The organism is Pseudoduganella sp. R-43, from assembly GCF_049913255.1.
Classification (GTDB): domain Bacteria; phylum Pseudomonadota; class Gammaproteobacteria; order Burkholderiales; family Burkholderiaceae_D; genus Rugamonas.
Map to the genome: position 1 here is coordinate 5,316,367 of NZ_CP183988.1, position 112,041 is coordinate 5,428,407.

The 112,041-nt window shown below is 61.0% G+C and carries 107 protein-coding genes (2 of these 107 cut by a window edge); 34 read left to right on the forward strand and 73 right to left on the reverse strand.

Features of this window, described 5'->3' with window-relative positions; genetic code table 11:
- The 20 genes from ACN9M3_RS24175 to ACN9M3_RS24270 form a co-directional block, all read right to left on the reverse strand.
- Nucleotides 1-228: the 5' portion of a hypothetical protein gene (locus ACN9M3_RS24175; RefSeq protein WP_426318853.1), read on the reverse strand. 297 nt of this gene lie to the left of the window's left edge; 228 of the gene's 525 nt are visible here — the first part of the coding sequence; it begins with the start codon at nt 226-228; its stop codon lies beyond the left edge, outside the window.
- Nucleotides 225-692, reverse strand: coding sequence for a glycoside hydrolase family 73 protein (locus ACN9M3_RS24180; RefSeq protein WP_426318854.1), 468 nt, complete (start codon nt 690-692; stop codon nt 225-227). The genes ACN9M3_RS24175 and ACN9M3_RS24180 overlap by 4 nt, the downstream gene beginning before the upstream one ends.
- Nucleotides 692-1,093 (reverse strand): hypothetical protein, encoded by a 402-nt coding sequence (locus ACN9M3_RS24185; protein WP_426318855.1) that lies wholly within the window; start codon nt 1,091-1,093, stop codon nt 692-694. Before ACN9M3_RS24185 ends, ACN9M3_RS24180 begins: the two co-directional genes overlap by 1 nt.
- A 160-nt stretch (nt 1,094-1,253) precedes the next feature.
- Nucleotides 1,254-1,754 (reverse strand): hypothetical protein, encoded by a 501-nt coding sequence (locus ACN9M3_RS24190; protein ID WP_426318856.1) that lies wholly within the window; start codon nt 1,752-1,754, stop codon nt 1,254-1,256.
- On the reverse strand, nt 1,754-3,817 hold the full coding sequence (locus ACN9M3_RS24195; RefSeq protein ID WP_426318857.1) for a phage head spike fiber domain-containing protein: 2,064 nt from the start codon (nt 3,815-3,817) through the stop codon (nt 1,754-1,756). Before ACN9M3_RS24195 ends, ACN9M3_RS24190 begins: the two co-directional genes overlap by 1 nt.
- Nucleotides 3,814-4,452, reverse strand: coding sequence for a DUF4376 domain-containing protein (locus tag ACN9M3_RS24200; RefSeq protein ID WP_426318858.1), 639 nt, complete (start codon nt 4,450-4,452; stop codon nt 3,814-3,816). Before ACN9M3_RS24200 ends, ACN9M3_RS24195 begins: the two co-directional genes overlap by 4 nt.
- An 8-nt stretch (nt 4,453-4,460) precedes the next feature.
- On the reverse strand, nt 4,461-5,132 hold the full coding sequence (locus ACN9M3_RS24205) for a hypothetical protein (RefSeq protein WP_426318859.1): 672 nt from the start codon (nt 5,130-5,132) through the stop codon (nt 4,461-4,463).
- 304 nt (nt 5,133-5,436) lie between these two features.
- The gene (locus tag ACN9M3_RS24210) at nt 5,437-6,987 is read right to left on the reverse strand and encodes a hypothetical protein (RefSeq protein WP_426318860.1); all 1,551 of its coding nucleotides are present in this window, start codon (nt 6,985-6,987) and stop codon (nt 5,437-5,439) included.
- The gene (locus ACN9M3_RS24215; RefSeq protein ID WP_426318861.1) at nt 6,987-8,447 is read right to left on the reverse strand and encodes a hypothetical protein; all 1,461 of its coding nucleotides are present in this window, start codon (nt 8,445-8,447) and stop codon (nt 6,987-6,989) included. Before ACN9M3_RS24215 ends, ACN9M3_RS24210 begins: the two co-directional genes overlap by 1 nt.
- On the reverse strand, nt 8,447-12,448 hold the full coding sequence (locus ACN9M3_RS24220; protein WP_426318862.1) for a hypothetical protein: 4,002 nt from the start codon (nt 12,446-12,448) through the stop codon (nt 8,447-8,449). The genes ACN9M3_RS24215 and ACN9M3_RS24220 overlap by 1 nt, the downstream gene beginning before the upstream one ends.
- Complete coding sequence (locus ACN9M3_RS24225) at nt 12,445-12,750, reverse strand: DUF1799 domain-containing protein (RefSeq protein WP_426318863.1); 306 nt, start codon at nt 12,748-12,750, stop codon at nt 12,445-12,447. Before ACN9M3_RS24225 ends, ACN9M3_RS24220 begins: the two co-directional genes overlap by 4 nt.
- Before the next feature lie 50 nt (nt 12,751-12,800).
- Entirely contained in the window at nt 12,801-13,151 is a 351-nt protein-coding gene (locus tag ACN9M3_RS24230) for a hypothetical protein (protein ID WP_426318864.1), read from the reverse strand.
- Nucleotides 13,152-13,189: 38 nt separating this feature from the next.
- Complete coding sequence (locus tag ACN9M3_RS24235; protein WP_426318865.1) at nt 13,190-14,167, reverse strand: phage tail tube protein; 978 nt, start codon at nt 14,165-14,167, stop codon at nt 13,190-13,192.
- Between the two features lie 2 nt (nt 14,168-14,169).
- Nucleotides 14,170-14,370 carry a hypothetical protein gene (locus tag ACN9M3_RS24240; RefSeq protein WP_426318866.1) on the reverse strand — a complete coding sequence of 67 codons (201 nt, stop codon included), beginning with the start codon at nt 14,368-14,370 and terminating at the stop codon, nt 14,170-14,172.
- Nucleotides 14,367-14,816: a hypothetical protein gene (locus ACN9M3_RS24245; protein ID WP_426318867.1), complete on the reverse strand. Its 450-nt coding sequence runs from the start codon at nt 14,814-14,816 to the stop codon at nt 14,367-14,369. The genes ACN9M3_RS24240 and ACN9M3_RS24245 overlap by 4 nt, the downstream gene beginning before the upstream one ends.
- A complete protein-coding gene (locus ACN9M3_RS24250) occupies nt 14,813-15,112 on the reverse strand; it encodes a head-tail joining protein (protein ID WP_426318869.1) in 300 nt (99 codons plus the stop codon). The genes ACN9M3_RS24245 and ACN9M3_RS24250 overlap by 4 nt, the downstream gene beginning before the upstream one ends.
- Nucleotides 15,113-15,114: 2 nt before the next feature.
- A complete protein-coding gene (locus ACN9M3_RS24255; protein WP_426318870.1) occupies nt 15,115-15,444 on the reverse strand; it encodes a DUF2190 family protein in 330 nt (109 codons plus the stop codon).
- Between the two features lie 55 nt (nt 15,445-15,499).
- Nucleotides 15,500-17,536 carry a ClpP-like prohead protease/major capsid protein fusion protein gene (locus tag ACN9M3_RS24260; RefSeq protein ID WP_426318871.1) on the reverse strand — a complete coding sequence of 679 codons (2,037 nt, stop codon included), beginning with the start codon at nt 17,534-17,536 and terminating at the stop codon, nt 15,500-15,502.
- Between the two features lie 144 nt (nt 17,537-17,680).
- Nucleotides 17,681-19,207 carry a phage portal protein gene (locus ACN9M3_RS24265; RefSeq protein WP_426318872.1) on the reverse strand — a complete coding sequence of 509 codons (1,527 nt, stop codon included), beginning with the start codon at nt 19,205-19,207 and terminating at the stop codon, nt 17,681-17,683.
- On the reverse strand, nt 19,207-19,440 hold the full coding sequence (locus tag ACN9M3_RS24270; protein ID WP_426318873.1) for a hypothetical protein: 234 nt from the start codon (nt 19,438-19,440) through the stop codon (nt 19,207-19,209). The genes ACN9M3_RS24265 and ACN9M3_RS24270 overlap by 1 nt, the downstream gene beginning before the upstream one ends.
- 311 nt (nt 19,441-19,751) lie before the next feature.
- Here ACN9M3_RS24270 and ACN9M3_RS24275 point away from each other — a divergent pair, with 311 nt between their 5' ends.
- Nucleotides 19,752-21,572 (forward strand): AAA family ATPase, encoded by a 1,821-nt coding sequence (locus tag ACN9M3_RS24275; RefSeq protein ID WP_426318874.1) that lies wholly within the window; start codon nt 19,752-19,754, stop codon nt 21,570-21,572.
- Nucleotides 21,573-21,664: 92 nt separating this feature from the next.
- Here ACN9M3_RS24275 and ACN9M3_RS24280 read toward each other — a convergent pair whose 3' ends face one another.
- The 8 genes from ACN9M3_RS24280 to ACN9M3_RS24315 form a co-directional block, all read right to left on the reverse strand.
- Nucleotides 21,665-21,946 carry a Mor transcription activator family protein gene (locus ACN9M3_RS24280; protein WP_426318875.1) on the reverse strand — a complete coding sequence of 94 codons (282 nt, stop codon included), beginning with the start codon at nt 21,944-21,946 and terminating at the stop codon, nt 21,665-21,667.
- Nucleotides 21,946-24,024 (reverse strand): phage terminase large subunit family protein, encoded by a 2,079-nt coding sequence (locus ACN9M3_RS24285; RefSeq protein WP_426318876.1) that lies wholly within the window; start codon nt 24,022-24,024, stop codon nt 21,946-21,948. The genes ACN9M3_RS24280 and ACN9M3_RS24285 overlap by 1 nt, the downstream gene beginning before the upstream one ends.
- A complete protein-coding gene (locus tag ACN9M3_RS24290) occupies nt 24,021-24,548 on the reverse strand; it encodes a terminase small subunit (protein WP_426318877.1) in 528 nt (175 codons plus the stop codon). The genes ACN9M3_RS24285 and ACN9M3_RS24290 overlap by 4 nt, the downstream gene beginning before the upstream one ends.
- A 102-nt stretch (nt 24,549-24,650) precedes the next feature.
- A complete protein-coding gene (locus ACN9M3_RS24295) occupies nt 24,651-25,406 on the reverse strand; it encodes a hypothetical protein (RefSeq protein WP_426318878.1) in 756 nt (251 codons plus the stop codon).
- A 77-nt stretch (nt 25,407-25,483) separates the two neighbouring features.
- On the reverse strand, nt 25,484-26,080 hold the full coding sequence (locus tag ACN9M3_RS24300; protein WP_426318879.1) for a hypothetical protein: 597 nt from the start codon (nt 26,078-26,080) through the stop codon (nt 25,484-25,486).
- 312 nt (nt 26,081-26,392) lie between these two features.
- A complete protein-coding gene (locus tag ACN9M3_RS24305; RefSeq protein ID WP_426318880.1) occupies nt 26,393-29,239 on the reverse strand; it encodes a DUF5906 domain-containing protein in 2,847 nt (948 codons plus the stop codon).
- 29 nt (nt 29,240-29,268) lie between these two features.
- Nucleotides 29,269-29,694 carry a hypothetical protein gene (locus ACN9M3_RS24310; RefSeq protein WP_426318881.1) on the reverse strand — a complete coding sequence of 142 codons (426 nt, stop codon included), beginning with the start codon at nt 29,692-29,694 and terminating at the stop codon, nt 29,269-29,271.
- Nucleotides 29,694-30,164, reverse strand: a complete 471-nt coding sequence (locus ACN9M3_RS24315; protein WP_426323848.1) for a YmfL family putative regulatory protein — start codon at nt 30,162-30,164, stop codon at nt 29,694-29,696. Before ACN9M3_RS24315 ends, ACN9M3_RS24310 begins: the two co-directional genes overlap by 1 nt.
- 484 nt (nt 30,165-30,648) lie before the next feature.
- Here ACN9M3_RS24315 and ACN9M3_RS24320 point away from each other — a divergent pair, with 484 nt between their 5' ends.
- From ACN9M3_RS24320 to ACN9M3_RS24345, 6 genes are all read left to right on the forward strand, one after another.
- A complete protein-coding gene (locus ACN9M3_RS24320; RefSeq protein ID WP_426318882.1) occupies nt 30,649-31,329 on the forward strand; it encodes a S24 family peptidase in 681 nt (226 codons plus the stop codon).
- 74 nt (nt 31,330-31,403) lie between these two features.
- On the forward strand, nt 31,404-31,781 hold the full coding sequence (locus tag ACN9M3_RS24325) for a hypothetical protein (protein WP_426318883.1): 378 nt from the start codon (nt 31,404-31,406) through the stop codon (nt 31,779-31,781).
- Nucleotides 31,778-32,299, forward strand: a complete 522-nt coding sequence (locus tag ACN9M3_RS24330) for a hypothetical protein (RefSeq protein WP_426318884.1) — start codon at nt 31,778-31,780, stop codon at nt 32,297-32,299. Before ACN9M3_RS24325 ends, ACN9M3_RS24330 begins: the two co-directional genes overlap by 4 nt.
- Nucleotides 32,300-32,302: 3 nt before the next feature.
- Nucleotides 32,303-32,506, forward strand: coding sequence for a hypothetical protein (locus ACN9M3_RS24335; RefSeq protein ID WP_426318885.1), 204 nt, complete (start codon nt 32,303-32,305; stop codon nt 32,504-32,506).
- 14 nt (nt 32,507-32,520) lie between these two features.
- Nucleotides 32,521-33,003: a hypothetical protein gene (locus tag ACN9M3_RS24340; protein ID WP_426318886.1), complete on the forward strand. Its 483-nt coding sequence runs from the start codon at nt 32,521-32,523 to the stop codon at nt 33,001-33,003.
- Nucleotides 33,004-33,011: 8 nt separating this feature from the next.
- Nucleotides 33,012-33,251 carry a helix-turn-helix transcriptional regulator gene (locus ACN9M3_RS24345; RefSeq protein ID WP_426318887.1) on the forward strand — a complete coding sequence of 80 codons (240 nt, stop codon included), beginning with the start codon at nt 33,012-33,014 and terminating at the stop codon, nt 33,249-33,251.
- A gap of 135 nt (nt 33,252-33,386) precedes the next feature.
- Here ACN9M3_RS24345 and ACN9M3_RS24350 read toward each other — a convergent pair whose 3' ends face one another.
- The 3 genes from ACN9M3_RS24350 to ACN9M3_RS24360 all read right to left on the reverse strand — a co-directional run bounded on the left by ACN9M3_RS24350 (nt 33,387) and on the right by ACN9M3_RS24360 (nt 37,381).
- Nucleotides 33,387-34,370 carry a DUF4435 domain-containing protein gene (locus tag ACN9M3_RS24350; protein ID WP_426318888.1) on the reverse strand — a complete coding sequence of 328 codons (984 nt, stop codon included), beginning with the start codon at nt 34,368-34,370 and terminating at the stop codon, nt 33,387-33,389.
- Complete coding sequence (locus tag ACN9M3_RS24355) at nt 34,370-35,818, reverse strand: AAA family ATPase (protein WP_426318890.1); 1,449 nt, start codon at nt 35,816-35,818, stop codon at nt 34,370-34,372. Before ACN9M3_RS24355 ends, ACN9M3_RS24350 begins: the two co-directional genes overlap by 1 nt.
- A gap of 273 nt (nt 35,819-36,091) precedes the next feature.
- Nucleotides 36,092-37,381, reverse strand: a complete 1,290-nt coding sequence (locus ACN9M3_RS24360; protein ID WP_426318891.1) for a tyrosine-type recombinase/integrase — start codon at nt 37,379-37,381, stop codon at nt 36,092-36,094.
- Nucleotides 37,382-37,636: 255 nt separating this feature from the next.
- Between ACN9M3_RS24360 and mutS the strand changes: the two genes are divergently transcribed.
- The gene (gene mutS / locus ACN9M3_RS24365; RefSeq protein WP_426318892.1) at nt 37,637-40,243 is read left to right on the forward strand and encodes a DNA mismatch repair protein MutS; all 2,607 of its coding nucleotides are present in this window, start codon (nt 37,637-37,639) and stop codon (nt 40,241-40,243) included.
- A complete protein-coding gene (locus ACN9M3_RS24370) occupies nt 40,240-41,190 on the forward strand; it encodes a hypothetical protein (RefSeq protein ID WP_426318893.1) in 951 nt (316 codons plus the stop codon). Before mutS ends, ACN9M3_RS24370 begins: the two co-directional genes overlap by 4 nt.
- Before the next feature lie 34 nt (nt 41,191-41,224).
- Here ACN9M3_RS24370 and ACN9M3_RS24375 read toward each other — a convergent pair whose 3' ends face one another.
- The gene (locus ACN9M3_RS24375) at nt 41,225-41,776 is read right to left on the reverse strand and encodes an FKBP-type peptidyl-prolyl cis-trans isomerase (RefSeq protein ID WP_426318894.1); all 552 of its coding nucleotides are present in this window, start codon (nt 41,774-41,776) and stop codon (nt 41,225-41,227) included.
- Between the two features lie 57 nt (nt 41,777-41,833).
- On the opposite strand from ACN9M3_RS24375, the gene ACN9M3_RS24380 reads away from it, so the two are divergent.
- The 3 genes from ACN9M3_RS24380 (at nt 41,834) to ACN9M3_RS24390 (ending at nt 44,009) form a co-directional block, all read left to right on the forward strand.
- Nucleotides 41,834-42,958, forward strand: a complete 1,125-nt coding sequence (locus ACN9M3_RS24380; protein WP_426318895.1) for a JmjC domain-containing protein — start codon at nt 41,834-41,836, stop codon at nt 42,956-42,958.
- A gap of 11 nt (nt 42,959-42,969) precedes the next feature.
- The gene (locus tag ACN9M3_RS24385; RefSeq protein WP_426318896.1) at nt 42,970-43,440 is read left to right on the forward strand and encodes a hypothetical protein; all 471 of its coding nucleotides are present in this window, start codon (nt 42,970-42,972) and stop codon (nt 43,438-43,440) included.
- A gap of 287 nt (nt 43,441-43,727) precedes the next feature.
- The gene (locus ACN9M3_RS24390) at nt 43,728-44,009 is read left to right on the forward strand and encodes a hypothetical protein (protein ID WP_426163520.1); all 282 of its coding nucleotides are present in this window, start codon (nt 43,728-43,730) and stop codon (nt 44,007-44,009) included.
- A 174-nt stretch (nt 44,010-44,183) separates the two neighbouring features.
- Here ACN9M3_RS24390 and bamC read toward each other — a convergent pair whose 3' ends face one another.
- From bamC to ACN9M3_RS24435, 9 genes are all read right to left on the reverse strand, one after another.
- Nucleotides 44,184-45,338 (reverse strand): outer membrane protein assembly factor BamC, encoded by a 1,155-nt coding sequence (gene bamC / locus ACN9M3_RS24395; RefSeq protein ID WP_426318897.1) that lies wholly within the window; start codon nt 45,336-45,338, stop codon nt 44,184-44,186.
- Between the two features lie 13 nt (nt 45,339-45,351).
- Nucleotides 45,352-46,230: a 4-hydroxy-tetrahydrodipicolinate synthase gene (dapA, locus tag ACN9M3_RS24400; RefSeq protein ID WP_426318898.1), complete on the reverse strand. Its 879-nt coding sequence runs from the start codon at nt 46,228-46,230 to the stop codon at nt 45,352-45,354.
- A 74-nt stretch (nt 46,231-46,304) separates the two neighbouring features.
- Nucleotides 46,305-46,862, reverse strand: coding sequence for a class I SAM-dependent methyltransferase (locus tag ACN9M3_RS24405; protein ID WP_426318899.1), 558 nt, complete (start codon nt 46,860-46,862; stop codon nt 46,305-46,307).
- Complete coding sequence (locus tag ACN9M3_RS24410; RefSeq protein ID WP_426318900.1) at nt 46,855-48,057, reverse strand: tryptophan--tRNA ligase; 1,203 nt, start codon at nt 48,055-48,057, stop codon at nt 46,855-46,857. The genes ACN9M3_RS24405 and ACN9M3_RS24410 overlap by 8 nt, the downstream gene beginning before the upstream one ends.
- A gap of 4 nt (nt 48,058-48,061) precedes the next feature.
- A complete protein-coding gene (locus tag ACN9M3_RS24415; protein ID WP_426163530.1) occupies nt 48,062-48,727 on the reverse strand; it encodes a site-2 protease family protein in 666 nt (221 codons plus the stop codon).
- Between the two features lie 75 nt (nt 48,728-48,802).
- A complete protein-coding gene (locus ACN9M3_RS24420; protein ID WP_426163532.1) occupies nt 48,803-49,426 on the reverse strand; it encodes an L-threonylcarbamoyladenylate synthase in 624 nt (207 codons plus the stop codon).
- Between the two features lie 3 nt (nt 49,427-49,429).
- Nucleotides 49,430-50,299, reverse strand: coding sequence for a protease HtpX (htpX, locus tag ACN9M3_RS24425; RefSeq protein ID WP_426163534.1), 870 nt, complete (start codon nt 50,297-50,299; stop codon nt 49,430-49,432).
- A 72-nt stretch (nt 50,300-50,371) separates the two neighbouring features.
- Complete coding sequence (locus tag ACN9M3_RS24430) at nt 50,372-51,205, reverse strand: 3',5'-nucleoside bisphosphate phosphatase (protein ID WP_426163536.1); 834 nt, start codon at nt 51,203-51,205, stop codon at nt 50,372-50,374.
- Nucleotides 51,206-51,247: 42 nt separating this feature from the next.
- On the reverse strand, nt 51,248-52,123 hold the full coding sequence (locus tag ACN9M3_RS24435; protein WP_426163538.1) for an alpha/beta fold hydrolase: 876 nt from the start codon (nt 52,121-52,123) through the stop codon (nt 51,248-51,250).
- A gap of 98 nt (nt 52,124-52,221) precedes the next feature.
- Here ACN9M3_RS24435 and ACN9M3_RS24440 point away from each other — a divergent pair, with 98 nt between their 5' ends.
- The gene (locus ACN9M3_RS24440; protein WP_426163540.1) at nt 52,222-52,746 is read left to right on the forward strand and encodes a gamma carbonic anhydrase family protein; all 525 of its coding nucleotides are present in this window, start codon (nt 52,222-52,224) and stop codon (nt 52,744-52,746) included.
- A 5-nt stretch (nt 52,747-52,751) separates the two neighbouring features.
- Nucleotides 52,752-53,699 (forward strand): Hsp33 family molecular chaperone HslO, encoded by a 948-nt coding sequence (gene hslO / locus ACN9M3_RS24445; RefSeq protein ID WP_426163542.1) that lies wholly within the window; start codon nt 52,752-52,754, stop codon nt 53,697-53,699.
- An 86-nt stretch (nt 53,700-53,785) separates the two neighbouring features.
- On the opposite strand, the gene ACN9M3_RS24450 is transcribed toward hslO, so the two are convergent.
- Nucleotides 53,786-54,904: a hemin-degrading factor gene (locus tag ACN9M3_RS24450; protein ID WP_426163544.1), complete on the reverse strand. Its 1,119-nt coding sequence runs from the start codon at nt 54,902-54,904 to the stop codon at nt 53,786-53,788.
- A 13-nt stretch (nt 54,905-54,917) separates the two neighbouring features.
- The gene (locus ACN9M3_RS24455) at nt 54,918-57,152 is read right to left on the reverse strand and encodes a TonB-dependent receptor domain-containing protein (protein ID WP_426318902.1); all 2,235 of its coding nucleotides are present in this window, start codon (nt 57,150-57,152) and stop codon (nt 54,918-54,920) included.
- 154 nt (nt 57,153-57,306) lie between these two features.
- Between ACN9M3_RS24455 and ACN9M3_RS24460 the strand changes: the two genes are divergently transcribed.
- Nucleotides 57,307-59,124, forward strand: a complete 1,818-nt coding sequence (locus ACN9M3_RS24460) for a DUF885 domain-containing protein (protein ID WP_426318903.1) — start codon at nt 57,307-57,309, stop codon at nt 59,122-59,124.
- 161 nt (nt 59,125-59,285) lie between these two features.
- Nucleotides 59,286-59,648: a DUF695 domain-containing protein gene (locus tag ACN9M3_RS24465; RefSeq protein ID WP_426172287.1), complete on the forward strand. Its 363-nt coding sequence runs from the start codon at nt 59,286-59,288 to the stop codon at nt 59,646-59,648.
- A gap of 623 nt (nt 59,649-60,271) precedes the next feature.
- Here ACN9M3_RS24465 and ftsB read toward each other — a convergent pair.
- The 4 genes from ftsB to ACN9M3_RS24485 form a co-directional block, all read right to left on the reverse strand.
- Entirely contained in the window at nt 60,272-60,580 is a 309-nt protein-coding gene (gene ftsB, locus ACN9M3_RS24470) for a cell division protein FtsB (RefSeq protein ID WP_426163550.1), read from the reverse strand.
- A 48-nt stretch (nt 60,581-60,628) separates the two neighbouring features.
- Nucleotides 60,629-61,912, reverse strand: a complete 1,284-nt coding sequence (gene eno, locus ACN9M3_RS24475) for a phosphopyruvate hydratase (protein ID WP_426163552.1) — start codon at nt 61,910-61,912, stop codon at nt 60,629-60,631.
- 221 nt (nt 61,913-62,133) lie between these two features.
- Nucleotides 62,134-62,988, reverse strand: a complete 855-nt coding sequence (kdsA, locus tag ACN9M3_RS24480; RefSeq protein WP_426163554.1) for a 3-deoxy-8-phosphooctulonate synthase — start codon at nt 62,986-62,988, stop codon at nt 62,134-62,136.
- Nucleotides 62,985-64,670 carry a CTP synthase gene (locus ACN9M3_RS24485; RefSeq protein ID WP_426318905.1) on the reverse strand — a complete coding sequence of 562 codons (1,686 nt, stop codon included), beginning with the start codon at nt 64,668-64,670 and terminating at the stop codon, nt 62,985-62,987. The genes kdsA and ACN9M3_RS24485 overlap by 4 nt, the downstream gene beginning before the upstream one ends.
- Before the next feature lie 136 nt (nt 64,671-64,806).
- Between ACN9M3_RS24485 and ACN9M3_RS24490 the strand changes: the two genes are divergently transcribed.
- Complete coding sequence (locus ACN9M3_RS24490) at nt 64,807-65,241, forward strand: PRC-barrel domain-containing protein (protein WP_426163558.1); 435 nt, start codon at nt 64,807-64,809, stop codon at nt 65,239-65,241.
- Here ACN9M3_RS24490 and ACN9M3_RS24495 read toward each other — a convergent pair.
- The 4 genes from ACN9M3_RS24495 to ACN9M3_RS24510 are packed head-to-tail and all read right to left on the reverse strand — an operon-like array spanning nt 65,238 to nt 70,627.
- On the reverse strand, nt 65,238-65,705 hold the full coding sequence (locus ACN9M3_RS24495; protein WP_426163560.1) for a GNAT family N-acetyltransferase: 468 nt from the start codon (nt 65,703-65,705) through the stop codon (nt 65,238-65,240). The genes ACN9M3_RS24490 and ACN9M3_RS24495 overlap by 4 nt on opposite strands.
- Nucleotides 65,689-66,570, reverse strand: coding sequence for a hypothetical protein (locus tag ACN9M3_RS24500; protein ID WP_426163562.1), 882 nt, complete (start codon nt 66,568-66,570; stop codon nt 65,689-65,691). The genes ACN9M3_RS24495 and ACN9M3_RS24500 overlap by 17 nt, the downstream gene beginning before the upstream one ends.
- Nucleotides 66,560-67,429: a hypothetical protein gene (locus tag ACN9M3_RS24505; RefSeq protein WP_426318906.1), complete on the reverse strand. Its 870-nt coding sequence runs from the start codon at nt 67,427-67,429 to the stop codon at nt 66,560-66,562. The genes ACN9M3_RS24500 and ACN9M3_RS24505 overlap by 11 nt, the downstream gene beginning before the upstream one ends.
- 45 nt (nt 67,430-67,474) lie before the next feature.
- Complete coding sequence (locus ACN9M3_RS24510; RefSeq protein WP_426318907.1) at nt 67,475-70,627, reverse strand: error-prone DNA polymerase; 3,153 nt, start codon at nt 70,625-70,627, stop codon at nt 67,475-67,477.
- Nucleotides 70,628-70,823: 196 nt separating this feature from the next.
- Here ACN9M3_RS24510 and ACN9M3_RS24515 point away from each other — a divergent pair, with 196 nt between their 5' ends.
- Nucleotides 70,824-73,202: a TonB-dependent receptor plug domain-containing protein gene (locus tag ACN9M3_RS24515; RefSeq protein WP_426318909.1), complete on the forward strand. Its 2,379-nt coding sequence runs from the start codon at nt 70,824-70,826 to the stop codon at nt 73,200-73,202.
- Between the two features lie 144 nt (nt 73,203-73,346).
- Nucleotides 73,347-73,547, forward strand: a complete 201-nt coding sequence (locus tag ACN9M3_RS24520) for a hypothetical protein (protein WP_426163571.1) — start codon at nt 73,347-73,349, stop codon at nt 73,545-73,547.
- Here ACN9M3_RS24520 and coaD read toward each other — a convergent pair.
- The 5 genes from coaD to ACN9M3_RS24545 all read right to left on the reverse strand — a co-directional run bounded on the left by coaD (nt 73,530) and on the right by ACN9M3_RS24545 (nt 78,768).
- A complete protein-coding gene (gene coaD / locus ACN9M3_RS24525) occupies nt 73,530-74,660 on the reverse strand; it encodes a pantetheine-phosphate adenylyltransferase (protein WP_426163573.1) in 1,131 nt (376 codons plus the stop codon). The genes ACN9M3_RS24520 and coaD overlap by 18 nt on opposite strands.
- Before the next feature lie 29 nt (nt 74,661-74,689).
- Nucleotides 74,690-76,030 carry an ATP-binding protein gene (locus ACN9M3_RS24530; protein ID WP_426172288.1) on the reverse strand — a complete coding sequence of 447 codons (1,341 nt, stop codon included), beginning with the start codon at nt 76,028-76,030 and terminating at the stop codon, nt 74,690-74,692.
- Nucleotides 76,030-76,689 carry a response regulator gene (locus ACN9M3_RS24535; protein ID WP_057261227.1) on the reverse strand — a complete coding sequence of 220 codons (660 nt, stop codon included), beginning with the start codon at nt 76,687-76,689 and terminating at the stop codon, nt 76,030-76,032. Before ACN9M3_RS24535 ends, ACN9M3_RS24530 begins: the two co-directional genes overlap by 1 nt.
- A gap of 21 nt (nt 76,690-76,710) precedes the next feature.
- On the reverse strand, nt 76,711-78,195 hold the full coding sequence (locus ACN9M3_RS24540) for a DegQ family serine endoprotease (protein ID WP_426163577.1): 1,485 nt from the start codon (nt 78,193-78,195) through the stop codon (nt 76,711-76,713).
- 117 nt (nt 78,196-78,312) lie between these two features.
- Nucleotides 78,313-78,768 (reverse strand): Hsp20 family protein, encoded by a 456-nt coding sequence (locus ACN9M3_RS24545; protein ID WP_426163579.1) that lies wholly within the window; start codon nt 78,766-78,768, stop codon nt 78,313-78,315.
- A gap of 180 nt (nt 78,769-78,948) precedes the next feature.
- Here ACN9M3_RS24545 and ACN9M3_RS24550 point away from each other — a divergent pair, with 180 nt between their 5' ends.
- Together ACN9M3_RS24550 and ACN9M3_RS24555 are read left to right on the forward strand one after the other, a co-directional pair.
- Nucleotides 78,949-80,841, forward strand: coding sequence for a M61 family metallopeptidase (locus ACN9M3_RS24550; RefSeq protein WP_426318912.1), 1,893 nt, complete (start codon nt 78,949-78,951; stop codon nt 80,839-80,841).
- Nucleotides 80,842-80,908: 67 nt separating this feature from the next.
- The gene (locus ACN9M3_RS24555; RefSeq protein WP_426163584.1) at nt 80,909-81,514 is read left to right on the forward strand and encodes a glutathione S-transferase family protein; all 606 of its coding nucleotides are present in this window, start codon (nt 80,909-80,911) and stop codon (nt 81,512-81,514) included.
- Here the strand turns inward: ACN9M3_RS24555 and ACN9M3_RS24560 are convergent.
- From ACN9M3_RS24560 to ACN9M3_RS24575, 4 genes are read right to left on the reverse strand one after another with little or no spacing between them, the layout of a single operon-like run.
- Entirely contained in the window at nt 81,477-82,265 is a 789-nt protein-coding gene (locus tag ACN9M3_RS24560; protein ID WP_426318914.1) for an alpha/beta hydrolase family protein, read from the reverse strand. The two genes, ACN9M3_RS24555 and ACN9M3_RS24560, sit on opposite strands and share 38 nt — an antisense overlap.
- Before the next feature lie 28 nt (nt 82,266-82,293).
- Complete coding sequence (locus tag ACN9M3_RS24565) at nt 82,294-83,760, reverse strand: Y-family DNA polymerase (RefSeq protein WP_426318916.1); 1,467 nt, start codon at nt 83,758-83,760, stop codon at nt 82,294-82,296.
- Nucleotides 83,690-84,376, reverse strand: coding sequence for a translesion DNA synthesis-associated protein ImuA (gene imuA / locus ACN9M3_RS24570; RefSeq protein ID WP_426318918.1), 687 nt, complete (start codon nt 84,374-84,376; stop codon nt 83,690-83,692). Before imuA ends, ACN9M3_RS24565 begins: the two co-directional genes overlap by 71 nt.
- Before the next feature lie 34 nt (nt 84,377-84,410).
- Nucleotides 84,411-85,364 carry a DUF4351 domain-containing protein gene (locus ACN9M3_RS24575; RefSeq protein ID WP_426318920.1) on the reverse strand — a complete coding sequence of 318 codons (954 nt, stop codon included), beginning with the start codon at nt 85,362-85,364 and terminating at the stop codon, nt 84,411-84,413.
- A gap of 113 nt (nt 85,365-85,477) precedes the next feature.
- Here ACN9M3_RS24575 and ACN9M3_RS24580 point away from each other — a divergent pair, with 113 nt between their 5' ends.
- The 4 genes from ACN9M3_RS24580 to ACN9M3_RS24595 all read left to right on the forward strand — a co-directional run bounded on the left by ACN9M3_RS24580 (nt 85,478) and on the right by ACN9M3_RS24595 (nt 89,489).
- A complete protein-coding gene (locus ACN9M3_RS24580) occupies nt 85,478-86,707 on the forward strand; it encodes a putative Na+/H+ antiporter (RefSeq protein WP_426318922.1) in 1,230 nt (409 codons plus the stop codon).
- Between the two features lie 89 nt (nt 86,708-86,796).
- Entirely contained in the window at nt 86,797-87,324 is a 528-nt protein-coding gene (locus ACN9M3_RS24585; protein ID WP_426163596.1) for a PRC-barrel domain-containing protein, read from the forward strand.
- A gap of 86 nt (nt 87,325-87,410) precedes the next feature.
- On the forward strand, nt 87,411-88,472 hold the full coding sequence (locus ACN9M3_RS24590) for a DJ-1/PfpI family protein (RefSeq protein WP_426318925.1): 1,062 nt from the start codon (nt 87,411-87,413) through the stop codon (nt 88,470-88,472).
- Between the two features lie 9 nt (nt 88,473-88,481).
- The gene (locus ACN9M3_RS24595; protein ID WP_426318927.1) at nt 88,482-89,489 is read left to right on the forward strand and encodes a GlxA family transcriptional regulator; all 1,008 of its coding nucleotides are present in this window, start codon (nt 88,482-88,484) and stop codon (nt 89,487-89,489) included.
- Here ACN9M3_RS24595 and hrpA read toward each other — a convergent pair.
- A complete protein-coding gene (hrpA, locus tag ACN9M3_RS24600) occupies nt 89,449-93,681 on the reverse strand; it encodes an ATP-dependent RNA helicase HrpA (RefSeq protein WP_426318929.1) in 4,233 nt (1,410 codons plus the stop codon). The genes ACN9M3_RS24595 and hrpA overlap by 41 nt on opposite strands.
- 56 nt (nt 93,682-93,737) lie before the next feature.
- Between hrpA and argA the strand changes: the two genes are divergently transcribed.
- A complete protein-coding gene (gene argA, locus ACN9M3_RS24605; RefSeq protein WP_426163605.1) occupies nt 93,738-95,048 on the forward strand; it encodes an amino-acid N-acetyltransferase in 1,311 nt (436 codons plus the stop codon).
- Between the two features lie 24 nt (nt 95,049-95,072).
- Nucleotides 95,073-95,345, forward strand: a complete 273-nt coding sequence (locus ACN9M3_RS24610; protein ID WP_057261247.1) for an oxidative damage protection protein — start codon at nt 95,073-95,075, stop codon at nt 95,343-95,345.
- A 64-nt stretch (nt 95,346-95,409) separates the two neighbouring features.
- Here ACN9M3_RS24610 and ACN9M3_RS24615 read toward each other — a convergent pair whose 3' ends face one another.
- On the reverse strand, nt 95,410-95,772 hold the full coding sequence (locus ACN9M3_RS24615; protein ID WP_426318931.1) for a hypothetical protein: 363 nt from the start codon (nt 95,770-95,772) through the stop codon (nt 95,410-95,412).
- 21 nt (nt 95,773-95,793) lie between these two features.
- A complete protein-coding gene (gene rpiA / locus ACN9M3_RS24620; RefSeq protein WP_426163610.1) occupies nt 95,794-96,471 on the reverse strand; it encodes a ribose-5-phosphate isomerase RpiA in 678 nt (225 codons plus the stop codon).
- 67 nt (nt 96,472-96,538) lie between these two features.
- On the opposite strand from rpiA, the gene ACN9M3_RS24625 reads away from it, so the two are divergent.
- Genes ACN9M3_RS24625 through ACN9M3_RS24635 form a run of 3 tightly spaced genes read left to right on the forward strand, consistent with a single transcriptional unit; the run spans nt 96,539 to nt 98,489 of the window.
- Complete coding sequence (locus tag ACN9M3_RS24625; RefSeq protein WP_426163613.1) at nt 96,539-96,904, forward strand: response regulator; 366 nt, start codon at nt 96,539-96,541, stop codon at nt 96,902-96,904.
- Nucleotides 96,905-96,906: 2 nt separating this feature from the next.
- Entirely contained in the window at nt 96,907-97,536 is a 630-nt protein-coding gene (locus ACN9M3_RS24630) for a chemotaxis protein CheC (RefSeq protein ID WP_426163617.1), read from the forward strand.
- Complete coding sequence (locus ACN9M3_RS24635; protein WP_426163620.1) at nt 97,533-98,489, forward strand: diguanylate cyclase domain-containing protein; 957 nt, start codon at nt 97,533-97,535, stop codon at nt 98,487-98,489. The genes ACN9M3_RS24630 and ACN9M3_RS24635 overlap by 4 nt, the downstream gene beginning before the upstream one ends.
- Before the next feature lie 14 nt (nt 98,490-98,503).
- Here the strand turns inward: ACN9M3_RS24635 and ACN9M3_RS24640 are convergent, their stop codons facing one another.
- The 10 genes from ACN9M3_RS24640 to edd all read right to left on the reverse strand — a co-directional run bounded on the left by ACN9M3_RS24640 (nt 98,504) and on the right by edd (nt 107,225).
- Nucleotides 98,504-98,854 carry a DUF3147 family protein gene (locus ACN9M3_RS24640; protein ID WP_426163622.1) on the reverse strand — a complete coding sequence of 117 codons (351 nt, stop codon included), beginning with the start codon at nt 98,852-98,854 and terminating at the stop codon, nt 98,504-98,506.
- Between the two features lie 9 nt (nt 98,855-98,863).
- Nucleotides 98,864-99,244: a hypothetical protein gene (locus tag ACN9M3_RS24645; protein WP_426318935.1), complete on the reverse strand. Its 381-nt coding sequence runs from the start codon at nt 99,242-99,244 to the stop codon at nt 98,864-98,866.
- On the reverse strand, nt 99,241-100,296 hold the full coding sequence (locus tag ACN9M3_RS24650; protein ID WP_426318936.1) for an acyl-CoA dehydrogenase: 1,056 nt from the start codon (nt 100,294-100,296) through the stop codon (nt 99,241-99,243). The genes ACN9M3_RS24645 and ACN9M3_RS24650 overlap by 4 nt, the downstream gene beginning before the upstream one ends.
- A complete protein-coding gene (locus ACN9M3_RS24655; protein WP_426318938.1) occupies nt 100,290-101,624 on the reverse strand; it encodes a hypothetical protein in 1,335 nt (444 codons plus the stop codon). The genes ACN9M3_RS24650 and ACN9M3_RS24655 overlap by 7 nt, the downstream gene beginning before the upstream one ends.
- A complete protein-coding gene (locus ACN9M3_RS24660) occupies nt 101,621-102,859 on the reverse strand; it encodes a DUF3667 domain-containing protein (protein WP_426318940.1) in 1,239 nt (412 codons plus the stop codon). The genes ACN9M3_RS24655 and ACN9M3_RS24660 overlap by 4 nt, the downstream gene beginning before the upstream one ends.
- 22 nt (nt 102,860-102,881) lie before the next feature.
- On the reverse strand, nt 102,882-103,439 hold the full coding sequence (locus ACN9M3_RS24665) for a cysteine hydrolase family protein (protein WP_426163633.1): 558 nt from the start codon (nt 103,437-103,439) through the stop codon (nt 102,882-102,884).
- Between the two features lie 93 nt (nt 103,440-103,532).
- Nucleotides 103,533-104,141, reverse strand: coding sequence for an RDD family protein (locus tag ACN9M3_RS24670; protein WP_426163635.1), 609 nt, complete (start codon nt 104,139-104,141; stop codon nt 103,533-103,535).
- A gap of 27 nt (nt 104,142-104,168) precedes the next feature.
- Nucleotides 104,169-104,681 carry a Rhs element Vgr protein gene (locus ACN9M3_RS24675; protein WP_426163637.1) on the reverse strand — a complete coding sequence of 171 codons (513 nt, stop codon included), beginning with the start codon at nt 104,679-104,681 and terminating at the stop codon, nt 104,169-104,171.
- The gene (gene eda, locus ACN9M3_RS24680) at nt 104,681-105,301 is read right to left on the reverse strand and encodes a bifunctional 4-hydroxy-2-oxoglutarate aldolase/2-dehydro-3-deoxy-phosphogluconate aldolase (protein WP_057261271.1); all 621 of its coding nucleotides are present in this window, start codon (nt 105,299-105,301) and stop codon (nt 104,681-104,683) included. The genes ACN9M3_RS24675 and eda overlap by 1 nt, the downstream gene beginning before the upstream one ends.
- Nucleotide 105,302: 1 nt before the next feature.
- Nucleotides 105,303-107,225 carry a phosphogluconate dehydratase gene (gene edd / locus ACN9M3_RS24685; protein WP_426318941.1) on the reverse strand — a complete coding sequence of 641 codons (1,923 nt, stop codon included), beginning with the start codon at nt 107,223-107,225 and terminating at the stop codon, nt 105,303-105,305.
- A gap of 187 nt (nt 107,226-107,412) precedes the next feature.
- On the opposite strand from edd, the gene pgi reads away from it, so the two are divergent.
- The 4 genes in view from pgi to ACN9M3_RS24705 are tightly spaced (at most 32 nt apart) and all read left to right on the forward strand, a layout consistent with a single transcriptional unit that may run on beyond the window.
- Entirely contained in the window at nt 107,413-109,062 is a 1,650-nt protein-coding gene (pgi, locus tag ACN9M3_RS24690) for a glucose-6-phosphate isomerase (RefSeq protein ID WP_426323851.1), read from the forward strand.
- Complete coding sequence (locus tag ACN9M3_RS24695) at nt 109,059-109,952, forward strand: SMP-30/gluconolactonase/LRE family protein (protein ID WP_426318942.1); 894 nt, start codon at nt 109,059-109,061, stop codon at nt 109,950-109,952. Before pgi ends, ACN9M3_RS24695 begins: the two co-directional genes overlap by 4 nt.
- 32 nt (nt 109,953-109,984) lie before the next feature.
- Nucleotides 109,985-111,457: a glucose-6-phosphate dehydrogenase gene (zwf, locus tag ACN9M3_RS24700; protein ID WP_426163646.1), complete on the forward strand. Its 1,473-nt coding sequence runs from the start codon at nt 109,985-109,987 to the stop codon at nt 111,455-111,457.
- Nucleotides 111,457-112,041 carry the 5' portion of an SIS domain-containing protein gene (locus ACN9M3_RS24705; RefSeq protein ID WP_130310897.1) on the forward strand. The gene runs 270 nt beyond the window's last position, so the window shows 585 of its 855 coding nt (coding positions 1-585); its start codon is at nt 111,457-111,459; its stop codon lies beyond the right edge, outside the window. Before zwf ends, ACN9M3_RS24705 begins: the two co-directional genes overlap by 1 nt.

The window sequence follows — 112,041 nt, forward strand, 5'->3', positions numbered from 1 at the left end:
GTCGCGGTACTTGATTTCGGTTTGCACCACGACTTTGGTTTGAGCGCGCCCGACCATCACCGCGCGTGCCGCCTGTGCGGCCACATAATCAGAGAGTGCTTCGCTCCCATGGCGGGCTTCATGCAGACGGCCAATGCCATACACCGCCGCGCAAAGGGCTGCAATTGCCACCCACTTGAGCCACGCCGGCAAGACAACGCCCTGCAGGCGGCTTAGCGCGCCCATCATGCGGGCACCTTGGACGGCAACGCATCGTAGCGAGCCAGGTTACGGCCGCGCATGATGGCGATCAGCTTATCCGCATAGGTCGGGTCCGTCGCGTAGCCTGCAGCGGCAGCGGCACGGGCCCAGCCCTCCCCGGTCTGCTCGACAAAGCATTTGCGATAGCGCGGGTTCTGCCGGAAGAAGTCCGCATGGTCCTGTATGCAATGAAGCCAGCTGGAATATGCACGGAACGCGCACTTCATTGGCGTGCGCACGCCCTTAATGAATTCGTGTGTGTCGACCAAGACTGTCGCGCCTTTCCAGGCCGGGCCAGGCTTAACGCCAAAGAGGTTAAATCCTGGCGCGCGGGCGCCCCAGCTGGATTCCAGTGCGGCCTGGGCGAGCGTAAAACTCGCAGGGATACCGGTATCGCGGTGGCAGGTCTGCGCGGCCGGCAGCAGCAGTTCGATGAATTCGGCAGGCGACATTAGAGGGCACCTCGCACATCTTTGACGACGTTGGCAGCATCATGTGCGAGCTCGGCTAGGTCGGCATCGCGGCGCTTATCGATATAGAGGAACAGAGCACGGACCAGTGCCCACGCCGGCAACCCACAGGCAAAGGATAGGAACAGCATTGCGACAATACCGAATGGGTCTTGCGCCCAGTGCTGGATACCCAGGTAGCGCACCAGCGCAGCGCCGCCGCCAATCGAACCAACGAGCGTACTGATCAGCGCGACGCGCCACTCCTGGTCGGATTTGGGTTTGGTCATCGCCATGACAACGAAGGCCGCAAGACCGGCGCCAATCGCGCCCATGCCCGCTAGGCCGCCGATGATCTTCCAGCCTGCTACGCCGGCGGCAGTGCCTGAAATCGGTTCGCTCATTGATTGTTCTCTCATAGTCTGTAGTCTCCGGCAGGGAAATGTGGATCACCGGGAGCGCACAGTGTCTCGTTCTCACCGTCTCATTTCTAGGGGGAATTGAGACTATTTCGGCGGCCGCTGAGCCTTCTTGCGCTCCAATGGAAGGCTCAGCGAGCATTGGTCACACGTAGACCAGGGATGATTTCGGGTAGTCGCACATCAGGAGGTCGACGGGCCGCACGCGTGTCATCACCGCCGGATCGAACAAGCGCGCCCCCCCGGCCAGCACGATGGCGAACGCCAACTCCGAACACCACCAGCGCCCATCGTCCGCCCAGTCTTCCGAGTAGGTCAACGGCAGGCCTAATGCACCAGCCCAGTCGTACCCTTTCCCCACCTGGCGCTCCGCAAACTGCACCGCAGCGGCGAGATCCGGCACCCAGACCTCCATGTCACGATAGACGACGATGCCGGCCATGAGTTCGGCGGGCGCGCCGGCACGACATCCGTGCGTCATGGAGGCCTCGTACGCGCGGTTGCCGATGATCGTGATCGCGTGGCTGAACTGGTGAGACCCTGACAACACCCCCACGGCCAGGCTGATCGGGTTGTAAGGCCAGCGGCTCGTGACACGTACGGTCAAGTAACCGCCCTGGTTACTGCTTGCTGTTGCGTCGTACATCAAATCTCCTCGAATTCGATAGTGGTGGAATAGGCCAGTGCATACTGGACGGCGACGCTTGAGTCTTTGCTGCGCCTGCCATAGATCATGTTGTCGCGTTCGAGCGCCAAGTCGTCCCAGCCAGGGAAAACGCTGATCAAAACTGGATAAGCCCGGCTGTTACGAATGATGTTCACAAACGCGGCACGGTCGGCTGCCGGCATAAACTCAAGGTCGATCGGCAAGGTGCGGTACGTGTAGCCGGCATCGGCGCCCTGACACCCAGCGCCGGTTCGGTAAAGCTCCGTCGTGTCCACGTTGGTGACTGGTGCTTTCGAAGCGTTATAGACCGGCGACCAGTAGGGGCCGGCCACCAAGCATGTTGCTTCGATGTAGCCCTGCAGGTTTGCTGGATCTACGATGTCGACAGCCAGGCCGAGCGATTGAACTGCCGAGGGCAGCCAATGCCTGGCGTACGCCCCGCCGCCATAGGCATAGGCACTCGCGGCCTGAGCGGCACTCCAACCGCGCAACTTCACTGCCGGCGCCGGACAAGCAGGCACAAAGCCGCTGTCGTAGTCATAGCTCTGCCAAGAATCGATATAGCCAGCTGGCCGAACACCTGGCGGACTAACCGAGAGGTCGGCCGCGCGTGTCACCGTGGCGCCGGAGGTCTTAATGGGCGAAGACGCCGCCCGCCCCTGCTCCAGCTGCGGCAGGCCAATACGCAACGTGATGTCGATCGGCGCCCCGGCAGCGTGCCCAATCAAGAGCTGCGGCCGCACGTTCGCCGTGGTTGCATCCGTTAGTGTTCCGGTGGCTACCGCGCGCACTGCCGCAAGGCTGGAACCGCCAAGCATGCCTATGAGGTTTGCCCCTGCAAAACTATCCACCGTCCCGGCACCACCCGAGGCAAGGCCATACAAGTTCGCTCTGATCGAAGTGATGTTGACCTCCGACCCGGCAACGCGCCGAACAAACACCGAAGCAGCCCACGATTGCCCCGATGCAGCCGCAACACCGTTCGATTGCTCAAACCGAATGCCGCTCGACCCGGACGACGGTGTGCCAAAAAGGCGATAGTCAATAAAGTCGATTCCAGCCTCAACACCGGTGCCTACCACTGCAACAGACAGGCCAGACGGCAACGATAAACCCCAGTTCGTCGGATTCGTACCAGGAGTGCCAGGGACAGCGCCGACCATGGTGTTATTGCGAACGGTGTTTGTTGCCGCGGCCTCGAGCGACATGCCTTTGCTAATCAACGTCGAAGGGTCGAAATCATTCGCGGAAATGTTGGCACCAACCTGGTTAAGCACGCCTGCTGCGTCGAACACCCACTTCGCAGACGCCCTCGATGTAAAAGCGGTGGCATCCGGCGCCAGCGACGTGGCGATCAGGCCTGCCTCAACCTGCGCGCCCCATACGTAGAGTTGTTCGCCCGCCACGCCTACATCGTCCACAGGATCAATGTTGAAGGCCACATTCCCAATGGCGCTCTCTGGGAAAGTCCCATTGCAAGAGAAGCGGGTCCACTGTGCCGTGGGCTGAACAGTTTGAGAGACGAGCACCACCCCAGACGCATGCAGCAGCACCTTGACTCCGCCCGTGTACGTTCCGGCCTTCAGCCAGACAGATCCCGTGAATGAGCTGCCAGCAGCCGGCATCGTGGAAGCTTGGCGCAGATAGTGATTGCCCGGCGCAATACGAACCATTGCTCCCGCCGTCAACGTCCCGTCAGGCGCCTGCGTCGCATTCGGGATAATCGCGGTATTCCCACTTTGCCACGGCGACCGGTCCATGTTGGATGGGTGGCCAAGCAGGTTCGTTGTACCGCCCTCATTTGACAGACGGACCCGCATCGTGGCAGAGGGCGACAGATTGCAAAACGGCAGTGCTACGGCAGCGATCGATTCGGCTGCAGCCCAAGTCGCAGTAAGCCTTCCAGTCGTACCTGTCGCGCGCCATACGCTCGACTTGTCGTCTACCTGAAGGTTGCCAGCTACCAGCACGCCGGCTGTGCTCGATGCTGCTAGCGCCGCACGGCTCACCGCGTTATCGTGAACGATTCGCAGGTTATTCATGCAGACCACCCAATCGCGTTCACAGCCTCAATCGACTCTGCCTGGTTAATCGCAACGCGCAGCGCACGTCCTTTGGCATACACGCCAGATACATGCACCCCAAGGGCAAGGCCGAGCGCGATGACCTGGTCCGCGTCCAGCTGCCGCGTCGTGTTGTCTGTCAGCGTCCAGGTTTCGCTATAGGCAGTACCGCTCGACTTCGCGATGACAGCCAGTTGCACCGCGCCGTTGATACGCACCTTATCCGCCTGATAGCTTCCGCCGTCGAAAATGAAGTTGCCCTCCTCTGCGATCGCTCTGGCAGCCTTGATCGCTCCCCAGGCACGCTCGCGTGCCCCCTGCAGCGTGTCCGACTGATCGACAATCACCGTACCGCCTTCAAACGGCATCCCAGCACCGACCAACGCGACTTCAATGGCGCCCAGGATGTCATCCCCTTGTGAGAGCACGCTCGCGCTGATCGGGATATTCCATCCCCACGCGACCGGTAAGCCGGACAATGCTGCATCCTCGTCGGCATGCGATTGAACGGCCGCGAAGGCCGTGCCGGCTCGGAAGTCGACCTCCAGCTTGACGGGCTTGTGATACGACACGGGAATGCCGTTCGCAGCTTTGATAGTTTTAAGAATTGGCATGTGCTCTCTCAGAAGTAGGTGGTGTCCACAATGATGTGGCGGTTTGGCGTCCCTGCCGGGACGCTTCGGTCCAAATCTGTTTGGTTCGGATCAAAGACGTTGAGGGTGTCGTACATCTTGATATTCGAGATGTTTATGCCGCCTGGAATGGCTTTCACCATCCCCTGCGTCATCTGCAAGTGCTGCGTTTCATACTGCCCGCCGCCTCGAATGTCTTGCACGGTGTAGTACTGATTCACGCATATCGCCGCGTACGTGCGGGAGCCGTTATAGGTAAAGCTCCCCTCGCCCGTCGGGAAACCGATCATGATGAGCGGCTTCAGGGACGAATCGAAAATGATGGAACCATTGCCATTAAAGACTTGCAAGCCCATCCCTGCACCAGACGCAGAGGTGATCGAACCAAAAACAAAAACAGTGATTACTGTCCCGGTATAACCTTGGGATACCAGGATCATGTTGCTGCCTTGTCGGTACGTAACCGCGCAAGGCGTCGAACTGGAAATGGCGATGACTTCGTCGCTGCCGACCGCAACAGCCGCCATCGAATAGCCAGTAGTCTCGCCGTTCACCCAATAGGTAGTGGCGACGTCAAGTTTCCGCTTCAGTACGAACTGAGGGTAGACCCCATCAATCTGAAACGACCCCGCGTCATTGACGCACTGAAAGCCGGCTATCATCAGCGCACCCCAAGCAACAGCTTACAAGGCGCCAACGGCACCCCAGACGGACGCGCCTGACGCGTCCACGACACGGTGTTCCCGCTAAACGAGCAATCCGGATAGGTATTCGTTCCAAACGTTGGCCCATTCTGGGCGTCCTGCTGGAGCATGGGTATTGCGAACGGCGCACCCTGATCGAGGCCAGCCACATAGGCCGAACCGCTGGAGGCGTTTGCGTCAATGATGCCGATCACCCTTCCCATCACCGTGGACTGGTCAATAATGAGGCGCCCCTGCGCGTCCCAAACTTGTAACCCCATCGTCATAGCGACAAATCTCCAATTCTCACGCGCAGAATATTGCTCGCGTCGAAAACCTTAAAAACGTTATCCGAAAGTTCCGTGCGCGCACCGCTCGTGCTCGTACGAAGCGTTCCGATCGTTGCACTGACCGCCGACAGGCTGCCAATGGTGGCCTTGTTAATCTGCGCAAGCCCGATCGCCGCACCCTGGATATAGGTCGAGACGTTCCCCGTCGTGATGGGAGCTATTGACTGCCCCATAGACCATATGCCGGGTGTCGTTACGCCAATCGGCGCTTCCTCAACCATCACTCGGCCGACGAACATGTACGAGTCGTTGTTCCCCGCAAGAGTTGCGTATTTCCGAAAGATCACTCGGCTATAAGCGGCACCAGGAGGGGCAACGCCGGCATCGTATATGCGCTTGTAGCCAGTGAGGGACGGACCTCCGCCAGCTTCCGCAGCGTTGGCTGCAGGACCTGACGTTGCGCCACCATTAGCAGTCGCGGAAATCAGGACATCCGCACTGTTGTACCAGTACATAAAGACATTCACGACACAGCGATGGGCACCGGTGTACGCACTGACGATGTAATTCTTGCCCGCTTCAACCGGCACCTTTGGCCCGAAGTGTTCGTACAGCTTTGACGCATCATTGACAGAACTGCTTCTAACCGCGTCGGTCTGATTAGCCCAAAACACGTTGGCGCCTGGCTGGCCCTGCACCGAAGACGGCCACCACCCAGCCATATTGAGACCAGACTGAAAGAGAGCAGGCCCATTAGTGCCGCCATAGCCCCACCCATCGAGCCCGCAACTGAAATCCCCGTTGTAAAGCAGGTTTGATCCGAAATTCGCGTTCATACGCGACTTATCGAGATTCGTACCGGCGCCAAGGATCACATTGCCAGCAGCATCTTTGACGGTAAGGTTGCGTGTATCGATGGCCTCCGGCAGGATCGATCCCTTGATGAACATGTTGCCGTTGTAAACGTAGTCCACGGTCACCCACACGCTGCCGTTGTACATCTTTTGGACGCTGAAAGTACGATCTGCCTTGTACAGCGTGACAAGGTCACGTGATCGCGCCGAGCCGTATCCAGCAGCCTGCAGCGCAGCGTTTGCTTCGCTGTCCGACCAGATGTTTGATGTGGTGATGGCCGCGATGTCGACATTGCCCCTTGCGCCCTGCGCTCCCGCCGCGCCGGCAGCTCCATTTGCCCCGTCTGCCACCTTGGCCAGCGTTGCCGTCTGGCTGTACTGCACACCCTCTACCGTAAGCGTCGCGGTGATCGTGCCGGTGACGGCCGCGAAGTTCGCATAGGTGACCGTCACTTCGTTGCCATTCACGGTTGGAGTGATCCCGGCGCTGCATGTGAAAGCAACAGTGCCCGACATATTGAGCAATGTGGCCTTGAAGGTGAACGAGGCCGGCGACGCACTCAGGCCGTCGGCAGCTACCTTGAATACGGCGGACGAAGGCGACAGGAACATGCCTCGGTCAGTTGGCGGCGCATAGCGCGGTGTCGCGGCCATGATCAGCACCGTGCGGTCGTTGACAAATGCCGCCATCAGACGGTTACCTCCAAAGTAGAACGAAGCGTGTCCCAGTCGGCTGTACGGGACGTGAGCAAGCCGACCTTGCCTGCGGCCAGGCCGAAGCGGTTGCTGAATAGCTTGACGGCCTGCCCCAGTTCGAGGAGCAATTGCGCCGGCGTGGCTTCGAAGCGGAACGTGGTGCGCGGCACCTTGGCGATCGCCAGTCGACGATTCGCCTCGGCCTGCGCATCGACCTTGCGCAGCAGGCAGGTATCAATCTGCACCGGTTCGGCATCGAGCTTGTATGTCGCCTGCACGGCCGCGTCGACGGCGGTTACCGATAGCCACTCCTGCGCATACAGTGCCTTGTGCGCGTCTGGCAAGGACGTCTGCAGTTTCCCTTGCGGCGTCCAGTTGCGGCAGTAGCCGATCTTGATCGACGCCACAACTTCCGTGCGCTTGACGATCGTGATGCTGCGGTCCAGCTGGTGCGATGGACGTATCTCGGCAGCGGCCACTGCTGGAATCGCAAACTGGATCAGGCGCAGCTTGCCGGTCATCGAAGGCACGAGCTGGGCGCCAACGCTGCCGGCCAGCTGCTGACACGCCACCAGCACGTTTGTGCGCTCGGTCAGGTACAGGCCAACAGGCTGCGGGTTGGCGGCATCGAAGGCAGCGAGCTGTACTGCATCCAGGTCGGCTGCACTGAACTTGGTTGTCGCCTTGCCGCGCTGGGTAACCAGGTATTGCACCAGCTGGCCAATCGTATTGACGTAGCTACCGTTGAACTTCGCACCCTGGGCATCGCACGTGACCACGCCCGGGCCGACCGCCTCGGAAAATACCAGACGGCCGGTGTTAGCCGTTACGGCCACGGTGCCGCGCGGTTTCCCTTCCGTCCGCACTTCGGCGACCGCTTCATTCACGCCATCGCCAAAGGCATATTCCAACGTGACAGGATTGGTCGGAACCGGGCTGATGTTGTGACACTCGCCCAGCAGGACCGGTACCAGCGCATCGGGATTGGCCGCGTTGCCGCCAATCTTGGAGTCCGTCACCGGCGTGTTCAGGCGCTCCAGCTTGTTCACCAGGCGCAGACTTAGGCGATCCCTCGACTTGCAAGCAATGTCCACGATGACGCCGCTAAACACCTGGCGAAAATCCGCCCTATCCCAGCGCACGTCCCCCACGAATGCATTGATCGGCTGGTTCGTCCAGATGTCGTCCAGCCAGGCGTCTCGCGATCCGTCTGCGTTATAGATTTCGATATCGCCTGCGGACAGGCTGGCAGAGGCATCCATTGCGATCGACTCGGTCACCCGTAACCCACCTGCCACCACCGCCTGATAGGGCGTATTGGCCGACCCAATATAGATCTTGTTTGAGAGGTAGCGAGTGATATCGACGCCGGCGCTTTTAACGCCGACCTCGAACAGTGTTACCCGCTGCGCCCCTGAATCTTGCAGCCAGGAGATGAATTGAGCGTCGGTCATCAGGATACTGCCCTCCTGGAATGAGCCTCGACGTACGCGGCGTCCGTCACTGCGTCCCGCACGCCATCGACGACCGCTACAGCGGCGCGTTGCGCGGCGCCGGCACCAGCGGTGATCAGGTCACCAGTCTGCTTCGCCTGATCAGCACGAAGCCCTTTCAACTCCTTTGTCATCGCCTCGTTCGAGGTCCTGAGTGCCTTGATCTCCTCCACGAGCGCGGTCGTATTGCCAGCACCAAATCCGGCGTAATCGACCGCGAACGAACGAACCTGACCAACATCTCCAGAAGACACAGTCGGCCGGAACTGGCCGCCTTGTGCGATCGCGGCCAAGGTCGCTTTGATGTCCGCGAGCGTGGCATCGGAACTATTGAGCACATCAAGGCTCGCCTGCGCTACATCGGCCGAATTGCCCGCCCACTGCGCCAGCTCGTCATTAGTGCGCATCACGGTCGCCAGATCGGATGAATACTGCGCATCGCCACCGTTGATCCGTTGCGACAGTTCCAGGAACGCCTGCTCAACAGCACCCAGGTTGCCTTGGGCGGTCGCATCGCCGGCAGCGGCGAGTTGGCGAGTACGCTCAAACTGACGGCGCGCTTCCGCATACTGCTGCTCCGGTGTCAACAGTGACAGGCTGCTCAGCGCCAAGCTGCCATTCAAGCCGCGCGCAGTCTCCTTGAACGACTTCATCTGCCCGATGAAGTCTCCCAGGCTGCTCTTGGCTGCATCCTGTGCCGCCCTGGCATCCTTCGCCGCCTGCACCTGGTCGAACAGCGCGCGGTTGCTTTCATCGAGCGCGTTGCGCTGCTTTGCCAGCTGCTCAGCCGAAGTCAAGGTCAATTCGTCCAACTGCTTCTGCAGCTCCGTACGTTCGCTCAGCATCTCGTTGGCCGCATCGGACACCGCTTTAAACGCTGGCGCCAACTGCATCAAGGTAGCGTAGGTTTTCGCGCCCGTCTCCGTCGCCAGCGCCCCCGAACTGACCAATCCCAGCACTGCCTGCTTGAACTGGTCGTTCGTTTTGACTCCGCCAAGCCCAAGGGCATTCATCTGTTCGTTGAGGGCCTTCTGCATTGGAGCAATTTGCTCGGCCTTGGACAGGAAATTCTGTGCAAAGAATGAGGTCTGATTGGCTAGCGCTTCAGCACCGCCAGCCAGCGACAGCAGCCTTTCCCGGGCCTGCAGCGACGCCACCCCAACGGCTCCAAACGCCGCCTGGGAAGTAACCCCAAAAGTCGCCAAGACACCATCGACGACCTTGAAGTTGCCGGCAAGTCGCTGCAACGTGACATTCGCGCTTTCACCCTCTGCGGCAAAGTTCGCAATATTTGGCACAAGACGCAGGGCGAGCTCGTCCCCCATATCGGTGAACAACTTCGCCAACAGCTCCTTATTCTTGGCTTCGTCCTTGGTAAGCGCCAGATTCAGTGACTTCGTATAGCCAGTTACCTGGTCGACCGACAGACCGAGCGTCGTCGCGAAATCGGCGGTCACCGCCTTGATTGCCGAGAATCCATCGCCGAGCGCCTTTTGCAGCCCGGCGTCAATCACTCCAATCTCCCGACCACGCTTGCTGCTTCGGAACGTCCCGCCCTTTTGATACCAATCGGTGTAGGTCTGTCCATTCGCCAGCCCATCCGGTCCAAACTGGCCCGTAATGCCCTGACCCGTCACTTCTTTTGGTTTGTGTCCAAACAACCGATTAACCGCCCCACCGACCAATCCACCAACGAGGCCGCCAATCGCGGTACCCACAACAGGAACAATAGAACCGACCACGGCACCAATCGCAGTGCCGGCATTAACGGTGGAATTACCCGATCCACCAAATGCGGAGTAACCGCCGGACACCAGTCGCCCGCCATAAACCCCGCCCGCAATACCCGCAGCCGCACCAGCCGCAGCGCCCACACTGGAGCCTGCGGAGACTGAGGAGCCAAGGCCGGCCATGCCCGCGCCGTTGTACGCAGCCGAAGCGGCAGCCGCCTCGGATGCAGTCATTCCCATGCCAGCGCCGAAGGCAGATATTGTCGAGGAGCCGAAGAAGTTCCCCACCGTGGACACCATTGCCCCCATCGATGCACCGACGCCGGCAAAGCCCGACGTGATCGCATCGTAGATATTCTTGCCGGTGGAGATCCAACCCATGCCATTGCCGCCGCTGGCCGCCATAGCCGGCCCGGCCATGCCGAACATGCCCCCGAGCGTGCCCGCGACCGGATTGACCACAGCGGAGACCACCGGCCGCAGAACCAAGGTCTTAAACATATTCTTGATCGTGTCGATCAGGTTCTTTGCGATCGACTGCCCCGACTCGAAACCACGCATCAGCGCGTCGGTCAACGATTTGTCAATGTTGTCAGCGGCCCGCTTCCACTCGTCCGTTGCCGACTTGGCTTCATCGGCCGCAATCTTCTTGCGAGCGCCGCTGCGTTGTTCATTGGCGAGCTCGCGCAAGGCGGCAGCTTCAGCACGGTATTGCTCCGACATGGCGCCAGTCAGGTCAACACCTTCGGCGATCTCGGCGTTTTCTTCTGCGCGAAGCGCCTGGCTTTCCAGCCGAACGGCATTGAATTCCGCCAGGTCGAGTGCACTCAGGCCGATCTGTTCGTTCTCATCCTTCTGGGCCTGCAGGCCGGCGAGCGCCTTGGCCCTGGCGTTGGCAGCGACGTCGTAGGCTTTGGCGGTCTGCTCGATGGCTTCGGCGAGGACCTTCCGTTCGGCAGCTTCAGCCTCAACCGCCGCTTTGATCGCAGGCTGCTTGGCCAGCAGCTCGGCCTGCGCTTTCGTCAACTGCTCGAGTGAAATTCGGCCTTTGCCGTACAGCGCGCTCAACAGCTCCCAATCCTTGCTGAAGCTACCCGTCAGGCCAGCCATTTCGGCCAGCGCCTTGTTCTCGTCTTCCAGTGCCTTCGCCGCCTTCTTTGCAGCGTCCGCAACGAGTGCCGCGTTCTCGGTGACTTCGGTCGACTGGCTGTTAATCTTGGCCATGGCCTCGACTGCACCGTCGCCGGTGTTGGACCACGCAGCCTCGATCGATGCCAGCGATGCCTTCCAGCCATTGCCGACTTCTTCCTGCCACTGGCGACCGATTCCTGCCGCCGTCTTGAAGTCCCCTTGCATGAGGGCCACCGCCTGTGCACCGGCGGCGCCAAGGGTCTTTCCGACAGTTGAGAAGACTTCCACAATGCCGACGCCGACCGAGTAAAGCAGCTTGAGTGAGGTAGCGATGAATTGCGCAGTCTTCGCGAGCCGGTCACCGCTGGTCATTGTGGTCAGGAATTGGCCTGTCAGGCGAGTCAACGTCGGCAGGAGCTCAGCCGCAATCCCGCGCGCCACGCCCTGCCCGCCCTGCTTGAGCAGATCGAGGGTATCGTTGAATTGGCCAGCCTTGTCGACGGCATCCTCGCTCAGCGACAGGCCAAGTTTGTGCGCCCATTCGTCCATCTCGCGCAAGCCCTCCGCCCCCTCGTTCAGCATTGGGATCATGGATGCGCCGGATTTCCCGAAAATTTCCTGCGCCAAGGCGGCCTTCTCAACGCCATCTTCCATGCCAGCGAACCGGTCAGCCAGCTCGTACAGCATTTCCTTGTTGGTCTTGAACGAACCATTCAGGTTCTTTGTATCGATATGGAGCTTCTCGAAGGCTGGACTACCGTCGACAATCGACTTCGCCAGCTTTGCCATCGATCCTTCCAGGTCGCCGGCCTCCATGCCGCCCTTCTGAAATGCGAGTTCAAGGCCGGCCAAGTCTTCAATGGCGATGCCTGTCTTCTGCGACAGGTCGCTTGCCGCATCCGTGGCATCGATGGCACCCTTGATCCACCCAGTAAAAGCTGCGACCGACAAGCTCACGCCGATCGTGCCGAGGATGCCATTGATTTTGCTGCCTGCACTTGAAACGTGTTCAAGCGCGCCAACAGCTTGGGTGCGGAATCGCTGGAACTCCGCCACCGCGCGCGCGGCATCCGCCGTGATTACTACTCTGGATTCACTCATTTCTTACGTTCTCTCCACGCCTGCAAGGTCGCGCGCTCCATTGCCTGAACCTCAGAAAACAGCTTCGGCCAGTCCTTCCGCCGGACGCCCTGCGCATCGCGCACGATGGTGACCGCAGGATAGTGAAGGCCTATAGCGCCGGCTGGCCCGACCACCCATTGTGTTGACACCGCCTGGAAGAAATTCCAGGCGGCGACGTTCTCCGGCCAGAGGTAGATGGGCTCAATTTCGTCTCGCTCGAACACCGGCGCCAACCCAAATGCGGCGGCGGCTTCATCAACCTCCGCCTTGTCCTGCTCCAACTCATCAGGGCTCGCAAGCTGCCCGAGGGCAGCGCAGCGCGCGACCGCGGCTAGTTTTTTTCTGCAGCACTCGATTCTTTGGTGAACGCGTTAAAGCACACCAGGGCCATGCCACTGATGTCCAGCAGGGCGTCGAACGCTTCTGCGCAGAACTCGGCTGGCTCACCGGTTTCCTGGTCGTTGATCAGGCGCTGACCCTGCCAGCCGGTGGTGACTTCCTTGACGATTTCCTTCATGTCGAAGTCGCCACTGTTGATGCGGTTCTTCAGTTCGCTCGCGAGCATGCGGCGGCAGATCAGGCTGAACTTGAACGGCACGGGGGCGCCGCCGGCATCCTTGAGGGTGCCTTTGACGGGGACGACAACGGTCGGGCTGATAACGGAGACAAAACGTTTGTTCATTGTTTGCTTTCAAAGGTTGGGCCCGCAGGCCCTGGTTATTAGGCGAAGCTAGTGGCGATGCGGAACTCGTCGTTGCCGGCAACAGGGAGCGCGCGCAGCTTGTAGCCAATCAGCCTCTCGCCATTCAGTTCTTCCTTGGTCGGCTCCTTGAACTGCGCCGCAGGCAGGAAGACCATCACCTTGTCGTTGGCCACGGTGCCGTGGATCAGCCCGATGGACTTCTTTGCCGCTGCCTTGACGTCGGCCATGAAGGCGACTTCTTCCGCTGCAGTCTGTTTCAGCTTGATGGCGCCGGTGACCTCGCGGTCGGTAATGGCGACCGACTTGCCGCCCAGGATCTTCTGGAAAGTCGCGTTGACGCCCAGGTCGATGGTCAGGCCCAGGCTCGGGAAAGCCGTGCCGCCGACGAATGCCGGTGCAGTCGCCACGGCATGCGTGGCGCCGATGGTGATGTCGCCCGAGTTGTCGTCGGTGACAATCTGCGGCACGCGCCAGGCCGTCAACGTCGTGGCAGGGTTCCCGGCCACAGCGATTCCGCCATCGACGCCGATCATCTTGAAGCTGATGGTCGGCTTCTGACCGACCGTCAGGTCCAGGGTGGCCGTGCCACGGACGCCCAGCAGCTTATGCAGCACGCCATCGTCGTAGTAGTAAATGGTCACAGACTCGAAATTGCCCGAAACCGGGGTGTAGTCCACGCGCACGCCGGCGGTGATGGTCTCGGCAAAACCGATCGAGCGCATCAGCGGGCCCCAGGCAGGCGCCTGGGCAGCAACACCCGCTCCGACCAGTTCAATGTCGAAGCCGCACTCGACGTAGCTCGCGCCAGGCAGCTCTTCGGACGCGCCCAGGTATTCACGGATGATGTCGCGCTTGATGTACTCCGCGTTCAGCGCGTTGATCGACACGTTGCTGACCACCAGTGCATTCGCAGCGCCAGACGGCGTCGGATCGGTGCCGTAGGTCGTTTCCAGCTTCGCCAGGATGACGGTCTTGCGGATAAGGCGTTCAGGCATGCTTATTCCCCCTCTTTCGGTTCAGCGGGCAGCTCCTGCTTAAGCAGGTCGCCGGTTTCGACGATGCGGATGTAGCTGCCGCCCAAGGCAGGTTCCTTGTGCACCACTTCGTCAGCGTTTTGTGCAGACGTCTGCACAATGCCGGAGCCGGCGCGTTCCAGCGCGTCGTCGCCGGATTCGTCGAACGAGTCAATCACGTTCATAATTTCAGGGTTCTCCCGTTGGTTTGATGTTTCACTACAAAGCGCGCGGTGACACAGGCGATGCTTGAATCCAGTTGATCGAAGTCCCAGTCGAGCGTGCTGCCGTCCAGGGGCTCAATGCTCATGACCCCGTAACCAAGATCGGCGGCGCCGTCGAGGTTGTCGAAGACCAGTTCCAGCACCTGGTCAGCGCGCGTTCCTGGTACATCGTCCGCACCATCGCGCCCCAGGCATTCGATCTCGATCAGGGTGCTCCAGCTGGTGCGGCCACCGACTTGGCTGGATTCCTTGGATGCGCTGCGTGCCACGCGCACGACCACCGCGCTGGTCTTTTCGCTGCTCAGGACTCGCGAGCGGTTCAGGTAAATGCGGTCGCCGGCAATGTCCGGCGCCGCCTTGAATCGCTCCGCGATCGCCTGCACGATGGCCAAGTGCTGGGTCGTCATGCTTTCTCCAGGTAGACCATGCTCAAGCCGGTTGGCAGCTCACTGTCAGCCTGGGCATCGGCAACCTTCCAGTTCACGCCACGGATGGTGATGCGCGACTCGATAAAGTCCGCCGGCATGCGGTCGTTGCTGATGACCATTTGCGGTGCCGCCGCACCCATCCCCACCCCGACCATTCCTTCCCTGTACTCGGCATCAAAGATGACGGGCACCTCGTCGCCAGCAATGAGAGCGCTGGCATTTGCCAGGCGCTCCATTGCCAGCTTATTAAGACGGGCTTCGAGCTGGTCGAACATGCTTAGGCGTTGATCTTGATGCGGACAGTGGCGACGCCGGCTCCAGCGGGAGCTGCTGCGAAACCGGCCAGGTTCAGGGCACCGGGCGTCTCGGTCAGCCGGCTGTTTGCCGGATCCCAGTACAGCAGTTCGCCCTGGGAAACATCATCAGTGGCCAGCTTCGCAATGGTGTACACGCCGGTCACGGCGACCGCACCGACGCTGTTGGTCGGAATGTCGGTCAGGGCAATGCCGATGCGCTTGCCAATTGCCACCACGGAACCGGCAGCGATTGCGGCGCCGGCATTGGTGAAGTCGAGGACTTCGCCCTCGCCTACATAGTTCTTTGCCATTGAAGGCTCCTTGTCGATTTGAACGGCGGCGCGACCGCGCCGCCCGGATTAATGGTTAAGCGCCGTTCTTTGCCAGGGCGCGGAAGTCCAGTGCCTTGGCGGCAGCGTCCATGCGTACCTTGAACTCGACGCCATCGCGGGTCCAGCCGTCCTGTTGCTCCAGGGTTGGCGTCTTATTGCCGTCCAGGTATTGCACTTCGACGGTGTCGTGGACGCTCTGGTTCGCGGCTCCGTACCACTCGGTCGCCGAGGCGAGATCGAGACGCGCATCGCTGATCACCTCGAAGGTGCCGCGCACCGAGTTCGGCACCGTGTTGTTCTTCGCACCGGCACCAACCTCGTACTCGCTCTCCATCACGACCTTGGCGGTGCCTTCCAGTGCCACTGGCACCAGCAGCTTCGCCAGTCGGATGTTCAGCGCGCTGGCCGTGCCATCGGTTTGCTTGGCCATGAGCACGCGCATGGCATCGACCGTCTGTGTGTTGATGGCGCCTGCGGCAATCTTGTTCTTATGATCGTCGTGGAACAGCGACTTGCCGTCGGACATTGCCGGATTGCCGGTCAGGATGGCGTACACCAGGTCACCGATGGTGCGAATCGCTGCGCGGCCCATACGACGCGGGATCTTGGTAAAGGCGTCGAGGTCATCGTTGATGATGGTCTGGCGGTTCAGGCTGAACATCTTGCCGTAGGTGGCCAGTTGCACGGTCTCGCCACGCTCGCCAACCGTCGCATACTTGTACTCGCCGCCGTCCTGGATCTTGTCCAGTGACGGGAAGGTATTCAGGTCAACGCGCTTGCCTGGCTTGAAGTCGCCCAGGGTGCCTTCCGAGGTCCACAGCTGGAAGGTTTCGTCGGCTTCCTCGTAGCCCTTCATCATCGACTTGGTGGCGACGTTCGCCAGCAGCAATGGGAAGTCCGAGCTGGAATGCGTGAATGCTGCCGCCACGACGTCCATCTTCCCCAAGCCTTTCGCGTTGACGCCGGCATGCGCCAGGCATTCGCGCGCCAGGTCCATCAGCGAGAAGCCACGATAGTTGTTCGCGGTGTCGTCCTTGGCCAGGCTGCCACGTGCCATGATCGACGCCAGGGCGCCTGCGCGGAACTTGTCACGCTCATCTTCCATGGTGACGATAATGCCCGCCACTGGCACCGCGCCGTTGCCCATGTGGGCCAGCAGCTTTTCGTGCGCTTGCGCGACGGTGCAGTCCTGGTCGTCGACGCAGGTGGCCAGCAGCGCTGGTACGCCGCTGACGTTGGCGAAGTTTTTAAATGCTGCGGCAATGCTGGTGCGGCGGGTCTTGTCAGCCTCCAGTGCAGCCTTGGCCGCCGCCTTGATGGCGTCGTCGCTGGCGGTCGCGTTGGGTTGTGGCATGGTATTGCTCTCCTTCGATGGTGGTTGAGGCGCGGCAGATGCCGCCGGGGTAGTCGGCTGCGGGAACGATGCGTACCGCGCCTTGAGGGATTCCTTCAGCTGTGCGCTGGCCGCGACTGGCAGGCCTGCGACGATCACGTCGATGAAGTTCGCTTCCAGCGCCTGCTCTGCGGTGTACCAGTGGTCTTTGCCGTCCGTGAGCAAGGCCAGCATTGCCGTCTTGTCAGTGCCGGACTTGGATGCGTAGGTGGTGGACATGGCGTCCGCCCAGCTATCGAGCATGTCGGCGTACTCGCGCATTGCGGCGCTGTTGCCGGAGTTCCAGCCCCACGGCGCGTGGATCATCAGCTGCGCGTTCTCCGCCATCTCGACCGTGTCGCCCGCCATCGCGATCAGGCTGGAGATCGAAGCGGCAATACCGTCCACCACGGTGGTCACGGTGGCCTTATGGCGCTTAAGCGCATTGTGAATCGCAATGCCATCGGTGACGGAACCACCGTAACTGTTGATGCGTACCGTCAGCTGTTCAACGTCGAGCGCGGCGATGTCGCGAACGAAGTTGGCTGCCGTGATCGTGTCGCCGTACCAGCTTTCGCCGATGTCGCCGTAAATCAGAATCTCCGCTGCGGACGCCTGCGCGGCGCCGGCGGCGATCACACCCGACTTTGCGCGAATGGTGTACCACTTCGCTGGCTGGTTCTGGTTTGCAGTTGGCATCGTCCGTTCCTTATCGATTGCAGTTCATTTGAAGTCATCAGTTTGTTTTTTCGGCCGTCTCATTTCTAGGGAGAAGTGAGACAGTTTTTTGCGCGCGAAAAAGAACAGGCCGCCCGAAGGCGGCCTGGTGAATGCTGCGTACAGTTATTCCTCTTTGGGATCTGGCGGCGGAACCGCCGGCGCAGTTTTGTCCTTGTTCGCAAAGTCGGAAGCAAAGACCAGGCCCTTGGCGCGGCACTCGTCGCGGTGCGCCTTGACCTGCTCGAGCACGTCACGCGGGTTGACGCCACGCTTGCGCATGACTTCGACTTCGCTGGCGAAGCCATCCTCGACCAGGGAGTGCCAGGCAACGGCCTCCTTCAGCGGATCGATCCAGGGCATGGACTGGCCGACGAACAGTGCGTCGTTCGCGCTGTCTGGATCCACGTCGCGCGGCATTGGCACGACGCCCGACAGGCTGGCGGCCAGTACAAAGTCATTCCAGACCGGCTGCACAAACTGGCCTACGAATTCGTCGCAAAGGACCGCGTAGTGGATCCACTGCTCCACCAGTTCCTGCCGCTGGGACGAGTAGGTGCCGCTGTAGTCACGCGAGATGCTGGAGTAGCTGCCGCCCAAGCCGGCTGCGACGGCGCGCAGCTGTCCCTGCCGGAACGTGACCAGGTTGGGATTCGGCCGGTTGGAATCGATCATGCCGATCTCTTCGCCAATGCCAAGGTTATCGATAATCATGCCTGGCGACAGGCGCAATTCTCGTGGCGCAGTGGCAGTATCGTCGGGTCCCCGCGCGTAGTCGTCCGGAGAACCCTTTTTGACGTAGGCGGTCAAGGACGCTGCCACCTTGGCCGCGATGCGCTCAGACTCCTCGTAGTCCTTAATGTCTTCCAGTCGCGTGATCACACTTGCGAATTCGGAGACCCCACGCATCTGCCCAATGCGATCGACCGTCGCAATATGGTGGATCCGGCCGGCATCGATGCGCTTGAGCTCGTAGCTGCGCTTTGTCCACGTTTCACCGCCAGGGAACTCCTTGTATGCCCAATATCCCGTCGGCTTGCCCCAGGTATTGCGCTCGATCCCCTGTTGGATTCCTTTGGCCAGGTCGTGATGATCCAGAGGAATCAGGTCAGGTTCAATGAGTTCGAGCGAATAAGGAACCTTGGTTGCATGGTCCAGCAGCGGCACGGCGCCCATCAAGCGCTGCGCGAAACACTCGCCGTCCCGCAACCAGGTCTTCGCTACCAGGCGCTGCACCTTACTCCAGTGATGCCGCTGGGTGACTTCTGGATTCTGCTGCCAATCGCGGTAGGCGGTGCGCAGCGCCGCCGCGTATTCATTGTGGATCGAGCCATCCTTTCGGCGGGGTTGAGGCTCGATGCCGATGCCGCTCGGGCCAACCACATTGTTCACCAACGTGCGAAGAGCGCCGCGTGCGATGTCGTGATTCTGTTCCAGGTTTCGAGCCAGACCACGAAGGGCGACGGCGCCCTGCTGGACCTGTGCATCAGGTGAACGCCCATCGCGCGCGCCTTTCCGCAGACGCGATGGTTTGGCCGCTTCATACTGGCTCAGGACGCTGCGCGCTGCCAGGCGGCGCAGTCCTGCCGCCGGCCACAGATAGGCGATGGCGCGATCCATGGCGTTGAGCTGCACTTTGGCCTTGCCGCTCATTACAGGGGCTCCGCGAAACTGGCGACCGAGAACGACATGCCACCGATTGCCGGCTGCCCGCTGGCGCCGCGTAGCGCCAGGGCTACGCGTCCCTCCCATTCGCGCCGACCAGCCCTGATCTCGTTCAGGTTCTCCATGCCCATGGATCGGCCCTGGAAGGTGATCGTCTTGCCGGCCAGGACGGCCAGCTCGGCCTCAAGGTACTTGGAAAGCATTTCTGCAGGTGTGCTCATTGGACGCTCCTTATTTGAAGCGCCCAACACTACTGATGACGTAGTCTCATTTCTAGGGAGAAGTGAGACTACATCCTGGAAATTACATCAGCTTCCAAGAAGTTTTGAGCTGCAACGGTCTATTTATCGTAAAGATCGCCACCTATCGGTACTCGAGTATATTTTTCATCGAGTCTATTGCCATTAGGAAGTGGCACTGGCAAGATCAAAGCGTGCAACAGATGTTTGGAATCTGTCCCGCTGCTTAACAAGGTCAATCCTGATCTACGGGTTGGTCTTATCATTCTCACACTAACAACTGAACGTTCACTATGTACTTCAAGAGAATTGCAGTTGAAAATGCTGGACCCATTGACAACTTAACGATCGATTTCCCCACAAATGAATCAGGTAGTCCCAAGCCGCTCGTGATTGTTGGCGAAAATGGCACTGGGAAGACGATCCTTCTGTCCTATCTAGTCAACTCACTGGTCACAACAAAGCAGGTAGTTTTCGACGATTCCGAGGTTGAAGCTGGGAAGGTCTACAAGTACAGAAGCACGCAATACATTAGAACAGGAGCGCACTATTCCCACGGACGTGTTGAATTTACAAATGGTCATTACGTCGAAGAATGGCAACTCGACGTGCAAAGGTCGAAATTTCAGAACGATTATTCTTTTTCTCCCGCGAAGAAAAGCTGGACCACCATCCCCGAAAATGCTACGTCTCATTTTGTAAATTCCCTTACACATAATGAACATGCCGCAAGGGGGCTATTCGAGAATAGATGCTGCCTTTATTTCCCAGTTAATCGCTTTGAGGAACCTGCATGGTTGAATATTGACAATCTAAAAGATCGAGCCGCCTATACCGAGCTAAAGCATATTTCACGCCACTCGAACAGACATTTAATCTCGACTTCGCCTTTGAAAGCAAATAAAAACTGGCTTCTGGATCTAATCTTTGATCGTCAGGCATTTGAGATACTCACTCATCAAGTGCCCTATTCCGTTACCCCAAACCAGTCACCTATCAATATCTCTGTCTTCGGTGGCTATCAGGGGCAGAGTTCGCGAATATACGAAGCAGTTCTACAGTTACTTCGCACGACACTTCGCGTTGATGGGAAGATTCGCCTTGGCGCTGGGACCAGGCACCGCCGGCAAATTTCGATACTTAAGGATGAGGCGCCGTGGATCCCAAACATATTCCAACTTTCAACGGGAGAAGTACTGCTTCTTAACCTCTTCTTGTCCACAATGCGGGATTACGACTTGAGCGGGGGGGCGCTAGAGAACCTACATGACATACGAGGCGTCGTTATCATCGATGAGATTGATGCGCATCTACATGCTCGTCACCAGAAGGAAGTCTTGCCGGATCTCCTCGCATCCTTTCCGAACGTACAATTCATCATAACAACGCATTCGCCTCTATTTCTACTGGGGATGGAGGAGAAACTAGGGGCCAACGGATTCCAGATCGTAAATATGCCGAATGGTGAGATTGTTTCCGCATCTGACTTTTCAGAGTTCACGGCAGCTTACGAGACATTTAAGCAAACGAGCCTGCATCGACAAGAGATTGCAAATACGCTAAAAGCCAATGCAAGACCGATCGTTTTTGTTGAAGGGCATTACGATATTCGATACATCACTAGGGCAGCCGAATTGCTCGGGAAAGCTCACATTCTTCAGGCTATTCAACTTAGAGATGGGACTGGCTTTGGTAATCTGGATAAGATTTGGCGGTCCTACGAAGCTCAAATAGCGGAATTGCTGCCCTCGAAGGTTCTCTTACTCTACGATTGCGACACAAACAAATCAGCAGCAGAAAAAGGGCGACTTATTAAGCGTGTTATTCCGTCAATCATTGACTCACCAATTGCCATAGGTATTGAGAATTTAATTCCTGCGGAGCTAATTTCTCGGTTGGAGGGGAGCCACCCCCAGTTCATCGATTCGACCGAACCAACCACGCAAAGAGTTCGTAATCAAGAGATTGTTACTCCCGCAAAAAAGTCAATCAATAAAGATGAGAAAGGGAATCTGTGCGACTGGCTCTGCTCAAATGGTACAGCTGAAGATTTCCGCAATTTCTCTTCGATATTTGATTGCATTGAAAACGTGCTAACGGCTAACCTCCGCTAAACACTCCTAAAGTTGCGCCTTCCGCAGCGGTAGCGGCCACGAACGACCGTCACACTCAGCACATATCTGAGCAATTGCTAAATTGTACACGTCTACCCTCCTTTGATGATTTTGTAGAACTGTGAACGGCTAACGTTGTACTCGGCCATCAGTTCCTTACGGTTGCGCCCGTTGTACTTGGCTCTGACCGCTTCGGCGCGCGCTTCCGCATCGATGTCGGACTTCTTGATGTAGACCTCCTGACCGCCCCACTGCAGGCGCAGCATTGCGTCAATCTGGCGTTGCTTCTCAGGCGTAAAAATGGACGGCCCCAGGGTGGCGCCGACCAAGCTGACGAAGCAGCCGACGATGTCATTCTCGTTGTGCATTTGCATTAATTAAATCCCCTACTTGCCCATTCATCGGATGCGAAGCCACGTCCTGCGCTCCTGGTCTGTTGCGACGTTGCTGGCGCCGCTGCCGGCGCTGGCCGTGGCGCTTCTGCGGCGGCCGGCCGAACGGTTTGCGGTGCCGCTGCCGGGGGCGCCTGGCTGAACAGATCGCCTATGGCTGGCTGGACCTCCGCTTCCAGGGTGTCCCACCACTTCGCCGGCTTCTTCGCCAGCTCCAGGTGCGTTTCGAGCCAGACTGCATAAACCGTGCAATCCCACGCTTCCACTCGCTTACGAAGCGCCGTCCAGCGCGATTCTTTTCCGCTGGCGGTAGCCCGCTCCACTCGGGCCTCGCCTGCCATCTGTGCAAAGTATTCATCCGTCGATTCCTTTGAGAAGTGCATGTAGCCAGGCCCAGGCTTGGTGATCTGTAGCCGGCCATAGATCAAGTCCTTGGCCAGGTTTGTACCGACCTGCCACAGGAACAGGCCACGCTTCTTCGTCTTGCCTCGCCAGTCGATGTCCACCTTTGAGACGCCATCCTTGATGTGCTTCTCTCGCCCGGAACGGCCCTTCACAGCGAACACCTTGCGGCCCATCGCAGTCTGCGCATGCACGAAGCTGTACACCGCCTGCGTGTGGTGGCCGCCAGTGTCGATCGCCGATGCATAGATTCCGAGCACCTTGCCGCTCGCGTGCGGGAACTCCGTCTCGAACAGGTATTCGGCAACGTCCTGCCACACCTGGTCTTCGCTGGGGTTTCCATAAAAGACTCGATGCTCGATCTTCCATGTCTCGCAGCCGCGCCCATATCCGCGAACCGTCACCTCGATGCGGTTGTCCTGCGTGTCACACCCTGCCAGCAGCCGCAGGCATCCCATTGGTACCGTCCCGAGCTTGTACGGCTCGGCGCGCTCCTTCAGCTGCTCGGCATCGGTCTTCTCCTGTTCCAGCGCCCACACCTCGCCCAGCGTCGTATTTGTGAACGCCTTGAGCTTGGTAATGTCGCCGCCCTGGGCCTTTTCGTAGGCCTCCAGAAATTCCTCCACCAACTTCGACCAGGTCACCACCGGGCTGTACGCGGTCCAGACGTGGAACGCGATATGCTCGAGCGCCGGGATCTCCTCGCCGGCCGCATTGCGGAAGATGCCTTCGGCATCGACGGAGATGCTGCCGTCTTCGTTCTGCCATCGGCCCTGGTCGGCGACTGCCAGGTACTGCGACTGTGTGATCAGGCAACCGTTGTGTGGACACAAGTGCCGAACGGTTTCCGGGTCGCCGTTCACCCACTTGAAGCCGTGCGCCTCATCCTTCTTCCCCCAGGCCAGCGTGTGGAACTCGCCGCACTCTGGGCAAGGGATCCCGAATTTGAGGCGCACATCCGCCGCTTGGTACCTGTCGTCGATGAGCGAGAAGCCCTGCAGCTTCGGCGTCGATCCGGTGATCACCTTCGGGAACGTCGCCCCCTCCACCCGCTTCGCCGCCAGCACGTCGGGCGAGCCTTCTTTTTCGATGTCGCGATCGAACGCATCCAGTTCATCCAGGAGCGCAACGTCGACCGATATCCGCCGGTAGGCCCGGGCAGCGGTTCCGCCGCGCGTGTGCAACAAGCAGCCCAGGAATTTCTTCTGCGCGAGCGTATTGTCCTTGTGCCTAGAAACGTGCGCCGGCATCGCCCTGCGCATCACTTTCACGTCGCGCAGCATCGTGTCGAGCTCGGTCTTGACGAACTCGTCGCTATCACCATCCGTCGGCTGCCACAACGCCTGGTTGCGCCGTTTGTGTTCAGCGAAGTAACCAACAGCGGCCAGCAACATCTTCGTGTATCCCACCCGCGCCGACTTCTTGAAGTCGATCGCGCGGATGTCGTCGTTGCTGATGCATGCCAGAATCGCACGCTGGAATGGCCAGGGCCGCCAGGCCTGCTCCACGTACGACGACTCGGCGGACAGGTAGAAGTGCTCCCGCGCCCACTCCTCGAGTGTCATCGGCGGCGGCACGCCGAACGCGCCCAAGCCGCGCGTGACGGTCTTGGCGAGCTCCGGAGAATCCCAGTTCAGGACTTCGTGCATGCAGCTCATGGCATGGGCTCCTCGAACTCGGTCACGGGCTCATCATCGTCTTCGTCTTCCTGCTCGCGCAGGTCATCGAGCGACATGCCGGCAACGATGTTGCGCACCAGCGCGATCTCGGCGGCAATGCTCTTGATTTCCTCGCCGGATAGGGTTGGCACACGGCGCTTCACAGCACCAGGGATCGCTTCCAGGATGCCGGCGATCCTGCCGCCGGCTTTGGACAACACCTCTTCGATCAGCGTCACAGGCGCCAGCTCGGCGCGCGTGACGGCGTTCTGCATTTCGATCTTCTCGCGCTGGGCCTTCGCCAGGCCTGCGCGTTCGGTGGCCAGGTCAAGCTCGCCGTTCGCCGCCCGCCCCGCCGCCTGTTCGCGCAAGTGAGAGCAATAGGCCTGCAGCAGTTGGTGGCCATCCATGGACTTATCGAGGATGCCTCGGCCAGCCAGGTTGCCGATCGCTTGCTGGCTGACGCCGACGAGCGCGCCGAATGTTACCTGGGTCATCGGCTTAGTAAGGTCGAAGGTGGACATGACAATACAACCCCCTTAGGAAGGGTATTTGACTAGAGAATAATCGGGGTTCGAATTACCCTTGACGGCCCCCTCTCGGGAGTACCTTGGAAAAGCTTCTGGTCAGCGCTGGGATGCCCGCGCTTCGGCCAGAGCGCGCTGGAATTCACCCTTGAAGTGCTGCTCGATGGCCAGCTTCGCCACGTATTCAAAGTCGAACGTTGCCTGATAGGTGACGTAGCGCACGAAGATCATCACAGCCCTGATGGCGGTGCCGCGAGCAAAATGCACACGCTGGTAGATGCCGAGAGGCAGCCGATCACCAGGCCTGCCCACAAAGTAGGAAACGCCTTGCCGCGTCTTGCTACCGCGCTGCAGGGCCTCGCGGCGCCTGTCCGTCATGTTGGCTTTGTAGCCTGCCTCCGGGAAGGCGCGGAAGTACGACAGGATCTGCACGATTTGACCACGATTCATGTTTCCGTAGTCATCCAGTTCGGCGCCCTCACCCGGTACCACACGGTAGCCCGGTGGCAGTGCGCCGATGGCTTCCAGCGCCCGCTCGAATCGCTTCTGCCCACGCGATCCGCCCTTGATCTGCGCCGCCATGTATTTCGCGGCCGGCGTGCTGCTCTTGCTGGCAAAGTCTTTCAGCTTGACTTCGGCCGTGAGACTGTCGCTCGTGGCCGGCTGCACGAACAGCCCTGACATGGTGAACGGTGTCGGCTTGTCAAAGACGTCCCGCATCTCGCGTTCCTCGGCCTGCTTGCTCTTCACCGCCACGCGCGTCAATGCCACCCGCGTCGCAAACTTGACCTGTTTTTCTTCCACCAGCATGCCAGTTGTCAACTGCCTCACTGCATCGCGCACGTCAACGGTCATGGGGTCTCCGGGGAATGCAGACGTCTGCACAGAAAAGAATAAGCCCGCTCAGTGGCGGGCTTGGTCGTTGCCTCCATTCAGACGAACAGACGCCTCCGCCAGGGAGACGCCGATTCGGCTGAAGGCTCGGGACACCCCGGCAGGCAAGTTGTAGCCTGAATGGTAGCCGGGCTACCTAAGGTTATCAAGATACTCCTTAGGTTCCTTTCCGCTTTGGCGATCAGCAGCGGCACATGTGGCCCCCGCACGCCGCGCACGAATCGGCGCACTTGATCCGCCGGCCACTGGTGGATGTACAACGCCTTCAGCACCTGGCGCTCATTCGCGTCGCTAAGCAGGCGCCATGCCGCCTCGACCACCCATCCGTCCAGCTCAGCACCCGTGCATGCCAGTGGCCGCTGCAGCCTGTCGCCGCCGTCAACCGATGTCAGGGATAGGCCTGCCGCCGCCGCACGTTGAAGGACATACTGACGGGCCCACGCCGCGCAGCATTGCGCCCCACCGCCACGCTTGTCCGCGCCACGTACCGCGTGGCGCCAGTTCTCCAGCCTGGCTTTGAACTGCTCATCGCCCGGCACACGCGCCGCAGGCACGACGCGCCCCGTATTGCGCGGAGCCTGGTTCGCCACTTCGATCGCTTCATACGCAATCCCATCGACTTCAATCACTTGCATTCCCATTTCCTTTATTTACTCGCTCTGTCCGAGCCCCCGAATCCTGTTGATCAGACCCTTTACATGCCTTCACTGAACCCTGTTACGCTGAAACCCGCATGAATGCTTTCCTTTACAGGGTTAACAGGGTTAACAGGGTGTAATTACACGCACATATGAAAAAACTTCCAGCCTCTCTAATCTAAGAAATACACCCGCGCACGCGTGGTACCCCTGCAAACCCTGTTAACCCTGTTAACACCGCATGAATGCTAGCTTTGCGCTGTACGGGGTTTGTAAAATCCCTGTTAATAACCCTGTTCTTGCTCACCGTTAGATCTCGGCCTTGATGTCCGCCAGTCGACGGAAGCGTTCGCAACGAGCACTCAACGACTCATCGGGGGGATCGCCCTCCTGATCCGGCACATGCAATACGGTCAGTAGCTTCCGCTTCGCACCGATGGTCACCCACTGGCGGTCCTTCTTGAGGCGGTTCCCCATCAACTCGGCAAACTTGGTGAGCGACTGTCCTCGCAACCCGTATCGGGAGCAGTAGCGGTCGTAGGCCAGGTACAGGTCATTCGACAGACAGGAGCAATACGGTGCGTCCAGCTCGCCACCCGACCAGGCGAGATAGAACGCCTCCCAATCGGGCCGGCCAAAGCTGATGACACGCTCCTTCGCGGCGGTCATTGGCGGCCACGTATGAGGGTTGAAGTCGCCCAGCGGATACTCCAGCAGGAAGGCATAGAAGGACTCGATCAGGCCATCCTCCAGCACTGACTTAATTTTCCCGAGCAGCACTGGATCCAGATCGGTACGTACGTCGGCAACACAGAAGCGGCGGTCGTGCGGCTCCAGCGGTACAGCCTGGAACTCGTTCGACAGCATGACCGTATTCATGTGGTTGGCCTCGTCGCGGTCATCCTTGAACTTCTGGCTGATCGGCTGCGTGCGGCCCGTGATCATGTGTTTGATCAGGCCAATGGAGCTGTACTTATCCTGGCGCGAGAGAATTTCTTCGAACAGCACGAACAGCTTTTGCGACCGCCACACGGTGTACGTAGAATCCAGCTGGTTCTGGCCCCCGGTCGCCCCGTACTCGCCGTAGATGGGCTTGACGATGCCTTCAAAGAACAAGCTCTTACCCGTACCCTGCTTCTCGCCGAAGAACAAGAGCGCGGTTTGCATCTTGGCGCCGGGGTGCTGCAGCGGGTAGGCCAGCCAGCGCAGTACCCACTGAAACAGTTCCTCCCGGTTCGGCTCCGAAAAGCACAGGCTTGCCAGCAACTCCAACGCCAGGGCGGCCTTTTCTGGATCTTTCTTCGGCTTCAATGGGAAGCCCTCGAACATGTTGATGTGCGTCTTCAAATCCACGGTCTGCGTCGGATCAAAGACCAGGTTCTCCAGGTCGATCTCGCGCCGCATGGAATGCTCCAGCCAGCGTTCGGCCAGATTCGCGCCGCGCGATAGAGCCATGGCGTCGTAACCAACGATCTTGCGACGGTCGTGGTCCCAAACGGTCTTTGTGCCATACAGCAGCGTGTAGCGCTCCAACATCATCAACAGAGAGTCATCCCCCGCTCCCCCGTTGGTCGCTGCAACGCCGCGCACCGTGGCCGGGAGATTGCGAGGGCTGATAGACCGCCGCTGCGGGCTATTCTCCCATTGCTTAGCGCTTTCCTTGCCTACCATGGTGACAAACGCCTTGGCCTTCATGCGCAGTTTGTTCACCGAATCCCACACTTCGGTCGTACCCTGGATCAGCGCACAGTGCGACAGCGCCCATTCCAGCGACACCAGCCCGACCTTGCCCTCCGGCGCCGCATTCGCAGTTGAGGGGGGCGGGGGGAGCAGCCCCGCGTCTTCCGGCAATGCGCCCGCTCGCGCGGCCGCATCATCAGGAGAGGGAGCGGGAGAACCAACGGACGCGGCATCGCTCTCGATGACCGCTGGCGGCGTTGCAGGAACGCAGGCTGAATGATTCGCGTCCGCTGGCTCGTGTAAGACTGGCGCCGCTGGCGCGGCACCAGCTACGGGAAGGACCGACTTAGGCCGCTTCGCGGCGAGAAGAACAGGCGCGAGTTGCGATGCCACGACTTCAAGCGACTCCTCCGCGTGCAAGTCGTTCCAATCGGTCAGCTTACGCCCTCTCCTATCTGAGAATGATGGAATCGCGAGCGAGGCGTTGCCGACAAGCTTTGCGGCCGCCTTGCAACGCGACAGGCCGGCATTCTCAAATTTCCGCGTATCGATTCTTCGCCCCCTGCGCACGTCGCTAGCGATGTAGTCGACGCCGTTCGCGTCAACACACCACTGTGCCGTAACCTGTACTGATTCGCCGCTGACATTCAGGACCGTATGCTCAACCCCATCAATCGGCACATGCACGTGTACGTCGAATTCCCTGAACAAGTGCTCGGTGAAGCGCTGCTCCAACAGGTAATCGTCGTCGACCAGGAACACCAAGTGCGCACTTGGATAGCGGCGCCGCAGTTCTTGCGCCACGATGCCGATACTGCCGGCATCGAATGCCACTGCAAGGGGAAGATCGTCGCCGAGCAAGGCAGCCGCCATGCGAACAGTTCGACATGTGGCGTAGCCTTCGCCCAGGCCAATAACGCCCGCGTCCCCAGCTCTACCGGCGAGGGCGCCGAGCAGACATGCCGCCCCGACCTTATCCATGCCGCTGCTGTAGCGCTTATTCCCTGCCTGGTCGATGCGCTGCCGGCCTACCATCTGGCCCGCGCGCATCATTGGGATCAAAAGCTCACCGTTATCATTGACGCGCACGCCCTCCGGAGTGATCTTCTTACGATCCAAGTAAGCGTGCGCGACGGGGTTGCGCTCGGCCTTGTTCCATTCGTCCAGCGCACGGTTGGCAGCCAGTTGCTGCTCACGGCGCTTCTCTTCCGCAGCGCGCTCCTCTTCCTCCCGCCGCTTCGCGGCCAGGTCAGCGCGTTCCTCGGCCGACATCGCGTCGGAGTCGCACGTTACCTGAATCGTTCCCGGGTCGAGGCCGATGTATATCCCGTATGCGCCAGTGATGACCTCGCGGCCAGTTCTCAGCGTGGTACGGCGCAGCACATACCATGCCTTCTTCTTTGGCCCGAAACGGTGAATCTTCCCATCAGTCTTCGGATGGTCCGACGGCAATGGCGGCATATCTGCCAACTGCATTTGGAGGACTACTCGTCCAACATCATCAATCAAGACTTGGCTCCCGCGAAGCTCGTAGGGCCTTTATACGGCACTTCTTTACCCGCCACGACGGAAGGCGAAGCACGAAAGTCAAACGCACCTGATCGGAAGACCATCGCGCTGCGGGCGCGCAGTGGCTTGAAGCCATTGCCGGTACGCGGTTCTGGCAACTTGCCGACCCAAGTTTCCGTCGGTTTTGCCACACCTAAATATGCCCGCCCCTCATCGGTCAATTGCACGTCGGCGTCGTTCTTTTCGATCAAGCCGTAAAAGACCAACTGCTCAATAACGAGCATGTCAAAGGCGGTACGTGTGATGGACTTGCCTGCGACGCGATACAAAGTAGCGCTGGCCGCACGGCCGCCGAGTGAGTGGAGCGAAGACAGCGCATTGGCTGGTCTGCTACCACGGCGAGGCAGATCATGCTTAGCCATTACGCTGCCTCCCTTGCAGATGCGACCGGGTTCGGCATCGGGCAATGCATCAAGAACATCAGCGTCATCAGTTCGCGGATCGTGCTATGCATGCGGTTTTCCAGAATCTGCAACGTCGCACGCTCCCGGGCGTCGATCTTGCCGTCCTTCTTTGCTTCCGTGTACTCACGCGACAACTCGCCCAGCTCGTCATAGAGCTCATGGAACTTGTCGTGCAGCTCTACTTCCGACAAATCACCAGGCTCCGGCAGCGAATAGAAAATACCGCCACTTGCGTGTGCCACTGCTTGCGCAAAGTGTTTGGTGCCCGCGTAGTCTTGGATCAGCAGCGCGGTGTCGACACGCATGCCGCTGCCCTTCACCTCATATACGCGCTGCTCAAGGGCCGATTTGCTCATGCCTAAAGTTGCAGCAGTCCCGTTCCAGCCGTGGACCTTGATCATTTCTTGGTATGCAGCTAACAACTCCACAGTATCGTCCTTTAGTTCTTGGGTTTTAGATAACAAAATTCTTCTCTAACATTCCGATATGCCGACCTACCTACCCATCCATATCGCTGAATTTCCCGACGACCGAATGTTGTGGCACGGTGTCAAAGATTTGGGTCGGCGACGGCGGCTGCCTCCCGCCATGCCCTGGATTACTGCGGATGTGGGCCTCCTGAACCGTTAGCACTGGGAATAGATCTGGCCGCTCCAGGCGGACCTTTGGTGGAATTCCTCGACTCTTCCAGTTCTGGACTCGTTGCACCCCACCTTGATTGGGATACCCCAGTAGGCGAGCAACTTTTGCAGGTCCGCCCAACTCGTCAATTAGCTTGCAGTCGTCTTTGCACATGTCGTTTGTTGGAGGTTATGAACGACCATGATTAAACACCATGTTTAATTACGAGTCAACACCGTGTGTAACACAAATTGTTTAGTTGGCCTCAAAATCTTAAACATGCATCCACAAATGACCCGCCTTTACGCCGCCGCCAAAACCCTGCGTGGCATTAACACTCAAACTGAGCTCGCAAGGGCGTTGAATCTCTCCTCCCAAACGGTGAACAATTGGGAAGCACGCGGCATTTCAAAACCCGGAATGCTTGCCGCGCAAGCCACGATTGGCTGTTCTGCTACCTGGTTGGACTCTGGGGAAGGAGAGATGATTCTGTCGGCACCGGAATTACCTCCTGGTGTAATGCAGGTTGTGGCGGCCGGGCCAGATGACCCTTACACATATGGAATTCCTCGCGTGCACCTGCGGTTGCAAGCGGGGATTATGGGGATTCAAACCGAACCCGATCAGCGAGGCCACGGAATTCTGCGCATAGATCGAAGCTGGGCAGATCGCCAAAATCTTGACCCGAAACGCCTCGTTGCAATTCAAGTCAAAGGTGAGAGCATGGAGCCGGCCTTGTACGAAGGCGATATCGTCGTCATCAATCTTGCTGACACTCGCCCAGTTGACGGAAGCGTATACGCTGTCAACTATGAGGGCGAGGCAGTGATTAAGCGCCTGAGCAGGGACGTAGGTGAGTGGTGGCTGACTTCAGACAATACCGATCAACGGCGTTTCCATCGCAAACTCTGCCGCAATGGGGAATGCATTATCGTCGGAAAAGTTGTTAGGAAAGAAAGTACGCACATCTGAATTAAACAAAATGTTTGACTGAATTTTAAACATGGTATTTAATCGCTCCGTCTTGTTTAACGACGGAGCGATAGATGCATCAATTCCGAAATTCCCCTGCGGCTGCAGTTGCTGCAATCTTGCAGGAGGCGTTCGCCTCCCCATCCCAAAAAGCAGTACGAAGCCAAGAATACCTGTCCGGCGCTCACGCACGCCTGCTGCAACTCACGATTGGAAAACCATTCGCCTGTCCGTTTGCGGAAGGCTCGCCGCAAGCTGATGCGTTTTTCGCTGGCGCAGATCAGGGAACTCAACTGTTCCACGCGAACAGGTTGCAGCGAGTGTTTCCGCCCTCTCCGGTTCCGCTTGCGGGCCTCAAGGGCCACGCTTACATTGCTGCCCGAAACTTGAATAAAAAAGTTGAACGTGTGCAGACGTCTGCACATATCAACGATCAAGAGGCGACTCAATGAGCGCCGCCGCCAACCTGCCGGAAACGACTTCCCACGGAAGCCTGTCCGAGCAGGCTGCAGCAGTCGCTGCAAGCCTGGACCGTCTAAACACTGCTGCTGCGAATGCCGCCGAACTGCTCCGCCTGGCGGGCGTTGCCGGTATGCGCGGCGATACGGCCGACGACCTTAGTACCGCCCTTGCGATTCACGGTCATTTGGTCCACCAGTTCAACGTGACCGTTCGCACAAGCGCAGGCGCCGCATCCTATTGCACCCGCTCTGTAAATGCAGCGGCCGCAGCCGAAGCAGCCTTAGACGACCATGGCGACACACCGTGCGGCATCACCGTCACAGCCGCGAATCCTGACGACCCGGCACTTGCAGCTGCATACGTCGCCTTGCGCGTTGCCGGGCCACTCGATAAGGCGCTCAAAGACCCCTCGATCGGCCGCGCGATTCGCAGCTATGCGCGAAAGCACCCTGTACGCCGGCCGCCGATCACCGATTTCAAATCCCTCGCAGCGAACGATCGGGACTAAGCCATGAATTCCAAAGAGTACCGCCTGGCGCTGCGCGAATGCGCCGATAAAGCCACTAAGAGCCATCCGACAAATCCAGTGCTTCGATCAATGCTGTTCATAGCACTGCTCTCCGCATACGCGGGACATGACGAACGCGCACTGGGTGACATCCTTTTCAATCTCACCATCAACGCAGAACCCGTTGCGGCAAAAGGCCGCGACTAACCGAAAGCTAAATCATGAGCAAACTCGTTGTACTCGCACCACCTGTGGTGAACGCATTCAACAATCACACGACGACGGCGGCAACGGCCACGGTTCCAGCGCACCTAGTCATCGCCAGCCTGGCGAGCGAGCTGCGGGCCTCAGGCGAAGTCCTGAACTCGCTGCATCACTTCGCCCCAATGGCATCGCTGCTGCATGCGATGGCCGACCTGCAGGAGCGCGGAATAATCGACAAGGAACTCAAACGCAAAGCTGAGCGCGCGGCGGTATTGAGCATGGCCAAGCAGTACCTTGCCCAGCGACAGGACCGCGGCGCGTACGGTCAGCGCGCCGCCACAAGCCAGGACCTGGTGCGTCGTCTACGCACCGTTGCGGGCCATAGCACGATCAAGCCGCCAGCATTAGATCTTGAAGCTGCCGATCACATCGAGCACCTGCAGCGCCAAGTTGAAGCGTCGAAGCAAATAGAATGCAATCTGAACGAAAGGGTGAAATGAGCGTGAATATGAACCGACTTTATGTAGACCTGCCTGAGGTGGCTAACCTGTTGTCGCTCTCTACCGCGACCATCCAAAAGCTGGTCCGCCAGAACGAGTTTCCGCCTCCACGCAAATTATCCGCGCAGCGTGTCGGCTGGCTCGTTCGTGAGGTACAGACTTGGGCTGAAGAGCGGCCGATATCCGACCTACCGCCACCGCCCAACACCGGACACCGCAAAGGAATGAAGTTCGATAGCTCGACCTGAGAGGAAGTTCAAGGCGCAAAAGCTTCGAAGTTCCGTGAGATAAGCGAATATCACTACATAAATCTGCGATCGGTTGCTGTGTCCGCGCACAGTCTCTCGCCGCCCAATCTAAACCGAAGGGCGGCGGATTGTTTTTCAAAGGCGAAGAGCTTCAGGTCCGATATGAACTTTATGGCGCCCCTCACGAATCGACTCTACAAACTTGTCTAAGCATTCGGGAATATTACAAGTTGACGACAATATTCTCACCAGCGAATCCTGTTTAGTGTCAAACGAAATTTTCCCCTTCCCAACCGTGAAAAACTTCGGCTGAGCGCTATTTCTATCCTCAATTAAGACCGCAATAAAGCGTCTAAACAAGAAGAAAAGAAACTTCCCTCTCCAATTTAAGGACGGATTAAGTTTTAAGAAATCCTCATCATATCGACCAACGTGTTCCGCCGGAACATCTTCTTTTACTTTCAACAAATCAAAAAGAGCCTGCCCGCTTGCTTTTTTTATGATTCGCAATGAATTAGCATCTACCGTTGCAAATTTCTCAGAATTCTCATCAATTGAACCTGCAGTCAAGGAAATCCCTGCCAAAGACTCTTTTCGCACGCAGTGCAAAAGCCTGTTTACCTCCTTCAACTCATTCGCATGCTGTTCTAGAAATTCGTCAAAAAGCGCAATTATACGAGTTCGGTCATCTATAAGTTCTGCCGTTCCAAGTCCGAACTCAGCATTCATTAAACGCCGAAGAGCCTCTTTCGATACGAGCAAGTTCTCAATGGAGTAAGTTGGTGTCACATAAATATCTTCGCCAGGTTGATATCCTTTTAGCCCATCATAATCAGAATCAATGAAAAACACATTACCTTGGCCTTTCGGTATTTCCTTACTTCTAGAAATCACATCACGTAACCGTAGCACATTGTCTTTCCCATTGGCCTGAAAGAAGATTTCAGGCGAATTCAAATTTTTCCTAGTAAAAATCGAGGAATAAAAAATGGTATCGTCGGCGCCCTCCACAATAGCTATCTCGGCATCTGGAACTTTGCTCCTCAATTTATTGTACCGAAGCAAGGAAACGGACAAACGATCCTTGCTCTGAGCCATTACTGTAGACTTGGATTGCATTAGCCTCCCCCAGACTTTTTCCGATTTATTGCAGTATCAATAGTTCCGGAAACCACTTCCAACTCGTTATCAAAAACAAAAGGCGAGTGCGTTATAGCAATTAGCTGCATGCAGTTTTGAGTAGCACAAATATCTGGCAATAGACGTTGCTGCCATTCGATCGAAAGTGATAACTCAGGCTCGTCCACTAGTATCAAGTACTTCTTCCGCGGATCAAGCATCAGTCTTGCAAAAATACTTACGACCTGTTTTTCGCCGGAAGACAAGTTATTGAATTTAATATCTTTTCCGGTTATGAGGTTTGAAATCGACAACTCTAGTTTTAGCTTGTCAAACATCAGCTTCTTTTCCCGCGTTGAGCCGAGCAGCTCTTCTTCGGCGGGACACAAATAGCCATTGACCATATTAACAAAATTCTCGATCGCTTTTTCATCATCGCGACGCTCCGAATATACACGTAAGAGCTGCGACAAAAATCGCCGAAGTTCTCGTCGGTTCTCGTTAAAAATCTCGTTCGTTTTGATAATTTCCGATAATCGGCTTTTTAATTCTTCAGAATCTTTACCGACACGCGCAAGGACAACTTCAATCGACGCCAAGTCAAAACTCTTAGTGCCATCCGACTCAATGAGAGACTTGTTATCAATGAGCTGCTCCAAAGTTTGACCACTATTCCTAGAAAACGCATCCAGCGTTTCTCGCCTAATCTGAGTAACGATAGCGTTCAATTTGGATTCAACATCCGCCATCCCGAAATAAATCAAGCGGGTCGAATCCCACGCATCCCGGGGTCCACGTCCTTTTCGGAGCGCAGCTTGATTCACAGGAGGATTTTTATGCCTATATTCAGGCAAGTCTGCCTCAATCCGTCGATACGTTGGCAGGTACAATATCGCCACATCGCCTAGTTGCTCTTTTGCCTTTGCGTGAAGTTCCTTAAATGCACCAGTCTGAATAAGCGGAGTGCAAATTGAATTCAGTTGTTGAAATATTTCTTGACGATCGAAGGGTGAGTCGCGATGAATTGTAGAAAATGCTCGTGTCTGCGCCGCCTCATCCAAATCACCTAAGATAAACTTTGTAAGAAGCTCTACTACTTCATCTCTGGAGTTGGAACCCCATTGATCGAAGAAGACATTAGACGCAGCCTCTTCGATCCCACCATCAACCAACTCACCGAACAATTCACTCTTCAAGTAGGATGTAATCGAGCCATCCCCCCATCCGATCTCAATACTATCAAAATCAACGGCATATAATATTGCACCTTGACCAGCGAATATAGAATAGAGCGCGGTTAATAATGACGTCTTTCCAGATCCATTATCGGCGCTAGCTATTTTAACTGGAGTATTGCATGTAAGGCTAACGTCCTTATATCCATACATGCCAAATATTTTAAAGCTTTTAATGATCGGCGCTGCGCGATCCAAAAACTCTAGATTCATGTAACATCCTCTTTTAGTGAACCATTCATTCGTTCCGCGTTCGGTCGCTAACTCTTTAGTTCATAGGGCAAAATACCAATAGAATTATCCGCAAGAGGCCAGAAGTTGGCCTTATTCTAATTTTTCTCTGTCAGCCAATTCCAATATGTTGGGTAGGTTGGTCATGCACAACGAATAGAGCATATCACCCTGCTGAGGTGAAAGGTTCACGAATTCTCACGCCGTCAAAGGCGAGCAACCTTTGGCACAGTAGGTCAGAAATGAACTTATTGCTCAAGCACATGCCAGAGCTTCCAAATGAGGGGCGAGGCGAGTCAGCCACTCACGCTTCTCCCTATCGTATGTATGGCGGTTGTATACGCCGGTAATTCCTTGCTTCATATGGCCGAGCATCGCCTCGCCCACTTCATCCGGGCAACCAATCGCAGCTAACAGAGTCCTCGAGCTGCGCCGTAAATCATGGGGCGCCCAGCGGTCCACCGGCAGCCTCGGCCGTTCGTATTCCGGTCGCGTCTGCGAGTATGGCATGTGCAGCCATACCTGGGAGGCGACGTTCTTTTGCTCGACATGCCCCGACGCGCAATGTTTGGATGGAAACAGGTATCCTCCAGCAGCGACCTCCATCCGGCGCCGCACGATGCGCTCCGCCCTACCGACCAGCGGTACCCTGAAGTCCGTCGCATGCTCTCGCCAGCTGTTCTTAGTCTTATCCTTTGGGACAGTCCACCACAATCCGTCCGCCTCCTCAGTGATTTCGCTGGCGTGCATCGCCATGATTTCTGAGCCTCGGGCGCATGTCCAGAGGTACAACGTCAACGCGTCCTCGACAATGCGAGAAAAGTTCGGCAACCATGGGATGAGCGTGGTCAGCTCGACTTCGCTGAGAACCCGTTTTACAACGCCGGCCGGCGCGCCCTGGATCATGCGCCCCTTGCTGCGCAATTTGCCACGCATGATCAGGCGCCACCAGTTCGGCAAGGACTCAGGCAATCGACCGGAGTCCAACGCATAGTCCCACGCCGCCCCTATCTCCGCACGCAACTTGGCGGCCTGGACGGGGATATGCCCAAACGATTCAATTAGGTCGAACGCGACCGACCTGGTGACATCGGCCGCGCGCATGTAGCCTGTTTCGCCCAGCATTGTTTCGAACATGCGCCGGACCTCTGCCGCCCCCTTCTCGCCGCGATTCTTTTCGATGTACTTAACCAGGTAGTTGTCGCACACATCGGCAACGGTGACGACTTCCATCGCGGCGCGGGCTCGCTCCGCCGCTGCGGCTACACGCTTCTCACCGCGCTCAGCCCGTTTTGCTGCACTCGGATCGGCGCCGTCGGCGCGGGCCTGGCGTAGCTTTTCCCAAGCCACTGTCGCAGCAGCGAATGACACCGTCGGCCATTCACCGATTTTGGTCTGCTTCATCTTGCCGTCGATAGGACTTTTGTAACGATAAATCCAGGATCGCTTCGTTGCCGTGGCTTCGAATCGCAGCCCCGGGCACTCGGAAATGGTAAAGTGTTGGCCTGCTGGCAAAAGTTTGGCAGCGCGCGCATCAAATGGCATGGTTCCCCTTGCGGTGTAGGTTTGGCGTAGCTTTTCATCATTCCGATGAAATGAGCCAGAATTTTAGCGTAACTTCAATTTTTCACAGGAAAAAAGTTACGCTAAAAGTACAAGTGGCCGCATGGGCATGTATGCGCATACAGTAAAAGTGAAATCGGCGATTAAACCGAATTCTTTATAAATTTCAAATACTTACTTGTGAACACCCTATCAAAACAAGAGGTTGCAGCAGCCTCCGATCCAAAGGTTACCCCAATGATGCAGCAGTACCTGCGCATCAAGGCCGATTACCCAAACATGCTGGTGTTCTACCGCATGGGCGACTTTTACGAGCTATTCTTCGACGATGCGGAGAAGGCTTCGCGCGTGCTGGGCATTACACTGACGGCGCGCGGCACCCAGAACGGCGCGCCGATCAAGATGGCTGGCGTGCCTTTCCATTCGCTGGATGGCTACCTGGCCAAGCTGGTCAAGGTCGGCGAGTCCTGTGCGATCGCGGAGCAGATCGGCGACCCGGCCCTGGCCAAGGGTCCGGTCGAGCGCAAGGTGGTGCGCGTGGTCACACCGGGCACCCTGACCGATTCGGACCTGCTGCCGGAAAAATCGGAGCGCCCACTGCTGGCCATGACCATGATCAGCAACCGCAAGGTGGTCACTTGCGGCCTGGCCTGGCTGTCGCTGGCCTCCGGTGCGCTGCGCCTGATGGAATTCTCCGGCGACCAGCGCAGCGTCAACATGCGCCTGGGACAGGAGCTGGAGCGCATCGCGCCGGCTGAAATCCTGCGCGGCGACGATGCCGACATGTTCGACGACATCGCGATCTGCCACGTCAACAACGTGCCGGCCTGGCACTTCGACGTGGTGCACGGCCACAAGGCCCTGCTCGACCAGCTGGCTGTCGCCACCCTGACAGGCTTTGGCGCGGAAGGCCTGGGCGCGGCATTCGGTGCAGCCGGCGCCCTGCTGCGCTATGCGCAATCGACCCAGGGCCGCGGCCTGCAGCACGTCAAGAGCCTTTCCTGCGAAACGGAAAACGAATACATCGGCCTGGACGCCGCAACGCGCCGCAACCTGGAGCTGACGGAAACCATTCGCGGCCAGGAATCGCCTACCCTGTTCTCGCTGCTGGACCACTGCCGCACCGCCATGGGTTCGCGCCTGCTGCGCCACTGGCTGCACCATGCGAAGCGCGACCAGGCCGTGGCGCGCGCGCGCCACGACGCCATCGCCGCGCTGATGCAGCACGACACCACCGGCTCGCTGGCCTACCACCTGGCGCAGGTGCCGGATATCGAACGCATCACCACCCGCGTGGCCTTGCTGTCGGCGCGCCCGCGCGACCTGTCGGCCCTGCGCGACGGCCTGCAGCAACTGCCGAAACTGCAGCACGCCATGCTGCGCGCCTTGGGCCACGACAATGCGCAAGGCCTGCTGGCCAAGCTGCACTTCGGCTTGAATGAACCGAAGGAATGCGTGGACCTGCTGGTGCGCGCCATCATGCCGGAACCGGCCACCATGGTGCGCGACGGCGGCGTGATCGCTCGCGGCTACGATGCGGAGCTGGACGAACTGCGCGGCCTGTCCGAAAACGCCGGCCAGTTCCTGGTCGACCTGGAAACCCGCGAACGCGAACGCACCGGCATCGCCAACCTGCGCGTCGAATACAACCGCGTGCACGGCTTCTACATCGAAGTCACCAACGGCCAGGCAGACAAGGTGCCGGAAGACTACCGCCGCCGCCAGACCCTGAAGAACTGCGAGCGTTACATCACGCCGGAACTGAAGGCCTTTGAAGACAAGGCCCTGTCGGCGCAGGACCGCGCGCTGGCGCGCGAGAAGATGCTGTACGACGAGCTGCTGGCCGCCCTGGCCCCGTTCATCGGCCCGCTGCAGTCCATCGCCCAGGCCCTGGCCCAGGTCGACACCTTGTGTGCACTGGCCGAACACGCGCTGCGCAACAACTGGTGCGCACCGAACCTGGTGGCCGAGCCATGCATCCATATTGTGGAAGGCCGCCACCCGGTGGTGGAAAACCAGATCGAGCGTTTCATCGCCAACGACTGCAAATTCATGGCCGACCGCCGCCTGCTGCTGATCACCGGCCCGAACATGGGCGGTAAATCGACCTTCATGCGCCAGGTCGCCCTGATTACCCTGCTGGCCTACGTGGGCAGCTATGTGCCGGCCGCCAGCGCCACCATCGGCCCGATCGACCGCGTGTTCACCCGTATCGGCGCCACCGACGACCTGGCTGGCGGCCGTTCCACCTTCATGGTGGAGATGACGGAAGCAGCGACCATCCTGAACGGCGCCACCGAGCATTCGCTGGTGCTGATGGACGAAATCGGCCGCGGCACCTCGACCTTCGACGGCCTGGCGCTGGCGTGGGCGATTGCGCGCCACCTGATCGAAAGCAGCCGCAGCTTCACCCTGTTCGCGACCCACTACTTCGAACTGACCCAGTTGCCGGAAGCGCATCCGACCGCCGCCAACGTCCACCTGTCGGCGGTGGAGCACAAGGATTCCATCGTCTTCCTGCACGCGGTGCAGAACGGCCCGGCCTCGCAAAGCTACGGCTTGCAGGTGGCGCAGCTGGCCGGCGTGCCGCAGCCGGTGATCAAGGCCGCCCGCAAGCACCTGGCGCGCCTGGAAGCGCAAGCGCTGGACGCCACGCCGCAACTCGACCTGTTCGCCGCGCCGGTGGCCGATGCCAACGACGACGCGGCGCCCGCGGCTGCTCCTGCGGCCGATCCACGTGCCGAGGAACTGCTGGCAGCGCTGGACGACATCGATCCGGACGCCATGACTCCGCGCGAAGCGCTGGACCGCCTGTACCAGCTCAAGCGCCTGGCGCAGGCATGAAACGGCGGCTCGTCCTAAGTTCGCTGGCCTGTGGGGCCGCGCTGGCCGCCGCCATGCTTGCCATGCCTGCGGCGGTGGCACGCAACGACAAGGCCGCGCCGCGCAAAGGCGAATTCTCGTTCGCCCTGCTCGGCCACAACTTCCCCAAGGGAGAAGGCGACGCCGAGTTCCGCCGCATGCTGGCAGAAGCAAGCCGCAACGAGCCCGCATTCCTGATTGCCACTGGCCTCAAGTCGGCCAGTGAGCCCTGTTCCGACAGCCTGTACCAGGAGCGCCGCGACCTGATGAACAGCGCCGAGCGCCCCTTGGTGCTGCTGCCGGCAGGCAGCGACTGGACCGAGTGCCGCAATTCGAATGGCAAGTCGAACGCCATCGAGCGCCTCAACCGCATTCGCGAACTGTTCTTCCGCGAGCCCGAAGCACTCGGCAAGGGCAAGCTGCCGCTGAACCGCCAGTCCAGCATCGCCAAGTTCCGCGACTACGCCGAAAACACGTATTGGGAGTACGAGAACATCCTGTTCGTCACCCTCAACGTGCCGGCCAGGAACAACCACTACCTGGTCGAAGCGGGTCGCAACAGCGAGTATGAAGACCGCATGGTGGCTAACCGCGGCTGGCTGCACCGCGCCTTCCTGCACGCCAAGCGCAAGAACATCGCCGGCATCGTGCTGGTGATGGATGGCGAAATCGGCGCCCACGTGGAACAAGGTTTTTTTGAACGGCTCGCGCAAAAGCGCGACGGCTTTACCGAGATCCGCCGCATCGTGCGCTCGCAGGCCGACAAATATCCGGGGCAGTTGCTGCTGGTGGACAACCGCAAGCAGGGCAAGGCCGCCCCGGCAATCGAATGGAACAAGAACGTCGGCCATCTCGCGTTGGGTGCCGAATGGGTCACGCTGCGCGTGATACCGGGCAGTGCGGCGCTGTTCGTCCTGGGCAGCGAGTGACGTAAAAAAGCCCCGCTGTGCGGGGCTTGGGATCTTAATGGATCGGGTGGCTGCGGAAGTGATCGCCTTCCTCGCCATCGTCGCCTTCATCGTCGGCGTCGTGGTGGTGATGGCCATGCGGGCCATGCACGTGCTCGTGGGCGATTTCTTCTTCAGTGGCGGCGCGCACGTCGATCACTTTCAGCTCGAAGCGCAGGGCCATGCCGGCCAGCGGATGGTTGCCGTCCAGGACCACTTTATCTTCGGCGATTTCAGTCACGGTGAAAATCATTGCGTCATCGTCTTCGCCGCCTTCAGGCAGGCCTTCGAACTGCATGCCGATTTCGAGCGGCTCCGGCAGTCGCGCACGCTCTTCCACTTTCAGCAGGTTCGGATCGTAATCGCCAAAGGCGTCTTCCGGTTCAATCTGGATCGTGGTGGCGTAGCCGTTTTCCTTGCCGTCCAGTTCTTCTTCGATTTTCGGCAGGGTGTTCTCGTAGCCACCGTGCAGGTAGACCATAGGCTGGCGACCGTCTTCGATCAGATTGTTCTGTGCGTCGGACAGTTTGTACTCCACCGTCACAACGGTATTCTTGGCGATCTTCATTGAGCTTCCTTTCATATCTAAGCTGGAAGGATTATACCGCTTGCTATAATCGGCCCCATGAAAAAACTGACACTCCTGGGCGATATCACGCCCGAACAATTCCTGCGCGATTACTGGCACAAGAAGCCGCTGCTGATCCGCCAGGCCATTCCCGGCTTCAAACCCCTGCTGCCTTTCGACAAGCTGGCTGAACTGGCCACCAAGGACTACGTGGAAAGCCGCCTGGTCACCAAGAAAGACGGTAGCTGGGACATGCAGCACGGCCCCCTGAAAGAACTGCCTTCGCGCAAAGAGCGCGCATGGACCATGCTGGTACAGGGCGTCAACCTGCAGGACGACCAGGCGGATGCGCTGCTGCGCCAGTTCCGCTTCCTGCCCGATGCGCGCCTGGACGACCTGATGGTGAGCTTCGCCACCGATGGCGGCGGCGTCGGCCCGCACTTCGATTCCTACGACGTGTTCCTGCTGCAGGCCGAAGGCCAGCGCCGCTGGAAGATCAGCGCGCAGAAGGACCTGACCCTGATCGAAGGCCTGCCGCTGAAGATCCTGAAGAAATTCAAGGCCACCGAGGAATTCGTGCTGGAACCGGGCGACATGCTCTACCTGCCGCCGCACTACGCCCACGATGGCGAAGCGATCGGCGACTGCCAGACCTATTCGATCGGCTTCCGCTCCCCGTCCTACCAGGAACTGGGCGAAGCCTTCCTGCAATTCATGGCCGACTCCATCGACCTGCCGGGCCGTTATGCCGACCCGGACCTGGAGCCGACCAGCAAGCCTGCTGAAATCCCGAAAGCCATGCTGGGCAAACTGGCCGACGAATTGAACAAGGTCAGCTTCACCGAAGACGATTTCGCCATTTTCCTCGGCGAATACCTGTCCGAACCAAAGCATAACGTCTTCTTCCAGCCGCTCGAAAAGCCGCTAACTGCCGGCAAGTTCCAGCAATCGGCTGAGAAAAAAGGCGTTTGTCTCTCGCGCAAGACGCAAATGCTTTATCGCGGCAAGAATGTCTTCATCAACGGCGAGTCCTTTGCCATGAACAAGTCCGACAAGGCGACGCTGGAAACCCTGGCCAATACACGCGGCCTGGACGGCCCAGCAGTGGCCGCAGCTTCCGAAGACGTGCTGGAAGCGCTCTTCGCCTGGTACACCGACGGCTGGCTGGAACTGAACAAATAATCGGAGATAGCATGGAGAAGCAGCTTTTTGACAGTCGTACCCAATTCCAGTCCCTGCTACTGGACTGCATCTCCCGAGGCCGCCTGACGCTGCAGATGTTCGACCCGGACTATGCCTGGTGGCAGCTGGGCCATTCGAAGACTGACGCCCTGCTGCGCCGCTTCCTGCAGCACAAAGGCCGCATCCAGCTGGTCGCTCACAGCAATGGCCATCTGGAGCGCAATGAACCGCGCTTCCTGAAGCTGCTGGAAGACTACAGCCACCAGATTGAATGCCGCCTGACCAGCCGCAGCATCAGCACCCTGACCGATTCCTTCTGCGTGGCGGACGGCGTGCACATCGTGCGCCGCTTCCATTCCGACCACTTCCGTGGCGAAGCGGATTTTGATGCTCCATCGTCAACCCAAACCAGTTTGGAACGTTATGAAGCTATCTGGGCCGAAACCCAGCCGGGCCTGCGACCAGGAACGACTGGATTGTAAGCCGGAAAAATGTAAAATGCTGCGGTTCGAGGTATGACGGTAATCGCTGCAGTTGCCAGCAGATCGGCGCGGGAAAAAAATATTGCGTTTTCGCAAAATAGTTGTGTAAACCGCCCGATTTGCTATTGCGACGCAGCAGAAAACGCTATAATATCCGGTGTGTTTCCGTGTCTGGTCGACCTTTTTCTGAAGGTTGGAAGGGCCGACGAAACGCCGTACGAGCGATAATTACCGGTAATTATTCATCGCAACATTGTTTAATTTTTGTTGTTATTTAAGGAAAACAAATGAAAAAATCCCTGCTGATCGCCTCCCTGCTGGCTGTTGCCCTGGCTGCTTGCTCCAAGAAAGAAGAAGCTCCTGCTGCTCCAGTAGCAACCCCAGAAGCAGCTGCTCCAGCAGCCGCTCCTGCAGCTCCAGCAGCTGACGCAGCTGCTCCTGCTGCTGCTCCAGCCGCTGACGCTGCTGCTGCTGCCGCTTCCGCTGCTACCGACGCTGCTGCTGCTGCTTCCGCAGCTGCTTCGGCTGCTTCGGCTGCTGCTTCCGCTGCTTCCGCTGCTGCTAAGTAATTCCTGCGCAGGGAAAAGAAACCAGCCTTCGGGCTGGTTTTTTTTCGCCTATAGTTTTATGAAAGTCGGGGTCAGGTCTGGCAATCGGACATTAATGTCCGATTGCCAGACCTGACCCCGACTTTTAATAAAAAAGCCGGCTTGCGCCGGCTTTTGATTTATTGGCTTCCGCCCTTATTTCAGCTGCTCTTGCAGCAGGGTCAGGATTTTCTGCCCGACCGGCGAAGCTTCTGGCTTGTTCTGGTTATTCCACACCGAAACCTGGGTGGTGTTGACCGAATCCGAACGCACCGAGATGCGATAGCGCTGCGCTTCCTTCTCTTTATCCGATGCGCCGAAGCTGAACAGCTTGCTGAACCAGCCGCGGGTATCGGTGGCATCGTTCACGAAGCGCACGAAGTACACGCCCTGCACGCGGTCGCGGTCTTCCACGGTGAAGCCGGCGCGATCCAGCGCCAGGCCCACGCGGCGCCAGGTGCGCTCGAAGCCTTCGTCGGTCTTGATGAAGGCATCGGCGCCCTCGCCCACCAGCACGGCGTGCTGCGCCTGGACGGCCGCATTGTCGACCGAAGTGCGCGCGGTCGCCTCGTCGGTCGTGCCGCCCAGCTTGGTCATCAGCTTGGCCAGGAAGATCGCTTCCAGGTTCGGGTCGCTATTGCGGTTGGTCCACATGGTCGACTCGTTCTGCGCGCCGGTCACGACTTCCTTGGTGCCGCGATGGCTGATGTAGATCTCGGTTCCGCCGGCTGGGTTGCGCTCCAGGCGGGTGCGGTACTTGTCGCGCTCGCCGCTCGAGTACAGGCCGTCGAAGACCTTGCCGATCGTGCTGCGGATGAAGTCCTGCGGGATCTTGGCGCGGTTTTCATTCCATTCGGTTTCCATCACGCCGGCAGTGGCATCATCCACCGCCAGGGTGAAGCCCGACTCTTCCCAGAACGTTTTCAGCTGCGGCCACAGGGCTTCCGGGGTCTGCTGCACCACCAGCCAGCGCTGGTTGCCGGAACGCTCGACGCGCACGGCGCTATTACCGGTGCTTGCCACTTCGTTGCTGCTCACGGCAGCGCCAGGGGTGGTTCCGCGCGCAGCCTGGTAGCCGGAAGCAGTCGCCACGCCGCGGTCATTGCTTGGCAGCGAGTAGCGGTTGTCCTTCGACAGCTGGGTCAGGTCCGGCGGCACGTCCAGCGTGCTGGCCTTCTTGGCCGACTTGTAATCTACCTTGGTTTCGCCGACAACGGACTGCACCATGCCGCAACCGGTCAGGCTCAGCATCAGGGCGCCAACGACGAGCCCGCGCTGCGGGGTCTGGGAAACGATCTTGCGAATAGTCATGTGAAAAAGAAGATTAGTTCAGCACACCGGATTCACGCAGGGCAGCGCGGACGGTCTCGTGATACTGCTCTGCCAGCGACACCAGCGGCAGGCGGATACCCTTCGGCATCTTGCCCATTTCCGCCAGCGCCCACTTGACCGGCACCGGGTTCGGTTCGATGAACAGGTGCTGGTGCAGCGGGAGCAGTTGGTTGTTGACGGCAGTTGCCTTGGCGGCATCGCCAGCCATCGCGGCTTCGCACAGTTCGTGCATCTGGCGCGGCGCCACATTGGCCGTCACCGAGATATTACCCTTGCCGCCAGCCATCATCAGGGCGATGGCGGTCGGATCGTCGCCGGAATACACGGCGAAATCGGCCGGCGCGCGGCGCAGCAGGTCGTAGCCGCGGGCGATATTGCCGGTCGCGTCCTTGACGCCGATGATGTTCTTGATCTTGGCCAGGCGCAGGATGGTGTCGTTGCTCATGTCGGCAACGGTGCGGCCCGGCACGTTGTACAGGATGACCGGCAGGTCCACCGCGTCGGCGATGGCCTTGAAGTGCTGGTACATGCCTTCCTGGGTTGGGCGGTTGTAGTAAGGAACCACTTGCAGCGAAGCGTCGGCACCGGCGTTCTTGGCGAAACGGGTCAGTTCAATGGCTTCCGCGGTGGAATTGCCGCCGGAACCGGCGATCACCGGGATACGGCCGCCAACGCGCTCCACGGCAGCCTTGATCAGCTCGCAATGCTCGGCCACGCTGACAGTGGCGGATTCGCCGGTGGTGCCGACGATGACAATGGCGTCCGTGCCTTCGGCGATATGCCAGTCGATCAGCGCGTTCAGGCCTGGATAGTCGAGGCTGCCGTCCGCGTGCATCGGGGTTACGATTGCTACAATGCTACCCTTAATCATAGGAAACCAATTGCAATAAGAATTAAAACGACGATTGTAGAGCATACCCTGCACCCGTGGTGCATTTTGGTCGCTCAAAATGACGGCAACAGCGCCGCCTCCCTTGGAAACTCCCCTTTCACGGCACAAATCCTCTGCACCATGGCCGGTTTCGGAGTATTAACGACGCCATCTTCGAATGCGATGACACGCAAACCATGCATTCTAGCCAATTCCAACAATTCTCCCGGCTGTAACAAAAAGGCCGGGTTTGATGGTTTGCCGAAGGCCGCATTGCCATCGGCGAAAGTCTCGTAAATCAGCATGCCGTTCGGCGCCAGGCTGCCCAGCATATCGGCCAGCAGCGGACGGTGCAGGTAGTTGGTAACGACGATGCCGGCAAAGCGCGCCGGGCCAAAGGGCCAGCAGGCACCCTCCTCTTCCAGGTCGATCTGGCTGGTGACGATGCCGGCGCCGGCCGCGGCAGCCAGCGCCTCCCCGTCGCGATCCACCGCCACCACGGCGTGGCCAAGCGCAGCCAGGTGGCGCGAGTGGCGCCCGCTGCCGCAAGCCAGGTCCAATACCTCGCCATTGGGCACCAGCGGCGCAAATCGTTCCACCCAAGCTGAAGGTGGGGTTAAAACATCAGCCATAACTCAATCCCATTGCTTCGCGCACATCGCGCATCGTTTCCTGCGCCAACTTGCGCGCTGCTTCATTGCCGTCCGCCACGATGGCGCGCACCAGGGACGGGTCGTTCAGGTAAGGCTGCGCACGCTCGTGCATCGGCTCCTGCTCTTTGACAATGGCATCGATGACCGGCTGCTTGCATTCGATACAGCCGATACCGGCCGATTTGCAACCCTTCTGCACCCATTCCTGGGTCGGGCCGTCCGAATACACCACGTGGAATTGCCACACCGGGCAACGCTCCGGCTCGCCCGCATCGGTGCGGCGCACGCGCGCAGGGTCGGTTGGCATGGTGCGGATCTTCTTCGTCACCGAGTCCTTGTCCTCGCGCAGGGCAATTGCATTGCCGTAGCTCTTGGACATCTTGCGGCCATCAAGGCCCGGCAGGCGGCTGGCCTCAGTCAGCTTCGCTTGCGGCTCAACCAGGATCAGCTTGCGCGCGCCTTCGAGATAGCCGAACAGGCGCTCGCGGTCGATCATCGACAGGTTTTGCGCATCATCCAGCATGGCTTTCGCCTGTTCCAGCGCGGCGTCGTCACCCTCTTGCTGATAGGCGGTGCGCAATTCGTTGTACAGCTTGGCACGCTTGCTGCCCAGCTTCTTGACCGCGTCCTGCGCCTTTTCCTCGAAGCCCTTCTCTTTGCCGTACAGGTGGTTAAAGCGGCGCGCGATCTCGCGCATCATTTCGACGTGAGGCACCTGGTCGTCGCCAACCGGCACTTCGCTGGCGCGGTAGATCAGCACGTCGGCAGCCTGCAGCAGCGGGTAGCCGAGGAAGCCATAGGTTTGCAAGTCCTTGTTGGCCAGGTTGTCGATCTGGTCCTTGTAAGTTGGCACGCGCTCCAGCCAGCCGAGCGGCGTGGCCATCGACAGCAGCAGGTGCAGCTCGGCGTGCTCCGGGATTTTCGACTGGATGAACAGCGTGGCCTGGGTGGGGTCGATTCCGGCGGCCAGCCAGTCCACCAGCATGTCCCAGGTGGATTTTTCGATGATGGACGGGTCGTCGTAATGCGTGGTCAGCGCGTGCCAGTCGGCCACGAAGAACAGGCAAGGCTGCTCGGACTGCATCCTGATCCAGTTCTTCAGCGCGCCATGGTAGTGGCCAAGGTGCATGCTGCCCGTCGGGCGCATGCCGGAAACGACGCGGTCGGGGTACATGGTGTCAGCTCAGGAATGGTCGGAACGGCAGTTCGATCAAGGTCATCACAATTCCCACCAGTGCTCCTACCATAGCGCGGAATGGGCCGGTGTTCAGCAGGAGGATAATGCCGATGAAAATGATCGGTCCCAAGCGCTCGATGCTGGCGAATTTATACGCCAGGTCGCGTGGAAGCAGCGAAGTCACGATTCGGCCGCCATCAAGCGGTGGTATCGGGATCAGGTTAAAGGCGCACATAACTGAGTTCGCAATGACACCAGCCTTGCACACTTCAATCGGAAAACGCTCGGTTACGCCCAAATTGATCATCAACACGAGCAACAGCATCCAACCGAGACCCATTGCAAAATTAGCTGCAGGCCCTGCAGCGGCTACAAAGCCCATTTGCTTCTTCGGATTGCGCAGGCGATTGAAGTCGACCGGGACCGGCTTGGCGTATCCGAATGCCATATTCAGCGGCGACAGCAAAAGAAGAACCGGCAAAATGATAGTGCCGAACAAGTCAATATGACGCATCGGATTTGGCGTCAGACGGCCCAGCTTTTCGGCAGTGTTATCGCCAAAGTAGCGGGCCACATAACCGTGCGCAGCTTCGTGTAGAGAAATCGCAAATAGGACAGGGATCGCGTAGACCGCAATGTTGCGGATAACCTGGTCAAAATCGTTCATAACTGGGATTCTATCAGAGGGCTTCGACCGCTCCGCCAGCCACCTGCACTGGGGGCGAATTGAGGAATGAAGGGTTCAAAGTCCGAGGGCGGCGCAGTCGCCGCAGCCGCGCCGGATCAGTTCTGGCTCGTCGCCAGTCAGGTCCACCACGGTGGTCGGCTCGAAGCTGCAGGCGCCACCGTCAATCACCAGTTCGACCTGCTTGCCAAGCCGCTCCAGCACCATATCTGGGTCGGTGAGCGGTTCGTCGTCATCCGGCAGGATCAGTGTGGTGCCCAGCAGCGGTTGCCCCAATTCTTCCATCAGCATTTCGGTGATGGTGTTTTTCGGCACCCGCAAGCCGATGGTCTTGCGCGAGGGGTGCGACAGGCGGCGCGGCACTTCGCGCGTCGCTTCCAGGATGAAGGTGTACGGGCCGGGCGTCACTGCCTTCATCAGGCGGAATTGTTTGTTGTCGACCCGGGCGTAGGTGCTGATCTCGCTCAGGTCGCGGCATAACAGGGTCAGGTGGTGCTTCTCGTCGATGCCGCGGATGCGGCGCAGCTTTTCCACCGCCGCCTTATCGTCCAGGTGACACACCAGCGCATAGCAGGAATCGGTCGGCAGGGCGACAATGCCCCCGCCGTGGATGATTTGCGCCGCTTGCTTGATCAGGCGCAGTTGCGGATTGTCTGGGTGTACCTGGAAGAATTGGGTCATGTTTTAGCGCAGCTGTTGCAGGGCTGCGATGCGTTCTTCAATCGGAGGATGGCTGGAGAACAGCGCCGCCCAGCCACTCGGCGAGGTGATGCCCGATGCCGCCATCCCTTGCGGCAGTTCGCCCGGATGTACGCCGCCCAGGCGCGCCAATGCATGCTGCATCGGCACCGTGGAACCCAGCAAACGCGCTGAACCGGCATCAGCACGGAATTCACGCTGGCGCGAGAACCAGGCAACAATCATCGAGGCGACCAGGCCAAACAGCAGCTCGCACACGAAGACGGTGACCATATAGCCAATCCCCGGGCCGCGGCGCTCTTCATCCTTGTTCAGCATGCCGTCCACCACCGAGCCGACGATACGTGCGAGGAACACCACGAAGGTATTCACCACGCCCTGGATCAGGGTGAGCGTCACCATGTCGCCATTCGCGATGTGCGCCACCTCGTGGCCCAGCACAGCCTCGACTTCTTCCTTGTTCATCGACTGCAGCAAGCCGGTGGAAACCGCCACCAGCGCGTCATTCTTGAAAGCGCCCGTGGCAAAGGCATTGGCGTCGCCTTCATACACGGCCACTTCCGGGCGGCCGATGCCAGCCTTGTCCGCCAGGGCATGTACGGTAGTGACCAGCCACTGCTCAGTGGAATCCTGCGGCTGCTCGATGACACGCGCGCCGGTCGACCATTTGGCCATGGGCTTGGACATCAGCAGCGAAATGATCGAGCCGGTGAAGCCAACCACCACGGAAAACGCGAGCAAGCCGCCCATGCTGGTGCCGGAGCCAGGGCGTCCGATGCCCAGCAGCGACAAGACAATCGACAGTACTACGACAACCGCAAGGTTGGTGGCAATAAAAAGGATGATGCGTTTCATAGAGTGGGCCTCCGGACAACTTTACCGAACGTTAATCTATGGTCAGCAGTAGGGATTTACAAGCCCCCGAGTTCAGAACCAGTCGTGCCACACTGGCGTCACATTGCCAGGCAGCGGCGGCAGCAAGCGAAAATCTACCCGTGCCTCGCCTGGCGCATGGAAATCAGTCCCGCGCGAAGCCAAAAAGCCATAGCTATTGGCCAGGTTGGCATATTTCGGATATTGGTCCGGCGTATGCGAGCCGGTGACGACCTCGATCGCCGTCCCGCCAAGCTGCTTGAACTCATCGAACAGGATACCTTCCTGCATCGGCGTAAATTTATAGCGCCCCGGATGCGCAATCACCGCGATCCCGCCCGCGCCCAGGATCCAGCCCACTGCATCCTGCAGCGTTGCCCAGCGATGTTCAACATACCCCGGCTTGCCCGGCGACAGGTACTTGCGGAACACTTCCGACACCGACGAACAAACGCCCTGCTCCACCAGGAAGCGGGCGAAGTGCGTGCGCGACATCAAGGCCGGGTTATCGACGTAAGTCAGCGCGCCTTCATAGGCGCCAGGAATGCCCGCCAGCTCAAGCTGACGCCCGATCTCGCGGCCGCGATTGTCGCGTCCCGAGCGGGTCTCTTCCAGCCCCTTCACCAGCGCGGGGTTGTTTTCATCGATTTGCAGGCCGACGATATGCACCGTCTCACTGGCCCAGGTAATGGAAATTTCCACTCCCGTCACGAAGCGCATCCCGTAAAGCTGCGCGGCTGCGCGAGCAGCAGCGACACCGCCCACTTCATCATGGTCTGTCAGGGCCCAGACATTCACGCCCGCCTTATGGGCATGCTCGGCCACTGCCGCAGGGGGCAGCACACCGTCGGACACGTTCGAATGGCAATGGAGGTCTACGTTCAGCATACTGGTTGCAATGTTGCGAAGGTTTCATTGTACGCTGAAAGCTCAGGCCAGGAATTCCTCCAGCATTTCCGCCAGCATTTCCGGCTGGTCGTGATGCAGCATATGGCCGGCATCGGGCATCATTTTCGGCGTCACCCGCGCCAGGTGGCCCAGACGGCGGTCGATTTCGGCGCGCGCCTCGTCCTTGGGGCCCATCCACAGCCACATATTGGTGTCTTCCGCCTCCACCCACAGTACCGGCGCCGTGATTTTCTTCCAGCAGGCCAGCACTTCTTCAACGCGGTACAGCGAAGGGCCGGGGCGCTTGTGCACCGGGTCGCCCAGGATTTCCCAGCGGCCGTCGGCATTCTGGGCCGACCAGTGGCTGGCCAGGAAAGCGGCACGTTCGTCCGACAGGCGCGGGTTGGTTTTTTGCAGGCGAGCCGCCACGGCCGCCTGCGAGTCGTAGGTGCGCATTTCAGGCTCCACCAGCAGTTCATCGAGCCATTTGCGCATGCGCGACGGCGCCTGCTCCGGCACGGTCGCTTTCAGGCCGAAGCCTTCCAGGTTGACCAGGCGGCGGATGCGTTCCGGGCGCACACCCGCGTACAAACTGACAACATTGCCGCCCATGCTGTGGCCCAGCAGGTTGACTTCCCCCTCCGGCTGGTAATGACGCAGGATGGCATCCAGGTCAGCCACATAGTCGGGGAACCAGTAGGTATCCGTGCCATTGCGTTCGGTCAGGCCAAAACCGCGCCAGTCCGGCGCGATCACATGCCAGTCGCCCTTCAGGCAGTCGACCACGAACTGGAAGCTGGCGCCCACATCCATCCAGCCATGCACCATGAAGACCTTGGGCGCACCTTCTCGCCCCCAGTGCAGCACGTGGGTACGCTTGCCGCGCACGTCGATAAAGTCGGAACGGGATGGAATCATGGTGCCTGCCTCGAAATGGGTGAAACAGAATAATAGCACGACCGTTCTAAAATCTGCTTGGCGTACAATAGCGCCACTTCCCTCCTACCGGACCATCCATGACAATTTACCAGCTTGGCGAACATGCGCCAGAGATTGATGCTTCCGCTTTCGTGGCGGAGAATGCGACCTTGATCGGCAAGGTGACCTTGCACGCGAACAGCTCCGTCTGGTTCGGCGCAACCATCCGCGGCGATAACGAGCGCATCACAATCGGTGAAAACAGTAATGTGCAGGAAGGTACGGTGATGCACACCGACATGGGCTACCCGCTCACGGTGGGCAAGGATGTGACCATCGGCCACCAGGCCATGCTGCATGGCTGCACCATCGGCGACGGATCGCTGATCGGCATCCAGGCGGTAATACTGAACGGCGCAAGGATCGGCAAGGGTTGCCTGGTCGGCGCCGGCGCCCTGGTCACCGAGGGCAAGGAATTTCCCGACAACTCGCTGATCGTGGGCGCTCCCGCCAAGGTGGTGCGCCAGCTGACAGAGGAAGACGTGGCGCGCCTGATCGGCAGCGCCGACAGCTATGTCAAACGTGGCCAGCTGTTCAAGTCGCAACTGAAAAAGATTGGATAAAAACAATGACGAACACCCCCGATACCCTGCAGAAGTTTGTTTTTGAAGACGCCGCCGTGCGCGGTGAGCTGGTCGATATCTCCGCCACCTGGCGCGAAATCGTCGCCCGCCACCACTACCCGGTCGCGGTCAAGCGCCTGCTGGGGCAAATGGTGTCGGCGGCCGCCCTGCTGTCGGCCAACCTCAAGTTCAACGGCTCGCTGATCATGCAACTGCACGGCGATGGCCCGGTACGCCTGCTGGTGGTGGAATGCGATTCCGACCTGCGCATGCGCGCCACCGCCAAGATGAATGCCGAATTCGCGATTGCGGAAGATGCCGGCCTGCAGGCGCTGGTTAATGCCCAGGGCCACGGCCGCTTCGTGATCACACTGGACCCAGCCGAGAAAGTGCCAGGCCAGCAGCCATACCAGGGCATCGTGCCGCTGGACGGCGACGACGTGGCAACCGTGATCGAACATTACATGCTGCGTTCCGAGCAGCTCGACACCAAGCTGTGGCTGGCGGCCGACGACCAGGTTTCGCGCGGCCTGCTGCTGCAAAAGCTGCCGCTGCATGGCGGCAAAGCCGAAGCCACCGCGCACGCCGCCGAAGTATCTCAGGAAACCTGGAACCGCGTGGTGATGCTGGGCGACACGCTGAAGGAAGCGGAGATGCTGGAGCACGGCATCGATGTACTGCAGAAGCGCCTGTTCTGGGAAGAGACCCTGCGCGTGTTCGAGCCGTTGCATCCGCAATTCCACTGCTCCTGCACCCGTGAAAAGGTCGGCAATATGCTGAAGATGCTGGGCCAGCAGGAAGTGGAAGACGCCCTGTCCGAGCAAGGCAAGCTGGGTATCAACTGCGACTTCTGCGGCAAGCACTACGAGTACGACGCCGTCGACTGCGCCCAGCTCTTCGTCACCGACGCCCCCGCCGAAGCCCTGATCCACGGCTCGGAAGCCAAGCACTAAACCGGTGAAGCGGTGTCTGACCCGCAGGGTCAGACACCAGGCCCGTGGCCGCCGCGTTCCAGTGTCTGCCCCCGCGGGTCGGACACTTAGAGCGCCCGCGTCAAATCCACCCACGCTTGCGGCTGCGGCTTGGCGCGCTCGCGAACCCCGAAGAACGTCACCACCAGCTCCCCGTCCTTGTCGAAGAACTCGACCGACGTCACGCCCGCCCGCTGCACCACGTACCCGCTCTTGAGCGCAGTCTCGCGAATGTGCAGGTTGAACTCCGGATCGAGCACGTTATACCAGTCACCGCTCGCAGCTGTCTTGCTGATCTTGCCGCTGTAAATCTGTGTCGCCGCGCCATTCCCCAGGAAAGCCATGATCGGCAGCTGCTGCTTCGCTGATTCGTCCAGCAGCTTGCGTAAAGCCTGCGGGCCAATCTTCTGAGCCAAGCCTTCCGGCGCCAGTCGCAATGCCTGCTCACGGCTCATTTTGAACTCGCTGACGATGCGGTTGAACTGGTGAACATCGGTCATTTCCTTCCATGCGAGCTGGAATTCCTTCACGTCTACCGCGCTATCAGCCAATTCCGCCGCCTTCGGCGCAGCAGCAACAATCTTCAGCTCCCCCGTCTGCTGCGGATGCCTGAAGTCCGCCACAATCTTGTCGAACACCGCCACGCCGGCCTCGCTCTTTACGTAGACCTTGTGCGCCGCATTGCCCTGCGCATCAAAGAACTGCAGGCTGCGGCTGGTCGTACCATCGCGCCCCGGCTGCACCACCGCGAATGCATGCTTCCAGTTCGCGAAATGGAAGCGCATGTCGATCTCACCGCCCAGGTAGCCGCCGGCCACTGCGCGGAAGCGCTCCTTGTCGCTGAACGATTCCGGCTTGGCCTTGGTCGCGACGCCGGTGCGTTCCAGCACGCCGTTCTCATTGCGGGTCAGAGCCAGAACGGTGCCAAGGTCCAGCGCGCGGATCATGATGTCGTTCACCGCGTGGTCCGCATCCGACAGTCGCGTCACGGTCTTGCCGATGCCAGTCGCCAGCAGCTCCGCTTCGGAAGTCCCCAGCGTGCGCGCCGCGTCGCGGATCTGCAGCTTGGGCTGCTCGGCACGCAGCGTGGTCCAGCGATCGGCCAGTGACGCCGCGCTTACAGTCCCGGCAGCAATTGCGATGAGGCCGGTCAACACCAGCAGAGCGTATATCTTCTTCGTCTTCATGTTCTTCTCCTTATCAGTACATCAGTTTGAAATTGACGGCTACGTGACGGCCAGGGCGCGCCTGTCGTTCGATCTCGGCCTGCGTGGCTGCCGTGGTGCCGGCAGCCAGCGTGCGTACGGCTGCGTAGTCCCAGTACTTCTTGTCGCCCAGGTTGTAGATGCCGGCGTTTAGTTCCGCATGTTTGCCAAGCTTCCAGTAGCCGGCCAGGTCGACCACCGTTGCAGCAGGGACAGCGAAATAAGCTGCCGGCTGCGACTGCGCTGCGGCCACCTCGGTCTCCGCCTGCTTGCCACGCGTGTGGAAGGCCGTCAGCGACGCGCCGCCGCGCTTCTGCGGGTCATCCCATGCCAGACTGGCCGTGGTTTTGTAGGGCTGGATCGAGTTCATGCCGGCCTTCTTGCCGGTGCGCTGGTTCTCCAGCGAGCCGCGCGATGCGCCGGACGCCAGCGAGGCGCTGAAGCCTTGCAGCGCGGGCGTCAGCTTGCCGAGCTCCGCGACCGCAGAGAGCTCGCCACCCCAACTGCGCGCATTGCCGATATTCTCCGGCCGGAACAGGCCAAAAGTGATGGTCGGGAAATTGATCGGATCGGCCGGCTGGGCCACGTACTCGATGAAGTCCTTGTAGCGGTTGTAAAAAGTCGATGCGCTCACGGTCAGCCAGCCTGCCGCCCGGCCGCGCATGCCAAGTTCGAAGGCATTGCTGCTTTCCTTGCCCAGGTTCGGGTTGCCCAGTGTCGCGTAGCCATTGCCGGCACCGGTGTAGCTGAACGAGTCATAGGTGCCGGTGCGTTCCGCGGCGGTCGGCATGCGATAGCCACGCGTGAATTTGCCGTACACGTCGAAGTCAGGCGTCACCGCTACCGTCAGGCCGAGGCTCGGCGACAGGTAGCTGTCGCTGTCCTCCTTGATCTCCTTCGCCGCACCCGGTACTGCGATCACATAGCTCTGAAGGTTCTTCGGCTCGAGCTTGCGGTATTCCGCGCGCAAGCCCGGCGTCAGTGTGGCACGCAGGCCACCCAGGGGGAACACGTATTCGCCGCGCACGAAGGCCGACAGCTTCAAGGTGTCCATGTCCGCCATGCGGTTCTTGTTGGTGACCTGATGCGCGCCGGTCGCAAGCACCACGCGGTCCTCGCGCCAGGGGCGGCGCGATTCCTGGTCCTCCACTGTCGCACCAAACGCAAGGCTGTCGCTGCCGAACTGTCGCGTGGCGTTGGCCGCCAGCCCTTTGCTCTTATTGAGGAATGCGGTGTCAATGCTGCGCGCGTAGCGTTGAGAGCCAACGACGTAGGCCGCATTGGTGTGATCCTCCACCCGGGCATCCTGCACGTAGGCACGGCTCTCCACCAGCCACGGGCCTACTGCCAGTTCATGCTCCACGCTGATGCGATTGCGGCGCGTGCGGGACGATTGCATGGCGCCTTGCGGATAAGAGGCGCCCAGCTTGTTGTCGAACGCTCGATCATGTTCGGCGCGGAAGCCGTCAAAGGTGAAACCCAGCTTCTGGCCCGGTGCCAGGCGCCACGCCAGCTTCGCCAGCAGCGCGTCCGAATTCCAGTCGTCCGGATTGGGCGCCACACTGCCTTCGCTTTCTGTCTGTTCGCCGCTGCGGTGCACGGCCACAGCCAGTGCCTGCAAGTCGCCAAATTGCCCCGCACCGGTCAGCGCATGAAGGCGCGCATTGTTGGCGCCATGGTAGCCAGCCTTGTATTCCGCGTACGCCGGCTTGTCGGCGCTGACGTAATCCGACGGCGACTTGGTCACGAACGATACCTTGCCGCCCAGGCCCTCGCTGCCGCTATCGGCCGACGTGCTGCCTGCGCCAATCCGCACTTCGCGAAAAGTCTCTGGGTCAAAGTAATCACGTCCCACGCCGAAGCTGTTCAGCGTCGAACTGTCCGGCCGCGGCGCGGCATCAGGCAGGGCGATGCCATCGAGGTCGAGGCCAATGCGGTTGCCTTCCACGCCACGGATATTGAAGCCGGTATTGCCGGCGCCGTCCCAGATATTCGCCCCACCGCTCAAGGCAGCCGGCACGGTGACCAGCGTTTCGTAGCGGGCAATCTGCGACATGTCGGTCACGCCGCGTTTATCCAGTTCGCGCGCGTCGATGGTCTTGGTTTCTTCAGGCTTGGCGGTGACGAGGATTTCGCCGAGGCGGGTCGTCTCTTGTGCCTGGGCGTGCGCGCCCAAGGCAGCAGCGAGCAACAGCGCAAGGCGCTGTGGCCGCAATACGGATGCATTCATGATGTTCCAGTCGTGAGTCAGTCAAATGCTGGCTCAAGGCTGGCACGGGGAACCTGTATTTTAATGAGAATAATTCTCATTCGCAAGAGCCGTTCCGCCAGGGGCGGAATTTTGGAGTATCCTGAGCGCCTTCTGTTTTTGCCCAGGGAATCCAATGCTGCCTATCCGTCTTTCGACCGCAGTTCTTGCCGCCAGCCTGCTGGCCTCTCCTCTCGCTTTCACCCCGGCCCTGGCAGCACCGGCCGCCAAACAGCAAGCCGGCCAAGCCAGCCACCAACTGGCGCAACTGGCCAATGACTTCCACGTCGCCCGCGCCCACTTCGACCCGCTGCTGTTTGCAACCGCCAACGGCGACCCGCGCTACAACGACCAGATCGGCATGGCGATCTCGCCTTCCGTTCGCGCCAAGCAGTTCGCCACTTATCGCCAGATGCAAAAGCGCCTCGCGAAAATCCCACGCGCGCAACTGGCCAGCCAGGAGCAGATGACACTGGACCTGCTGGCTTACGAACTCGATGCCGCGCTGGCCCTGGCGCCGTTCCCTGAACACCTGCTGCCGCTGAACCACTTCGACAACATCCCCAGCACCCTGGCGAATTACGCCGGCGGCACCGGTTCGCAGCCGCTGGGCACCGTCAAGCAGTACCAGGACTACCTGAGCCGCGTACGCCAACTGGCACCGTGGATCGACCAGGCCATCGCCAATATGCGTGAAGGCATCAAGCAGGGCATCGTGCAGCCTAAGCCGATCACGCAAGCGATGCTGCCGCAAATGGCCGCCCTGCGCAGCGCAACCGCGGAAGCCAGCGTGTACTACTCGCCGATCAAGCGCATGCCCGCTGAGTTCAGCGCCGCCGACAAGGAACGCCTCACGCGCGACTACCGCGCCGCCGTGGAAAAGCTGAACCCAGCGCTGGAACGCCTGGTAAAATTCTTGGAATCGGAATACCTGCCTGCCAGCCGTGACAGTACCGGCTGGAGCGCCCTGCCGAACGGCGCTGCATGGTACAAGGCCCGTATCAACGACAGCACCACCCTGCCGCTCACCCCGCAAGAAGTCCACGACCTCGGCCTGAAAGAAGTCGCCCGCATCAGCGCACAAATGCAAACCCTGATGGGCAAGCTCGGTTACGACGGCCCTGCGCAAGCCTTCCCGCAATGGGTGCGCGACCAGAAACAGTTCAAGCCCTTCACCACCGAAGCGGAAGTACTGGCCGAGTACCGCAAGATCTACGACACGGTGCAAACCAAGCTGCCTGCTTATTTCACCCTGGTGCCGAAATCAAAGCTGGTTGTCGACCTGGAGCCCGAACTGACGCGCGCTACGGCCTCCGACCATTACACCCCGCCTGCGGCCGACGGCTCGCACCCTGGCGTATTCTGGGCCGTGGTCAACGACCCGAAAGACTACAGCCGCACCGGCATGGCCAGCCTGCTGCTCCACGAAGGCGTGCCGGGCCACCACTTCCACGCCGCCCTGTTGAAGGAAATGCCGCTGCCCGACTTCCGCATGTTCAGCACCGAGAACCAGAACAACGCCGCCTACACCGAAGGCTGGGCCCTGTACTCGGAAACCCTGGGCAAGGACTTCGGCCTGTACGAAGACCCGGTCTGGTACTACGGCCACCTGAACGCCGAAATGCTGCGCGCAGTGCGCCTGGTGGTCGACACTGGCATGCACTCCCTGGGCTGGAGCCGCGAAAAAGCCATCGCCTACATGGTGGAGAAACAGGGCGTCTCCGAAACCCGCGCCAAAAACCAGATCGAGCGTTATATGGTCTGGCCAGCGCAAGCCCTGAGCTACAAGATTGGTTCGCTGAAAATCCTGGAACTGCGCGACAAGGCGCAACATGAATTGGGCGCCAAATTCAGCTACCCGGCTTTCCACGCAGTCGTCTTGGGCGAAGGCACCTTGCCGTTGCCCCTGCTGGAGAAACGCGTCAACGCGTGGATCGAGCAAACCAAACGTTGAGATCAGGTATTGGGCTCTCAATTGCTGACCAATACCTGAAATCTCTAAATCCATCCAATTAAGTATTGTTTCAAGCGATGCCCAAAATCTTGGAATCACGCGGACGCCTTGTGGAAACGTGGAAGGACGGCCTTCCAATTATTTGGGCATACGGTCCAGACATGCCAGCGGAGGAGACGCGTCGCGCTATCCCCTGGCTGACCGTCGTACGTTGGGAATATAACGGATGCGAAAACAATGGCATGCCTCCGGCGGAGGAGAACAAACGAATGATGATGCTTGAGTCGGCACTTGGACGTATCGAGCGTCCGCATTTTTGTGTTGAAAGCTATCGCCGGGTCGGTGCTGGGGTGAGGGAATTTGTGTACTACATCGCAGACCGTGACAAATTCCTTGCCGAACTCAATGGCCACGTTGCCGGCGAAGCGCGTTTCCCGATAGAGATCAAATTCTACAAAGACGAAACATGGTCCGAACTACGAGATCTCATCAAAGACTTCAATACTGCCAGCGCCGCGAGCTGAGTACACTGAGAGTTGAGATATCGAGATCGTTAAACCTAACTGGAAGTATTTTATGTTCGAACGGATGAAAAAAAGGTTCAAAAGCAGTCGAAAGCCGAGCCAAGAACGAATGAAGGGCTGAGCAGTTCTCTACCTTTCAGTAATGACGAAGGTCGCGTTCTCGCTGGTGAGTATGCGATGTGGTTTCCGACCCCGGAAGAGAGTCTGTTTTCCAATTCGTCAGCGCTTGGGCAGATAGAAAGGCTGTATCTGGCATGTAGTGGGATTGAAGAGGTCCTGTATGCGGCGATCCTCTGTCGCATTGGAGCGATAGATGGCAAAGTCACACAACTGGCGCTTCCGGAAGACGGTGCTATCTTTCCGGTCTTAAGTACGTTGCACTTGGAAGAGTGGAAGCAGAGCAACGGGGGCGTATCTATTGAACGACAGTCTTCGCCCTATTATTCTGGATTAGATTGGTGGACGATGATGAAGCGAGCTGCGTCTGAGATAGAAGCTCGACATGAGCCACTACTTGGAGTAGGCAAGATTTTGTACCAAAGCCATCAGCTTGAAGGCGAGTCAGCCGGACCAAGCTGCTAACTCACAGCGATCCCTGAGAATGGATGTGGCGGAACCGGCGGTTAAGGCTTCGAATCGGCGGGGGCCGGCCTGGCCTGGTCCTTGCCCAGGATCTGAACGTAGATTTCGTTCTGCTTGATCATGCTTAGCTCGAAGCGGGCACGTTCTTCGACGGCGCCGGTGCCGTCCTTCAGGTCGTTCACTTCAGAGGCCAGCTTGGCATTACGCTGACGCAGGCCTTCGTTTTTTTCCTGCGCCACCGCGACCTCTTTCTCCAGCTCCGCCACGCGTAGCCAGCCGCCCTTCCCCAGCCAAAGCGGGTATTGGATCAGCAAGAGCAACAGGGCAAGGGCTACAGAAATCAGGCGCATTGGGTCAAAACTGAACCGGCCGGGGAGTCCCGGCCGGTGGGATTGCAATTACTTCAGATTATAGAACGCATCGCGGCCTGGGTAGGAAGCGATATCGCCCAGGTCTTCTTCAATGCGCAGCAGCTGGTTGTACTTGGCCATGCGGTCCGAACGGGACATGGAGCCAGTCTTGATCTGCAGCGCGTTGGTGCCGACAGCGATATCGGCGATGGTCGAATCTTCGGTTTCGCCGGAACGGTGCGAGATCACGGCGGTGTAGCCGGCGCGCTTGGCCATTTCAATGGCGGCGAAGGTTTCAGTCAGGGTGCCGATCTGGTTGATCTTGATCAGGATCGAGTTGGCGATGTCCTTCTGGATGCCTTCTTTCAGGATCTTGGTGTTGGTGACGAACAGGTCGTCGCCTACCAGCTGCACTTTCTTGCCCAGGGCCTGGGTCAGGTGTGCCCAGCCGGCCCAGTCGCCTTCGTGCATCGCGTCTTCGATCGAGATGATCGGGTACTTGTCGCACCAGGTGGCCAGCAGGTTGGTGAACTCTTCAGCCGACAGCACCATGCCTTCGCCTTCCAGGTGGTACTTGCCGTCCTTGTAGAACTCGGACGCAGCGCAATCCAGGCCGATGGCGATCTGGGTCCCTGCTTCGTAGCCGGCTTCTTCGATCGCTTGCATGATCAGCTTGATCGCTTCTTCGTGCGAAGCCAGCGAAGGAGCGAAGCCGCCTTCGTCGCCTACGGCGGTGTTCATGCCGTTCTTATGGAGGATCTTCTTCAGGGTGTGGAACACTTCGGCGCCGTAACGCACGGCTTCCTTGAAGGATGGAGCGCCCACCGGGATGATCATGAATTCCTGGATGTCCAGGTTGTTGTCGGCGTGCGCGCCGCCGTTGATCACGTTCATCATCGGCACTGGCATCTGCATTGCGCCCGAGCCGCCGAAGTAGCGGTACAGCGGCAGGCCGGCTTCTTCGGCTGCGGCCTTGGCGACAGCCATCGACACTGCCAGCATGGCGTTTGCGCCCAGGCGGGACTTGTTCTCGGTGCCGTCCAGTTCGATCAGGGTGCGGTCCAGGAAAGCCTGCTCATTGGCGTCCAGGCCCATGATGGCTTCCGAGATCTCGGTATTGATGTTTTCGCAGGCTTTCAGCACGCCCTTGCCGAAGTAGCGCTTGGCATCGCCGTCGCGCAATTCGATTGCTTCGCGCGAACCGGTGGATGCGCCGGACGGCACTGCGGCACGGCCCATGACGCCGGATTCCAGCAGGACGTCGCATTCCACGGTCGGATTGCCGCGCGAATCAATTACTTCGCGGCCGATGATGTCAACGATTGCACTCATGTGTTTTCTCCAAAGTTAAAGCGAATATCGGGGGCAAAATTGTTGCAAGAATAACAGACGGGACTAGAACCGGTAAACCGGTGTCAGACCCACGGGGTCTGACACCTGCATGTCGTAGCCGCTGACTGCGGATTTGATGGTGTCTGACCCTGCGGGTCAGACACCGGTCTACCGGTTTCGAAAAAAAAGCCGCAACAAGTTGCGGCCTTTCCGGGCAAATCTTAGTTGAAGTTGGATTCGAGGAAGCCAGCCTTCTTGGTGACGCGATCCAGTTCGATCAGAACGGACAGCAGTTCTTTCATGCGGCCGAGCGGCACGGCATTTGGGCCGTCCGACAGCGCTTGTGCAGGAACCGGGTGGGTTTCCATGAACAGGCCGGCCACGCCCACTGCCACGGCAGCGCGCGACAGCACAGGCACCATGTCGCGCATGCCGCCCGACGAGCCGCCCTGGCCGCCCGGCAGCTGCACCGAGTGGGTGGCGTCGAACACCACCGGTGCGCCGGTTTCGCGCATGATGGCCAGCGAACGCATGTCCGACACCAGGTTGTTGTAGCCGAAGGAAGCGCCACGCTCGCATGCCATGAAGTTGTCTTCATTCAGGCCCTTGGCCTTGGCGGCGGCGCGTGCCTTGTCGATCACGTTCTTCATTTCGTGCGGCGACAGGAACTGGCCCTTCTTGATGTTCACCGGCAGGCCGGATTCGGCGCAGGCGGTGATGAAGTCGGTCTGGCGGCACAGGAAGGCCGGGGTCTGGATCACGTCGACCACGGACGACACGGCGGCGATTTCTTCCACGGTGTGCACGTCGGTCAACACCGGCACTTCCAGCTCGCGCTTCACGTCGCCCAGGATTTCCAGCCCCTTTTCCATGCCCGGACCGCGGTACGAGGTACCGGAGGTGCGGTTGGCCTTGTCGAAGGACGACTTGTAGATGAACGGGATGCCCAGTTCAGCAGTCATTTCCTTCAGCGCGCCGGCGGTGTCGAACGCCATCTGGCGCGACTCGATCACGCAGGTGCCGGCGATCAGGAAGAATGGTTTGTCCAGGCCTACATCGAATCCACACAGCTTCATGCGACGTTCTCCTTGGTTTCGACTGCCTTCAGGGCCGGCTTGCCTGCGGCGGCTTTATGCGCCAGGGCTGCCTTGATGAAGGAGGTGAACAGCGGGTGGCCGTCACGCGGGGTCGATTTGAATTCAGGGTGGTACTGCACGCCCATATACCATGGGTGGGCGTTGGCACCAGTGCGCGGCAGTTCCATGATCTCGCACAGGTTCTCGTTCGGGGTGCGCGCTGCCACCACCAGGCCGGCTTCTTCAACACGGGCCAGGTAATGGTTGTTCGCTTCGTAGCGGTGACGGTGACGCTCGGTCACCACGCTGCCGTAGATCTCGGAGGCCAGGGTGCCCGGCTTCACTTCGCAGGTCTGCGCGCCCAGGCGCATGGTGCCGCCCAGGTCGGAATTGGCGTCGCGCTTTTCGATCTTGCCGTCTTCGTTCTGCCATTCGTCGATCAGGGCCACCAGCGGCTGCTCGGTGTCCGGCTCGAACTCGGTGGAGTTGGCTTTGGTGAAGCCGGCCATATGGCGCGCGTATTCGATCAGCGCTACCTGCATGCCCAGGCAGATGCCCAGGTAAGGCACTTTGGATTCACGGGCGAACTGCGCCGCCTTGATCTTGCCTTCCACGCCGCGCTTGCCGAAGCCGCCCGGCACCAGGATCGCGTCGAACTTGGCCAGCTCGGCGACGCCCTTGGTCTCGATCTCTTCCGAGTCGATGTACTCGATGTTCACGCGAGACTCGGTGTGCAGGCCGGCGTGGCGCAGCGCTTCGGTCAGCGACTTGTAGGATTCGGTCAGTTCGACGTACTTGCCCACCATGCCGATCGACACTTCCGCCTTCGGATTTTCCAGGTTGTGGATCAGCTTTGCCCACATGGACAGGTCGGCCGGCGCCGGGTTCAGGTCCAGCGCCTCGCAGATGATCGCATCCAGGCCCTGGTCGTGCAGCATCTGCGGCACTTTGTAGATGGTGTCCACGTCCCATACCGAGATCACGGCGCGTTCTTCGATGTTCGAGAACAGCGAGATCTTCGCCACTTCGTCTTCCGGAATCTTGCGGTCGGCGCGGCACAGCAGCGCGTTCGGAGAGATACCGATTTCGCGCAGCTTCTGTACCGAGTGCTGGGTAGGCTTGGTTTTCAGTTCGCCTGCCGATGCGATGTACGGCACCAGGGTCAGGTGAACGAAAGCGGAATTCTTGCGGCCGGCGCGCAGCGACAGCTGGCGGGCGGCTTCCAGGAATGGCAGCGATTCGATATCGCCGACGGTGCCGCCGATTTCGCACAGGGCGACATCGTAGCCTTCCGCGCCACGGCGGATGTAATCCTGAATTTCATTGGTGATGTGCGGGATCACCTGCACGGTCTTGCCCAGGTACTCGCCGCGGCGTTCCTTGCGGATCACCGATTCGTAGATCTGGCCGGTGGTGAAGTTGTTCACCTTGCGCATGCGAGTCGAGATGAAACGCTCGTAGTGACCGAGGTCCAGGTCAGTCTCAGCACCATCATCGGTAACGAATACTTCACCGTGCTGCATTGGGCTCATGGTGCCTGGGTCCACGTTGATGTACGGGTCCAGCTTGAGCATGGTGACTTTGAGGCCACGCGATTCGAGGATCGCGGCGAGGGAGGCGGCGGCAATCCCTTTACCAAGGGACGACACAACGCCACCAGTGACGAAGACAAATTTGGTCATTGCGAGATCGGCGCCGGGGAGGCGCGCAGCGGGAAATTGAAATTATAGCCTATTTTGACCCCGAATGCGTGCGGCACCGAACAGACCCTGGCCCCACCGGGAAGCAACAATATCTTTATTTCAACAGGAGGCCACCATGAGTCTGGATCGCGACGAATATGGCAATTATGTCGACACTGGCCACCAGGGTCCGGGTCCCCGCCTGATGGGCGCGGACACCCTGATCGGCGACCATGTCCATAACCTGCAGAATGAACACCTGGGCACGGTCAAGGAGATCATGCTCGACATGCAAACCGGGCATATCGCCTATGTGGTGATGGCGTCCGGCGGCGTGCTGGGCATCGGGGAAAAGCTGTTTGCGGTGCCGTTCGAAGCGCTGTCGCTCGACACCTCCAACCACCGCATGACGCTGAATATCGAGAAGGAGCGCATCGAACAGGCGCCCGGCTTCGATAAGAACCATTGGCCGGACATGGCCAACCAGACCTGGGCGACTGAGCTGCACAACTTCTACGGCACCAGCAGCACGACCAGCGGCCCGAGTCATCTGGACCAGAGCTCCCGCTAAAGCTCCAGCCGCATCGGGACAAACCTGATGCCATGCATTTCCGCCACCGGGCCGGTAGCCGTGAAGCCCAGGTGGCGGTACATGGCTTCGGCAAAGGTCGAGGAATTGACGGTGAAGTTGCCAGGGTTGCCGCGCGCCAGCGCACCGTCGCGCGCTAGCTCCCACAGGCGCTTGCCCACGCCCCGCCCGTGCCACGGCGCCCCTACATAAAGGCTGAACAGGTGCGAGTTATCGCGCACAGCGACCACGCCGGCCAGCACGTCACCGTCGAAAGCCAGCTGGTAGCGGTAGTTCTCGTCTTGCAGGTTGCGGCGGATGATATCCGGCGACAGCGATACCAGGAATTCTTCCGCCCCGCTGCCATCGGCTTCAATGGTCAGGTAGGGCTGCAGCGACAGGATCAGCACACTGATCGCCGATGCATCATCGGCCAATGCTGGCCGAATCTCAAACTCCCGGGACAATGTTCTCTCCTTCCACCAGCACGTAGCGGCCGTCACCGAATTTGTAGCGCGCCATTCCGGTGACGTCCTTGCGCTTGCGCACCGCAGTTTCCGGTGCGTTTTCCGGCTTATCCTCCTCGTGTCCGCTAAAGCGCACGACCAGGTCGTCATAAGCCGAGCCTTCGCGCTTTTCGAACTGCCATTTTCCGACGACCGACCAGCAATGCGTCCGGTCCTCTCCGCAGTCGCCGTCATTGTTGGAGAACATTGATACGCCATTGTCGGTGAGGTCGTGCATGGAGCCGTCGCTCAAGTCGAAAATGGACAGGGAGCCGATCTCGTTGCCCATCCATACCCCGCCGTGCATCACGATAAATCCGGGTTTCCCCACGCCCAGGGTTACCCACTGGACTTCGTCAAAGCGCCCGCTTGAACCAAGCGCCGCAATGTTTTCATGCCGCGCGTCGACCTGCCACTTGTCGCCATCTTTGCGCAACACGTAGGCGCTGAGCAGACCGGGCGAGCTGTGACCAGTCATCACCTCGCCATCATCGCCCAGCAATTCCGCATTTGCCACGACAACTACCCGCCCCTCCGGCAATTCCTGCATGGCGACCGGTTGCAGCAGGTACTTGCCCGTTTCGTTGCGCTGCTCAGGATCGGGCATATCGACTTCCATATAAGCCACTTGCTCGTTCCGACCGCCGTATACGACGCGCAGCAATTCCATCATACGCAGGACTTTCGGGTCGACCGGCTTTTTCTCCTCCGCCACCACTTGAGAGGCCTGTGCAGGCGCGGGTTCGGGCGCCGCCTGGAGCGCCTCTTTTTTGGCGCAGGCAGCGAGAATCAGCGCTGCGCAGAACAATGCCAGCTTATTCAACATCAGATGCTTCCGCAGGATTTTCGCCGCTGGCGAGGAGCATGCCCTTCTCGCTCAGGGAATAGCGCGCAGTTGATTTGACCTTGCGCTGGTCGCGCGGCCCGAGGGCGGCGATGTATTCTTCATAAGACGGCTCGGCTCCGGCAGCGTTTGCCTGCGCGTCGGCCTTTTGCCTGGCCTCTTCCGAACGTAGTTCGTCTACGCCTGTGAAGGCAATTTCCAGATCCGCAAAGGCCTGCCCCTGCTTCTGCACCAGGCGCCATTCTCCGCTGATATTCCAGCAATGCGGGCGTTCGCCTTCGCAGTCGCCGTCATTGTCCGAGTGGACGAGGATTTGCTTGCTGGCCAGGGTGCGCATGTCTTTCGCTGTCAAGTCGAACAGCGCCAGCGAACTCACGGACTGGCCGCGATTGCCGCTTTGGCCGACGATTGCAAAACCAGGCTTGCCGGGCCCCAGCGTCACCCAAGTCAGTTCTCCGGCAAAACCATTGCTGCCCATGTCGGCGAGCGATTCGTGGCGCCGGGTGACACTCCATTTACCATCGAGCTTGTCCAGCAAGTAGGCGCTGATGGTCGCCTGCAGCGCCATATCGCGCATGCCCGGTTCAGGACTGTCGGGAGGAATTTCGCTGATGACCAAAGCCGCCTTGCCGCCCCCCAGGTCTTTAAAGCCCAGTATCTCGCGGCCGTTGACAAGCGCGGCATCGCCGAACACAGCACGCGACAAGGCTTTCTCAAGATCCTGTTCTTCGTTGGGAGCGGCCGCTGCCAGGTCTTTCGGGGCAGCCGGTTTGGTTTCCGGAATTCGCTGGCAAGCTGCCAGCAGGCATACAGCAAGAAGTGATATCAATTTTCCATTCATGCAAAAATTTTATCACCATCCGCCCACGCACATTGTCATCAAAACTCACTGGAAGTCGCGGCTGGCGGTTGGAAGGCGGCCTAGCAGGTGGGACAAGTCGACCAGGCGCCGCGCAACCAGGTGGCGCACGATGCCTTCCTGCTGCCACACGCCATATACGCCAAGCAGCGAAGAGCCCAGCACTTCGCGCCGGTATTTTTCCACCAGGTCGGGCCAGACAATCACGTTGACGTAGCCGGTTTCGTCTTCGATGGTGACGAACAGCACGCCCTTGGCAGTACCGGGCCGCTGGCGGCCAGTGACGATGCCGGCGCCGCGCGCCAGCTGGTTGTTGCTGAAGGTGTTCAGCACCTCGGCCGGCAGGAAGCGCTTGGCCAGCAGCGCCGGGCGCAGCAGCGCCAGCGGATGGCGGCCCAGCGTCAAGCCTTGCGAACGGTAGTCGCCAAGGATTTCTTCGCCCTCGGTTGGCGGCACCAGTTGCGGAGTTTCCTCCTCCACTTCGGTCGGGCGCAGCAAATCCTTGTCCGGCACAGCGCCCGCCGCATCCCACAGCGCCTGGCGGCGATTGCCGGCCAGCGAGCGCAAGGCATTGCCGCCGGCCAGTACTTGCAGGTCGTGGCGATTGAGGTCGGCGCGCCGCGCCAGTTCAGTCACGCTGGCAAAAGGCTTGATCGCGCGCGTTTCTTCGATACGCAGCGCGGCTTCGACGCGCATGCCGCGCAGCAGTGCCATGCCGAGCCGCACCGCTGGCTGCGCCTCCCCTGCCTGCTCTTCCAGCGAAGATTCCCACCCGCTGCAAGTGATGTCGACCGGCCGCACCTCAATGCCATGGCGCTTTGCATCCTGCACCAGTTGCGAAGGCGAATAAAAGCCCATCGGCTGGCTGTTCAGCAGCGCACACAGGAAGGCGGCCGGTTCGTGGCACTTGATCCACGAGCTCACATACGTCAGCCATGCAAAGCTGGCTGCGTGCGATTCGGGGAAGCCGTATTCGCCGAAGCCTTGAATCTGCTGGCAGATCTGCAGGGCAAAGGCTTCGTCATAGCCACGATCCACCATGCCTGACACGATGCGCGTCTGGTATTTTTCCAGGCCGCCCTTGCGCTTCCACGCGGCCATCGAGCGCCGTAACTGATCCGCTTCGCCTGGCGTGAAACCGGCGGCATCGATCACCACCTGCATCACCTGCTCCTGGAAGATCGGAACGCCCAGCGTGCGGCCAAGCGCTTTCTCCAGTCCCGGCGGGTAATCAACCTTTGCCTTGCCCATGCGCCGCTGCAGATAAGGGTGCACCATGCCGCCCTGGATCGGGCCGGGTCGCACGATGGCTACTTCAATCACCAGGTCGTAGAACATTTGCGGTTTCAGGCGCGGCAGCATGCTCATCTGCGCCCGCGATTCGATCTGGAACACGCCAATGGTGTCGGCCTGGCAGATCATCTCGTAGGTCGCGCGGTCTTCGCGCGGCACATCCTGCATGGTGAAGATTTCACCTCGGCGCGCACTGACCAGGTCAAAGGCGCGGCGCAACGCGGACAGCATGCCCAGTGCCAGCACGTCCACTTTCAGCAGGCCCAGTTCTTCCAGGTCGTCCTTGTCCCACTGGATCACGCTACGCTCTTCCATGGCCGCGTTCTCGATCGGCACCAGCCGTGACAGCTTGTCCTGCGAGATGACGAAGCCGCCGACGTGCTGCGACAGGTGACGCGGGAAGCTGAGGAATTGCAGCGCCAGGTGGGCCCATTGGTGCGCCACCGGCGATTCCGGATCCAGCCCGCATTCGGCAAAGCGCTCCATCAGCTCGTGCTTGCGGTCAAACCAACGGTGCGACTTGGCGACCTTCTCGACAATTTCCAGGTCGACGCCGAGCGCCTTGCCGCTGTCGCGCAGCGCGCTCTTGGTGCGATAGCAAATGACTGTCGCGGCCAGCGCAGTGCGGTGACGGCCGTATTTGCGGTAGATGTACTGAATGACCTCTTCCCGCCGCTGGTGCTCGAAGTCGACGTCGATGTCGGGCGGCTCGTCGCGCTCGATCGACATGAAGCGCCCCACCACGCTGTTGCCCAGCGCAGGGTCGACTTCGGTAATTCCCAGGCAGTAGCAGACGGCCGAATTGGCAGCCGAGCCCCGTCCCTGGCACAGGATTTCCTGTGAGCGCGCATAGCGCACAATGTCGTACACCGTGAGGAAAAAGTACTCGTACTTCAGTTGCGCAGCCAGCGCCAGCTCTTCCTCGATCTGGTTTTGCACATTGGCCGGCACGCCAGCCGGATAGCGGCAGTGGGCGCCGATATAGGTTTCCTGGCGCAGAAAGCTGGATGGCGTATGGCCAGGCGGAATCAGCTCGTTCGGATATTCGTAGCGCAGCTCTTCCAGCGAGAACTTGCACATATCGGCAATGCGCATGGTCTCCTCCAGCGCCTCCGCCGGATAGACATTGGCCAGCCGCAGCCGCGAGCGCAGATGCTGCTCGGCGTTCTGCCCCAGTTCATAACCGCACTCGCTGACCGGCTTGCCGAGCCGCACCGCCGTCAAGGTGTCGTGCAACGGCTTGCGCGAGCGCACATGCATGCACACGTGCCCGGCCGCGACCACCGGCAAGGCATGCTGCAGCGAGACTTCCTCGATCGCCGCGCCGTGCGCCTCGTCGAAGGCGCGGCCCAACATGGTCGTGGCGAGCCAGGTGCGCTCGCCAAAAGTGGCCGCCATCCAGGAAGCCTGCTGGTGCAGGCGCTCCACCTCGGCCGGGTATTCCGGCAGCAGGAGCAGCAGGCAATCCGGCAGGCCGCGCAAATGTTCGCGCTCCGGCGGCGGATTGGCGAAATCGTCCGGATGCAGTTCGTAGCTCCCCTTGTCGGCACGCATGCGGCCAAGGGTGATCATTTCCGAGAGATTGCCGTAGCCATTGCGGTTGGTGGCCAGCGCCAGCAGGGAGAGCGCGCGACTGCCATCGGCATGCGTCAGGTGGAAATGGGCGCCAATCAGCAGCTTCAGGCCGGTCTGCTTGGCCTCGCCATGCGCGCGTACCACGCCGGCCAGCGAACATTCGTCCGTGATGGCCAGCGCGCCATAGCCGAGTTTTACCGCGCGCTCCACCAGCTCTTCAGCATGGGAGGCGCCATGCAAGAATGAAAAATTTGTCAGGCAAAACAGCTCCGCATAGGCGGGCAGCCCGGCGCGTGATGACTGTATATCCATACAGTATTCTACACTGACTCCAGCCATCCGTGCCACCCGCCTCGCCGCCGTTTCCCTCACCGTCCCTCCCGGCGGCGCTATGGACTACGTAGGATCCGCAGCCGTGGCGTAGTTGCAACGTAAACTTGTCATTTGTGAACGCTGTACAAATGAAGTTCAGCTAGAATCAAAGGCAATTTTTCCCAGGAGCAAAAAATTGTCAAGTCCTTCGATTCTGCGTAAAGCCGTTCTGACCGCCCTGTATGGTGCGAGTGCCCTGTCTGCCCTGCCTGTGGCGGCACAAACCCGGGCCGATTCCGGCGACATGACCGTGGTCAATGTGGTCGGTTCGCGCCGCGCGACCAGTTCCCTGACCGATACCGTGGCGCCGGTCGATGTCATCTCCCTGACCAAGGCTTCCGAGCAAGGCGCGCAGTTCGACCTGGCACAGACCCTGACCTTCATTTCCCCATCGTTCAATTCGACCCGCCAGACCGGCGCGGACGGCGCCGACCTGGTGGACTCCGCAGCGCTGCGCGGCCTGAGCTCGGACCAGACCCTGGTGCTGGTGAACGGCAAGCGCCGCCACACCTCCTCCCTGGTCAACATCTTCGGCGCGCGCAACCGCGGCGCCACCGGTACCGACATGAACGCCATCCCCGTGATGGCGATCAAGGACGTGCAAGTGCTGCGCGACGGCGCCGCTGCCCAATACGGCTCCGACGCGATTGCCGGCGTGATGGACATCGGACTGAAAAAGAACGTGGGCTGCGAATCGGCGGTCGGCTACGGCCAGTACGGCGCCGGCGACGGCAAGAACTGGCTGGCATCGGCCTACTGCGGCTTCGCCGTGGCAGGCGGCACCGTCGGCATCACCGGCGAATACCTGGACCGCGGCCGCTCCAACCGCGCCGAGGACGGCAACCCGCGTACCATCGGCGATTCCAAGTCCAAGAACAAGACCGTCTACGTCAACGGCGAAATCCCGGCCGGCCCTGGCCGCGTCTACTTCACCGGCGGCGTACAGCAGCGCGACGCTTCCAGCGGCGCCTGGGCGCGCAACGGCACCGACGACATCCCGACCCGCAACTCCGCCGCCATGTACCCGAACGGCTTCGTCCCGTTCATCAACGGCGACCTGGACGACCGCTACGCCATCTTCGGCTACAAGCAGAAGGTCGGCGACTGGAATGCCGACCTGTCGCAAACCTACGGCTACAACCGCCTGAAGTACAACATCAGCAACACGCTGAACGCCTCCATCGCCAACCTGGACCTGCTGAACGGCGGCCAGGGCATCAGCCCAAGCTCCCTCAATGCCGGCGGCTTCTCCTTCCAGCAGTCGACTACCAATTTCGACATGAATCGCTACTTCGAAGGCCTGGTTGGCGAAGGCCTGAACGTGGCGTTCGGCGCCGAATACCGCGCCGAGAAATACAAGATCTTTGCCGGGGAACCTGGTTCCTACATCGATGCCGACGGCGTGGGCATCGGCGGCAATGCCGGCAGTCAGGGCTTCCCGGGCTTTCGTCCTGGCGACGCGACCGACGCCAAGCGCCATAGCAATGCCGCCTACATCGACCTGGAAGCGGACCTGACCCAGAAAGCCCGCCTGCAAGGCGCCCTGCGCTGGGAGAAGTACAGCGACTTCGGCTCCACCGTCACCGGCAAGATCGCCGGCAGCTACCGCGTCGCCGATCCGGTGCTGCTGCGTGCATCGGCATCGACCGGTTTCCGCGCACCATCGCTGCAACAGGCTTACTTCTCTTCGACCTACACCGACTTCGTGGGCGGCGTGCCAACCGATATCTCGATCACGCCGGCCGTGGGTCCGGTAGGCAAGGTGGCCGGCCTCGATCCCCTGAAGGAAGAGAAATCGCGCAGCTTCACCCTGGGCGCCACCTGGACGCCGAACTCGGACCTGTCGGTCACCGCCGACCTGTACCACATCAAGATCAAGGACCGCATCGTGCTGTCCGGCCAGTTCAACCAGGAGAACTACCCTGCCCTGGCGGACAGGCTGGCGACCATGGGCGTGGGCGCCGCGCAATTCTTCGTCAACTCGATCGACACCAAGACCCAGGGCCTGGACCTGACCGCATCGCACAAGAGCACTGTGTTCGGCAACAAGCTGACCACCTTCCTGGCCGCCAACATCAGCAAGACCGAAGTGACCGACATCCATGCCCCGGCCGCGCTGCAAGGCTTTGAAGACGTGTTGCTGTCCGAACGCGAACGCCTGTTCCTGGAACAGGGCGGCCCGCGCCGCAAGGCCACCCTGGGCTTCGACTACGTGACCGGCGCGCTGGAGACCAACTTCAAGATCATCCACTTCGGCCCGCAGACCCTGGGTACCTGGAGCGGCACCGCAGCCGGCGTGCCGAACCAGAAATACGAAGCGAAGACTTCGGCCGACCTGGGCTTCACCTACGCCTTCAGCAAGAATGCCAAGCTCAGTTTCGGCGCCGCCAACATCTTCGACGTGCACCCGACGCCGCAAGATCCGAACGAAACCGACAACGGCTTCAAGTACGAGAGCGTGCAGTTCGGCCTGAACGGTGTCGCGTATTTCGCACGTCTGCACGTGAAGTTCTAAGCGTCACTACGGCCCAGCCCGTGTCACCTTGGGGGTGTGACCCCAAGGTGTGACACGGGCTCTTGCGTATGGTTTGATGTAGCGCAAAGACTGCCGCGGTCAGTTGATGCAATGTGGAATCACATTCCACTCGGAGGAGGTGCTATGGCTGCAATGACGATCCACCTGGCTGGCGACGTTATTTCTGCAATCGCCAAATGGGCGCCGATAGAGCATATGTCGGCGGAAGAATTCATCCTCAGCGCCGTTTCCGAAAAGTGCGCGAAAGCGACCGCGCTGGAGGAAGTGGAGAGCTTCTGGCGCGACCTCGCCCTCCCCTTGCCCTCCCTACCTGTTCGAAATTAGGGCCAGCTCGGCGCCCATGTTCGCAATCGCCGCGCCAGTGTAGGTATCCGTGAAATAAGGATCGGCGAACAGCGTGCCTGCTTCTGCCTTGCCGCGCAAATGCGCGAGGATCTGCGCGCGCTGGCTGTTGTAGCGTTCTTCCGGCACATGGGCGTATTCGGCGCGGATGCCGCGCGCATAGGCTTGGTACACCTCGGCTTCCTGGCCGAGGATGGCCAGGTCGACCGACAGCATGGTGTCTTTCAGCGGATGCGCAATCGCGCCGCCCTGGAAGTGGTCGGTGGCACGGACCAGCGTCGCCACTTCGTCGGCGCGCGCGGCGTCCGGCTCCAGGCCGCTGCCCAGCCACAGGCGTGCGCTGGCTTCTTCATTCGTGATGTCGCCGGCGCCGTGGGCATACACGGCGTCGTGGAACCAGAAGGCGGCTTTGACCAGTGCCACGTCGGCTGGCGCCGCGCCGGTATTGGCGGCCCAGGCGCGAATCTCCGCCAGGCCGTGCACCAGGTGGTCGAGGTTGTGGTAATGGCGGTCGGCGCCGCCGTAGGCCGACGCGCCGGTCACGCGGTCAAACCAGTCGGCAGAATGGGGGCGCTCGCGCCACAGGCTGTCCCACTCCTTGCGCAGCCAGGCCAGGATCCAGGCCTGGTACGCCGGCGCGGGGACGAATTTCTTCATGGTCCAGTTCCAGCCCACCGGGCCTTCCAGCGCCTTGACGAAGCTGGAGCTCACCGAACCCAGGTCGCGCGGCGGCATCACGAACAGCGTCTTGGCGCCGCCGATCACTTCCACATTGGTTTGTTGGATCAGGTTTTCGTAATCGAAATCGGCGGTGCTGCGAATGCCGCGGATCAGGTAGTCGACGCCGTTGCGCTTGGCCACGCGCGCCGTGTATTCGCTCTTGACGATCTGCACGCTGACATTGCCCCAGCCCCGCTCCGCGCAACTGGCCAGCACGATGGCCTTGCGTTCGTCGGCCGAGAATTTGGGCGCCTTGGTGGAGTTCTCGGACAGGAAGACGACCACTTCTTCCGCGAGTGAACGCGCTTCGCCAATGACCCACATATGGCCGTTGGTGATAGGGTCCAGAGTCCCCGAGAAACCGATCTTCTGCATGCCCTGCTCCGCTTGTCGAAAACAACATTCTAGCGCGGGGCAAACTCCACCGTCACTTTCAGGCCGCCAAGGCGCTCCGAGGCGTCCAGCGCCAGCTTCGCACCATGCCGTTCGGCGATGGCGCGGATGATGGCCAGGCCAAGTCCGCTGCCCTGCGCTTCGCTGCCCGGCACGCGGTAGAAGCGGTTGAACACGCGCTCGCGTTCTTCCGCTGCGATGCCGGGGCCGCTGTCTTCCACCACCAGCCGCGGCCCGCCTCCGCCCGCTTCCCCCGCGCCCAGTACCGAGACGTCGACCGTGCCGCCGGCCGGCGTGTACTTGACCGCGTTGTCGACCAGGTTGCGCAGCAGGATCACCAGCGCGTCGCCCTGCCCTTGCACCGTCGCCTCGTCGGCCTGCTCCAGCCCAAGGTCGATATTGCGCGCTTGCGCCGCGCCAGCCATGTCGCCCACCGCGCGCTTGGCCAGGTCGGTCAGGCTGACCGGCTCCAGCTTGGCGTCGGCCGCTTCGGTGCGCGCCAGCACCAGCAATTGCTCGACCAGGCGCGATGCCCGTTCCACGCCAGCGGACAGGCGGCCGATCGCCACGTCGCGCGCTTCGCTGCAGTCGGCGCGGGCCAGGCTGAGGATTTGCAGCTTGAGCGCGGCCAGCGGCGTGCGCAGCTCGTGCGCGGCGTCGGCCACGAAGTTCTGCTGCGCTTCGAAGGCTGTCTGTACGCGGGAGAACAACAGGTTCAGTTCCTGCACCAGCGGCCGCACCTCGTCGGGAAGGTCGGCATCGGACACTTCGGACAGGTCATCGGCCTTGCGCGAGGCCAGTTGCCGCTGCACGCGCGCCACCGGCGCCAGCGAACCGGAGACCACCCACCACACCACCAGCATCAGCACCGGCGCCATCAGCGCGATCGGCCCCACGGTGCGCAGCGCCAGCGTTCCCGCCATGCGCTTGCGCACCGCCAGGTCCTGGGCGATCTGGATGGTCTGGGTCGCGGTCTGCGCCGAGAACACGCGGTAAGTCGTGCCATTGGCGCGCACATTGGAGAAGCCCAGCACCGCGCGCTGCGGCAGTTCGGCGCGCGACAGCGAACGGAATACCTGGATGCCGTCCGGCGTCCACACCTGCACCACCATCTCGTCGTTGCCGGGATCGTTGGGGTCGCGGTTGCCGGTGGCCGCCATCGGCGCATTGGAGCGCAGCGACATGGCCATCTGCTGCATGTGGTAGTCGAAGATCTGGTCGGCGTCGTTCAGCGCGGAGCTGTAGGCGATCATCGCCTGCGCCACGGCCGCCATGGTGATCGCCGCCAGCAAGAACCATAGCAGGCGCCCACGCAGCGAGTGCGTGACGTTGACCTTCGGGACCGCCATCATCATGCTTTAGGCACCATGTAGCCGAGGCCGCGCACGTTCTGGATCAGTTCCGACCCGAGCTTCTTGCGCAAGCCGTGGATATACACTTCAACCGCATTGGAATTGACTTCGTCCTTCCAGCTGTACAGCTTTTCTTCCAGCTGGGCGCGCGACAGCACGATGCCGGGGCGCGCGATCAGCGCTTCCAGCACCGCCCATTCGCGGGCCGACAGGCTGACCGGCTGGCCGTTGGCAATCACTTCGCGCGTTTGCGGGTTGATCGACACGCCCTTGTGCTCGAACACCGGTTCGGCCCGGCCGGCCGCGCGGCGCAGCAAGGCGCGGATACGCGCCAGCAGCTCGTCCAGGTCGTAAGGCTTGAGCACATAGTCGTCGGCGCCGGCATCCAGGCCGGCAATGCGCTGCTCGACCGCGTCGCGCGCGGTAGCCACCAGCACCGGCGTCAGCTCCTTGCGCGCACGCATCGAGCGCAGGACTTCCAGCCCGTCCTTCTTCGGCAGGCCCAGGTCCAGCAGCACCAGGTCGTAGGTCTGGGTTTGCAGGGCCGTGTCGGCCATGGCGCCATCCTTGACCCAGTCGACGGCGTAGTGCTCTGCCCTGAGCAGGTCGAGCACTACCTCGCCGATCATCGTGTCATCTTCTACCAGAAGGAGGCGCATTGTCTTACCTTTCTTGTTTTGTTAGCCGAGGCGCACCGGGATAAAGATGCGGTCCTCGCCGCGCTGGATCAGCAGCGCTACGGATTTCGTCGATTTTGCCACGAGGTCGCGCACATCGTTGACAGAAGTGACAGGACGGCCATTCACCGACAGCAGCACGTCGCCCGGCTGCACGCCGGCGCTGGCAGCCGCGCCGCCGGCATCCTCGATCAGCAGGCCCGATGCCAGGCCCGATTCACGGCGTTCCAGCGGGTCGAGCTGGCGCAGCGACAGGCCGAGACGCAGCTTGGCGGCTGCTTCATCGTTCTGCACCGCCGCCACATTACGCTCGGAAGCATTGCCCAGCTTGCCTTCCAGCGTGATGGTCTTACCCTGGCGCCAGACCTCGAGCGCTACTTTATCACCTGGCATGGCCAGGCCCACCAACGCCGGCAGGTCGCCCGAGGCGATAATCTTCTGGCCATTCATCTTGCGGATCACGTCGCCCGCCTTCAGGCCGAGCTTGTCGGCCGGGCCGCCGCGCTCGACGTTCGACACCAGCGCGCCTTCCGGCGACTCCAGGTCGAAGGAATCGGCAAAGCCCTGGTTCACTTCCTGCACCATCACGCCCAGGCGCGCATGCACCACCTTGCCGGTCTTGACCACCTGGTCGCGCACGCGGGTCGCCACGTCGATCGGGATCGAGAAGGACAGGCCCTGGTAGCCGCCGCTCTGGCTGTAGATCTGCGAGTTAATGCCGATCACTTCGCCCTTGGTGTTGAACAGCGGGCCGCCCGAGTTGCCAGGGTTGATCGCTACGTCGGTCTGGATGAAGGGCACGTTGGAGTCGTCCGGCAGGGAGCGGCCCTTGGCGCTCACCACGCCGGCGGTCACCGTGTTTTCCAGGCCGAACGGGGAACCGATCGCCAGCACCCACTCGCCCACCTTCACGTCGGTGGAGCGGCCCAGCGGCACGACCGGCAGGTTCTTGGCCTCGATTTTCAGCACGGCCACGTCGGTTTTCGGGTCGGAACCCAGTACCTTGGCGCGGAATTCGCGGCGGTCGGTCAGCTTGACCGTCACCTCGCTGGCGTCGCGCACCACGTGGGCATTGGTCAGGATAATGCCGTCGGCGCTGACGATGAAACCGGAACCGACGCCGTGGGTCGGGCTGGGCGCGCCGCCACGGCCACGCTGGCCGGGAGACTGGAAGCGGCGGAAGAATTCGTAGAACGGATCGTTTTCAGCATCGTCGTCGCCACGGAACTGCGCCTTGGTGGTGCCGGTGGTGCTGATATTCACCACGGCCGGTCCATTGCGCGACGCGATCACGCTGAAGTCAGGCAGCGAGATCATCGGCGCGGGCACCGGTGCCGGCGCGCCCTGGGCAGCATTGGCCGGGACGGTGGCGGTGATGGCGGGTTGCGGCGAAGCGAAGGCCTGGCTCTGCTGGACAGCGATGGCTGCACCGGCACCGATAACACCGGCGGTGGCCAGGGCAAGGAACATGGTGGTGGCGTTGCGCATGATTAAACTCCTGAAGAAGATTGCTTTCTCAACGGCTCTAATATGCGGCATCAAACTTAGACGCGTCTTAATGCAAAAAAGGCCGGAAATCCGGCCTTTTCGGGGTGCTACGCGCGCTTAGGCGGCAGCTTTCTGCTCCAGGGCAGTGTGGTTGACGACGCCGTCGATCGCGATCTTGCGAGGCTTCAGTGCCTCGGGCACTTCACGCACCAGTTCGATGGTGAGCATGCCGTTGTCGAAGGAAGCGCCGGTCACCTTCACGTGGTTGGCGAGCTGGAAGCGCTGTTCGAAGTCGCGGAAGGCGATGCCACGGTGCAGGAAGGTCTTTTCCTGGCCGTCTTTCTGCTTGCGGCCAATCACCACAAGGGAATCGCGCTCGGAAGTAATGTCTATCTCGCTACGATCGAAGCCGGCCAGCGCCATCACGATTCGGTACTGGTCTTCCGACACCAGTTCGATATTGTACGGAGGGTAGCTGGGCTGGTCGCCGCGATGCGAGTCGTTCAGCATCTGGGCCAGGCGGTCAAAGCCGATAGCGGAACGATACAGTGGGGTCAGGTCAAAAGTACGCATTTTCATATCCTTTCAAGGTTAAGCGATATAAGGTCCGGCGGTCCCCGGCTGGGCAACCGCTGAATCCGATATAGGAGCCCCAAAAAGGATTTCAAGACCTTTTTTTCACGTTACGTTCCGAAACAATTTGACCACCCCTGCGTGCTAAACTCGCCCGTCACACTTTCCCCATTGAAATAAATGAAACTGTTTGCCAAGTCCGCTCTCGCCCTGCTGCTGGGCGCCGCTTTCAGCGCCCACGCCGGCCAGGCGATCCCTGCCCCGGCCGACCAGCCTTATCCAGGCACCATCGTAATGAAGGTCGATGCCTCGAATACCGCCCAGAATATCTACCGCATCCAGCAGACCATTCCCGCCAAGGCGGGCAAGATGACGCTGCTGTTCCCGCAGTGGGTGACGGCCCAGCATGGCCCGACCGGTGCGCTGAACCAGTTCGCCGGCTTCAAGGTAAGCGCCAACGGCAAGACCCTGGCCTGGCGCCGCGACAACGTGAACGTGTACGCTTTCCACATCGACGTGCCCGCAGGCGCCAAATCGATCGACGTGGAATACCAGCACCTGGCGCCGACCGAAAGCGCGCAGGGCCGCGCTTCGATCACGCCTGACATGCTGGGCATCCAGTGGCAGTCGCTGACCATGTACCCGGCCGGCTACGCCACCCGCCGCATCCCGATCCAGGCCACGCTGACGCTGCCGGCTGGTTGGCAATACGGCTCCGCGCTGGAAGAAGCGGAACGCAACGGCGATACCGTGACCTTCAAGGCCACCGACGTGGAAACGTTCGTCGACTCGCCGTTGTTCGCCGGCCGGCACTTCAAGCGCTTCGACCTGGACCCGGGCGCCAAGGTGCCGGTGCACCTGAACGTCGTCGCCGACAATGCGGATGCGCTGGATGCCAAGCCCGAGCAGATCGAACTGCACCGCAACCTGGTCAAGCAGGCCTACAAGGTATTTGGTTCCCAGCATTACAAGCACTACGACTTCCTGTTCGCGCTGAGCGACGAATTCGGCCGCGTCGGCCGCGAGCACCACCAGTCCAGCGAGAACGCGCTGAAGACCGACTACTTCACCGAATGGAACAAGAGCGAATCCGAACGCGGCCTGCTCCCGCATGAATTCACCCACTCCTGGAACGGCAAGTTCCGCCGTCCGAAAGGCCAGGACGTGCTGAACTTCAACCAGCCGCTGCAAAACGACCTGCTGTGGGTGTATGAGGGCCAGACCACCTACTACGGTGAAGTGCTGGCGGCACGTTCCGGCCTGATGAAGGCGGCCAGCATCAAGGACGTCATCGCTTCCACCGCCGCGCGCTACACCATCCAGAAGGGCCGGGAATGGCGTTCAGTGCAGGACACCACCTACGATCCGATCATCAACGCGCGCCGCCCCATCCCATGGTCGAACTACCAGCGCAGCGAGGACTACTACACCGAAGGCATGCTGATCTGGCTGGACGTGGATACCAAGATCCGCGAACTTTCTGGCGACAAGCGCTCGCTGGATGACTTCTCCACCAGGTTCTTCGGCGTGGAAGATGGCCGCGTGAACGCGCTGCACTACACTTTCGAAGACGTGGTCAAGGTGCTCAACAGCGTGCAGCCGCACGACTGGGCCACCTTCCTGCGCACCCGCATTGAAGACCTGGGCCCGGTGCCGATGGACGGCATCACCCGCGCCGGCTACAAGCTGGTATTCGCGGAAAAGCAGACCGAGTTCCTGAAGGCGGCGGAAGACCGCAGCAAGTCCGCCGATTTCACCTACTCGCTCGGCTTCAACGTCGGCAGCGAAGGCAAGATCGAAAGCATCCAGTGGGACGGCGTAGGCTTCAAGGCTGGCCTGTCCGGCAGCACCACCCTGCTGGCAGTCAATGGCCGGGCCTACAAGGCCGAGCTGCTGCGCAAGGCGATCACCGAGGCCAAGACCAGCAAGAAGCCGATCGAACTGCTGGTGAAACACGGCCAGCAATACAGCACCGTGGCGCTGGCCTACTACGAGGGCCTGAAGTATCCGCGCCTGGAACGCATTGAAGGCACGCCTGACCGACTGGAAGCCATCCTGGCGCCGCGACAGTAAGTCACCATGGTGCGGGCGCACTGCGGTGCGCCCGTTTTCCCTTGGCCGCGTTAGAGTGGTGGCCATCATGGTCACCGTCTACACATGGACTACGCCCAACGGGCGCAAGCCGCTGATACTGCTGGAAGAACTTGACCTGCCTTATGAGGTGGTGCCGGTCAACCTGCGCGAGCATGAACAGTTCGCCCCCGAATTCCTCGCCATTTCGCCCAACAACAAGATTCCCGCGTTGAAGGATGGCTCGCTCACGCTGTTCGAAAGCGGCGCGATCCTGACCTACCTCGCCGAAAAATACGATCGCTTTCTCGCTTCCGAGGGAACGCAACGCTACCGCACCTTGCAGTGGCTGCACTGGCAGGTTGGCGGCCTGGGCCCGATGCTGGGCCAACTGGGCTTCTTTGTGAAGGAAGGCATCGCGCTGCCGAAGGAACACTTCATCGCCGAGGCGGAGCGCTTGCTGAATGTGCTCGATCGCACCCTGGCCGGCAGCCCCTACGTGGCCGGCGATCACTACACGATTGCCGATATCGCCTGCTATCCCTGGACGGAAGCCGCCGCCTCCCACCTGGAACTGAACCTGTCCGGCAAGCCCGCCGTGCAGCGCTGGCTCGCCCAGGTCGGCGATCGCCCTGCCGTCAGGAAGGCGATGGCGTGGAAGCCTGGAAATCCTTGAGGTAGCGTGCGCTCCAGGCGGCAATCAGGCCCGCCACATACGCCGCATCCTCGCGAACGGTCAGCAGGTGGTCGGCCGTATCGAGCGAAATAAAGCTCTTGGGGTGTTTCGCTGCCGAGAAAATCTCCAGCGCATTGTTGATGCCGACCGTCGTATCGCCCGGCGCGTGCATGACGAGCAAAGCCTTGCGCATATTGGCGATCTTGTTGCGCAAGCTGTTCTCCGCCACGTCTTCCAGGAATTGCCGCTTGATGCGGAACGGCCGCCCGGCCAATTGCACCATGGCCTCGCCCTGCGCCGTGATCGCATCGACCTGGTCGCCGAACAAATGCGTGACGTGCACCGGGTCGCTCGGCGCGGCAATGGTGACCACGGCTTGCACCTCCGGCACGGTGCCGGCGAAAGCCAGCGTGGCAGCACCGCCCAGGCTATGCCCGATCAGGATGCGCGGCGCCTGGAATTCACGCCGGAGAAAGTCGGCAGCCGCCTGCAGGTCGGCCACATTGGAGGAGAAATTGGTGTTGGCAAAATCGCCTTCGCTGGCGCCCAGGCCGGTGAAGTCGAAGCGCAGCACGGCAATGCCATGTTCAGCCAGCGCCTGCGCAATGCGGCTGGCCGCGAAAACATCCTTGCCGCAGGTGAAGCAATGCGCAAACAGGGCGTAGGCACCTACGCCGTTTTCCGGAGCGTCAAGACGCGCCGCCAGCATTTGCCCCTCGGCGCCAGGGAATTCGAGTCGTTGTGCGTACATACGTCCCCCTTTCGCCAACCATGATACTTCAGGCGAACAGGCCATGCAGGTACCAGCACGTTTCCTCGGTGCCAGGCGTGCGTTCGCGGTAGACCCAGTAGTAGGCGTTGTCCTCGCCCTCGGCGATGAAATAGTCGCGAGTTTGCGTTTCGCTCCACCAGCCGGCCTCGATGCGTTCGGCGCTCGACACCATGCGCAGCGGCGAACAGTAGAACGGGCGATGGTCGCGCATCAGCAACTGGATCGGCTTGGGCAGCAGGAAGGCCGGGCGCGGCAAGGGGCGCGGCGGCATCTGGGCTGCCACGTCGGCCGGGCGTACCTTCTCGTGCAGCGGCACCCAGCGGTTGGCCACTTCGGGCCTGTAGTCGGCCTTGGGATATGGTTGCAGCACGTTTTCCGCACCGAGGCGAGCCACCAGCACTTCGAACAGGCGCTGACGCTCCTGCGGACTGCCGCCGGGATCGGGAAACAGCGAATCGCTGAGCGGCGCCATCGGCTCGACCTGGGCCGCTTCCAGCACCAGCCCGATCGCCGGTGCCGGCAGTTCCACCTTGGCCAGGCGTTCCTTCAGCAGGCGCACGATGTGTTCGTCGCGCCAGGTGGGTTCGGCCAGCACCACTTCCACCGGCGTCGGCGGGCAGGCTTCGCGGCCGCGTTCATGTTCCAGCAACAGGCGGATGCGCGAGACGGCGAACTGGTGGGCGCACAGCCAGCCGGTCAGCTGCTGCAGCAGGCGGCAGGCGCCGGCCAGCAGCAGGTCGGTGTTCTCGATGCGGCCGAACAGTTCCAGCTTGGCCTTGAAGCTGGGCGGCGCTGCCAGCCATTCGTGCATTTCAGGCGCCAGGCCCTGCGCGGCATCGAGCATGTCCAGCACTTCGATACCGCAGCGGCGCTGCAGGCCGGGGCGCGGCAGGCGCACCAGGTCGCCGATGCTGAGACAACCAATACCGTCCAGCCAGCGCTGGTGGCGCTGCAGCGGCGGCAGCAAGCCTACCGGCAGGCGATGCAGGCGGCGATGCAGGCTATCGAGCTTGAGCGCGCGGCCGCCGCCAGCACGTGCCAGCAGCCAGGCGCCGCGCGCGGTGGGCGCCACGCCCAGCACACCGCTGAAGCCGAGTTTTTGCAGGCTGCCGCGCACCAGGCGGCACAGGCGGCGGATGCCGCCGAACAGGCGCAGGCTGGCGCCCACGTCCAGCAGCAGGGTGGCGCCCTCGCCTTCCGCCACTTGCGGCGTGTATTGCAGCATGACCATGGCGACTGCGTGCAGTGCTTCTTCTTCCTGCTGCGGGGCGCGTTCGTGCATCCGGACTTCCGGCGCCAGCATCAGGGCGCCGCTGCGGCGCATGCCGGGACGCACGCCCATCAGGTGGGCGCGGTAGGAAACCGCGAGCACGCTCTCCTGTTCCAGCACCACGCTGCACAGGTCATCCGACCAGTTCGGACAGAACACTTCGAGCGGTAGCCGGGGCAGGTAGAGGCCGATCCACAGGCGCATGACGTTGCAGCAGGGTTGGAGTTAAGGGCAGGAACAGTGGCGTGTCGCGCTGCGGTCCCCGGCGTTTGACGAATTCGATATTGATGCCTCCGGGAGCCGGCCGCAGCGCTAGCCGCAACGGCGCGGGGGAGGAGTCCTGGGCGGCGGCAATCGGCCGCAGCAGGAAGAACAGCGCTTCGCCGCACTGGGCAGCCAGGTGCAGGCGCCGCAGCGATTCGTTGCGGATGTGCTGTTGCCACAGCAGCACCGCGCCGCAACTGCCGCTGCGCAGGATCTGCTCGGCCGCCCACAGGCTGTCGGCGGCCTTGCCGGTGTTGCGGATCCACAGCAGTTGCTCTGGGGGCAACTCAAAACCCAGGGCTTGAGGTGCGTACGGGGGCTGCAGCAGGGCCGCCGGACGGTTCAGCCTGGCCAGGGTGGATTTCAATAGGCGCAATTCGCCAACACCAGGTTGTTGAAGCAACAACTCCGTCAGGACGCCCGTCGGCCAGCCGCCCCCGGGCAATTGGTGGGAGAGGACGGGAATGCCGGTATCCACACAGGACGTGGCTCCCTTGGTGAGCTGGGAGGCCAGCCAGAGGGCCGGGTGCAGGGGTTGGGGGTCAAAGAGCGCCATGCCGAACAATACTGTATATGCATACAGTATAATCCTACGAGCGCGAAGAGAAAACCTGTTTCAGCGTTTGGGCATCCAGCACGGCCTCGCTCCATTGGGCAAGCTGTTCCGGGCTGGCTTTGGCGAGGCGCTTCTGGACAGTTGGCGACAATGCCCCAAAGCGCCGATGCAACTGGCGCTCAAGCAAGTCAATCGCCCCCTCGCGCCGCCCTTCTTGCCGTCCTTTTTGCTGCCCCTCCCGTAGCCCTTCTTGCCTGCACAACTGAAACATGGGGCTAATCCATTCCACGTCACGCCTCCTTTCCAGCCGGACGATGTTGCGTCGCAGTCGCTCTTGCAGTTCAGGCGGCAATGCCATCAATCCGTCTACCACTTTAAACAAATTAATGATACGCCGCCTGCGCCACCCGCGTTCGTACAACAATCTGACGACACGCCATTTCTCCGCATAGCGCCGTTGCGGCATCCCGTGCGTCCGTTGAGCAAGAAGGTGAGCTGCAGCAACCCAGGCAAAGATGTTCCGCTCCAGCAGCAATTCATCGACCAACTCCGCGTAGCTCGACAACTTTGCCACCGCAAACCTGATGCCCATCTCAGTGCCAAGCACGCAATTATGGAATGCATCGGGGCGCCAACGCTTGCCAGCATCGGCCAGCAAAACCAGACTAGCGACAGGCAAGCCATACTCGTCAAACAAGCCGTAGTTGTAAGCCAGGATGCGCCGCGCAAGGTTCAAGTCGCGCTGCGCCTGCACTTCGACGTGGAGTAATACCTCACGCCCATCGTGCAGGAACACACTGACTAGCAAGTCAGCAATCAGGGTCCGTGACCGACCATCACGGCGGAACTGATTCAGTTCTTTATCGCGCAGGCGACGCGGCTGGCCCCAGTCAATTTCATCTGAAAGCTGTGGAAAAAAGAACGCCACGAAGTCCGCGAGGTCGCGCCTGAGTACGCTCTTCCATAGTGGGTCGAAAGTATCAGCCATCAAAACAGCCTATCCGCGCGCCGCTCCTTGGCATACCGGTTTGCGCAAGATATGGGCGGGTTAGCTAGCGGCTGATAGAATCGGCAATATTGCCAACTTAACTCACCGTCACCATGCAATTGATCGGCGCCCTCCTGTTTGCCTTTGCCTTGTTGCACACTTTCAGCGCGAAAGCGTTTGAACGTTTGTCGCACAAATTCCCGCGCCATGGCGGTTTGCTACACCTGCTGGGCGAAGTGGAAGTGGTGTTCGGCTTCTGGGCCATGGTGCTGCTGGTGGCGATGGCTTTCGTAGCCGGGCCGCAGAACGCCATCGCTTATGCAGAAACGCAGCAGTACACCGAGCCGCTGTTCGTGTTTGTGGTGATGGTGGTGGCGGCATCGCGGCCAGTGCTGGACTTCGTGCAGCGGCTGGTCAACACGCTGTCCGGCGGCCGTCCGCTGCTGCAGGCCTGGATGGGCCTTGCACTGGTACCTTTGGTTGGTTCGCTGATCACCGAACCGGCCGCAATGACACTCGCAGCCTTGATGCTGGCACCGCAAATCTTCCGCGATGGCGTACCGGAATGGCAGAAGTACGCCGCGCTCGGCGTGTTGTTCGTCAACGTCTCGATCGGTGGCACGCTGACCGCATATGCAGCGCCGCCTGTGCTGATGGTGGCGACAACGTGGCAATGGGATTCTGCCTTCATGGCCTCCCACTTCGGCTGGAAAGCCACGCTGGCAGTGCTGGTCAATGCCACTGCCGTCACCTGGCTGTTGCGCGAACACTTGCGCGTGCCGCGTGAAGCGCCTGCACCGAGTGCCCAGGCACACGCCCCGCTGTCGACCAGCATCATCCACCTGGCCTTCCTGGCTGCCGTGGTGCTGCTGGCGCATCATCCGGTCCTGTTCCTCGGCCTGTTCCTGTTCTTCCTCGGATTTACCGTGGCCTATCCGCAGCACCAGTCACCGCTGATCCTGAAAGAAGCCTTGCTGGTCGGCTTCTTCCTCGCCGGCCTGGTGGTGCTGGGCAGCATGCAGCAATGGTGGCTGCAACCAATTGTCGAAAGCCTGCAGCCACTGGCGCTCTTCTTCGGCGCGCTGGGCCTGACCGCCATCACCGACAATGCCGCCCTCACCTATCTCGGTTCGCTGATCGACGGCATCACGCCGCAAGCACAATACATGCTGATGGCTGGCGCCGTTGCCGGCGGCGGCCTGACCGTGATCGCCAACGCACCGAATCCGGCCGGCGTTGCATTGCTACGAAAAGGATTCCGTGATGAATCTATCGGTGCACTTGGCTTGCTGGCGGGAGCCCTTGCGCCGACTGCAATTGCTGCCATCGCGTTCTTCTTGTAGGACTACGCCGCGCTAGCGTAGCGCGCGCCTTGCACACGCGGCTTGGGCTATTCTGGCCTCACTCGATCACACTAATGAGGAGAGGCAGAATGAGCTATCTAGACCGCGACAAATTCGGCATCTATCGCGACCGTGACGATAACGATGGTCCAGGCCCACGCCTGATGGGCGCCGACACGCTGATGGGTGAAGACGTCTATAACCGCCAGGAAGAGGATCTTGGCGATATCAAGGAAATCATGCTCGACATGCAGACCGGCCAGATCGCTTATGCGGTGCTGTCCTTCGGCGGCGTGCTGGGCATGGGCGACAAGCTGTTTGCCGTGCCATGGCAGGCATTGCAGCTTGACACGGTGAACAAGCGCTTCGTGCTTGACTGCACCAAGGAAAAGCTGGAGAACGCGCCGGGCTTCGACAAGGACCGCTGGCCAGACATGGCAAGCCCCGAATTCGGCACGCAGATCCATAATTTCTACGGCACCACCGCCACCGGCATGCGCACCTCGACCGGCAGCGTGATGGGCGCTGGCACCAGCACCATGCAAAGCTCGACCGGCGGCAGCAGCTATAGCGGCGGTTCGACCGGCAGCGAAAGCGGCAGCAAAGGTAATTATTGATTGGCAGGATTTGACTGCTTTCTGTCAGTCAAATCCATCACCTTCCGCAGACAATCGGCTGCTGATCCAACAGCCGATTGCCTGCCATGCGTTTATTGCTTGCCCTTCTCCTGTTCGTACTGTCCTGCGCCCACGCCGGCGAGTTACCGGAATACCAGCCGCGCCCAGGCCACGAACGCCCCGTGATCGCCATCCTCGGCGACAGCGTATCGACTGAAATCACCGACTTCCTCCTGCCCTACGGCGTACTGCAACGCGCCGGTGTCGCGCAAGTACTCGCCGTCGCGGCCGAAGGGCCGTTGATCACCATGAATACCGGCCTGCGCGTGCAGGCCGACCTCGATACCAGCGCCTTCGATCAGCGCTATCCGGAAGGTGCCGACTACGTGATCGTACCTGCCATGCGGCGAGCACAGTTAGCGCCGATGCTGGCCTGGCTGCAGGCCCAGGCGGACAAGGGTGCCACCGTAGCCAGCATCTGCGATGGCGCGCTGGTGGTTGCCAACAGCGGCTTGCTGAACGGCCGGCGCGGCACCGCACATTGGGCCACCTACGAATATCGTCTCGAGAAATACCCTGGCACCGAATGGTTGCAGAACGTGCGCTACGTGGCCGATGGCAAGGTGATCTCCAGTGTCGGCATCAGCGCCGCCCAGCCGCTTTCGTTGGCCCTGGTGGAAGCCATTGCCGGCCGCGAAAAAGCCGCAGCCGTCGCCGCAGGCCTCGGCGTCGGCGACTGGAGCAGCCGCCATGACAGCGGCGTCTATGCCCCCAGGTTCGGCCACAACCTGTCCGTCTGGCTCACGCACTACACCGACCAGTGGCTGCATGGCGTGAACGACACCGGATTGCCACTGGCTGAAGGCTTCGACGAGATCGCCCTCGCCTATACCAGCGACGCCTACACCCGCACCCATCGCAGCCGCGTGCTGGCGGTCGGTGCCAGCGACGCGGCCGTGGCCAGCCGTCACGGCTTGAAAATATTGCCTGACCGCGTTGTTGGCGCCGCCGACGCGCCGGCTGTCATGCTGCCGGCTGCGGACAGCTCGCTCGACCGCGTACTGGCAAACATCGCTGACTCGTTTGGATCGCGCACCGCCCGGCGTGTTGCGCTGGAATTCGAATACCCCGGCTATCCGGTGAGGTAAACTGGCGGCATGCCGCCTCCTCGTTCCCGCCACGTCGTCCTGCTCGCATATGAAGGCATGAACCTGCTGGACCTTACCGGTCCGCTGCAGGCTTTCGCCAGCGCCGCCCGCCGCCACTCGGCCGGCGGACCGCCCTTGTATGAACTCATCGTCGCCTCCGCCGACGGCGGCCTGGTCACCAGCAGCGCCGGGCTGGCCTGCAGCACGGTCCCCATTTCCTCGCTTGAAACAACCGATATCGACACCTTGCTGGTGGCAGGCGGCTGCCCTGGGGACACCTACTTTGCCCCGCCGGTACTGGTGAACTGGATACGCCAGCGCGCTCCGTCCGTGCGGCGCCTGGCATCGGTCTGCACCGGCGCATTCATGCTGGCCGCTACCGGCTTGCTGGACGGGCGTCGCGTGGCAACGCATTGGGAGTGGGTCGGACGCCTGCGGCGCCAGCATCCCCTGGTACAGGTGGACGAGGACAAGATCTACATCCGCGACGGCCAGATATGGTCCTCGGCAGGCGTCAGCGCCGGCATCGACCTGGCGCTGGCATTGATCGAAGAAGACTACGGCCACCGCGTTGCCATCGAGACGGCCAGGCAAATGGTGGTGTTCATGAAGCGCGCCGGCGGCCAGTCTCAATTCAGCGCCCCCCTCTCAGCGCAAGCGCGGGAAGACGGCCGGTTTGCGGAACTGCATGCCTGGATGGGCGCCAACCTTCACGCAGACCTTTCGGTCGAACGCCTGGCGGAACAGGCAGCAATGAGCGCGCGCACCTTTGCGCGCGCTTATGTGGCGCAGACCGGCTCCACGCCGGCCGCCATGGTGGAATCCATGCGGCTGGAGGCGGCGCGGCGCGCGCTGGAAGACACAACGCAGCCGGTCAAGGCAATCGCCGCCGCTACCGGACACGGTAGCGAACAGAACCTGCGGCGCGTATTCCTGCGCCGCCTTGGCACCAGCCCGGGCGAGTATCGCAAGCGCTTCAGCGCTGCATCGACTCCCACACCTTCATCAGTCGCTTGACGGACACCGGCATGGGTGTCCGCAGCTCCTGAGCGAACAGCGATACGCGCAACTCTTCCAGCATCCAGCGGTACTCGACCAGTTTCGGGTCGGTGTTCTTGCCGGCCGACTTGTCGCGCATCAGGCGCTGGTAAGGCGCCGCGGCCTGGTTCCACTCGGCCATGGCCTTGGCGTCGCGCGCCGCATCGGCGCGCAGCTTTTCCAGGCGCACGTTCATCGCCTTCAGGTAGCGCGGGAAGTGCGACAGCTGCGAGAACTCGTTCTCGATCAGGAAGCGCTTGTGCACCAGGCCTTGCAGTTGCTGCTGCATGTCCTGCGCCACCTGCTGGTTGATGCCTTGCAGGCGCTTGGGCAGTCCGTGGTATTCGGTCAGCACTTGCGACACAAGACGGGCGATCTCGTTCACCAGCAATACGATGCGCGACTTGCCCTCGTCCTTGCGCTTGATGAAGCTCGCTTCGTCTACCGGCAGCGGGTCCTGCAGGCAGGCGATGTCGATGGCCTTGGCGATGATCTGGTCGCGCAGCTCTTCCTGCGTGCCCATGGACATGAACTGCATGCCCATCTGCTGCAGGTTGGGGATCGATTTCTCGACGAACTTGATCTGGTCGCGCATCTGCAGCATGAACAGGCGGCGCAGCCCGATGCGGTGAGTGCGCGCGGCGACGTTCGGGTCGTCGAACACTTCCAGGTCGCAGTGCGTGCCTTTGTCAACCAGCGCAGGGAAGCCGATCAGGCTTAGCTTTCCTTGCGTGATTTCCAGCAGCTCCGGCAACTCGCCAAAGCTCCAGGTGGTGATATTGGTGTGCTGCGAAGCCGGGCTTGGCGCGGCAGCAGATGGCACACTTGCAGGGGCCTTGGCCGGGCTTGCGCCGCGCGCAGCATCGGCTGCGATGCCGCCGTGCTTTGGCTTGGCGCTGCCGCCGCTGCCGATGCCGCCGCCCGCAAGTTGTGCGAGTTGCGCGGCGGAGGCAGGCGTGTTGCCGCCTTCCGCCATGCGCTGGAAGCTCTGGCGCGCCTGCAAGCCGTATTCCGCCTGCAGCGTGGCCAGGTTGCGTCCCATGTCGAGCTGGCGGCCATGCTCATCCACCACCTTGAAATTCATGAAGTGATGCGCCGGCAGTTGTTCCGGCTTGAAGTCGGAAGTCAGCACACTGATCGTGATCTGCTTGCGGATGTCGGCAATGATCGCGTCAATCAGGTCGCCGCGCGCGAACTCTGTGCGTTCGCAGAATTTCGCTGCGTAGTCCGGCAGCGGCACCATGTGGCGGCGCTGCTTTTGCGGCAGGGTCTTGAGCAGCAGGTGCACCTTCTCCTTCAGCATGCCCGGCACCAGCCATTCACAGCGCTCGCGCGAAAGCTGGTTCAGGGCATACAGCGGCACCGTGAGCGTGACGCCGTCGCGCGGCGTGCCCGGCTCGAAATGGTAGGAAAGCTGCATCTCCAGCCCGGCCGCCATCATCTTTTTCGGGAACAGGTCGGTCGTGATGCCGGCCGCTTCATGGCGCATCAAGTCGTCGCGGATCAGGTACAGCAGCTTCGGATTGTCGACGGAAGCATCCTTGTACCATTTCTCAAAACCGGCGCCGTTCACCACGTCGACGGGAATCTGCTCGTCGTAGAACGCCTCAATCAACTGGTCATCCACCAGCACGTCCTGGCGGCGCGACTTGTGTTCGAGGTTTTCGATTTCGCGCACCAGCTTGTGATTGTGTGCGAAGAACGGTGCACGGGTGTCGTAATCGCCACCGACCAGCGCATCACGGATGAAGATCTCGCGCGCTTCCACCGGATTCTTCTGCCCGTAGTTGATACGGCGCTGGCTGTAGACCACCAGGCCGTACAGGGTGGCCCGTTCAGATGCGGTGACCTGCGCGGGACGCTTCTCCCAGCGCGGCTCACCCCAGGACTTCTTCAGCAGGTGGCCGCCGATCTTCTCGATCCATTCCGGCTCGATGCGCGCCACGCAGCGCGCGTACAGGCGCGTGGTTTCCACCAGTTCGGCGGAGACAATCCACTTGCCCGGCTTCTTCGACAGGTGCGAACCCGGCCAGACGTGGAACCTGATGCCGCGCGCGCCAAGGTAGGCGCCGCCCTGTTCATCCTCGCCCTTGAAGCCGATATTGCCCAGCAGGCCGGTCAGCAGCGCCATATGCAGCTGGTCGTAGGTGGCCGGCAGCTCGTTGGTGCGCCAGCCCTGCTCTTTCACGATGGTGAGCAGTTGCGAGTGTACGTCGCGCCACTCGCGCAGGCGCAGCTGGTTCAGGAAGGTGGCGCGGCACGAATCCATCAACTGGCGATTGGACTTCTTGTGCTCGATGGCGTTCTCGAACCACTTCCAGATTTTCAGGTAGCTGAGGAACTCCGACTTTTCGTCGGCGAACTTCTTGTGCGCTTCGTCGGCAGCCTGCTGGTGCTCGACCGGACGGTCGCGCGGGTCCTGTACCGACAAGGCGGAAGCGACGATCAGCACTTCGGTCAGGCAGTGGTACTCCTGAGCGGCCAGGATCATGCGGCCCACGCGCGGGTCGAGCGGCAGCTTGGCCAGCTTGCGGCCCAGCGGGGTCAGGGCGTTGTCGTCGTCGACTGCGCCCAGTTCCTGCAGCAGTTGGTAGCCGTCTGCAATCGCGCGGCCCAGCGGCGGCTCGATGAAGGGGAAGCTCTCGACGTCCGTCAGGTGCAGGGACTTCATGCGCAGGATGACGGAGGCCAGCGAGGAGCGCAGGATTTCCGGGTCGGTGAACTTTGGGCGCTGCAGGAAGTCCTGCTCGTCGTACAGGCGGATACAGACGCCATCGGCCACGCGGCCGCAGCGGCCGGCCCGCTGGTTGGCCGCCGACTGCGCCACCGGCTCGATCTGCAGTTGCTCGACCTTGTTGCGGTAGCTGTAGCGCTTCACGCGCGCCAGGCCGGCGTCCACCACGTAGCGGATGCCCGGCACGGTCAGCGAGGTTTCAGCCACGTTGGTCGCCAGCACGATGCGGCGCGCGTTGGTGGTGCGGAACACGCGGTCCTGCTCTTCCACCGACAGGCGGGCAAACAGCGGCAGGATTTCCACGTGCGGCGGGTGGTGCTTGCGCAGTGCTTCGGCGGCGTCGCGGATTTCGCGTTCGCCGGGCAGGAACACCAGCACGTCGCCGCTGCCGATGCGGCAGACTTCATCGACGCCGTCGACAATGGCTTCCATCAGGTCGCGCTTGTCGCGCGCGGCGGCAGTGCGTGCGCCCTTGGCGTCGGCGCCTTGCTGCGCGCCGGGCGCCGCGACCTGGTCGCGCTCCACGGGGCGGTAGCGCACTTCCACGGCGTACAGGCGGCCGGAGACCTCGATCACCGGCACCGGCGGCTTGCCCTCCTGCGTGAAGTGGCGGGCGAAGCGTTCAGCGTCGATGGTTGCCGAGGTGATGATCACCTTCAGGTCCGGGCGGCGCGGCAGGATCTGCTTCAGGTAGCCAAGCAGGAAGTCGATGTTCAGGCTGCGTTCGTGGGCTTCGTCGATGATGATCGTGTCGTAAGCCTTCAGCAGCGGGTCGGTCTGGGTTTCGGCCAGCAGGATACCGTCGGTCATCAGCTTGACCGAGGCGCCCTTGCTCAGGGTATCGTTGAAGCGCACCTTGTAGCCGACGTGCTCGCCCAGCGGGGAGCCCAGTTCGACGGCAATGCGTTTCGCGGTGGACGAGGCGGCGATGCGGCGCGGCTGCGTGTGGCCGATCAGGCCTTTCTGGCCCCGCCCCAATTCCAGGCAGATCTTCGGCAGCTGGGTGGTTTTACCGGAGCCGGTTTCGCCGGAGACGATGACCACCTGATGCTTGGTCAGGGCTTCCGCGATTTCCGCGCGGCGGCCAGAAACCGGCAAGTCTTCGGGGAAGGTGATCGGCGGCAGCGGATTGCGGAACGCTGCCGCGGCCTCGCGGGCCGCGCGCTGTTCAGGAGTTTCGCGCTCGCGGCGTTCGCCACGGCGCTCCTCCGCGCCCTCTCCACGCTGCTGCGGACGTGGCGCCTCGCGGCGTCCTTCGGCCTGCGCCGGGCGTGCGCCTTCCTGGCGGCCTTCGCGGCGCTGGGTAGCGCCAGCGGGCGGCTGCGCGGGCGCGCGGCGCGCCTGTTGGCCAGGCTGGCTTGCCGGGCGGCGTTGTTCGCCTTGCGGCCGCTGGCCTGCTGGTTGCTGGAGAGGATTCTTCTTGCTTGCTTCAGACATCGTTTTTTACATAGATTGGGCGCGAAAACCGCGCAGCGCATTATAATGCGCGAATAATGGAAAACCCTATCCAATTCGTCTCCTGGCTGCGCTCCGTCGCCCCCTACGTCCATGCCTTCCGCGGCAAGACCTTCGTGGTCGCTTTCCCTGGTGAACTGGTTGCTGCTGGCGCCCTCCCGGTGCTGGCCCACGACCTGTCCCTGCTGCACGCGCTGGACATCAACGTCACCGTGGTTTACGGCTCGCGCCCCCAGGTCGCCGAGCAGCTCGCCCTGCGAAACGTGGAAGGCCGCTTCCACAACGGCGTGCGCATCACCGACACGGCCGCCATGGAATGCGCCAAGGAAGCAGCCGGCGAACTGCGCCTCGACATCGAGGCCGCCTTCAGCCAGGGCTTGCCGAATACGCCGATGTCGCATGCCGCGATCCGTATCATTTCCGGCAACTTCATCACCGCACGCCCGCTGGGCGTGATCGACGGCGTCGACTTCGAGCTGACCGGCCTGACCCGCAAGGTGGACGCGGAAACGATCCACTCCATCATGGGCTCGGACGGCGTGGTGCTGCTGTCCCCACTGGGCTTCTCCCCGACCGGCGAAACCTTCAACCTGACGATGGAAGACGTGGCCTGCACCGCCGCCATCGCCCTGCACGCCGACAAGCTGGTCTTCATCACCGAAACCGAGATGATGACCGACGCCGGCGGCACCGAAATCCGCGAGCTGTCCTCGCACCAGGCCGAAGCCGTGCTGCAGGCAGGCTTCCTGCCCGACGCCACCGCCTACTACCTGAAGCACTGCGTCAAGGCCTGCAACAACGGCGTCGAGCGTGCCCACATCGTGCCGTTCGCGATGGACGGCTCGGCCCTGCTCGAGCTGTTCACCCACGATGGCGTGGGCACCATGATCTCGCACGAGAACTTGGAGTCGCTGCGCCCGGCCACCATTGAAGACGTGGGCGGCATCATCAAGCTGATCGAACCGCTGGAAGCCGACGGCACCCTGGTCAAGCGCGGCCGCGAACTGATCGAACGCGAGATCGAGATGTTCTCGGTCATCGAGCACGACGGCGTGATCTTCGGCTGCGCAGCGCTGTACGTCTTCCCGGAAGAAAAAATGGCCGAAATGGCATGCCTGACTGTCAACCCTGACGTGCAAGCCCAGGGCGACGGCGAGCGTATTCTCAAACACATGGAAAACCGCGCCCGGGCGCAGGGCATCAGCAAGCTGTTCGTGCTGACCACCCGCACCGCGCACTGGTTCATCAAGCGCGGCTTTGCTCCCGCCACTGTCGACGCGCTGCCGAAAGACCGCCAGCGCCTCTACAACTGGCAGCGCAAGTCGCAAGTCTTGATCAAGACCTTATAATCGATTTTTTTAGGAGCACCGAAGATGGCACGTACCGTCCACTGCATCAAACTGAACAAGGAAGCCGAAGGCCTGGACTTCCCGCCTTATCCGGGCGAGCTGGGCAAGCGCATTTATGAATCCGTCTCCAAGGAAGCCTGGGCTGCCTGGATCAAGCACCAGACCATGCTGGTCAACGAAAACCGCCTGAACCTGGCGGACGTGCGCGCGCGCAAATACCTGGCAGCGCAAATGGAGAAACATTTCTTCGGCGAAGGCGCCGACCAGGCAGCCGGCTACGTGCCGCCTTCGGCCTGACATTAAATGGGGACATACCCCATTTATTCAGTTGCTAATTAAATGGGGTACGCCCCCATTTAATTTAGCGGCTTGCCACATCCCCATTCATCGGCTTGCACTGGCGCAGTTCGCAGCGCGCCATGAATACCTTGCCGTTGGCGCAAGACATCCGGTAAATCTCCACCGGGCCACGCTCAGTCACCAGCCCTGCCCCGCGACCGCCGCGGCATTCTTCCGCATTCGCCAGGCGCTCCACCGTTGCCGAGGAAATACCTGGGCGGAATTCCACCTTTTCCACCGGCACGCCATCGATCATCGATCGCTTGGCAATAGCTTCCGCCTCCAGCACAGATTTACGCTTCACAGGCGCCTGGGCCACCTGTTTTTTGGTTGCACAAGCACTCAGTACACCAGCAGCAAGCAATAGCAGGAACAGTCGTTTCATGGGTTCTTTCTAAGGGAAGAATCAGTATTTGACGGTGCGCACGCCGTCGGGAGTACCCAGCAGGCACACATTGGCGCCACGGGCAGCGAACAGGCCAACGGCGACCACGCCGACGATCTGGTTGATACGGGTTTCCAGCGCGACCGGATCGGTAATCGACATGCCTGCTACGTCGATGATATTGCCGCCATTGTCGGTCACGAAGATCTCGTCGGAACCGGCCTTGGTACGCACCTTCGGCTGGCCGCCCAGGGCCGCCAGCTGGCGCATCACCGCGTTACGGGCCATCGGCAGCACTTCCACCGGCAGCGGGAACTTGCCCAGCGTTTCTACCAGTTTGGAACCATCGGCGATGCAGACGAATTGCTTCGATACCGAGGCCACGATCTTTTCGCGGGTCAATGCCGCGCCGCCGCCTTTGATCATGTGGCCTGCCGCATTGATCTCGTCGGCGCCGTCAATGTACACCGCGATTTCCGAAACCTCGTTAAGATCGTAGACAGGAATGCCGTGACCGGCCAGGCGCGCTGCAGTCGCTTCCGACGAGGCAACAGCCCCCTTGATGCGGTGCTTGATCTTGCCCAGTTCATCAATGAAGAAATTCGCAGTGGAACCGGTGCCAACGCCGATGATTTCGCCGTCGATCACATACTCGATCGCCGAAATAGCAACAGCCTGTTTCAATTTGTCTTGCGTCATAGTTACAATGGATTCAATAAAGGTTGCCTATTTTATCCGAACTGCCAACTAAGCCGGGAAAAACGACATGAAGCCAAGTACCGTATTAATCGTGGATGACAGCCGCGTGTCGCGCATGCTGACGCGCCAGCACATCCAGGTGCGCCATGCCGACTGGGTGGTGGAAGAAGCCGCCAACGGCGACGAAGCGATCGCCAAGGCCCAGGGATTGCAGCCCGACCTGGTCTTGCTGGACGTGAACATGCCGGGCATGAATGGCGTTGATGCCGCCGCCGCGCTGCGTGCCATGCTGCCCAATGCCCACATTTCCTTGCTGACTGCCAATGTCCAGGCCGCAACCCGCCAGCGGGCGGAAGAAATCGGCGTGGGTTTCATGGAAAAACCGATTACCGCCGAGCGCATTGCGCAGCTGATTGCGCCGCTGGAAGCCTGACCATGGTCCGGCTCACCGAACTGGAGCACGACGCCCTCGTCGAGCTGTTCAATATTGGCGTCGGCCAGGCTGCTGCCGCCATGAGCGAGATCGTCAACGAAACGGTCACCATGTCGGTGCCTGCCATCAGCTTCCTCACCCGTGCCTCCGCCGCCAAATTGCTGGCCAGCCGCAGCACCGGCAACGGCCGCCTGTGCGGCATCAGCCAGCACTACAGCGGCGCCTTCGACACCGAAGCGATCCTGATGTTCCCGGAAGAGAAGAGCCAGGAAATCGTGCGCCTGATGGTGGGCGAAGCGATGCCGCTGGCTGAACTGTCGGCCATGGAACAGGAGGCGATGAGCGAGATCGGCAATATCCTGCTGAACAGCTGCGTCGGGTCGCTGGCCAACCTGCTCGGCCACGAGCTGCATGGCTCGCTGCCGGATTACCACCTCGGCTACGGCGAAGAGATCCTGGCGCTGGCCGGCAGCGGCGAAACCGCGGTGCTGATGCTGCATATCGAATTTGTCATCGAGCGCCAGCAGATTGCCGGGGACGTCGCCTTCATCATGGACATGACGGCGCTGCACGACCTGAAGCAGCATGTGGCAAACTTCCTCGACCGGTCCATCGGCGGAGCGCAGCCATGAAATCTTCGATCGAGTCCCTGCCGCTCCTGCAGGGCGTTATCGATTGCATCGACGTGGGTACCCTGGTCCTCGACGCCAGCGAACGCGTAGTGTTGTGGAACCGCTGGATGGACCAGCACTCCGGCGTATTGGGCCCCGAAACGCTGGAACGCAGCTTCTTCGACCTGTTCCCCGAGCAGCGCGGCAAGCGGCTGGAGGCGGCCATCGGCCAGGCGCTGCGCAACAACCTGCCTTCCCTGCTGTCGCAAACCCTGAATCGCTGGCCATTGCCGCTCTACGCCAACAAGTCCGCCGCCGAAAAAGGCGAGCGCATGCAGCAGCAGATCACGGTCACGCCGCTCAACCTGGGCAACAACGAACGCTATTGCCTGATCCAGGTCAGTGACGTGACAGCCGCGGTACAGCGCGAGAACCTGCTGCGCGAACAGGCCGTAGCCTTGCGCTCGCAAACCTTGCTGGACGACCTGACCGGCGTCGCCAACCGCCGCCACTTCGACATGGCGATCGACCGCGAAACCCGGCGCGCGCGGCGCATGGGCACGCCGCTGTCGCTGATGATGCTCGACATCGACTATTTCAAAGCCTATAACGACCATTACGGTCACCAGCAAGGCGATGCCTGCCTGGAAGCTGTGGCTTCCGCGCTATCGACCATGCAGCAGCGCCCGGCCGACCTGTTCGCGCGCTACGGCGGTGAAGAATTCGCGGTAATCCTGCCCGACACGCCCGCCGATGCAGCGGTGATGATGGCCAACGCCATGTGCCGCAAAGTGCGCGACTTGCGCATTCCACACCAGGCCTCGCGCACGGATGAACGCATCGTCACCATCAGCATCGGCGTTGCCAGCAGCGACAGCAGCAATGCCGGCGAAGTTTATGACCTGATCAACGCAGCCGACCGCGCCCTCTACCAGGCCAAGGCATGCGGCCGCAACCGCGTGCACTCGTTATGAGCGTATCGGCCTGATCAGAGCAGTTCGATGCCGAAGCGCCGCACGCACACGGCAAACAGGGCAAAGCAGGCAATCGTCAGCAGCACGCTGGCGCCCAGCGTCGGCCAGAACCCCAGGCGCGGCAGCAGCCAAGGGAAGACCAGGAACATCGGCAGCGTCGGCACCACATACCAGAAGGTGTACCAGGCGTGGTTGGCGATCTTTTCCTGCGGTTGCCGTTCAACGTACAGCCAGACCAGCGCCAGCACGGTCACCATCGGCAGCGCGGCGATCAGGCCGCCCAGGCGGTCGCTGCGTTTTGCGAATTCCGACACCGCAACCACGACACCTGCCGTGACCAGGTATTTGAAGATCAGCCAGGCCATGATGCCCTCCTACTGTGCAAAAACAAAACGAACCAGCGCCAGGGACAGCGCAAAGACATAGCCATATGCGAAGCGGTCGATGCGCAGCAGGGTGTCGCCGCGGCGCGCGCGCCAGGCCCCCATCAGGCACATCAAGCCGCCGGCCGCCAGCGGGGTGACCAGCAAGTTAACCTTGCGCAGGACTTCGTTGCGTACCAGGTGATCCGGCAGCAGCCAAAACGTTATTCCGCCGGCAATGGCGCCGAACAAGGCATAGCCAACGCCGGCCAGCCACGGGTTGGCCTTGTAGCTGCGCGCATCGGACAGCGAATGCATGCCTGCCTCCGCTGCCGCTTCAGCGATGAACTGGATGATGATCTCGCCAATCAGCTCAAACAGGAACTCGATCATGGTGTGAACAAGGCATGCTGGCTGGCGGTATGAAAATCGCGCCAGACGCGGTTGATGTCGGAGTCTTCTTGCGCGGCACGCAAGCCACAATAAGGATAAATATCGCCCACCGACCGGCGCGCAGAAAGCACCAGCGCCATCGATGCCTCGCGCAGCTGGGCGTCAAGCTCCCCGGCAATGCTGCCTATCTCGCCCTCTGCCTGCGCCCAGGCCTGGTCAAGCAGGGCGTACATGCGTTCACGGGCGCCTTCCAGCGCCACGGCAGCTTGCCCCACCGCGTCCTGCGCACTGGCCGACGGCTGGCGGCGCGCAGCAACGGTCTCCTGTGCCAGCTGCAGGAAGTGGCGCGCCAAGCCGGACAGGTTGGCCGCCAAAGTCACCCACGCCAGCAACATGAAGGGGAAGCGATACAGGGTACCTGGCGCCGTTGCATGAGCGGGATCAATCGTGAAGCCGGAGCTTGCCGGCACCCAGGCCCCTTCGACGCGGTAGCTGTGCGACGCAGTGCCCTTCATGCCAAAGCTGCGCCAGGTCGGCTCAACCACCACTTGCGCGGCAGGCACGATAAAAGCGCGTATCCGCGGCGCACCATCTTCCCCGGCCAGAGCCTGGCCGTTCTCACGCAACACTGCATTGAGCGTGAAATGCGTCGCCATTGGTGCCCCGCTGGCGATGTCCCAGCGCCCGGCAATGCGATAACCTTCGCCTTCCTTGTCGGCGAAACCGGTCGGTGCGCCGCTGCCTGCGAGGCAAACATCCGGGGTCGAGATGATTTCGCGCGCCGTTTCGGGCGGCAGGAAGCCGGCAAACCAGCCGGCGCCGGCGCACAGGGTGACCACCCACCCCATGCTGCCATCCGCTTCCGCAATCGCCTCTTCCAGTCGGACCACTTGCGGCAAGGGCATCTCCGCCCCACCCGCGGCGCGCGGCGCTAGCATCTTCAGCCAGCCCTGCCGGTGGACCAGCGCCTGCTGGCCGGGCAGCAGGAACCCAGCTGCTTCAGCGCCGGCGGCATCGCCGGCAATCAAGTTCTTCTGCTGCTCATTCAACATTTCGCGATTAAATCCAGCTCGTAGTGCAAGACGTCCCTGCTTCCGTCAAACAGCCGTTCCAGCGCTTGCACCATTCCGGGGGCGAGCAGGCGATCTCGCTGCCGCTCGTCCGGGCGCTCGTAAGAATGGCCGGCATGCGCCAGCCAACGCACCATATCAATATGCAGCGCGTCCCACGCCATGCTTCCTCGCTCGGCTTGCGCCGCCTCAAGCGCAATCGTCTCCAGCCAATCCCACTTCCTCAGGCGCGCAAAAGCCAGCAAGATTGATAGATCCGCCTTGTCGCGCAAGACTTCCTTTACTCGTTCAAAGGGAACGTACGCGCCTTGCCGTGTCGCCATCTGCGCCGCCAGCCTGCGATTCGCGCGCCCCTCGTCAGAAAGCGCCGCAAGCGCGATTGCATCCTTGTCAGAGGGGGCCAATTTCAGCCACGCGAGAAATGCAGCGCCGCGTATCGATGGGAACGGCGACTCGCTCATCTCCCGCAACAAGGCGATATCCCCCGCCCCTCCCATGCTTCCCAGTGCGGCAAGGGCCATGCAGGCCTGATTGGTCCTGGCGTGCCTGTCCTGCAGGAGCTCACGATAATAAGGCGCGAGATCCACTCCATTGCTGCGCAAATAGTACTGGGCGAGAGACCTTGCCGACCCTTGCGGGTCCAGCAAAGCGCCGCGGGCAATTTCCGCCGCGTCGGGAGCACACCCCAGCAGGCCGCGCAAGGCATGGGTGCGGACCACGCCGAAATGGGATTTCATGCCGCCCCGCAAGACGGCAATCCGGTCTTCTTCTAGAAGCGACAGGGCCAACACGGCAGCCTGGCGCGACATGACGATGTCCTTGCCCGATTCGACAGCAAGGGTCAACAGTTCAACGCGCGGGATGAGTTCACGCTCCAGGAGCATGAAGAAACTGCCGCGAGCGACCATGGGATGGCGCGAGCATAAGGCTTCACGCAATTGATCGAACGTGAGCCGGCGGGCAAGTTCGGCCTGCGCGCTGGAAATCCAGGCAGAATGATTCAGCCTTGAGAAATGGCGTAACCGCCATGTGAATCCGACGACCGCCAGCAAGTCTTCGTGTCCGGCGGATGGCAGTAAGGCCTGTATAGCCCGGCGTGCAGCGGCGCGTACCTCCGGCACGAAATCGTTCAAACGGGGCATGATGGCCGGTATCGCACCGTCACCGCCTAAAGCCATCACCCTGTCAATCGCAGCTTCGCGCGCATACCCCGATCGCTGGGCCAGCAAAGCCTTCAATTCTTCAAGGCTGGTGCAAGCGCTGGCCTGAAGTACCGGATCGTCGCGCTGGAGTGTCGTAAACAGGCTCACGTTGCAGACAGCGCCAACACGACCAGGGCGTACATGGTCAGCACAATGACTGTCATGAACAGCAGGAAGCAGGTGCGCCACAAGGCGCCGTAGCGCGACAGGCCGTAGGCGCCACGCAATTGCAGGAACATGTGCACCGGCGGGATGAAGGCGAACAGGCAGCCTGCCAGGCCGCCGAATTCAAAGTAGCTCAGGGTCGCGACAAGGGTGAACAGCAGCGACATGAACGACAGCGAATACAGCGAGAACACGGCGTGGTCATACATCGTGACGCCACGGCGCCAGAAGAACATCAGCCAAAGGAATGGTAGCGAGATCGGCACCAGCAGGAAGGAGTATTTGTAGGCCGCGTTCTTCAGCTTGTACTGGGCCAGTTCAGGATTATCGACAGCGTGCCGGATGCCCTTGCCGATCCAGCCGGAGCTCGAATGCCTGGCGTCCTTGCCGCCAGCCGCATCCGCGTCGGTCATCCCTTTGGTAACGTCCTGAACTATTTCCTGAATGATGCCCGGCTCTTTCGTATCCGCGCTTTCCTTACCCTCGTCGCTCGCCCCCTCCTTGCCGGTATCCCTGGCAGCGGGCTTGATCGTTTCAGTAAACTTGGCGGTGCCGGTCATGGCAACTTTGCCGGCTGCCAGGGCGCTATTCAGGCCGTCGAGCGTTTTCTTCGCTTCATCAAGCCGGTGTTGGGCCTTCGGCACCTCCGCCGTGCCTGGCTCAGCTTCCTTGAGTTCTTCCTCTGCTTCGGCGATCAGCTGTTTCTGGTCGGAGATCTTTTCATTCATCTTCTGCTCGAATGCGGCCTTGCCATTCTTGCCTTCGACGACCTTGCCCGTACTCGGACCGGAGCTGGTGCCCATCGTCAGCGAGAAGACGAAGAACATGAAGAACATCATGAACAGGAACAGCGCCAGCGGCGATACAAAGCGCGTCCGCTGGCCGTCGATGTAGCGGCGCGTCAGCTGGCCCGGGCGGGCAACCAGCAAGGGCAAGGTGCGCCAACCCTTGGTATCGAAGTGAAGCAGGCCATGGATCAACTCCTCGCCCAAATGCAGCACGGATTTGTGCAGGTGGCCCTTCTGGCCGCAGTTGCCGCAATAATTGGCGGTGACTGGCGTGCCGCAGTTGGCGCATGCTGCGCCGTGGGCGTGCTCGCCGGTCTTGCCGGCATCGCCTTCAACTTCCCTGGCCGCCAGGCTGGCTGTCACCAGGTCGCCTGCTGCTTCGATCTCCATCCCCATCGTTTTCCCCGCTCGCTTATTTGAATAGTAATTGTGAAATGGCGTCCTGCGCCTGGATGACGGTGGCATATTCCCCGTGCAGGTTGGACAAGGCCATTGCATGAACTTCCTGCGGGCTGCGCCGCACGCCGTCGAAATCGGTCTGTGCATAGGCATAGCAGCCATCTGCCGCAACAAACGTCTTGAAGCCGAGGTTGCCCGCCGTACGCGCTGTCGCTTCTACCGAATTATTGGTGCTGACGCCAAGCACCAGCACGGACGAAATGCCGCGCGCATGCAGCCAGCGTTCCAGCCCGGTATTGATAAAGGCGTCCGGCACATTCTTTTCCACGATGTGTTCGCCCGCAACCGGGGCCAGCGCCGGCTGGAATTCAGCTCCTCGCTGGCCCGGCCAGAATGGCGATCCCGGAGTGCGCGACATATGGCGGATATGGACTACCGGGGCGCCGTGCTCGCGCCACCGCCCGAGCAGGCCGGCGATGACCTGCTCCGCCTGATGGTTGTTACGCTCGCCTGGCGCCGGCCAGCTCATGCCGACCTGCATGTCGACGATGATCAGCGCAGTGTTCTGCATTGAGAGTGATGTGGAATCTACGGGGCAATAAAGATATCACATCATTGGCAAATCAACAGCCCCGGGGGCCGGCGGCGGCAATCCAATCGCTCATCAGCTCTTTCGCTCCAGTTTCACGACGACGGTGCCGGCCAGGAAGTCATGCACGGCGCGGCGGCGCGAATTCAGCAGCATGACGATTGCACCAAGCCAGGTCCATCCCTGCATGCTCCAATTGACCGCCGTCAGCCAGCCAGGGCCCGATGCCATCAAGGCTTCGCTGCGCGCCAGGAAGCCGTAGTTCAGGTAGGTGGCGTCATCCATCGACAGGGCCGAGAGGCCAAGGCCCAGATTGATCACGGCACCCAGAAGCATCACCGGTGCTTCCCGAATCAACGCTGCCGTAAGCGAGACTGGCGCACCATCTTTCATCTGGACGCGCAACTTCATCACGAGCTTGCCTGGCGTGCCGCCATAGCGACGCACCAGGTAGACCGAGTAGAGAAGGCCGGTAACGATGCCGGGAACGATCCAGGACAGGTAGAAACTGCGAGAAATGGTGCTGAGCCAATACGTCAGCCCAACGAGGGGCAGCATGATGACGAAGTCCAGAAGCTTGGCAGCAACGCGCAGCCAGAAGCCGCCAACCTGCGGGTCTGCATTGCTGCCATCTTGCACAGGGAGATCGAGGTTGGCAACTGGTGCCTGGTATGGATTGGTCATGGCTGGTAAACGTGTGCTTTAAAGCAACTACGATAGCACACTGTTAGCAAAAAATATACGCGGCAGGTTGTCGCGGGATGAGGGGTCGCGCAGGAAATCGCGCAGCATGTCGCGGTAAAGGCCGGCCTCCTGTTTGTGCAGGCAGGCCATGGCGAAGTAGTCGGCCAGAATTTCGGCCTGCGCCTCCATATTGAAGTCGCACAAACGCCGCTCGGGCGACACTTCGTAGTCATAGCTCAGGCCAAGCCGGATCGCGCCGCGCCACATCACGGGGTAGCCAAGCTGGTATTGCCATACGTGGGCCATCTCGTGCATGAACCAGTGCTGTTCTGCCTCAGTAGCGAGCGAGAAGTCCGGGCGATAGCGGGAGATATGGAAATACAGTTCGCCGTTGGGCGTGATGCAGACGTCTTTACGCTGCAGGAAAGGAATGAAGCGGGTGTTGTGGATGCGCACCCGCTGGTAGTCGATCGCGCCGCCGAACACCAGCCGGGCCAGCGCGATCTCACCCGACGTCAACGGCCGGGCGATGACTTCCATCAGTGGCGCAGTGCGCTGGCCGCCTTGGCGATGGCGGTGATGCGGTCCCAGTCGCCCGCCTGCATGGCGTCCTTCGGCGTCAGCCAGGAACCGCCCACGCAAGCCACGTTCTTCAGCGACAGGAAGGCTGGCGCCGTATCTTGCGAAATGCCGCCGGTCGGGCAGAACACCACGTCCGACAGCGGGCCGGCAATCGCATTCAGCATGCCGACGCCGCCGGCCGGAACCGCCGGGAACAGCTTCAGTTGCTTGAAGCCCTGCTCGCGCGCCTTCATCACTTCCGAGGGGGTCATCACGCCCGGCAGCAGGGGCAGACCGCTGGACTTGGCGGCGCCGATCAGCGCATCGGTCAGGCCCGGCGACACGCCGAACACCGCACCCGCATCGCGCGCAGCGGCAAATTCCTCAGGCTGGGTCAGCGTGCCGACGCCGACGATGGCGCCCTCCACCTGGCTCATGGCGCGGATGGCGCCCAGGCCGTGCTGGGTCCGCAGGGTCACTTCCAGCACGCGGATGCCGCCTGCCACCAGGGCTTTCGCCAGCGGCACGGCGTGGTCCGGGTCGTCAATCGCGATCACAGGGATCACGGCCGAAGTACGCATAATCTCGAGCAGGGTCATATCAGGCTTTCTTTGCGAGGAAATCTTCATCGGAACCGGGCATGGTGTTGCCCACATTGTCTTCGCCGTGCAACGGCACGGTCGTCTGGATCGGCGACGGCAGCGGGAAGCTGGTCGCGCCCTGCTCCGCTGCGCACACGGTATTGCGGAACATGGAGAACAGTTCGCGGCCCATGCCGATCTGGTTTGGCGACAGGTCGGCTTGCGCCATCGAACGGCCATGCCAGACATCGGAGGAAACCAGCGCTTCCAGCGTGCCCGAGGCAGCGTCGAGGCGGATGATGTCGCCGTCGCGCACCAGGCCCAGCGGACCGCCCGCCAGGATCTCGGGCGAAACGTGGATCGCGGCAGGCACCTTGCCCGACGCGCCGGACATGCGGCCATCGGTCACCAGCGCCACCTTGCGGCCGGCGTCCTGCAGGTTGGCCAGCGCCGGGGTCAGGGCGTGCAGTTCCGGCATGCCGTTGGCTTTCGGCCCCTGGAAGCGGATTACGGCCACAAAGTCGCGATCAAGCTTGCCGGCCTTGTAGGCTGCCATGAAGGCTTCCTGCGAATCGAACACCAGCGCCGGCGCTTCCACCGTGCGGTGCTCTTCCTTGACGGCGGACACCTTCATGATGGCCCGGCCCAGGTTGCCCTGCACCAGCACCATGCCGCCATCTTTCGAGAACGGGTCGGCGGCGCCGCGCAATACTTTCTCGTCGGCGCTCTTCAGCGGGGCTTCCTTGAAGATCACGCCGGATGCATCGTCGTTCAGGAACGGCTCGGCGCAGTGCGCGCGCAAGCCCTTGCCCAGGATGGTATTCACATCGTCGTGCAGCAGGCCGGCATCCAGCAGTTCGCGGATCACAAAACCGGTGCCGCCGGCAGCGTGGAAATGGTTCACGTCCGCATCGCCGTTAGGATAGATGCGGCACAGCAGCGGCACCACGGCCGACAGTTCGTTGAAATCGTCCCAGTCGATCACCACGCCGGCCGCCTTGGCAATCGCCACCAGGTGCAGGGTGTGGTTGGTCGAACCGCCGGTGGCCAGCAGGCCCACCACGGCGTTGATGATGGACTTCTCGTCCACGATATGGCCGACCGGGATGTACTCGCTGCCCATCTCGGTGATCTGCGCTGCACGCTGTGCGGCGGCGGCCGTCAGCGCATCGCGCAGCGGGGTGCCCGGATTGATGAAGGCGGCGCCCGGCAAATGCAGGCCCATGATCTCCATCAGCAGCTGGTTGGAGTTGGCAGTACCGTAGAAGGTACAGGTGCCGGCGCCGTGATACGACTGGGCCTCCCCTTCCAGCAGTTCTTCGCGGGTCGCCTTGCCTTGCGCGTAGCGCTGGCGGATCGCCGCCTTCTCCTTGTTCGACAGGCCGGAAGTCATCGGGCCGGCCGGCACGAACACCGCAGGCAGGTGACCGAAGTGCAACGCGCCGATCAAGAGGCCCGGCACGATCTTGTCGCATACGCCCAGGTACAGCACCGAGTCGAACATATTATGGGACAGGCCGATCGCCGCCGACATCGCAATCGCATCGCGCGAGAACAGCGACAGTTCCATGCCCGGCTGGCCCTGGGTCACGCCATCGCACATGGCCGGCGTGCCGCCCGCGTACTGCGCCACCGCGCCAACCTTGCGCACCGCATCCTTGATGATGGCGGGGAAGGTTTCGAACGGCTGGTGCGCCGACAGCATGTCGTTATAGGCGGAGATGATCGCCACGGAAGGCTGCTTCACCTCTTTCAGGATCAGCTTATCGTTCGCCGGGAACGCGGCAAAACCGTGCGCCAGGTTGGTGCAGGACAGGGTTCCGCGCTGGGTGCGGCCTTTGACGCGGGCCGCCTGGAGGTGCGCCAGGTAGGCCCCGCGGGAAACGCGGCTGCGCTGGATGACGCGTGCGGTGACTTTTTCCAGGACTGGATGCAACGGCATGATCGTTCCTTTTCAATGAATTTACGGAAATTTTACTACAAAATTTCCGACTGCGAGCGCTCCCATCGCACCCAATCACGCTAAAAAGCCCCTCGATTCACCAGCACAACAAAAGATTTGTAGTGAATTTACCTGTTTTTGCTGTATAGTTAAACACAATTCATAAAACCATATGCCACCGGACATTATGCGCTTGCCCGCCTTGACTTCCACCGCGGCCTACCAGGCCCTTGAAATCCACGCCCACGACGCCCGCGACTGGCAGATGCGCCAGTTGTTCCAGAAGGACCCCGGCCGCTTCCCGCGCATGACGGTCGATGCCGCAGGCCTGTTCCTCGACTACTCCAAGAACCGCGCCGACGACGAGACCATCAGGCTGCTGGTGCACCTGGCCCGCACGCGCGGCGTGATGGAACAGCGCGATGCCATGTTTGCCGGTGAAAAAATCAATATTACCGAACGCCGTAGCGTACTGCACACCGCCCTGCGTATGCCGCGCGGCAAGGCGCAGAAGGTCGACGGCCAGGACGTGAATGCCGACGTGCATGCAGTGCTGGACCGCATCAAGGCCTTCACCGACAAAGTGCGCAATGGCGGCTGGCTGGGCCACACAGGCAAGCCGATCACCGATGTGGTGAATATCGGCATTGGCGGCTCCGACCTGGGCCCGAAAATGGCCGTGCTGGCCCTGCGCTCCTACTGCCACCCGCGCCTGAAGATGCACTTCGTCTCGAACGTGGACGGCCACGATATGGACGCCGTGCTGGCGCAAGTGAATCCCGAAACCACGCTGTTCATCGTCGCATCGAAAACCTTCACCACCGCCGAAACCATGCTGAACGCGCAGACTGCGCGCAACTGGTTCCTTGGCCGCGCGCGCGAGGCTGACTTGCCGCGCCACTTTGTCGCCGTATCGACCAATACCGATGCCGTGCGCGCCTTCGGCATCGATCCGGAAAACATGTTCCCGTTCTGGGACTGGGTCGGCGGCCGCTACTCGGTATGGTCGGCCATCGGCCTGTCTGTTGCGATCGCGATCGGCTTCGGCTACTTCCAGGCCTTCCTGGAAGGCGCGCACGCCATGGATGAACACTTCCGCGAAGCGCCGCTGGAAGCGAACATGCCGGTGCTGCTGGCCCTGATCGGTTTCTGGAACCGCCAGTTCCTCGGCGCCAGTTCGCTGTCCATCGCCCCTTACCACCAGGACCTGAACCGCTTCCCGGCCTACCTGCAGCAGCTCGACATGGAAAGCAACGGCAAGCGCGTGACCAGGAACGGGCAGCCGGTGGACACGCCGACCTGCCCCATCGTCTGGGGCGAGTGCGGCACCAACGCGCAGCACGCCTACTTCCAGCTGCTGCACCAGGGCACCGACGCGACGCCGATCGATTTCATCGCCGCCTTGCGCGCAACCCACGACCTGCCGGGCCACCACGACGCCCTGCTGGCCAACTGCTTCGCCCAGTCGGAAGCCTTCATGAAAGGCAAAACCGAAGACGAAGTGCGCGCCGAGCTGAAAGGCGCCGGCCTGCCGGCTGCGGAAATGGAGGAAATGGTTCCGCACAAGACCTTCCCCGGCAACCGCCCGTCCAACACCATCCTGATGGACCAGCTCACGCCATCCACCCTCGGCGCGCTGATCGCGCTGTACGAACACAAGACCTTCGTGCAGGGCGTGATCTGGAATGTCGCCAGCTTCGACCAGTGGGGCGTGGAACTGGGCAAGGTACTGGCCAGGAAGATCCAGGCAGAATTGACCGGCAAGGTCGATCCGGAAGCGCATGACAGCTCGACCAACGGCCTGATCGTGATGGCCAAGGCGGCGCAAATCCAATGAACAGCTACCAGATCGAAGTCGCCTGCGACGCCACCATGACCGTGGGCGAAAGTCCGTTGTGGGCGCCGGACGAGAAAGCCCTGTACTGGGTCGATATCGAAGGCTTTGCCATCCACCGCCTGTGCACGGCTACCGGCCAGCACGAACAGTGGAAGGTCGACAGCGAGGCGTCGTCGCTGGCGCGCGCCGCGAAAGGCGGCCTGATGGTCGCGCAACGCCGCGGCTTCTCCCATTTCAATCCCGATACCGGCGAATGGAAGCTGGTGGCCGAAGCGCCGTTCGACCAGTCCACCACCCGCTTCAACGACGGCAAATGCGACGCGGCGGGCCGCTTCTGGTGCGGCACCATTTACGAGCCGCGCGACAAGCCGGCGGCGGAAATGTACGTGCTCGAACGCGGCCAGGTGCGCAAGGTCTGGTCCGGCGGCATGGTCAATTCGAACGGCCTGGGCTTCAGCCCGGACAACAAGACCATGTTCCACGCCGAAACAGCCAGCCACCGCGTGACGCGCTTTGCCTTCGACCTGTTGTCCGGCACTGTCAGCGACGAGCGCGATGTGCGCCGCTTCAGCACCGACAAGTCGGCAGCCGATTACGGCGGCCGTCCGGACGGCGCTGCAGTCGACAGCGAAGGCAATTACTGGATCGCCATGTTCGAAGGCGGCCGCATCCTCAAGCTGTCGCCGCAGGGCGAGCAGTTGGACGAGATCCGCCTGCCCGTGCGCTGCCCGACCATGGTGGCGTTCGGCGGCTCCGACCTGCGCACCCTGTACATCACCACGGCCGGCAAGCGCCCGGCCGAGGAGCTGGCGGCCCACCCGCTAAGCGGCAAAGTGCTGTCGGTGCGCATGCCGGTGGCCGGCCGCATCGAACCTGCTTATGTAGACTGAAGTAAAACCCTGTAACTCACCTGAAGACGATTATGGCTCTCTCTGATTTCGACCTGGTTCTGTTTGGCGGCAGCGGCGACCTCGCAATGCGCAAATTGCTGCCTGCTATGTTTAGCCGCGATATTTGCGGCGACCTGCCGCCGACCGCGCGCATCGTCTGCGTCGGCCGCCAGGAGAGCACCCAGGATGAGTTCATCAATATGGTGACGACCACCTCGCGTCCCCATATCAAATCAGCCAAGGCCACCGACGAAAACTGGGACCGCTTCATCGCGCGCATCGTCTACGTGTCGCTGGACGCCACCGATTCCGCCACCTACAAAGGCCTGGTCGAAGCCCTGCGCACCGATCCCGCCATCACCCGCGTCTACTATCTGGCCACACCGCCGGCCCTGTTCTCGCGCATCTGCGACAACCTGAAGGACAACGGCCTGGCCACCGCCAACTCGCGCGTGGTGCTGGAAAAGCCGCTGGGACGCGACCTGGCGTCGGCCAAGCAGATCAACAAGGAAGTGGGCAAGGTCTTCGAAGAACAGCAGATCTACCGTATCGACCACTACCTCGGCAAGGAAACCGTGCAGAACCTGCTGGCCCTGCGCTTCGGCAACATCCTGTTCGAACCGCTGTGGCGCCGCGAGTGGATCTCCGACGTGCAGATCACCATCGCCGAGAAGCTGGGCGTGGGCAACCGCATCGGCTACTACGATACCTCCGGCGCGCTGCGCGACATGCTGCAGAACCACCTGCTGCAGCTGCTGTGTATCGTCGCCATGGAACCGCCGACCTCGATCGCGCCGGACGCAGTGCGCGACTCCAAGCTGCAGGTGCTGCGTTCCCTGAAGCGCTTCACCCCGACCACGCTGGCGCAGAACATCGTGCGCGGCCAGTACCGCGCCGGCCACGTGGAAGGCAAGGCCGTGCCAAGCTACCGCGACGAACCGGAAGCGCCGCAGAACTCGAAGACCGAAACCTTCGTCGCCATGAAAGTGGAAATCGACACCTGGCGCTGGGCCGGCGTGCCGTTCTACCTGCGCACCGGCAAGCGCATGGCCGACTCGCTGGCCGAGATCGTGGTGCGCTTCAAGCAGATCCCGCACTCGATCTTCAACCAGCCGACCTCCAGCTTCCAGCCGAATTCACTGGTGATTCGCCTGCAGCCGGACGAAGGCCTGCGCATGAACCTGATGGCCAAGACCCCGGGCGAAGGCATGCGCCTCAAGCCGGCGGAGCTGGAACTGGACTTCCGCGAAACCTTCAAGATGCCGCGCATGGACGCTTACGAGCGCCTGCTGCTGGACGTGCTGCGCGGCCAACTGACCCTGTTCATGCGCGGCGACGAACTGGAAGCGGCATGGGATTGGGTCGAACCTATCCTGAACAACTGGGAGCAGGACGATTCCGCGCCGCTGCCATACGCCTCCGGCACCTGGGGCCCGGCTGCCGCCAGTGCCCTGATCGGCCGCGACGGGCTACAATGGCGTGAAGAAGCCTTGCCTGAAGACTAATGCTGCTCGACTCCATCCGCACCCAGCTCGACTCGCTCTCCAAATCGGAGCGCAAGGTCGCGCTGGCCGTGCTCGACAACCCGGCCCGCACGGTGGGCGCCAATATCACGGCACTGGCCAAGAGTGCGCAAGTGTCGGAGCCGACCGTGGTGCGCTTCTGCCGCACGCTCGGCTACGACGGCTGGCATGAATTCAAGCTGAAGCTGGCGCAGGGCCTGGCCCTCGCCCTGCCCGGCCTGAACGACCAGCCGGCGCAGGACGACCTGGCGTCCGACCTGGTGAACAAGATCTGCAGCCGTTCCATCAACACGCTGCTGGACTTGCGCAACAACCTGAATGCGGAACCGGTGCAGAAAGCCCTCGACATCCTGTCGCGCGCGCGCAAGATCGAGTTCTACGGCCACGGCACCTCCGGCATCGTGGCGGCAGACGCGCAGCACAAGTTCTTCCGCTCCGGCGTGCCCACCGTGGCCTACGCCGACCCGGCGATCCACAGCATTTCAGCAGCCCTGCTGCACGAAGGCGATGCGGTCGTGGCGATTTCCCAGCGCGGCAACAGCCCGGCCCTGGTGCGCTCGGCCAAG

What these genes read in the sequence shown, in the direction of transcription:
- ACN9M3_RS24695 (WP_426318942.1), top strand. Translation starts at nt 109,059, where the DNA reads ATGAACAGCTACCAGATCGAAGTCGCCTGCGACGCCACCATGACCGTG.
- ACN9M3_RS24450 (WP_426163544.1), bottom strand. Translation starts at nt 54,904, where the DNA reads ATGAAGACGAAGAAGATATACGCTCTGCTGGTGTTGACCGGCCTCATC.
- htpX (WP_426163534.1), bottom strand. Translation starts at nt 50,299, where the DNA reads ATGAAACGCATCATCCTTTTTATTGCCACCAACCTTGCGGTTGTCGTA.
- ACN9M3_RS24350 (WP_426318888.1), bottom strand. Translation starts at nt 34,370, where the DNA reads ATGCAATCCAAGTCTACAGTAATGGCTCAGAGCAAGGATCGTTTGTCC.
- ACN9M3_RS24540 (WP_426163577.1), bottom strand. Translation starts at nt 78,195, where the DNA reads ATGCGCAACGCCACCACCATGTTCCTTGCCCTGGCCACCGCCGGTGTT.
- ACN9M3_RS24255 (WP_426318870.1), bottom strand. Translation starts at nt 15,444, where the DNA reads ATGGCAAAGAACTATGTAGGCGAGGGCGAAGTCCTCGACTTCACCAAT.
- ACN9M3_RS24435 (WP_426163538.1), bottom strand. Translation starts at nt 52,123, where the DNA reads ATGATTCCATCCCGTTCCGACTTTATCGACGTGCGCGGCAAGCGTACC.
- ACN9M3_RS24430 (WP_426163536.1), bottom strand. Translation starts at nt 51,205, where the DNA reads ATGCTGAACGTAGACCTCCATTGCCATTCGAACGTGTCCGACGGTGTG.
- edd (WP_426318941.1), bottom strand. Translation starts at nt 107,225, where the DNA reads ATGCCGTTGCATCCAGTCCTGGAAAAAGTCACCGCACGCGTCATCCAG.
- ACN9M3_RS24195 (WP_426318857.1), bottom strand. Translation starts at nt 3,817, where the DNA reads ATGAATAACCTGCGAATCGTTCACGATAACGCGGTGAGCCGTGCGGCG.
- ACN9M3_RS24360 (WP_426318891.1), bottom strand. Translation starts at nt 37,381, where the DNA reads ATGCCATTTGATGCGCGCGCTGCCAAACTTTTGCCAGCAGGCCAACAC.
- ACN9M3_RS24300 (WP_426318879.1), bottom strand. Translation starts at nt 26,080, where the DNA reads ATGCAAGTGATTGAAGTCGATGGGATTGCGTATGAAGCGATCGAAGTG.
- ACN9M3_RS24665 (WP_426163633.1), bottom strand. Translation starts at nt 103,439, where the DNA reads ATGCAGAACACTGCGCTGATCATCGTCGACATGCAGGTCGGCATGAGC.
- ACN9M3_RS24200 (WP_426318858.1), bottom strand. Translation starts at nt 4,452, where the DNA reads ATGCCAATTCTTAAAACTATCAAAGCTGCGAACGGCATTCCCGTGTCG.
- ACN9M3_RS24675 (WP_426163637.1), bottom strand. Translation starts at nt 104,681, where the DNA reads ATGGAAGTCATCGCCCGGCCGTTGACGTCGGGTGAGATCGCGCTGGCC.
- ACN9M3_RS24345 (WP_426318887.1), top strand. Translation starts at nt 33,012, where the DNA reads ATGAACCGACTTTATGTAGACCTGCCTGAGGTGGCTAACCTGTTGTCG.
- ACN9M3_RS24245 (WP_426318867.1), bottom strand. Translation starts at nt 14,816, where the DNA reads ATGACGACCCAGCACTTGGCCATCGTGCAGGCGATCGCGGAGCGATTC.
- ACN9M3_RS24410 (WP_426318900.1), bottom strand. Translation starts at nt 48,057, where the DNA reads ATGTACCCCGACCGCGTCGTTTCCGGCATGCGCCCGACGGGCAGCATG.
- ACN9M3_RS24265 (WP_426318872.1), bottom strand. Translation starts at nt 19,207, where the DNA reads ATGAGCGGCAAGGCCAAAGTGCAGCTCAACGCCATGGATCGCGCCATC.
- ACN9M3_RS24355 (WP_426318890.1), bottom strand. Translation starts at nt 35,818, where the DNA reads ATGAATCTAGAGTTTTTGGATCGCGCAGCGCCGATCATTAAAAGCTTT.
- dapA (WP_426318898.1), bottom strand. Translation starts at nt 46,230, where the DNA reads ATGATTAAGGGTAGCATTGTAGCAATCGTAACCCCGATGCACGCGGAC.
- ACN9M3_RS24190 (WP_426318856.1), bottom strand. Translation starts at nt 1,754, where the DNA reads ATGTACGACGCAACAGCAAGCAGTAACCAGGGCGGTTACTTGACCGTA.
- coaD (WP_426163573.1), bottom strand. Translation starts at nt 74,660, where the DNA reads ATGCAGAAGATCGGTTTCTCGGGGACTCTGGACCCTATCACCAACGGC.
- ACN9M3_RS24625 (WP_426163613.1), top strand. Translation starts at nt 96,539, where the DNA reads ATGAAGCCAAGTACCGTATTAATCGTGGATGACAGCCGCGTGTCGCGC.
- ACN9M3_RS24420 (WP_426163532.1), bottom strand. Translation starts at nt 49,426, where the DNA reads ATGACCCAATTCTTCCAGGTACACCCAGACAATCCGCAACTGCGCCTG.
- ACN9M3_RS24185 (WP_426318855.1), bottom strand. Translation starts at nt 1,093, where the DNA reads ATGAGCGAACCGATTTCAGGCACTGCCGCCGGCGTAGCAGGCTGGAAG.
- ACN9M3_RS24230 (WP_426318864.1), bottom strand. Translation starts at nt 13,151, where the DNA reads ATGAACAAACGTTTTGTCTCCGTTATCAGCCCGACCGTTGTCGTCCCC.
- ACN9M3_RS24545 (WP_426163579.1), bottom strand. Translation starts at nt 78,768, where the DNA reads ATGCGTACTTTTGACCTGACCCCACTGTATCGTTCCGCTATCGGCTTT.
- ACN9M3_RS24375 (WP_426318894.1), bottom strand. Translation starts at nt 41,776, where the DNA reads ATGAAGATCGCCAAGAATACCGTTGTGACGGTGGAGTACAAACTGTCC.
- ACN9M3_RS24615 (WP_426318931.1), bottom strand. Translation starts at nt 95,772, where the DNA reads ATGAAACGACTGTTCCTGCTATTGCTTGCTGCTGGTGTACTGAGTGCT.
- ACN9M3_RS24455 (WP_426318902.1), bottom strand. Translation starts at nt 57,152, where the DNA reads ATGAATGCATCCGTATTGCGGCCACAGCGCCTTGCGCTGTTGCTCGCT.
- ACN9M3_RS24610 (WP_057261247.1), top strand. Translation starts at nt 95,073, where the DNA reads ATGGCACGTACCGTCCACTGCATCAAACTGAACAAGGAAGCCGAAGGC.
- ACN9M3_RS24640 (WP_426163622.1), bottom strand. Translation starts at nt 98,854, where the DNA reads ATGGCCTGGCTGATCTTCAAATACCTGGTCACGGCAGGTGTCGTGGTT.
- ACN9M3_RS24505 (WP_426318906.1), bottom strand. Translation starts at nt 67,429, where the DNA reads ATGAATGGAAAATTGATATCACTTCTTGCTGTATGCCTGCTGGCAGCT.
- ACN9M3_RS24240 (WP_426318866.1), bottom strand. Translation starts at nt 14,370, where the DNA reads ATGAACGTGATTGACTCGTTCGACGAATCCGGCGACGACGCGCTGGAA.
- ACN9M3_RS24595 (WP_426318927.1), top strand. Translation starts at nt 88,482, where the DNA reads ATGCCGCCTCCTCGTTCCCGCCACGTCGTCCTGCTCGCATATGAAGGC.
- ACN9M3_RS24660 (WP_426318940.1), bottom strand. Translation starts at nt 102,859, where the DNA reads ATGGAGATCGAAGCAGCAGGCGACCTGGTGACAGCCAGCCTGGCGGCC.
- argA (WP_426163605.1), top strand. Translation starts at nt 93,738, where the DNA reads ATGGAAAACCCTATCCAATTCGTCTCCTGGCTGCGCTCCGTCGCCCCC.
- ACN9M3_RS24280 (WP_426318875.1), bottom strand. Translation starts at nt 21,946, where the DNA reads ATGCAAATGCACAACGAGAATGACATCGTCGGCTGCTTCGTCAGCTTG.
- kdsA (WP_426163554.1), bottom strand. Translation starts at nt 62,988, where the DNA reads ATGAAGCTGTGTGGATTCGATGTAGGCCTGGACAAACCATTCTTCCTG.
- ACN9M3_RS24415 (WP_426163530.1), bottom strand. Translation starts at nt 48,727, where the DNA reads ATGAACGATTTTGACCAGGTTATCCGCAACATTGCGGTCTACGCGATC.
- ACN9M3_RS24405 (WP_426318899.1), bottom strand. Translation starts at nt 46,862, where the DNA reads ATGGCTGATGTTTTAACCCCACCTTCAGCTTGGGTGGAACGATTTGCG.
- ACN9M3_RS24335 (WP_426318885.1), top strand. Translation starts at nt 32,303, where the DNA reads ATGAATTCCAAAGAGTACCGCCTGGCGCTGCGCGAATGCGCCGATAAA.
- ACN9M3_RS24500 (WP_426163562.1), bottom strand. Translation starts at nt 66,570, where the DNA reads ATGTTGAATAAGCTGGCATTGTTCTGCGCAGCGCTGATTCTCGCTGCC.
- ACN9M3_RS24440 (WP_426163540.1), top strand. Translation starts at nt 52,222, where the DNA reads ATGACAATTTACCAGCTTGGCGAACATGCGCCAGAGATTGATGCTTCC.
- ACN9M3_RS24210 (WP_426318860.1), bottom strand. Translation starts at nt 6,987, where the DNA reads ATGGCGGCATTTGTCAACGACCGCACGGTGCTGATCATGGCCGCGACA.
- ACN9M3_RS24380 (WP_426318895.1), top strand. Translation starts at nt 41,834, where the DNA reads ATGAAAAAACTGACACTCCTGGGCGATATCACGCCCGAACAATTCCTG.
- ACN9M3_RS24530 (WP_426172288.1), bottom strand. Translation starts at nt 76,030, where the DNA reads ATGATGGCGGTCCCGAAGGTCAACGTCACGCACTCGCTGCGTGGGCGC.
- hslO (WP_426163542.1), top strand. Translation starts at nt 52,752, where the DNA reads ATGACGAACACCCCCGATACCCTGCAGAAGTTTGTTTTTGAAGACGCC.
- ACN9M3_RS24295 (WP_426318878.1), bottom strand. Translation starts at nt 25,406, where the DNA reads ATGACCGTTGACGTGCGCGATGCAGTGAGGCAGTTGACAACTGGCATG.
- mutS (WP_426318892.1), top strand. Translation starts at nt 37,637, where the DNA reads ATGATGCAGCAGTACCTGCGCATCAAGGCCGATTACCCAAACATGCTG.
- eno (WP_426163552.1), bottom strand. Translation starts at nt 61,912, where the DNA reads ATGAGTGCAATCGTTGACATCATCGGCCGCGAAGTAATTGATTCGCGC.
- ACN9M3_RS24460 (WP_426318903.1), top strand. Translation starts at nt 57,307, where the DNA reads ATGCTGCCTATCCGTCTTTCGACCGCAGTTCTTGCCGCCAGCCTGCTG.
- ACN9M3_RS24575 (WP_426318920.1), bottom strand. Translation starts at nt 85,364, where the DNA reads ATGGCTGATACTTTCGACCCACTATGGAAGAGCGTACTCAGGCGCGAC.
- ACN9M3_RS24510 (WP_426318907.1), bottom strand. Translation starts at nt 70,627, where the DNA reads ATGGATATACAGTCATCACGCGCCGGGCTGCCCGCCTATGCGGAGCTG.
- ACN9M3_RS24180 (WP_426318854.1), bottom strand. Translation starts at nt 692, where the DNA reads ATGTCGCCTGCCGAATTCATCGAACTGCTGCTGCCGGCCGCGCAGACC.
- ACN9M3_RS24520 (WP_426163571.1), top strand. Translation starts at nt 73,347, where the DNA reads ATGGCTGCAATGACGATCCACCTGGCTGGCGACGTTATTTCTGCAATC.
- imuA (WP_426318918.1), bottom strand. Translation starts at nt 84,376, where the DNA reads ATGGCGCTCTTTGACCCCCAACCCCTGCACCCGGCCCTCTGGCTGGCC.
- ACN9M3_RS24585 (WP_426163596.1), top strand. Translation starts at nt 86,797, where the DNA reads ATGAGCTATCTAGACCGCGACAAATTCGGCATCTATCGCGACCGTGAC.
- ftsB (WP_426163550.1), bottom strand. Translation starts at nt 60,580, where the DNA reads ATGCGCCTGATTTCTGTAGCCCTTGCCCTGTTGCTCTTGCTGATCCAA.
- ACN9M3_RS24340 (WP_426318886.1), top strand. Translation starts at nt 32,521, where the DNA reads ATGAGCAAACTCGTTGTACTCGCACCACCTGTGGTGAACGCATTCAAC.
- ACN9M3_RS24290 (WP_426318877.1), bottom strand. Translation starts at nt 24,548, where the DNA reads ATGTCCACCTTCGACCTTACTAAGCCGATGACCCAGGTAACATTCGGC.
- ACN9M3_RS24250 (WP_426318869.1), bottom strand. Translation starts at nt 15,112, where the DNA reads ATGTTCGACCAGCTCGAAGCCCGTCTTAATAAGCTGGCAATGGAGCGC.
- ACN9M3_RS24635 (WP_426163620.1), top strand. Translation starts at nt 97,533, where the DNA reads ATGAAATCTTCGATCGAGTCCCTGCCGCTCCTGCAGGGCGTTATCGAT.
- rpiA (WP_426163610.1), bottom strand. Translation starts at nt 96,471, where the DNA reads ATGACGCAAGACAAATTGAAACAGGCTGTTGCTATTTCGGCGATCGAG.
- ACN9M3_RS24670 (WP_426163635.1), bottom strand. Translation starts at nt 104,141, where the DNA reads ATGACCAATCCATACCAGGCACCAGTTGCCAACCTCGATCTCCCTGTG.
- ACN9M3_RS24630 (WP_426163617.1), top strand. Translation starts at nt 96,907, where the DNA reads ATGGTCCGGCTCACCGAACTGGAGCACGACGCCCTCGTCGAGCTGTTC.
- ACN9M3_RS24465 (WP_426172287.1), top strand. Translation starts at nt 59,286, where the DNA reads ATGCCAGCGGAGGAGACGCGTCGCGCTATCCCCTGGCTGACCGTCGTA.
- ACN9M3_RS24270 (WP_426318873.1), bottom strand. Translation starts at nt 19,440, where the DNA reads ATGAGCACACCTGCAGAAATGCTTTCCAAGTACCTTGAGGCCGAGCTG.
- ACN9M3_RS24370 (WP_426318893.1), top strand. Translation starts at nt 40,240, where the DNA reads ATGAAACGGCGGCTCGTCCTAAGTTCGCTGGCCTGTGGGGCCGCGCTG.
- ACN9M3_RS24305 (WP_426318880.1), bottom strand. Translation starts at nt 29,239, where the DNA reads ATGCAGTTGGCAGATATGCCGCCATTGCCGTCGGACCATCCGAAGACT.
- ACN9M3_RS24485 (WP_426318905.1), bottom strand. Translation starts at nt 64,670, where the DNA reads ATGACCAAATTTGTCTTCGTCACTGGTGGCGTTGTGTCGTCCCTTGGT.
- zwf (WP_426163646.1), top strand. Translation starts at nt 109,985, where the DNA reads ATGGCTCTCTCTGATTTCGACCTGGTTCTGTTTGGCGGCAGCGGCGAC.
- ACN9M3_RS24535 (WP_057261227.1), bottom strand. Translation starts at nt 76,689, where the DNA reads ATGCGCCTCCTTCTGGTAGAAGATGACACGATGATCGGCGAGGTAGTG.
- ACN9M3_RS24580 (WP_426318922.1), top strand. Translation starts at nt 85,478, where the DNA reads ATGCAATTGATCGGCGCCCTCCTGTTTGCCTTTGCCTTGTTGCACACT.
- ACN9M3_RS24320 (WP_426318882.1), top strand. Translation starts at nt 30,649, where the DNA reads ATGACCCGCCTTTACGCCGCCGCCAAAACCCTGCGTGGCATTAACACT.
- hrpA (WP_426318929.1), bottom strand. Translation starts at nt 93,681, where the DNA reads ATGTCTGAAGCAAGCAAGAAGAATCCTCTCCAGCAACCAGCAGGCCAG.
- bamC (WP_426318897.1), bottom strand. Translation starts at nt 45,338, where the DNA reads ATGACTATTCGCAAGATCGTTTCCCAGACCCCGCAGCGCGGGCTCGTC.
- ACN9M3_RS24325 (WP_426318883.1), top strand. Translation starts at nt 31,404, where the DNA reads ATGCATCAATTCCGAAATTCCCCTGCGGCTGCAGTTGCTGCAATCTTG.
- ACN9M3_RS24555 (WP_426163584.1), top strand. Translation starts at nt 80,909, where the DNA reads ATGGTCACCGTCTACACATGGACTACGCCCAACGGGCGCAAGCCGCTG.
- ACN9M3_RS24215 (WP_426318861.1), bottom strand. Translation starts at nt 8,447, where the DNA reads ATGACCGACGCTCAATTCATCTCCTGGCTGCAAGATTCAGGGGCGCAG.
- ACN9M3_RS24330 (WP_426318884.1), top strand. Translation starts at nt 31,778, where the DNA reads ATGAGCGCCGCCGCCAACCTGCCGGAAACGACTTCCCACGGAAGCCTG.
- ACN9M3_RS24390 (WP_426163520.1), top strand. Translation starts at nt 43,728, where the DNA reads ATGAAAAAATCCCTGCTGATCGCCTCCCTGCTGGCTGTTGCCCTGGCT.
- ACN9M3_RS24285 (WP_426318876.1), bottom strand. Translation starts at nt 24,024, where the DNA reads ATGAGCTGCATGCACGAAGTCCTGAACTGGGATTCTCCGGAGCTCGCC.
- ACN9M3_RS24220 (WP_426318862.1), bottom strand. Translation starts at nt 12,448, where the DNA reads ATGAGTGAATCCAGAGTAGTAATCACGGCGGATGCCGCGCGCGCGGTG.
- ACN9M3_RS24590 (WP_426318925.1), top strand. Translation starts at nt 87,411, where the DNA reads ATGCGTTTATTGCTTGCCCTTCTCCTGTTCGTACTGTCCTGCGCCCAC.
- ACN9M3_RS24260 (WP_426318871.1), bottom strand. Translation starts at nt 17,536, where the DNA reads ATGCCAACTGCAAACCAGAACCAGCCAGCGAAGTGGTACACCATTCGC.
- ACN9M3_RS24385 (WP_426318896.1), top strand. Translation starts at nt 42,970, where the DNA reads ATGGAGAAGCAGCTTTTTGACAGTCGTACCCAATTCCAGTCCCTGCTA.
- ACN9M3_RS24560 (WP_426318914.1), bottom strand. Translation starts at nt 82,265, where the DNA reads ATGTACGCACAACGACTCGAATTCCCTGGCGCCGAGGGGCAAATGCTG.
- eda (WP_057261271.1), bottom strand. Translation starts at nt 105,301, where the DNA reads ATGACCCTGCTCGAGATTATGCGTACTTCGGCCGTGATCCCTGTGATC.
- ACN9M3_RS24275 (WP_426318874.1), top strand. Translation starts at nt 19,752, where the DNA reads ATGTACTTCAAGAGAATTGCAGTTGAAAATGCTGGACCCATTGACAAC.
- ACN9M3_RS24235 (WP_426318865.1), bottom strand. Translation starts at nt 14,167, where the DNA reads ATGCCTGAACGCCTTATCCGCAAGACCGTCATCCTGGCGAAGCTGGAA.
- ACN9M3_RS24205 (WP_426318859.1), bottom strand. Translation starts at nt 5,132, where the DNA reads ATGATAGCCGGCTTTCAGTGCGTCAATGACGCGGGGTCGTTTCAGATT.
- ACN9M3_RS24645 (WP_426318935.1), bottom strand. Translation starts at nt 99,244, where the DNA reads ATGATCGAGTTCCTGTTTGAGCTGATTGGCGAGATCATCATCCAGTTC.
- pgi (WP_426323851.1), top strand. Translation starts at nt 107,413, where the DNA reads ATGCGCTTGCCCGCCTTGACTTCCACCGCGGCCTACCAGGCCCTTGAA.
- ACN9M3_RS24550 (WP_426318912.1), top strand. Translation starts at nt 78,949, where the DNA reads ATGAAACTGTTTGCCAAGTCCGCTCTCGCCCTGCTGCTGGGCGCCGCT.
- ACN9M3_RS24650 (WP_426318936.1), bottom strand. Translation starts at nt 100,296, where the DNA reads ATGTTGAATGAGCAGCAGAAGAACTTGATTGCCGGCGATGCCGCCGGC.
- ACN9M3_RS24310 (WP_426318881.1), bottom strand. Translation starts at nt 29,694, where the DNA reads ATGGCTAAGCATGATCTGCCTCGCCGTGGTAGCAGACCAGCCAATGCG.
- ACN9M3_RS24490 (WP_426163558.1), top strand. Translation starts at nt 64,807, where the DNA reads ATGAGTCTGGATCGCGACGAATATGGCAATTATGTCGACACTGGCCAC.
- ACN9M3_RS24565 (WP_426318916.1), bottom strand. Translation starts at nt 83,760, where the DNA reads ATGCGCCTGTGGATCGGCCTCTACCTGCCCCGGCTACCGCTCGAAGTG.